Source organism: Mesomycoplasma ovipneumoniae, from assembly GCF_038095975.1.
Classification (GTDB): domain Bacteria; phylum Bacillota_I; class Bacilli_A; order Mycoplasmatales; family Metamycoplasmataceae; genus Mesomycoplasma; species Mesomycoplasma ovipneumoniae_C.
This window is the reverse complement of sequence record NZ_CP146003.1, coordinates 403,701-519,043: the sequence shown is the minus strand read 5'-3', so window position 1 is coordinate 519,043 and position 115,343 is coordinate 403,701. Positions and strand designations below refer to the sequence as shown.

The window sequence follows — 115,343 nt, the reverse complement described above, 5'->3', positions numbered from 1 at the left end:
TGTTTTTACATCATTAAATAATTCTTGATTTTTATTTATATAATCTAAAATTCGAAAAATAAAAAGTTTGTTTGCAGAATTTGGTAAAAATTCTAACAACAAACTTTTAAATGTTGGCTCAATTTTTTTCTTGGTTTCTTCTGACAGACCGCTAAAGATTGAAAAACTGGAAATATTTCCAACGCTTAATAGCTCAATTTTTTCTTTGAAAAAGTCAGATTTAAAAATTTTTGTCAATATATCTCAAATATTATTTTTTTCTGAGTCCTGAATTTCACTATAAACTGCTGCAATTTGCTTGACTAGATCAACGATAAACTCTTCATTTCCAATCTCGGTTTCTAATAATGAATTCAAATTGGAAGTAGAAAACTGACCGTTAGTTAATTTAGTCAAAATAGTTATAAGTTTTGTTAAAAAAGCATTTTCTTTTGAATAATTTGCGTCCTTTTTGACTGGGCTCAGTTTTTGCGTTTCTGTTGGAGATGAACTTGCAGAATCTTGTTCAGAATCAGAATCACTAAATGGTTGAGCTATAATTCGAAGATCAACAATATTTTGACTCACATTTATTTGTTGAGGTTGATCTGAAAAAATATCTATTGATTCTGGCTCATCGGTGTAATAACTATCAATATTATTTTTAATTATTTTCTTAATTAGCTTGAAAAAAGATTCAAATTCCGTTTGATCAAATTTAGTATTAAAAATTTTTTCTGATAGTTTTGTAAAATTGCCTGTTAGATTATTCTTTTTTTCGTCTAATTGAACAATAAATTCACCGATAATTTTATTAAAATATTGCTTTTCAAATAAAGACTTAATTAACGATAAATTATTCAATGGCTTATTAATTTTTGCTTTTGCAACTATTTTAAAATAGGAATTAAATAAATCTTTAAGTCCATCAGATTGTAAGAATGAATCAAAAATTGGAGCAATATCTTCACGATATTCTTGTGGAATGCTTGATAAACTTGATTTAATTTGCTCTGAAATAGGTTCAGTTTTCATTACTTCAGCAATTAATGAAGAAATTTTATCTTGATTAATTTTACTTGAATCTTGGGTACTTGTTGCCGTTGAAGAATAATAATTATTTGCAATATCAACGCTAAAACTATCAAATAAAGTCTCAATAACCGATTTATTAGGGGTTGGATTATTAGAAATTGCATCAAGAATAATAGTAATTATTGATTTTATTATTAACGGCGGTTGTATTGTTGTCTCATTTTGAACGCTTAGAATTGAATCTTTTAGTTTTGTCAAAAAATCACGAACAAGTTCTAAGATTGTATTAACAGAATCTTGCGTTAAATTTAGTTTATATTCATCCAAAATTGCCCGTAAAAATTGGGAGATTGATTCTCAAGTTGTTGTATTTCCTAAAAAAAGTGTAAAAACTTTTTCAATTAATTCAGAATTTTCTGTAATAAAATTCTGAATTAACGAACTAAAATCAGGGTGTTCTTCAAACTTTTTATCGTCAAAAAAGTAATCAATAAGTTTTGAAAGTAATGCTTCAACTTCTGAAGATTCAAAGAAGCTAGATAAAATATTTAAAAGGGGTTTTTGAATTTTTTCCTTATTAAAAAAGCTATTTTGGCTTAATTTTTCGATTAACTGTTTATGTAAAAATGATTGATCAAAAAGGTTTTTGAAAAATAAAACCAAATCTTGAGTTGAAATTTTACTTTTAAAATCAAGGCTAGCAAGACTTTTTAAAAGTGAATAAATTTGTTCTTGGCTAAAAAAGTTATTTAGAAAATAACTAGAAAAATTTTGAAATGAAAGTTGTTGGTCAAGAAGTGTGATTTTTGCTGAATATTCTTGAATTTCTGATTCATTATTTGCTTGTCTTGCCGATTCAAGGTTAGTTTTGAGAGAATCATACTGGCTAAAATTTGATTTTGTAAAGGTTTCAAAAGTATTTATTGCACCTTTAACAAAAGCAAAAATTAAATTGTTAGTCGGACTTGTTTTATCTTCTTTTCAAATTTGATATTTAGAATAAAAATCCTCAAAAATTAGCCTAATAATTTCCGAAAAAGTTTTAACCGATGTAGGTTTTAGACCTTGGTCGCTTAACGAACTACTAATTAAATCAATTAGACTAGTTAAAAACTTTTCATTTTTAACATTTTGTGCAATAAAATCATAAATATTTTCTTCAAGTTTTGGCAAATTATTAGCTAAAAACTGAAAACCAAAACGATTTAAATCATCAATTCGCTTATATTGGCTTTTATTTACTAAAAAATCATTAATTGCTGAATTTACGATATCTGATAAAGGTTTGAATGAATTTGAAACTAAAAAATCTTTGACCGAATCAAAAAGAAAGGAAAAACTAGCATAATTTGGTGAAGAAGTATCAATAAAGTTGCTTAGGTCAAATTTTGTTAAAATTGGGTAAAATTTATTAAGTAATTTTTTAAGTGATTCAATTTGATTATTGCTTAGCTCAAAACTTAAAAGTTCGTAAAATAAATCAAGTAAATTTTTGGAATCTTTAAAAAAAGATGTGTAATTTGTATAAATTTGGTCAGCAAAAATTGATGAAATGCTCTCAATATTTTTATAATCGCTTTTTTTAATAACTTCTAAAAAGTTTTTAGCAGCAATGTCATTCAATTTGGTCCAGACATTTGTCCGGACAATAACATCAGCAAGCGAAACTAAAAGATCAGTGAGCGAATCTTGATCATTTTTAGACAAATTAAAATTAAAATTATCGTTAATAATGCCAACTAGAACCTTAACAGACTCATGATGTTTTAGTGTTTCTGAGATAAAATTGCGAATAAAACTAACATTATCAGCGTCATTTTGAGGATTTTCAAGGTAAGTTTGGATTATTTGCTGAAAAGTGGCAGAATTTTCATAGTCTTTTGTGCGAAGTTGAAAATCAGTAATTATTTTTGTAAATAATTTTCTAATTGAGTCAAAAGTAAAAACTACCTTTAAATTATCTTTATATGCAACATCAAGTTTGATAATATTGTTAATTATAAGATCCTGAACTAAACTTTGGCCAAAAATAGAAGCAAAAATTAGTTCTTTAGTTTTTTCAGGATTTTCACTGGCAAATTCAGAAGTTACAACAGTATTTAAAACATCAATTATCTGTTTTTCATCAAAGTCGGCAAAAATTTGATTAACTAAATCAGAAATTGTTGCCTTTTCTCAGTTCTGGGTATCAATAATATTTTGAACATAAGTCTGAAAACGCGTAATTATTTGACTAAAAAACCCACTTGAGAAAATTTTTTGCAAAATTTGGGCAAAAGAAGCACCTGCTTTTTGGTTTTGTTGTCAAAAATCAGTTAAAGTTTTTTGCACGCCTGGATTATTTTGGAGTCCTAACTGAACAAAACGGCTTAAAAAATCACCAAAATTATTATTTAATATAACATTTACAAAATTTTCAAGCGGTGATTTTTCAGTTTTTTTAATATCTGCAGTCGTTCTTGTTTCGATTTGAGAGGTCTCAGAAATAAACTTATCAGTTGAGCCATCAAGACTTAAGGCCTCAAGAATTCGTGAATTTGATGCTATATTTAAAGTACGACGATAATTATTTAAATCTTTTTCGATATAATCCTTATCTCAACCTAATTTTTTGTGTTCTTCGTTTTTAAATAAAATATCTTGTTCTAAAGCAAGTTTGAACAAGAGGTCTTGGGCCATTTTTTTGTAACCTTTTGTCGAAGGGTGAATATCTAATTCTTTTGATGCAAATTCAGTTGGATTTTCTTGTCAAATTTTTTCATTATACAAGTCAACATACTGAACTTTTTGAACTTTGGCAACCTGTTTAATTGTTGAATTTAGACGTTTTATTGCTAAATTAGCGTAATTTTCGGGCAAACCTATTTCATTTGTTAGTAATTTTTCAAAAAATTTAACAATATTTGATGTCAAAGAATTATAACCGACTAAAACGATTCGAACATTAGGGTTGATTTTGCGCAAATTTTCAACTAAAGTTAGCAAATTTCGATAAGTTTTTTGGTAGGCTAGTTCAATATTTTGCATAAATTCAAAACTTGCTTCAGCTTTTGTGGCAAGTTTTTGGAGTGGTTTTGCAATTACACGAAAATCAATAGACTCAATTAAATCGTTTGCCCCTAATGAAAGTGTTATTAAATTTGAATCTTGGATTTTTTTGTGGAGTTTTGGAAAACTTGTTGCTGAAAAGTCATCAAAAACTTCACGAATTTGCTGTCCATATGGCGAATTTAATTTTTTATCTAGATGATAATTGAAACGAAAATGTGTTTTATCTGAATTTTTGTATTTTTCATTTTCAGGATTAAGTAAATATAGTCAATCTGTGACTGTTGTTCAAGAAAGTGCCAAATTGTCAAATGATTTAAGGGCGTTTGGATTAACTTTCTGAATAAAATTAGCAAAAAAGGCAGGATACGAAAGTCCTTTTACTTGATTTTTTTCATCAAGCATACCTCTAACATCAAAAGAATAATCCCAGTTAAAACCAGCAGAAATCGAATCACCTAATGATAAATAATTAATTTTATCCAAAAGCTCTTCAGTTTCTTGGACCGAGTGGGTAATTGGTATGTTAATTTGATCGGTTTTATCGCGATTTTTTATACCAATCAAAGTAATTCCAGAAATTGTTAAAGATAAGGTGCTAAAACTCAAAAATATTTTGAATGCTTTAGAAAAATCAGGTTTTGAGATACTTTTTTTCATTATTTTACCCCGCTTCTTTTTGTTTTTCCAGATTTTTTGTGGGCTAACAAAATTTGTGATCCGGCCTTGATAACATTATTGTACCATAAAAAAACTAAAACTATAAAATTTTTTTTTACTTTTTCCTGATTCTTATTAAAAGAAAAATCCACAGCATCCCTTTGAATTTTTCTTTTAATAAGCCGGCACGTCCAAATTTTTTCTGACGAAAAGACATTCCTCTTCATGCTCTTCTTATAATACTAGTATTATAAGAAGGAAAATGTAATTTTGACTCAAAAATAAAAACTACTATTTCTTATTTTTTTACTTTTTAACTAGTTTTTGATTATATATTACGTAGTAATATAAAAAATTCCAAAAAAATAGAATACTCAAATTATAGCAAAAAACTTAAACTATGACTAAATTAGCTCTGTTTTTTTGATGATGTAAAGTTAAATTATTAAAATAACGATCAAATGAAAAAGTTGAATACTTAATTTTAGTATTAAATTTTATTAGACTAGCTACAAAACTTTCTGTATAGCTGCTCGCACTCTTGAATGAAAATAACTGGTTAATTGCTTCTAAGTTTGAAATTACATAACGCAAAAATTGTCCTGCTTCTTCAATTTTCTGTTTAATTTTACTAAAAAGTAAAGGATATTTTCCTAATACAGTCTGAAGATATTTTATTATTTGCCTGAGTTCTAAAACAACTTTGTCACTTTGGTTCTGTTCGAAATAATCCGATAACTTTTGATAAAGTTTTGGAAATTTTTCTTCAAACAAAAAACGATTTAGTGAATTGTTATTTTTTAGTGAAACTAAATCTGAAAGCTTTTTTATTAAATGAAATTTATCTAAAATGTAAATTGCATCAAGTTTTTTCGATAAATTTCTTATTCATTTTGCACCATCACCATACACAATTATTTTTAAATTTTTCTTATAAATATCTCGAATAATATCTTTGACAATTTGTGCTAGTTGATCAATACTAAAACCAGCGCTGTTAACTTTTCTGACTTCTAGAATGTTGGTTTTCCCATAAACTTTCCCGTTTTGTTTGCCTAAATATAAAACCAACATTCTATTTTTAATTTTATAAGTTTTTTTATTCTCTACTACCCGATGGAATGAATCATCAACGGCCAAATTAATATAATTTTGACCAGCGCTTAGTGCTTGAAAGTTTTCTAAGTAACTGGTTGTATCAATTTTTTTTAATATTAAATTTACAGAACTAACCGAAACTACCTTCTCAAACATTCTAGAAATAGAGCTTCCATATTTAACTTCGTAACAAAAATTAATAATTTTTTTGATTAATGAATTTGTAATTGTTTTTCCTTTTTTTACTAAATTACTAAAAGCATCACAATAAAATACTTTTCTTTTTCTAGCAATTACCTCGCCATTTTCATCTCCAACTGAAACTTTTTTTCAATATCTATTAATCTTGATTTCAATTTTTCCGTATTCAGTTTTCAGTTTTCTTTTAATTTTCGAATGAAATCCCTGGTCAGGGGTTTGTTTAACTTTTTCTAAAAACTTTTCATCTTCTGCTTTAATTTTTTCTATTAAATTATTAATTAAAATTGTTTTTTCTTCAGACGTGTAAATCATAATTTTTTATTTTATATTAGAAATTTTTTAAAAAAACAGAAAAATTTTAGGAAAATTTAACTTCTTTTCCTTTATAATATAAATTTAGTAAGAATAAATTTTTATCCAAAGGGGGAAATTGAGATGACTAAAAAACTAATAGAAAAATTTACACCCACTAGTTTTAACGACTCTCTTATTTTTACTAGTCTTGAAGAAACAATAGAAGCGCATCCTGTTGTTATTTTTTATGATTCAAATACTGATTTATATTACTATGTTAAAGCTCGTTCCAAACATAAAAAAAACGGTGAAATTAGAAAAAAATTAAAAAGTGAAATTGAGATACCCAAATCAAACAAACCAAAAACATTATTTAGAAAAGACTCATATCTTGACTGCTCCCAAATTTTTTATATAGACAAAGAGGATTTGGAAGAGTTTTTAAAGAAAAATCAAACTAAAATTTGGGATACTCAAGAATTAGATTATTATTATGCAAACAAAATTTTTAATACTATCAATTCTTTTCTAAATGAAAAACCACCGTTTATAGTCCTTACACATGTGAATTATGATGTAAATATGCAAAAAGCCATCCCAAAAGTACTATATGCTAGCGATTGGCATCTTAAAAAAGATTACAATAATTCTTCAAAATCACTAGAAATAAATTTAAAAAAGGAAACCTTACAAAAGGAAAGAGATCCTCAAAATCTTAATCTTTTAAGAAATAATTTATCTCTTGCTAAGAAAGAATACGAAGAAGAAAAAATTTATTCGCCTTTATTTGAATGAATTCAAAAGAATAAATTCATTCAAAAAGGACTTAATTCAATGGAAATTATTAAACAATATAATTCATTAGAACAGCCAATAATACCTATTAATATTGATGCAAAAATAATTACTAAATCAATAATTGATTATGATGAATTAATAGAAGACTTACAGAAAAATGACTTTGAATTTATGATAAATTGGCTTGAAGAAAATAATTTAAGTCATAATCTAGACAATTTTGAAATATTCAAATTAATAATGCAAAAAGAAAATAATCAAAGTGATATTTTTGATTTTAATCACTTAGAATATGAATTTAGCAGTATTCTAAAAGAACGAGAAAAATTTAAAAAAGATGGACCAAAAATGAAAATGTAAAAAAAGGAAGAAAAATATGGAAGTTGGACACTTAATCGGCGCGATTTCTTCACTGGTTTTTTGATCTAGTTTTGGAATTTATATTGCAAAAGTTAAGCAAACAAATAGACTAAAAGCATTTATTTATAAAACGCCAAAGCGTAAACGAAACTTAACTTATTTTTATTTTACAATGATTGCTTGTTTAATTTATGGAGTATTTTATGTTGCATTTGATCTATAAAAAATTGAAAAAAAACAAAATTTTATTATTATCTAGTAGTTTTTTAGCACTACCAACTCTGGTAGTATCTTGTATTCACCCTTATCAAGAAATCCAAAAACAAATCTCAAAATCGCTTGTTCCACCTCAAGGATCTTATAATCCTAAAACTGCCAATCCGGAAAAAGGAAGCCCGATCTTAGAAGAAAATTCTGAAATAATTTCTAATTCGGTTCTCGGATTTAACGGTCAAAAGAAAAATCCAAAAGAAACAAAAAACCGTTTTGATGTTGCCAAAAATTATACCGAAGAAATTGTTGATGCAAGTTTTCTTTCTGGAAAATACGGACTGTTGCCTTATTGATATTATTTACAATCAATTCCTAAATATTTAGAAAACAAAGGTTTTGGTACTCGCCAATATAATAAAGAACAGTATGTAAAAAGATTAGAGTATTTTTATAATAAGATTAGGAAGTATCGTAATGATAATTTAGTTGATTATAAGAGTCCGCAAGACGGTGGTGCGGTTGAAGTTTGAAGGCAAGGGCTAGTTAATCAGCATAACAAAATGTGAAATACCAAAGACGATAAAGATAAAGATAAAGACAATAAATCAAATGTTCCTATACCTGACGACCTAGGCGATAACGATAAGGTGGATCCGGAGAAAATAAAGGTTGCTACTTATTTGCCAATGATTAAGCCTGAACTTGATAAATATAACGCTCAAATTCCTAGTGATAGAACAATAAAGCATGCTATTGTTTTTGATTTTTTATTAGCTAATGAAAGAATTTGACCTTCGGTTGTTGATAAAAAACTATTATCTGATGACGATGATGATAAAGAAGATATAGCCCGTTATTTTCGTGAAGAATATTACATCAAAAAAGGCTACAAGCCTAGTGAACCAGAAAAATTATGATATGAACTCGGGTGATTTATGCTTCGCCCTCAGCGAATTATAAGCTCTGCTAATATCGCCAGAGATGTTTTAGAAACCATACACGACGTTGAAAAATACCTTTTTGATTTAATAGACAAAAACAAAGATATTGGTGACCAATTGGGTTCTACAATGTTTAGCGAAGTCGACAATTTTACAAAAGCGCTTGCTAATTTTTTAAAGCCCAAACACCATTTAAACTTGCGAAAAGATTTAGTTTTTAATATTGATATTTCCAATAACCAAGACGATCAGTCACTAATTAGTGATTTTATTAGCTATTACAACCAAAAAATCGCCCCTATAATTTGAAGAAATAATTTAAATACATCAAACAACAAAATAAAAACGCTAACAAAACTCCTTAAAGAAGTTCCTAGCGAGTCTAAGTATTTCAACAAATATCTAAAACCTTATTTACCTGAAATTAAAGATCTAAAAACCGAAGAAGACATCCAAAACGACCCATTAATTCCCGAAGATAAAAAAGAAGAAGCAAAGCAAGGAGCAAAGAAAGCTAGCATAAAAGTCTGAGGGGCTTGACTAAAAAACTATCAAGATAAATACGGAATTAAGTTTAAAGAAGACGCTTCAATTGACAACGAAGACTTTGATCATGAGAGTTTATCCTCCGTTGTCAGACCAGATCCAATTCAACCAAATACTACTAGAAGCAATGCTCAATCAACCGACAGTCAACCCACCAACTAATTTATTTTTAAAATAAAAAACCACCTAAAAGCAGAAAAAGGAAAAACCAAATGTCAAAAGTTATACTCCCTGATATTATTGAACAAGAAATTAAAAAAATTATCAGAAGAAGAAAATGAAAAGCTTTTTTGCGTATTCTTGATATAATAACTTTCCCCATCCAATTAGTATTCCAATTAGTATTCTTTATAATTGCTTTTGTATTATACGACCTTCTTGGGCCATTCTTGTTGCGCGGTGCTCAAATAATTTTGTGATTTATAGGAATAGGGGCGATAGTCGGTGGAATAATTTATCTTATTACTTGATTAGCGAGTTTATAAAGAAACAAAAACAAAAAGGTAAAAATATTAAAAACAAACAAAAGAAAAACCGCTTGTAAGGCGGTTTTTTTGTTAATTAAATTTTTTGAATTTCTTCCTTATTAAAAACCAAATCCCAAAGGATAAAATCCCTAACACGGTGATACTTAAAGGAATAAACCAATATAAATTCTTTTTATCTTGAATAAAACTTGTTGTTTCTTCGGTTACTGGCAAATTAAAGTTATAAGGCACAAAATCAAAGTTCTCAACATTAAATTTTAAGTTCCCATCGGTTAAATAATTCGATGGCTTAAAACTAATTTCTGAAAACTTGTTATGCTGGATTTGCTCTAAAATTTTATCAAAATCTCCCGGATTCAGATATTCTTCTCAATTTAAGCCTCATGGAACAAGTTGTTTATTTAGTTGATCTCTTAACTGTTCAGCCATTTTTTGTGGATCGTTGGAATTTATTTTAATATCATTTATTTTTATTTTTGACAAATTCTTTTCTTTTAAAGCCGAGATATTTGGAACAACATTTACTATATCTAAATTTACATAACCTGGTAAATCAATGCCTGAAAGCGGCAGATTTCCTTGACTTTTAGCTGATTCAAAATCGCCTTGATAAACATTAAAAAGAGCTGGATTATTTAAAAGCTTTGGGTCAAATGAATAGTTCTGACCAAAATTTAGCTGATTATTTGATAATAATTGAAGTTGTTTTTTTATTTCTACAATCGCTTGCTCAGGATTTGTAATTCCTTTTAAGTTTGCTTTAACATCTTTTGGTAGCGGGTTGAATACATCGTAGTTGTCTTGGGCTTGTTGTTGTAATTGTTTTAAATTAAATTTAAATTGATCTTTTGCGATAAAATGTTCGCCATCAGTTACTAATTCAACCTCAAAAACTCCGTCTTCGGTTGTTCAACTAATTGTCGCGACATTTTCACTGCCAACCTCTGAATTAACCAAAATTGATACTCGATTGACAAGTTCTTTGGGACTCACAAAGACATATTTATTCACTAATTCTTGGACTTTTTGTTCTAAGCCATCAACCTTAATTTCTTTTTTTGTAGACTTTAAATCTTTAAGTTCTCGATCGGTTTTTAGTCCTGGAAACTCAAAAACACCGCCGTTTAAACCTAGTGTTTGCCTAAAATCAGAGTCAACTTGAAATGCTCAGTTTTGACCATTTTTAAATGGCGTTATACTAATATCTTTTAATTTAGCTTTTTGCTCATCTGTTAGATACTGTTCAATTCCACTAAAATCTAAACCTTGTAGTTTAATTGTTTGACCACTTAAAAAGTTAATATTTGTTAGTTCTTTTAAATGTTTTTCTAATGCTTGGTCAATTGTTTTTGAGATAATACTACTAATAGGGTCTTGAATTTCACCCTTATCGTACTTATAGTTAATATAAGACTTCCAATGGGCTATAAGTTTTTCATAACTTAGGTTTTCGATATATTTATTATTAAAGCCTCTGACCTTAATTAAATATTTTTCTAATTTTTTACCTGCTGGCGATTGCCAAAATGGGATATAAACCTCTGAGTCAACTATATCTGAAAATAGTTTTGTATTATCGTTATCGCCAATTAAAAATAACTTAAAAGCTTGTTGATCAGTTTCGTAACCAGCTCTATACAATCAAAGTCCGGAATTTGAGAAATATTCGAGTTCGTTATTGGTTATTTTAGGATCTTGACCGTCTTTATTACTTGGACTTGATGAAAAAGTAGTTACATTAGGCGCAAGTGTAAATTTCTTTTTTTGATTTTGATCTATTTTATATCTTTTAACAGTGGCTTTGTCGTCTTGGAAATTCTGAGAAAAAGTTGTATTTATCCCTTTGCCAGCTACCGCTGCCTCAGCAATAAATCCATTGCCAATAGTATTGTCTTGATAAAATATATTATCACTTAGGTCGCTTCCATTATTTTTAACCCATAGAATTTGTTTTTTTGTTCCAGTTTGCGGATCGATATTAGGATCATATTTAGGATTTTCTAATTTTTTCCCATCTTGACCAACGATTTCATTTCCAGAGTCATCCAATAAATACTGACTAATTAATTTTTTCTGATTTAAATTTTTCTCAGGATCTCAACCAAATCATTTTCCTTGTAGTACATTAACAACAGATTTTGTAACCAAATCAATTGAATAAGATTTTTCAACTTCGCTTTTGTCTTTTTTAAATTTTTTAATTTCGATTTTGTATTTATTGGTTGCACCATTTTCTTTTTGTTCGAGTCTTAGATCTTGTAGCACAGTTTCAAACTGATTGTCAAGAACATCAATTTTTTTGCCATTAACAAACAAAACTTCTGAATTGTCTTTTGCTCCGTTAAATTTTACTTTAACGTCACCAACAAACTCAAATTCACCACCATATACGTTTGCTTGATCATTAGTTGGTGTAGCGGTTTGACTAGTTGAACTATTTGGTTGTTGGTTTGCTTGAATTTGTTTTCTCTCTGCTTTTGTTCGAACAAGTCTTTTTAATTTTTCATTATATTTTAGAACCGTTGACGGAATTAGTTCTAGTCGTGATGAAAATTCTCTTTGTAAAAAGAATTTAGTCGGTTTTCACTGAGTTGGTCATTTACTAGCGTCATCGGGGTTAGATAATCAAAACTTTTTTCTTTGCTTATCTAATGGATCGACAAATTCAACTCATACCTGAGCTATATCTCCCGAACTAGGTCAATAAGATCATCTATATTCAGCGCTATATGGTATAGTACTATCGTTTGTTTTAGCAGCTTTTTCTCACCAATTATTTAATGTTTCAACTCAATACTCGCGATTTGACTTTAAGGTGGCGACATTTGTATCACTAGTTGTTTTAACTGGTTTTGGAGCAAGAATTCCACGACTAGCTCCAGAGTCAGTGGAAATTACGTATTGATCGGGAAAATCTTTTTTAAAAGAACTTTGTAGATCTGAGAAATATTTTGCTAGGGCTGCGCTTTGTTCGTTATTTCTATCTTCTTCATTTTTTCTTTCTACAAACGCACTAATTGTAACACTTAATTTTGTTATTTTTTCATCTTTAACAGTATACTTAAAACTTAATTTAATTTTTTTTAGATTAAATCCTTGTTGTTGATCGCTCTTAAATTCTTTTTTAAGTCCAGCACCCAAGCCTTCAAATATCCGATGGTGTTTTATTATTCCGCGGTCGTTGACATCACGTAGCCCTACATAAAACAAATTAAAAAAATCAGTAAATTTGCTATCATCACTTAAACTATTCAAACCATACTCATCATGTTCAATATCTTCGAGATCAATTTCAAAATTGTTGTCAGGGATTGATTGGTTATGTTTATGGTTTTTATCATACACACCATCTGGAACAGTTTTTTTCTTTCAATAATGACCACCACAATTATACCCCGTTCGTTCACAAGTACTGTCAAAAGCATTGCCCGTGTGTTCGAGAGTTTCAGTTGTAAATCAATTTTTTGAAAATGCGACTTTTTGTTCTCGTTGGCCGGCAATAACTTCTTCTCGGTCAGTTTCATCATAAACGGGATCAACACCAACGAAAATTTCCCAATTTCGGGTTTGTTGTTTAAGGTCAAAATCAAAATTGTCAATTTCTTTGGTAAAATTATATGTTTTGTCGGGTTTTACGACCCAAACCCTATCTTTCTTAATCTCTGAATTATTATAAACAGGCAACTCGTAGGTTGCCGATTGTAAAAAAACTAAGGATGAAAATGGAGTTAAAATTAAAAAAATTTTACTTAACTTTTTAGTTGTTTTTGTCATTTTAAACCTCTTTTTCTTCTTTTTGACTTATTTGTTCTTCTTGTTTAACTATATTTATATTTTCACCTTGACTTTTATCTATATTTATATTCTCACTTTGGGATTGTTTTTCTACTTCATCAGACTGCTCTAAATTGGAAAAATTAGGCTCGTAACTTTCTTTTAATATCGATTTTATTTTTCGCAGACTAGTTGGTCGGGCAATTAATTGGTCTTCGTCATTAATAATCTGATCGACTTGTTCAGTTAATAAATAATTTTTGTAACTTTCATAGATTTCTTTTTTTCTTGCCTGATTTTTCTTTTTCAAGAGAAGATATTCTTGTTCTTGTTTTTGCTTTAATTCATTAAAAATATAGACATCATCTAATTTGATATTAATATCAAACTGGCTTTTGCCAAGCACATCTAATAAAAGGTTGATTATTACATTAAATTTTTTATTTAGGGTATCATATTTATGTTCAAGCAGCATATTATATTCTTCAAGCCTTAAATAAAAAGGCGAAAGGGAGGTATAAACTGCTTTTCTTAGCGAATAATAAATATCGTTTTTGAGCGCTGAATAATATTTAAGTGTATTTTCTGATGTAAGCGTGTTTAAAATTAAATATTTTAAGAGCTTATTTGGATTTTCTTTTTTAGCTACGGCCTGAGTTCTAAAATTATTTATTATTTTTGCTTCATTTTTCTCTGAAAATTTTAGTGTAAAGGAAGGAACTTCAGCATTAAATTTTTCTTTTACTTTGGTTTTTATTTTTTTTGTTTTTTTAGACTTGGTACCTTTGACTTTAGTATCGTTAATACCGACAACCACTGATTTAATTAAATCTTTGAGTTGATCGCTTGAAAATTGGAAATTTGTGCTGAGTTCTTTTTCTTCAAATTCGTTCATGTTTTCCTCCTGATATTCATTTTTTTCTCCTGAATTTTGACTAAACATTGGCTCTATCTCCTTTATCGAAGAAATATTGTTTTTCGACTTCGTTAAAATAAGCTCGTAGCTTGAACCGATCAATTGTATTTACTGTTAGTAAAAATTCACCAATTTGTGCCAAATTAATAAAATTTTTTTCCTCATCAGAAAGACCACCAACGTTTCTATATAACGTATCAATTTTTTCGATATCTTTTGATTTTAAATTAAAAAATATTGAGTACTGACAGTTTTCAATAATAGCCTCAGATTTTCTTGCAGCTTCTCCGCTAATTGCAAAATCGCCAGGGTTTTGCGTTGTTATGACCAAGGCACCATTGTATTTTCTTATTGTTTTGGCCGTATCAAATAAAAAGTTTAAGGCAAATAAATTTGTCTCATCAATGAATTTATGCCCTTCATCAACGATTAGCATTATTTTTTTATCGGTTTTATGATAAAAATCTGAAATCTGACCTTGAATAAATGATAGCGCTAAGAAAAAGGCCGCTTGATATACCCGTTTTTCTAAATTCATTAAGGCAGCAACATTAAAAATAGTAAAGTTAGAATCTAAGTCTTTGGTGTTTGAATACCCGTTAAACATCCTCCCCAAAATTGAAGAATGATCAAAATTAGCTTCAAAATTAGCAATAATAATTTCTTTTTCGATATCTGATAAGTAACTAAATTCGCTTTTTTTTATAACTTTAATTAAATCACTAATTAATGGAAAGTCTTGATTTTCAAGCTTTGTGATATCACCTTCATACTCATAAAAGCCAAAATAATCATAAAGCTTTTTAACACTACTTATAATTGCTATTAGTGATGTATTATTAAGATTAGGAAATACTATCTGGAAAAAAGTTTCAAGTTTTGCTAAATTAAGTGCTATTAAGTCAGAATTACTAATTTGATCATCTTTTGATGGATTAAAAACTTTTCTAATTTGCAATGGGTTAAAAATCGACTGTCCGCTAGAATTTAAGTGAACAACATTTGCTCCTAATTTTTGACCTATTTTTCAATACTCGTTTTGTGGATCAAGAACAATAACAGAGTTTCCTATTGCTTTATTATAAGTTATTAGTTTTTTTGTAATTGTTGTTTTACCTGATCCACTTGTTCCTAAAATGAACAAATTTGAATTTTTTCTTACGCCTTTTTGGTAAAACTGATCAAAAAATAAGGGTGTGTTATCATAGAAATTTAACCCTAAGGTATTATAATTATTGTCATTAAATTCGCGTGTTGTAAAGGGAAATCCTCAGGCTATATTATTGCCTGGCATTTCAATATATTCTTTTAAGTTATCGGTTTGGGCAAAAAATATATTTAAATAAGCAAATAATTGTTTAAAACGTAATGAAAAAGGAATAGCGTTAATAGATTTAATTAAATTTATGTTGGTATATTCTAAGGTATCTAATTCTTCTCTTGAATCTGCGCAATTTACAAATAAAAATGTTGAATAAAAAAGGTTCTGCCCACTTGCGGCTACATCAACTACATTTTCTAAGGCTTGTTGTTCAAATTCGGTTTTTCTTTTTAATAGAACGTTTCTGGTTTGATCTGTTTGATTTAAAGCTAAAATATTGTGTGCTTTATTAAGGATCTTTTCTTTTTCTTTGTCAGACATTTTTTCGATGTTTCAAACTATATTTGAATCGGAATTAAAAAAAGCATTTGCCCAGTATGGTGGCAGCTCTAGGGGTAGTTCAGAAACGGATTGAATTGAAAATAGTTTATTATTAGACTTAAAGTATTTTGAATGTCACTGGATTTCATCTAAAGCAAAAATTGATTGTAATTTGCTAGCAATTTCACTTGATTTTTGACCGTACATTTTTGGATTTGTTTTAGCAAGTTGTTCTAAATCTTTTGACTGCTCAACTATTTCTTTGGCAAAGTCTTTATCAATTCGATCATTTGAATTCAAAATTTTTAAACATACATCTAAAAGTTCTTCAACTTTTAATTTCTCCGCTTGAATTTCCATTTGCGATAATTGGGATTTAATTTGTAATATTTCTAAGTCAAGTTCTTTAATTTCAAATCCATAAATAATTAAAAAGTAGTTAAATTTTAACTGACCTTCAAAAGTTAAATTTAAGTCTTCATAATAGGCTTCACAAATTTCTTCGTTAGCATTGACTTTACAAGACTCGAATTGCTTTTCTAAAAACTTTTGATTTTCTTCGATATCATTCTTAACTGCTATTTTAACAATAGAAATCTTTTTATTTATATTATTAATAATCTTGTCAAAGTTATTAAATATGGAAGCTTGGGTATCAAGATCGTAGGCAAAAATATCAATACCTTGGATTTTTAGACCCCCTACATACGATTTTCCATTAAAAAGATAATTATTTTTTATCCCTTTATAAGGTATCAGCGCTTTTGTGTTATTCGAACCACTTGCACTAATTAAGTATTTTTTTGGCATTGAAATAAAACGAAGCCAATTTATTAGTATCTGTCAACCACGTGCTTTTTGTGACGGGAAATTAAATAATAAAGGAAGCCCGACAAAAGCAAAAAACAAAATCATAATTAAGAGTTTAACCAAAAAATTTAAATCAGGATCAATTGCAAAACCAAAAATTAAGGCTAAAATAATAATAGCAGATAAGACTAGCAAGTCTCAAATATTAAAGTTTCGAAAAATATGTAAATTGATTTTTGATATGGCCTTATTTTGAATTTGTTTTTTCATTTTTTTCCTTTTTTTCTTGGCTTATATTATTATTTTGCTCTTTATTTTTAGATTCTTGTTCTAATGCTTCAGTTCTTTTTTCTTGATTTTCTTTGCTTTCTTCTCTTTTTTTGGCATCTTCAATAGGCTTGTCTACAATTTTATAATCATAAGATTTTTTATAAGAATCTTGCTTGCGATAATCACTATCTCTATATGAAACAGGGATCTGAACTGTATTGTATAAATTTTTTGATCTTTTTGCAAACTTCGCTTGCCGTTTTTCTTTGTTTTTGGAAGCTTCATTCTCTTTTACAACCGCTTCAGCCCATTGTGAACTTCAGTTTTGCTTTTGATTTTCATCATTTGGATCTATTTTGGGCATTTGTTGATTTACATCACTTAAATTTTTTGCAGCTTCTTCATGTTTTCGATCTGCTCATTTAGAACGCTTTTTGGAAATATCATACATTTTTCCTTCGATAATTCCCATATCCTTGCTTTCTTTAAAAGCTTCTTTTGCGGCTCATAGTCTTTTTATAGGTTTTGTGAATTTGTTACCCTGTATATCTTTGCTTTTCTCTCACCCTTGCCTGAACGTTTGACCTAATTCCACTTTTCTATTAGCCAGTTCATTCAGCCTTAGTTTTCTTTCGGTGTTATTAATTCGACCAGCTCTATAATCATCTTTGATCTGGGCTTTGGCTGAATCATAAAATCCTGTTAGCCTTGCACCTTTTCTAAATATTTTTCGTCCAAGCGTTGGTGCTGTTGCTAATAGACCGGCAGTTGCTGAAACCCCCACAGCTGTGCGATTTGCCCATTCTTGCTGACTTCGAATAAATCCTTCACCTCCGAAATAACCGGCAAACTCTTGCGAAATTGTTTTTATTGCTATACCACCACCAAGAATCATAATTAAACTAAACACGAAACTTAATATTCAATTAGCTAATCCGCCAAAATCAGTATCGCTAGTTTTGATAAAATCTCAGGCATTTATTGAATACTCTGTTCAGACAAAGAAGAATAAAAACGATAATTGATAAATGACAACCACCCAAAACTTTGCTCAAAAACCGTTTAAATACTTCTTAAATAATTTCCCATCATCGGTTAGTTGCGAAATTGAAAACACCGGCAATAAGAGTAATTGATAAAACATTTGAGCAATATTTGCTACTAGGCTTGTTAGTGTTGTTCCTAGTATTCAAGCAATCGTTAAACTTGAAATTAGTACTAATAAAATAAGTTTTGCGCCTTGTCCTCATTCAAAACCGGTGTAAGTATTATAACTAACTACATTTCCTTTTGCTAGCGATTTAATATCTTCTGGTGTTAATTTTAAATCACCTGTCGCCCCTCGAATTAACGATACATTTAAGTTTTGATTCTCACTAAAACTAGCTTTAATTTCCATTAATACTATGTTTGTCCCGACAAGAACAATAAATAAAAAACCTACAAATAAAATTGGAAAAAAAATAGCGGAAATAGTTTTTAGAATTATGCTTTTGATTTCAGACTGACCTGTTTTTTGCTCTTGGTTGTAGAAAAATCCTTTTAACAATCGATAGAAAATTAAAAAAACAAGCGCACCAGCAGATAAACCAACAAAAATTCAGAAAGCAACAGGAATTTTATTAACATCGACTTCTTGTTGTCCGAAGAATATTCCTTTAAATAAATTGAAGTTAATTGCGCCAAATAGTGTTGTAATAACATTTATTATTGTTAGTGGAAACCAACATAATAAATATCATAATCCGGAAAAAATACCATAAGCAACCGTGTTTATTATTCCACCAAACATTTTTTGCCTTAAATAACTAAACTAAAAATAACCTATATTTTGCACTATTTGGGTTATCGCTTGCGCAGCTTGAGCGCTTCCTTCTCCGGGTTTTATAATTTTTTGAACATCATTTCCAAAAGAAGATCACAAATTATTTAGCGCTGCGGTGATTGAAGCTCCTGCAACTAATAAAATTACAATTACACCAATAATCAATATTCCTGATTTTAGCTTTTTATAAATTTGTTGTTTCTTATCAAGTCCAGCAAACTTTGCTTGTAATAATAAAACGATAATATAAATTATCATTGCAGCGCCTACAATTCCTACTAATGAGCCGAAAATAATGGTTAAAAAACTTAGTGTGTTTGAAGATAAATTATTAACCGCATTTTTGACTCCATCAAGTCCGTTCTGTTGTACTTGTTGTTGAAATAAACTAATAAAATTCATTTTAATTCCTTTTTAAATATGTTTTAAATATGTTTTTCTTTGTTTTTAAGTAATTTATCAATAAGCTCAATTTGTTGTTTTCGTGTTGTAACTTCAGCTTCAAGTTCAGTTAAAAGTAATTTTTTTAGATCTTTTAAAATCTGAGTATCTGAACTTTGTAAAATTTTTAGCTTTTCTTGTAAAACAGATAGATTATTTTCTTTTTTCATTTCTACTCCTTTTGTATTTAATACATATAAAACTATTTATAGTTTTTCTTAAGCATATGTAAGCCGATTTTTGGAGAAATACTAAAAATTGAGTTATATTTGGTTTTTAATTTTTTCATCGTATAATTAAGTTTGAATCACCAGAAATCTGAATTCAGACCTTGATGTCGAATAATCAAACGCTTATCTTGATAAAAGGATTTATATTTTGGTATTTTGTAAGTAATTTCTCGATGGGCTCCGTTGTTTTTGCATCAGCAAGGCAAATATGTAAGCCCTTTTTTTGCTTTTTTGAGTAAATAACAAGGTCTTTTAATCATGTATTCAAAAATTTTTTTAATTTTGACAACTACTGTTTTTGCAACTTTTCACTCAAAAACATTTTTTGACCAAAAATAAGTTTTGTTGTTTTGATATACTCTGTATAAAGTCTTTTTAACATTTTTTAAACTAATAGAAATTAATTGTTTTTCACATTTAATTCCTTTGTAAAATGTATTTTTGTCTAAATTGACACTGTTAATTCACTTTTTAGAGATAACTTTATTTTCAAATTGAATTTGAATGTTATTGTCAACAAATCATTTTAGAGCTTTAGAAATAGTTTCATTACTTAAGCCTAAATTTCGGAAATAAGCATAAGAGTTTTCTAATTGAAAATCGTTATTTTTTCAGTTAGAAAATTTGAAATTTCTAATTGCTAAATTTTTCAAATACTGATAAACTCTAAAATAATTTGCCATAACTAAATTTTCAAAACCAACACACAAATCTAGTATTTTTTTAGGAATATAATATTTTTTCCAGTCTAGTACGCTAACAACAATTAGTTTATTAGCAATTTTTTGGGTTTCAATAATATTCTCCTTGACTAAATAATTTAGAATTTTATAAATAGTTTTGGCATTCCAAGTTTTTGCTGTTCAATTTTCATTTAACTTTTGTAGAATTTGTCTGACATCTAAAAATTTGCATGTTTCTCCTTTCTTTTTAGCTTTCTTTTTAAATTCAAAATCTCTAATTACTCAAAAGATATAAAATAGGTAAGAACTATTAGAGCAAAAAACTTTTTTAGTTTTTTCAGTTGTTTTTTGTATTTTTGTGGTATAATTTTCTATTGTCATAAGTTGATGAATCCTTTCTCCCTGATGACTATTTCTTGTCTTTTAGTAAGGTCATACGCTGATGACACCTCTCTATTTATTTTTGTTATCCGATGACCACTCTTTTGTATATTTGTTGTGTTCATTTGATGACATCTCCTTTCTATTTTTTTAGTAGGGTTGTTTGTTAATAATTCCTTTCTTAGATTTTTTAAGATCATTTGTAAAATATTCCTTTCTGTAATTTTTGTAAGATTATTAATTTTATAAGTTTGTTTATTAACGGTTTCTTCCTTTACTATTATGCTCATTTGGTGTCCTTTCTACTATTTGAGTTTTTGAGTTTGAGCCTTTATAGGCTCTTTTTTTTATTTCAATTTTTGTGATAAAGTCCTAAGTTCTTCTTGATTTTTCTGTATAATATTGTCTAATTGATTTGCTTCTTCAATAGTATCTACTTTTGATTTTAATTTTTGGGCATGTTCTATTTCTTGTTTTGCTTTGTTTATCAACTTTTGAATTTCATCATTATCCTTTGACTTAGTGTTTTTATGCGAAGAACCGCTCTGGGGTAAAACGACGGTTTTTTTATCTTTATTTTGGAATTCAATTCGTTTTTTTAAAATCTTATTTTTATTATCAGGCTCAATTTTTGCTGGCTTATCTGAATTATTTTTATCTTTTTTTGCTTCTTCATTTGTCATAGGTCTTGTTTTTTTAGCCTTATTTGATAAGTGCGCTATTTTTAAATTTTTCGCTTTTGTTTTAAAGTCAAATTCAATTGCGCTAAAATCAAATAAAGTTTCTTTACCCTCATAAAAACTCTCTAGAGTTTTTTGTGGATCTTTTCAGATTTCATAGGCAAAATTTGACTTAACGTGAATTGGTTTTAGTCCTGTGATAAAAATTCATGATTCTTCTGGTGGCATTTGTGCCAATTTATTAATAGTAATAATATTTTCTTCAGCAAGTGAACTTGAAGTTGACTCTTTTTTCGAATCAGCGGGTTGACTATAACTTTTTTTAATTACGTCTTTTTTGCCAGCGAATTTAGCAAAAGTCTCAAGCGATTTAATATCGTTAGACCTAAAATAAATTTTTAAGGCTGAATTTGATAAAATGGTGTCGCTTTCTTTACCATATTTTTCCAGCTGTTGAATATTTTGCAAAACCAATGCAAAATAAATTCCATAGCTAGCAGCAGTTGACATCTTGGTTGCCATTTGATAAATAGCAGGCAAATTTCCAAACTCGTCCCCTAAAAACAAAAAATCCCTGAAATTACGCCGATTAGATTTTGAATTTGCTATTGTGATTAGTGATGAATAGCAGTTATTGATAATTGAGGGTATCATTAACTGACCAAGGTTTGAATCAAGTTGGAATGTTATAAATAAGGCAAAAGGGTTAGTATTTCCACCAAATTGATCACTAAATTCAGGATCCGATTGTTTTATTAATTTATCAAAATCGGTGGCATCTTGAGAAGAAAACATTTTTAGACCGATAGTATTAAATTTTGAAATAGCACCAGCGGCATTCACTAAAATTGATGTTAGAGTATCTGGATTAGTACTGATAAATTGAGCTATTTTTTCATTATAAAATGCTGAGAGTTCTTTGTTGTTAGTATTTTTGCAAACTTCAATTCATGATCCTTGCTTGAAAGCTTCAAGCGATAAAAAATAAGTAAAATTAGCAAAAACGTATTTTTCTCGTGTAAAACTTTGATCAACTTTTGAATAAAGAAGCAAATACCACCCGATTATATAGAGCACTTCTTTTGCTTGTTTTGGTCAGAAACTATCTTTACTGTTTGTGTCCCATTCGTGAATCGATTCGATTGTTTTTTGCAATCAATTTGAAGCTACATCATAATTTTGGAGTTTTTCAGATTCGTTTTTATAAGAAGAATGGAATTTGTCTCAAATAGGTGCTAAGAAATTTATCCCCCTTGACTTCCCTAAATTTTGAAAATCGAGCAAAACAGTTTCATATCCTTGTTTTTCAATTTCTTCTGAAAGACTAGTAAACAGCTCACCTTTTGGATCGATAATCATTAAATTAGGTCTTTTATTCGCATCTTTTAAGTGGATATTATATTTTATAGTTGGAATAATGAACTTTTGGGTTTTCCCTGACCGGGTATCTCCTAAAATAAAGGCGTGTGATTTAGTATGAGCGAAGAAATTAATTTTTTTTGTTTTACTGTCAACTAAATCTGTTTTGATTACTCAACCAGAATTTTGATTTTCGTGAGTTGCCAAAAATTTTTTATTAAATTCATTTTTTGAACCCTTTTTTTCAACTTCGTCATAAAAAATAAAATCACTATTTAACTCACTTGTGAATTTATTATTTGATAAATTTATGAAAAACCAAGTAATCGGATAAATAATAATAAGTGCCAAAAAACTTGCTAATATAATATAAATCATTCTCACAGTGTCTTGGACTTGCAAGGAAAAAGTTTCAAAAATATTGTTAATATTGTATTTAAATATAAAAGGTCAAACAAAGAAAGTAAAAATAAAGCTGATTAAATAAGAAACTATTCCAACAAAAACATGTTGGCCTCATTTTGGTAGCTTTTTAATTATGTTCTTCATTTTTTAACCTTTCTTGTTTTTTAATTATTCAAAATCCGGAAAAATTTCGTGAAAAATTTTATTTTGTTGTTGTTTATCAACCTCAATATGTGTTTTTAATTGTGACGGATGCTCAATTTTTGCTGGTTTTTTTGAAATTATTTGGTAATCTTCGATTTTGATTTCTTGATAATAAATTCTTTCTTGTTTTTCATTTTGGAAACTGGAAAGTCCTATTTGGCCTTGGATAAACAAAATATCTCCAATAGTAATTTCATTAGCTATTTTTGTTTTTGATCCAAATGCAATTGCATAAAAGTTGGTAGGTTTTTGACTGTTTTTGTTTTTAACTTCAATTTTAAAACGAGCAAAAGTAAGATTTGATGCCGCGGTTTGGCCTGTTGTAACTGTTGATACAACTTCTCCAATTAAAAAACTTTTATTTAACATTTTTTAACTCCTATTTATGAATTTTTTAATTTTGAATTTTTATTAATTTTTCGCTTAGCCAAAATTTTCTTTATCAATCTTATAAATTAAATTTATTAGCGCTTCTAAAATTGTTACTATAATTGGATTTCCTGGCTTGACGATATAATGACTCTTTTGTTAATATATTTTTTGAGATTAAAGGTTTTAATTTTTCAAAGTCATTATTTTCAAAACCCATTAGTCTAAAAGCTTCACGGTTTGAAATAAAACGATAATTTAATTTGTTTGCTAAATCATTTTCAAGCTTAATAATGCCGGTATTTGGATTTCTATCTTGCTTGGTTGTCAAGGTTCTAATAATAAAATTTTTTGACTCATTAATTTTTTCAACCTTTTCAACCATCCTAATTCGGGACGGAGTAGCATTAATTAAAAAGTCAGCATTTTCACTATTATTTGAATCCAAGTTAAAAATCGATTGAAAAATTTTCTTCCTTTTATCCAAATTGGACGAAATATCTTGACCTAAATTTAAGATATATTTTTCAAATTCTAAGTCGCTTTCAAAGGGTGTTTTTATTTCTTTTAGAAAACTAATGGCAAAAACTCGATTTCTTTTTTGAATTGAACCAAAATTGAGTCCATTTAATGTTGCAGTAAAAGTTTTATAACCTTCGTTTTCCAAAGTTTCTTTTCACTTTTCATATTGATTAATAAATTTTTTTGATATTAAATTAGGTACATTTTCCATTAAAAGATACTTTGGCTTAACCCTCAAGTCTTTAATTAGTGAATAAACATTTCAAATAAGAGAACTTGTTGAATTTTTATCAAAAATACCATTAGCACGTCCCATATTAGCAATTGAAAGACCCTGGCACGGAAATGAATAAGTAACAAAATCAGGAGCTAAGCGATTAATTTCTTCTACATTTAAATTTGTAATTGAGCCTAAATTTTTAGTTTTTATAATTGAAGCCGCTAGAATTTTTTTAAAACTCAAATCTTTGCTTATTATTTTTGAAGGTCTTTTTGAATCTAGCGACAACTCAAAATTTTTTAAAAAGGAATTTATTTTCTCTGGTGAACTTAGTTCATTTTCTTCTAAAATTTTTTCAACATCAGACAAAACATTATGATGGATTTGAGCATATGTAATAATTGACCGGACATCTCAATCAATTGTGGCAACAATTTCATAAAATTTTTGTTCATCTTTTTGAAAATTAGCAATCGCTTTTGCTTGCGCCCCAATTCCCGAAAACGTTTCCAATACCTTAATACTATTCATATCTCATCCTTTTTATTTTATATTTATAATTAATGTTTACATTTTTTTTGATCTTTACAGTTTAAATGCGAATATCTTTTTTTTAACTGATCAAGTTCATAGCCTATTTCAATTCATTTGTTAACTTTGTAATGTGGGTTTAGGTATTTTTCATGAAATCTAAGAAGTGCGGGTGCTAAGCGCGGATTATTTAAACCAAAAAGAATAAGTTCGTCTTCGTTTTTGAAAAATGTTTTCTTACTTTTGAATTTAGATAAGTATTTTTCGCCCGTAAGGTGAAAATAAGGATACATAGAAATATTAAAATTGAGTTTTGGAAGCGGTTTTAGAACATTGGAAGGGATTTCTGTTAGAACAAATCTATTTTGGTTATATTGTTCAAATTCTTTGCCTGAATACAATTTTTGATAAGGAATTCGCATGTTTATTTGTTCTGATTTTGGTAGTTTTTCATACTTTACTAGATATTCTTTATCTATTCTTTCTAGAAAAGCTATGGGATATTCCGGGCTTGATAGAGAACATTTTGAACGTAAAATTTGCCAAATTACTTGTTCACTTTGTTTAAGAGTTAAACCCTTTACAACATCTTCAAAACTCAAAGTCACAAAATTATTTTCCTTAACAGCTTGGCGGTAAAGACTTCCTGGGAAAATAGATTGGAATTTAATAAACATGTCAGGGAATTCTCAGAAATAGAGCTTTAATGCCTTTTCTAATGCTTGGTAGCTTTCGAACTTTTCTCACTCTTGACTTGGTCTAATTTTTTGAGGTCACTCATTTTTGGCAACATCATACAAGATTTTTTTATCTTCGTCAGATATGTTCGTTATTTCAAGCTTAACAATATCCATCTTTTTTAACTCCCTTCTATAAATTTGATTTTTTACATCTTCAATTTTGGTTCTTCGAACTTTTGGGTTTGGTCTAAATCATCTTTTTGCGTTAATTCAAGTTCGTATTTTGTTTCAATTCAATTGTTTACTTTGTAGTGTGGGTTAAGAATTTTTTCATGTTTATGAAGAATTTCAGGAGCAATCCTTCCATCTTCTAGCGCAAAAACAATAAGTTCATCTTTATTTTTAAAAAATCTGAAATCTTTATAAGTATCTTCTCAGGTTCTAGTAAAAAAAACAAACTCGTTTTTTAGATATTTATCTAAATTTTTTTTTATTTCAGGATAATAATTCACAAAATCATATTTTGCTTTGAGATTCTCTGGGAGCTTTTTATAGTCTTCCATTTCTTTTTTATGCTTTGGGTTAATATCCCAAAATGAAACTTCCTCGATATCTTTATCTATATCTTCTTTATTTCAATAGTGTGATCCTACATGCTCTGGACTTCAATTGCGGGTTGCAATATCCCATATTACTTCATCTTTTTCCTCTTGGGTTAAATCTTTTACCATATCTTCATAATCAAAATCTTTAAAGTCGTGTTGTTTTATGGTTTGGTTGTAAAGACTATTTTTATTACTATGTTGAAAACCGATAAAATGGTCAGGATATCTCTTAAAATAATCTTTTAATAGTTCATCTAAAGCTTTATATTTTTTTAAATTTTTGAAATCCGTGTTTCGCTCAACGTTTCCTTGTGTCCATTCCATTCTTTCAGGCCACACACTTTGTAAAAAGTTATGTCATTCTTTTTTTTCTTTTTTAGATAAATTTTTAATTTCAAGTTCAATAATGTCTGACATTTTGATTAATTCCTTTTTAAATTACATTTTCATCTTCATTTTTGGTTCTTCGAATTTCTGCTTCTCTTCTAACTCATCTTTTTGAGCTAATTCAAGTTCGTATGTTGTTTCAATTCATTGATTAAATTTGTAGTGTGGGTTTAAAATATCATTAAACTCGTGAAGAAGCTCATTAACACTAACGGATTGTTTTAAAGCATAATAAATAAGTTGATTATCATCTTTAAACAATTTTAATGGAATATAATAGCTTCCACCGCGGGGATAAACAAGTAGAGCATGCTTATTTTTTTGTCCGTCATATAAATTTTCTTTTAGTTCAGAAAATTTTCCTGTTTCTGGATCAATAGTATCTAATAAAACATCCTGAACCCCACGCTCAGACGCAAGTTTCTTAAACAATCGCGGAATTTTACTTACTATTTCATCTTTTTGCTCTTGGGTTAAATTTTCAACCATGTCCTCATAACTTAAATCTTGAAAATCATGTTTTTTAAGCGTCTGGTTATAAAGACTGTTTTTATTGTTTTTTTGGAAATGGATAAAATCGGCAGGAGCTTTTTCGAAAAAATCTTTGAGATTTTCATCAAGCTCATTCAAATTTTTGTAAAATATTCCACTAAATGTTTTTAAAGGATATGTTCATTCATTTTTAGGGCGAAGTAAGTTATCCAAGGTGTTATAGAATAACTCTTTATTTAATTCTTCTTTTTGCTCGGGGGTTAGATTTTCAAGTTCTAACTGGATAATATCTTTCATTTTAACCTCGTTTTTTTAAACTACATTTTCATTTTTAACTTTGGCGCTTCGAATTTGTTAGTTTGTTCAGAGTTATCTTTTTTAGATTCGACTTCTTGTTTTAGTTCGGGGTACCTTTTAAATCCTAGCATCTCAACTTCTGGGTCCTTTAAACGACCTAATGTGATATCTCAAATAAGATCTTTGCCATTTCCCTGCTCCTGTATGTATTCTCTCCAGTGCTTGTTTATTAACAAATGAAGTAAATTAAAATTAGATTTGGGTTCGTGAACAGAAAAAATATCATAAGTAGTTTGAGGTATGTCTATATAAATTCGGTCGTTTGAATTAAAAATTTTTATTAACGCTTCGGAAGAGTCTTTGGCATAGTTAATTATTGTTAAGCGTGGATTACTAGAATTAGGGTAACTGAGCTTCACTCATTTATTATTTTTTAATAACTCTGGTTGCTCAAGCCCTCCTGATCAGGAATTATCTTTGTTATTATTTTCTTTAAATTTTTTATATCTTTTTAATTCAGCTTTTTCATTAGTTTTTAGATAACCTACTTGACCTCTTGGAATGTCTTTTCTTACTTCGAGTTCTTCAATTTCTAAATCTAATCAATAATTATGGTTTTCTTTTGTTGATAGAATTCATTGTAATTTTTCAGATTCAATTCACTCTTGATTAAATTTTCCATCTAAAGTTCCCCAAGATTTACCTAGTCTTTTTATTCATTTTTCACGCTCTTCTTCGGTCAAGCGCTCTATTTCTTTTTTTCTTGGGTTATAACGTTTATAATTACCCGTTCTTTCAGGGTCGGCGAGAAAAGCATATCAATGAGAAAATTCTTTTTTCTGTCAATTAAAGTAAGCATATGGATTTTGTGTTACTATCTCGACTATTCCTTTTTTATAATGTTTTCGAACATAATCAGAGCGATTCGTCAGTTCCTTTTCCATTTCTCAAAGATTAGGGGCTATTAAATCGCCTTGATCATATCAACGCTTATAAGAGTAGTATTCATCCCTGAGAGGATCATCCCAACCAATAATAACTTCCCTTATATCATAACTAGAACTGTTAAGTGATTTTGTAACTTTCCATTGTATAAATTCTTTGTCAATATCAAGTTTCATAATTATCTTTACATCCTCATTTTCTTTTTTGGTTGGTCGAATTTTTCAGTTTGGTTAAATTTTCAAGCTTCGTCAAAACCAAGTAGCTCAACTTCTGGATCTTGGATTTTCCATAACTTTATATCATTAGCAAAAGCACGGTTAGCATCTTCTCTGGCTTGCAGATTCCATTCATGATGCATATCCGGATAATATTCTCAATACTTGTAAAGTAAATTACTAATTAAATTAAAATTAGATTTGGGTTCATAAATTGAAAAAATATCGTACGCAGTCTGAGGAATATTTGTATAAATTTTTTTATTTTCTTGAAGAATTCGTTCTAAGACTTCAGAACTGTTTTTGGCTCATGCTTGTATTGAGTCAAAATCTAAAGGATCAGAACCAGAATTAGTTTTCACTCAATTGTTATAAATTATTTTTTCACCTTTTTGCGGATCCATTTTAGGATAAGTAAGTTTATTTGTTAATTCTAAATATTCATCTCATGCTTTTTTTGTTTTATCATCCATTTGATTTTCCGGGATACTAAAATCATAATTTCGATAATTGATATTTATATGCTCAAATTCCATGTTTTCTTTAATAAGTTCTCATGAAATATTTTCAATGTTTTCTCAGGAATACTGGCATTCTCCAACCAAATTACAACCAGTTTTTCCTAATTTTTCAATTCATTTTAGGCGTTCTTCCTCAGACAAGCGATTGACTTGATCTTTCAATTTTTTATTTTTATCTTCCCCAAATAAAAATCTTTCAATATTATAAACCGGCTGAGGCGCCATGTTTATTTTGGAAAAATTGTAATTAGCTTCTTTATTTGTGGCTAAAAATACTGCCAGACCATCTACATAATCGGTAGATTTAGTTAGTTTTTCATCACCGTATTTATGAATATATTCTTGATAAACATCATCTATAAATTTATATCTTTCGGGAAAAGTTTCTTCGGTTTTTTGCCAAGTTTGTATTTCTTTTTTTCAAAATTTAATTTTATTATTTGTTTCCATTAAATTGTTTCCTTTTTATTTCCCTCTGATAATCATTTACGCTCAAGAAATGTTTTTCACTCGTTAAATAAACTATCAATTGACTTGTAATAATCTGAAAATTTATGTTCTTTTTCTAAACTAAACAAAAAATAAAAATACTCAAGTTTGGCTCCTTCTTGTTCAGTTAAGAAAAGCTTTTTATCCCCATCTTCGATAAAAGTAAGTTTTCTTGGAAATAAACTATTTGGGTAATCCCAGCTGACAGCTTGACATCTTGCATAATTAACAAAAGGATCAAATAACTTATTCTTTTTATTAAGATCAATACTTCCGTCTTGATTGCTGTATCGATCATCTTTTTCTAGAACTTCATTGGCTAAGTTTATATAGTAGTGGTAAGGGATTCATTTTCCAACTTTTCATAAATCTATTTGTAACTGCTCCGCCATTCCAAAAAACTTTTTATTTTTGGTTAGTTGAACTATTGTGATTGCAAAATATTCTATAAAAAAGTTTTTCTTAAATGTTGGCCATTGATTCCAGTCAGAGCCGATAACACTTTTTAATTTTTCTTGAACCTGACTAGTTTGCTCAAAATCAAAACTTTGAGATTCAAATTTAGCGTCTTGTTCTCTTAATAACTCAATTTGTTGTTTATTCATTTTTTATCCTTTAATTTTTTAAATTACTTTTTTAGTTTAGGTTCATCAAATTTTTGAGTTTTCTCTAAATCATCTTTTTGAGTTAATTCAAGCTCATGATTTGTTATAATTCATTCATTAACTTTGTGCTTAGGATTAAGAATTTCATTAAAATCATGAAGAAGCACATTGGCACTGACCGGTTGTTTTAAAGCATAATAAATAAGTTGATTATCATCTTTAAACAATTTTAATGGAATATAATAGCTTCCACCGCGGGGATAAACAAGTAGAGCATGCTTATTTTTTTGTCCGTCATATAAATTTTCTTTTAGTTCAGAAAATTTTCCTGTTTCTGGATCAATAGTATCTAATAAAATATCGTCAACTCCAAGTTGTGGTGCAAGTTCCATAAACAACCGCGGGATTTTACTTACTATTTCGTCTTTTTGCTCTTGGGTTAAATCTTTTATAACCTCTTTGTAATCAAAATCTTTAAAGTCGTGTTGTTTTAACGTTTTGTTATAGACGCTATGCTTAAAATCAGATTGAAAGGTAATAAATTCATCAGGATAATCTTTAAAATATGCTCCTAAAACTTGATCAAGCTCGTCATAATATTGCGTAGCGCCTGATAAAAATTCTGGATTAAACTTGTATTTGTTATATTTATTAAAATCAAGTCACTTTTGATATTCTTCTAGTTTTTCTTTTTTTTGTTCTTCTGATAAATTTGAGACGTTTTCGGCATATTTTTCAAAGGTTTTATAATTTTTATTGAGTTGAACTCTTTTAGGATATTTTTTTCCTAATTTTGGAACTTCGTCAAATTTATTAGGCTTACCGGCTAACTGTTGAAAAAGTCTTTCTTTTTCACCGGATCATAAATTTTTGATTTCTAGTTCGATTATGTCTGACATTTTTACTCCTTTTTTAAACTACATTTTTAGTTTTGGTGATTCAAATTTGTTAGTCTGAACTTGATTTAAGTCTTGTTTTTGACTTTTGCCAAACCCAAGAAGTTCAACTTCTGGCTCACGAATTTTTCCTGTTTTAATGTCATTGGCAAATTTTGCTATTGCCTTATACCTAGTTTTTTGATCGCTATTATGAATTTCAGGATAATTTGTTCAATATTTGACTATTAAGTTGTCAATTAAGTTGAAATTGGACTTTGGTTCGTACATCGAGAAAATTTCATAAGCAGTTTGGGGCATATTTCTATAAACTTTTCTATTTAAAATAAATATTCTTTCCAAAGCTAATGTCGAGTCTTTTATATAGTAGTGATATTTAATTTTCTGCCGGTAATTGTCAAAACGAATTACTTTAAACTTATTTTCTAAAATTTTTGACTTTTCCTGGTCACTAATTTTCAAATTAGCAATATCATTTTCTAAAATTCACTTTTTTTCATTATTAATATTTTTATAAACACTCTCACAGCGACCATCAAGTGTGCAGTCGACTTTGCCTGTTTTAGATATTCATTTTTCACGTTCTTCTTCGGTCAAACGGGCAAGTTCAGATGCCAAGCCAGGAGGTGGGGTTTTATCATAAAGTCAGGCTAGGGAATGAAATTCTTTTTTTTGATCAAATAAAAAATGCTTAAGAACTTGATGAATATTTCCGAACATACCCTTTGTGCTAAAGTGATAATATGCTTCTTTATTATTAGACAAAAAAATAGTAAAGTCATATATATTAGGCCGCCACGTGAGATCTATATTACTATTTCCAAATGGATTACTATTGTCAAAATTTGAATAATACTTATAATAGGTATAATCATTTAATTTTTGGTCTTTACCAAAAATTTTTTTTCAAAATTTTAGTTCATTGTATACCAACACCACCCTGTTATTTTTTTTTTTTGTTTTATATTCAAAGTCCATTGGCACACCTCTTTTTTATTCCCTTTTTGCTTCGATAACTTCAATAAAAGAACCAACTTCTGGCAGAAAATGAAATAATAGTTTTCCAACAGCGCCATTTCGATGTTTTGCAATAATTAAGTTTGTATTTGGCTCACTGCTTTCTACACTATATTCTTTTTTGTTGTAATAATCTTCGCGATGCAGAAACAACACAATATCAGCATCTTGTTCGATAGCTCCTGACTCACGCAAATCTGAAAGCATTGGAATTTTATCTTCACGCCTTTCAACATTTCTTGAAAGTTGAGCTAAGGCAATAATTGGAGTATTGACTGCCCTTGCTAGTTGTTTTAATTTTCGGGAAATAATCGACACTTCAACAGTTCGGTTATAATTTTGCTCTTTTTTTTGCGAGTTTATTAACTGCAGGTAGTCAATAACTATTAAGTCAAAAACTTCGTTGTTGCGGTGTCGTTTTAAAACTTCATTGACAATTTCGTCGATATTAATTGAACCTGAGTCATTTATTGTTAGTTTAATATTTTTTAATCGTTTAGAAATTGAAAGTTGAATTCTTTGTAGATCTTCTGGGGTTAGATTTTTTGGCCTTTTAAATTTATTTCCACCAATTCCTGAAACCAGTGATAAGAGTCTCATCCCTAAATCATTTTTTGACATTTCAAGTGAAAAGAATAAAACAGATTTTTGACTTTTGCAAACATTTCATGCCAAATTAAGGGCAAAAGCCGTTTTCCCAACTGACGGACGAGCTGCTAAAACGATTAGATCACCTTTTTGAAAACCAGAAGTTACAACATCAAAATTATCATAACCAGTTGAGATACCCCGAAGTGCACTTGGACTTGTTCTCAGTTCAACAATAAAATTAAAAACTTCTGTGACTATATCATGAATATTTGAAAAAGTCTGAACTTGATGACTTGACTCTAAAACATTAATTTTCTCGATAATTTCAGTAGAAATACTTGTTGATTTTTGTGTTCCATTATCAAGATTTTTACCTGCCTCAAGAACTATTTTTCTTAATTCACGCAGTTTTTGTTTTTCTGCAATAATTTCTAAATGTGATTTTATTTCAGATGGCAAAGAAAAGTTATTGTTATAAAGTCAAATTATGAATGACTTACCACCTATTTTTTCCAACTTTTGATTTTTTGCCAATTCTTCAACTACCAAATTAACCTCAGGCTCAGGATTATTAGTAGAAACACTTTTAATTGCTTTTACAACTTCTGCCAGTCTTGGATCACTAAAATTTTCAAACTTAATTAAGTCAATATAATTAATTATTTTTTTTGGATTTGAAAGTAAAAAAGAAACAACAAATGATTCAATATCAGGAGAAGTATATCGTGAATTATTCATAATTACTCCTATTTCATTATCTTATTCAATTTATATTTTCACTTTTTGAAAGCATAAATAATCTTCGGGTCTCATTTGTATTCAGGCTTTTGGTAAGTGCGTTTTGCTCTTCTGATATTTTGTTTTTTATCAAGCCCATAAAATTTTCTGACTTGCTTTAAGATAAAATTTCGTGAGGCCATAAATAATTCATTTTCTTCTTTTTTAACTATTCTTTTTGCCTTATGTGAAATAGCATCGTTATAGTTATTCTCAAATTTTCTGACTTCGTTAAGAGCTGAATCAAAATTATTTTTTTTATCAAACAAAATGTAATCTGACTTTAAAACTTTTTTGTAAATATCTTCAATAATTTGTTTTTGCTCTGGTTTTAAAAATTTGTAGTACTTTGATGAATTTTCTTGAAATAAAATATCTTGTTCCGTCCGGGTAATTTTTTCAATAATATCGGTCATGTCTGAAGTAGATAGCATCAAACTTGTTAGTTGTTTAGCATCTCTGGCTTTTTGAACTGCCGCGTATAAATCTTTTTCATTATCAATTAGCGACTCTGCTAGTTTCATTTCTCCGCTGTCTTTAATTTCATTAAAATCAAATTTTTTAAGTTTCGAAATATATTCTTTTTTTGAGCTTTGCAAATTTAAAATTTTTTGCTCTAATTCTTTTTGATCATTTCTCGAAAGTTTTGTATCAGATTTAACTTGGGCACCTTGTAAAAGTTTGATTTCTAATTCAAGTTCTAGGTCACGTCTTTTTATATCGAATTTGTCGCGTTTATCAAACCGAACTGTTTTGTCGTGTTTTTTTGTTGGCTTTTTTTCTGAAATCCAAAACTGTATGTGCGGATGATCTGTGTTAAAATGAACGGCCCCATAAATGTTTAAATTATTGAAGTCTAAAAAATTTCTTTTCAACCACTTAGTCATTTCAGGTGCGACAAAGTCTGCAAAATCTTCTAAACTTATTAACTGATTTTTGGCAATAAGATCGTAATTTCTAAAACTGAAAATATATGGTCAAATTGCCTGATTATTTGAGAGTTCTCCAATTTCCTGATCCGCTACTTCAGTATCAACAATTCTTGTCTGATTTTTGGCTAAAATTTGAAAAAGTTTTAGTTTGTATTTGTCTTTATTTGCTTTTTGTTCTTCTAAAATGCCTTGAACAAACTTCTTAAAATTTGCTGGGCTTTTATCTTCTTCCAAATCTCACATTTTGTGCAATGTCTCAGAATCAACAGTTATGTTCGCTGATAATCTGCTTATGTAATACAAATAATTTTTTTCTTTGAAGACATCATTGAAATAATCAACGAGTTCTTGTTTACGTGAATCTCCACGAGGTGTTTTCTTGATCAAAACTGCTAAAATATCATTTTTCTTCATCCTAACACCTCTGATTTTTTTGCAAAAAAAAGATCCTTTTCTCAAAGGATCGTGATCACAAATTTTAACAGCTTACGATTTTTTTTAGAAAAAATCGATTAGATTGGTCCAATTAGTTAAGGAGCAAACTAGAAAATAAAATTAAATTATACACTAAATAAGTTTAAAAAACTCAGATAATTATTTTTTCTGATTATTTATTTTCCCGAGTTTCCCAGTTTTAAGGCAAAAATTCACTTTTTAGTGAATATAAATATGAAAAAACACCCGTAAATCAGTGTTTTTTGATTTTAAAATCTTAATTTTTATTACTAGCATTTACTAGCATTTTAAGTAATTTTATGGTATAATTATAGATTATGAAAAAACAAAATAAAGATGGTTTTATTGAAGTAAACAAATTGTTTGGCAAAAAACCTAAATATTTTAAGGAAATTTCAAACGTGAAATTTGAAACAAGTTATTTGAAAACAATCAATTAACTGAAGTTGGTTTAGTAACGATGTTGCAAAAATTAAGGCAAAGGGTTGAATTTAACACTTTAAATCAGCAAATAACATTTAAAAATCGAGATGGCGTTCCTAGTGACCCGAATATTTGAAATAGGTATGATTTTTACTTTGGTATCTTAATAAATCGCTAAAAAAAATTGTAAGTAACTTTTACCAAAAAACTTAAAAAACTGCCTAAAACCAGATGCTTTTTTAAAATTACCTTATGAAACTGGGAAACTCGGGATTATTTTTTCTGATTATTTATTTTAATGGTTAAAAAAAGGTTTTGTCTTACTTAAATTAGTTTTGTCTCTAAATTTTATTGGTTAATTATAAAAAAAACCTCGTTTTTACGAGGTTTTTTTATAATTAAAATTTGTTATTAGAGATATTCAGATCTAAATTTTTCAAAAAGTTTATTATATTCTTCTTCACTTTGAGGTGTGTCAAAAAAAACAAAACCTTTAAAGGTGATTCCTGTTTCAGATGTTCTTAAAGATAGTTTGTCGATTTCTTCTTGGATTTTTGATTTGGTGGTTCCAAAAGTAAAATCTTTTCCAAAATTTATTTTTGCAACATCTGGTATTTGGCGACTTCAAGTAAAAATTGGTTTTTTAGCATCGTCAGATTCGGTAGAATAAAACTTAATATTCATAATCGATTTGCTATCTTTTTTTTCAATATCCACGCCTAAAATAATAGTGGACCTAGAATTATTAAGAAAATCATGAAAATCATTGTGAGGATTTTTTGGATCAATTCCTATTACAGTTCTCATAGTACCCTTTTGAATTGCAACTGTAATTTCACCATTATATGTTGATCGAAATCCTTCTTTATCGGTTGTTAGAAATCCATCATTATTGTCGCGAAAAATTTGAGCCGGCGGCTTAGGGACAAAATCAGCACCAATTTTAAAAACATCGGGAACTCTGAATTGCTTTTCAATAACTAAGTTAAAATCATTTGCTTGTTCACCTGTTTTTAGTAAAAAATATTGGAAAAAATCTATTTTGGGTAATTTTTTTGGTTTAAAAGCATAAAGGAAGGAAGTGCCGTCTTTTAATTTTAGATCTGTGTTGCTACTTACAGCTTTGTCCAAGGAAATCCCGCCTTCAGCTAGATAAATACCTTGTTCTTGTTCATCAACATGAACTTTTTCTTTTGATTTATCTGAAGGAGCCGGATTTATTTTAAATCTAAAATTTGGATTATTAACGGCTGAAATTGATTTTACAACTTGCTGTTTTTGACCATCTTCTAAAGATTCCTCTTCTGTTTCAACATTAGTTTTTCAATCTAAAAATAGGTGTGTTTTTACGCTATCAGAGAAAGATTTATAAAGTTTATTATCTTGATTTACATCATCAATTTCAACTGTTAAATTTCTTTCAATTCCATTAGGGGTTTTAATCTTAAGATTTATTTCATAGGTTTCATCTTGATGATTTGCAGAAATAGAAATAGAAGTGCCCTCAGGAAGATTAGATTTTTCAAGATTTCCAAGAAGTTTTCTTAGGTAATCACCTAAAGATTGATCACTTGGAGGGGTAGTTGTATCTGGAGCTGTAGGAGTTGAATTTGTGCTCGAGGGAGTCGAACTTGATTCTGATGTTTCTTGGAATAAGGTCGCTAAAGCGCTAACATTTGCAGGAACAGCCGTAGAAGTAACTGAACCTTCAGTGGTCTGATCAGCAGTGTCATCAGTGCTTGAAGTTATTGGAGTTTGATTAACTTTATTACTTTTTGTTGCAAAAAAATTAAGAGCCTCGAAAAAAGGGGCTAGTTGGGTTGTTATATTTTTTATATCGTAAGGTTTATTTAAAAAAGGTTGGATTTTATCATCAATTGTCGAAGCAAAAACTGTAATTGGCAAGTCTTTCTTGATTTCAAAGCTTAAATTGTCAATATTTTCTGATCCTTGTTTGTCAAAACTCTCAATTGCATTTATAAAATGTGCACCATAAATTTCTTCGTTTGTATCAAATTCTAGTTCAAAATTGAAAGTATAAGTGTTATCTTCGCCAAGTTTTAGACCTAAAGGAAGCAAGGTTCCATCACTAAAATTACCTTCAATATTTAGTCCAACATTGACAATATTAGAATTTTTAGGATCATTTTTGTTTTCTTTTACTGAAAAAGTGACACTTTTTGGGCTAAAATTAGGTATTAAATCTTTAATTTCTTCTAGAAATTTATCGTTTTCACTTGCATTTTCAGTTGAACTTGAACTTGAATTTGAAGTAAATCAAGAACTAAACTGCTCAAGATTTAAACTTTGAGGATTTTGAGTAAAATATTCTGCTACGCTAAGATTGTTTTGTGCTAAATATTTCGAAATAGTTGAGTTAAATTTATAATTTTTCTTAAAGATTTTTAAAAATTCAGAAGATTTTTTTTGGTCAGCTTTCTTAGGCACATCGACAAAGTTAAGTGTTAATTTGCTACTTTTTTGTGTTTTTTTATCAAATAAAGTTAATGCTAAATCAATTTTATTATTAACATCGTCAATATTTGTGAACATTAATTTTTCATCTTGTAAATCAGGTTTTATTTCAAAATTGGAAGGAAAAACAAAAACCGGTTCAGAATTTATACTAAAGGAAATTCCGCCAAATTTAGAAAATGTTGCAAATAATGCTGAACTTGAATTTTTTGTTTTTTCAAAATTTTCCTTAAATTCATTATAAAACAAAATAGCAATTTCAGTTGCGGTTTTTCCTTCTAAAAAATCTTGATTTAGAAGACTAATTGATGCACTCAAATTTTGGGCTGAAAAATTCAAGGTTTTATCATGATCTGAAAAATCTAAGTCAAAACTTGCTGTATAATTTATGCTTTTACTTGAATTTGAAATATTAACAGCAAGATTTTTTATTTTATTTGACTCAATTTTTACTTCTGATTGACTTCTAGGAACAACCAATCTGAAATTTAGGCCTGGATATTTTTGACTAATTTCACTAAAGTCAATTGCATTATTTAAGTCAAAATTGTATGCCTTATCAAAATGCAAATTTAGTGCATCAGAAGCACTTAATTTTTTAGCAAATTTTGACTTAAGTTTTAAATTAGCAACTAGGCTGTCAAATTCGGTCGTGTTAAATTCTGAATTAACATTTAGATTTGTAGCATTAGCTAATTTCTCGTCAAATTCCGATAATTTTGAATTATAATTTTTTGACTGTAAGGAGATTAGATACGGAACACTGGCAGAAACACTAACGACCGCGCTAACTCCAATAATTGCAAAAATTATATGATTTAATTTAATCTTTTTCATGATAATTTCCTTTATAATTTTCCTATTTTAACAATAGAGAAGTTGTATGCTCCATGATAATAACGCGGATAGGTTGACTTGAGAAATTTTTAGGATTATTTTTATCATAAAGGTATAAAAATAAATTATGTTGAATCCGGTTTCCAGTGTTAGGAATTTTCTCAAGTACACCGGTAATATCAGTGTCGGTAGTAGTTTGTGTTGCTGTTGTGTCTGTTTCAGTCTGTTTTGGTTTTTTTATTACATAAAAGCCTAAATCTATATCTTTGTGTTCAAAGGTTAAATAACTAGTAAAAGGTAGTTTTTCTACTTCTTTATCAACAGATACTGGCTCGTTTTCCTTTGATTTTGAGATAGCGAGATTGATTTGAGTTTTAACAATCTCAAAATCTTCTTTAGTTAAGAAAACTATTTGTGAATTTGGTGAAAAAGTTGAGGCAATTTCATCTAATTTATCAACTTGGTCGCTTAAAAGTTTATTCTCAGAATTGATTTTTAGTTCAATTTCTGATTTTTTTGTTTGATAAATAACGCTAACTAGATCACCATTTTTATCAACTGGACCAATATTGTATCAATATTTTACTTTTAAATTTTGGTCATTTGATTTTTCTAAAGCATCAACATTTGCTAAATTAGGCTCCAGACTAAATTGAATTTTATAATTAAAATCTTTACCAAAATTACCAGTAAAAAGTTTTTGACTCTTTTGTTTTGAATAAGCTAATGAATAAAAAGCTGCAAGAAAATCGGTAAGATTTTCAATATTATTTTTACCATCTGTGCTTGAAAAATTAGGTTTAGTTAATTGATTTGATTGTAATTCGATCTGTTTTATAAAATATTCAGGACTAAAAGATGAATTTGTTTTCATCAAATTAAGCGTATTTTCAAGCTCATCACTAATATAAAAGCCATTTTCAAGAGGTTTATTTAAATCTAAAAAGCCATAGTTAAATGAAAAAAGTCAAACTTTTAGCTCACCTTCTTCATCAATTTGACCACGCGGTTGTTTTGTAGGCTTAATTTTAATTTCACTTAATTTTTTAAATAATTCATTAGTATTAGAATTTTCCGGCCAGTTTGATCCAGATTCTATTAATCCAAAATGTTTAAGATAATCAAACCAATATTTTGCAACAAAACTAACGTCTTGTTTTGATAAAAATGACAAAAATTGTGAAATTTTCTCATCACTATTAAAGTAATTAGAATAAATTGATGTTATCCCTTTAGAGGCTGCATCATCGACATTTGAGTTCTTAATTAAATCTTCAACAGTTGGTAAATTATAACTATCAATCATTGATTTTAGTTGAGTTTCGTCAAATCTAAAACCATAATAACGAGAATTTTGAAGAACTTTCTTTAATTTATCGAAATTATTTGACTCAATTAGCGCTAATAATTCGTCTTTTGGAATTCCTATTGGATTTGTTGGCACTTGGGTTTTTGGTTCAATAACCAAACCGCTTTTGTCAACTAATGCTGCAAAATCAGGGTCATTTTGAGCTAATATTTCAAAATTTTTAATACTTTGTGAGAATTTTTTTGTAGCAACAATTTTATCATTTCTTTTATCTTTTATAACAATATCACCATTAATTTGGGCTACAACATTGTTATCTTTAAAATCTAAATTAACTTGTTCAGTATCTAATTTTATTTGAACATCTAAAAATTTTGAAATTTGGTTAAAATCTAAATTTGCTAGTTTATTTTCGAATCTAATTTTTGATATTAGTGGTGTTTTTACCATTTTTTCAATAAGTGAATTAAGAAAATCGGCGCGATTTTCTTTGGTTGCAAAAATTTCATTATTATAATAATTTAGAAAATCTCACCCTGTAATTAAAGTTGAATTATTTTGACTAAAATTATCTATTGCAAAATAATCACTATCAGAAAATTCGCTTAAAACAATGTCATCACTAATTGAATTATCAAGGAAAGAATTACTTAAATTGAGCTGAGTTGTAAGGAAAAATTTGGAATTCTTATTAATATCAGCGGCAATTTCCTTTGAAAAATCAGAAGAAAACTGGGCAACAAAGGTTAATTTATAAACCCCAGGAGTTGCTGTTTTTACTAAATATCGATCAGTTATAATTTGATCTTTTACCAAATTTATATCATAGCGAGGCTTTTGAATACCACTTTCAGATTCAAAGTAAAAGCTTTTATTATTAAAAATTTGTGAAATTGTCTCATCAAGGTTAAAATATTTACTAATAATTTCTCTAGCTTCAGTGTCATTTTTTGCGCTATTAACTTTTGTTTGGAAATCTTCAACTGAAATTAGCTTGGTTAATTCTTTTTTGAATGAAAAATTAACCTCACTATTTGTGTAAGGTCTTAATTTTTTGAGTTGGTCTTCTGAGTAAGTAGAAAAATTAGAAAGCGAATAATCTGGAACATAATTATAAGCAACTTTTTGTTTAAATAAGTCAGAAGTTGCTGTTTTATTGTCGTCTAATTTTTGTAAAACTCGCCAAAAAACCTCGAATGTTTGCTCATTATCATCAGGTTTGATATCAAAAATTTCTAGTTTGAAAGGTTTTCAATTATGATCGATTGAAAAATTAACAGGAATGCTAGAGTTATTGGTCTGGTAAAAATCAAAAAAATCTGTTAAATCAATGTCAGTTTTTTTAGTGTTATCGTCGTTCAAAAGTTTCTTTTTTAGATCTAAATAGTCAGAATTAGCATTTAAATATTTATCCTTTATACTAATAAAAGAAATTGATTTTGCTTGGTTTTGCACATCAATTCGGGGGTTTTTTAGTTCTAAATTTGCAAAAACGAGTAGCGGAGTGGCAATAATTACTCCACCAGCAATAGTGCTTAGCCCTAAAAGAAAAATATTTTTTTTAGTTAGTAGTTTTTTAGTGATTGTACTCTTTGACACACTTCCTCCTAAGTTTTTTATAAAAAATTCTAGCAAAAAAAAAAAAAAACAAAGAGATTTTATAAAATAGTATATTTATTCCAGAAATTCAAAAAATGTCTATCAAAATAAAGCAATACAAATTTAGAGTTGAAGACAAATTTAAATAGATAAAAAATTGGGAATCTAAAGGTTAAAAATTAAAATTTTGCATTTTGCACAAGAATTTGGGCAAATTTAAAAAAAGCAAAAATAAAATGGTAGACAAAAATAAACGGCTTAAAATTTTTGGTTTTTTTGCATTAATTTAAAAAAAAGGAAATTAAATGAATAATTTCCTTTTTTGATGTTTTGAAGAAATCAATTGAGTTGACTAATTTTGATTTTATCTTTTTAGTTTTGCTTGTGCAGCACGGGCTGCTTCTCAAATTACTTCGCTATAAGTAGGGTGTGGGTGAATTGCCGCTGCAAGTTCATGAATTGTTACCTCAGCATCCATTGAAACGACAATTTCTGAAATCATATCAGTAGCTACTGGACCGATAAAGTGAGCACCAAGAATTTCGCCATATTTTTTATCAACAATTAATTTAGCAAATCCGTGGGCATCTCCGGCAGCAATTGCTTTACCAATGTGAGCAAAACTAGCTTTTCCAACTACAAAATCATAACCTTGTTCTTTTGCTTGTTCTTCAGTTAGACCAACTGAAGCAATTTCAGGGTGAGTATAAACGCAAGCTGGAACGGTTTTATCGTTATATTTTTCACCTTTTCCGGTTATTGTACTTACTGCAACAACGGCATGACGGTAAGCGACATGGGCTAGCATTGCTTTTGCACAAAGATCACCAATTGCATAAACTCCGTCAACATTTGTTCTACATTGGTCATCAACGACAACACTTTTGCGAGCATCAAGTTCAACTCCAACTTCACTAAGACCTTCAGAATTTGGCTCACGACCAATGCTTACTAAAATTTTATCAGCGCTAATTTGTTGTCTTTTTCCGTCAAGCTCGTAAATAATACTATCATTTTCATAGCTAATAATATTAGAATTTAGGACAACATTAACACCACGGTCAGTTAAGTTTTTTGTAATAATTTGTGAAATTTCGCCATCAAGGTTTGCTAAAAGTCTTGGAAGATTTTGTAAAATTGTTACCTTAACTCCAGCAGCGACAAAAATTTGGGCAAATTCAACACCAATAACACCGCCACCAATTATTACAATTGAACTAATTTTTTCTTCAAGATTAATTGCTTCTTTTGAAGTTAAAATTTTTCCAGATTGGTAACCTTGCTCAAAACCAGGTAAATTCAATTTACGGTCACGCGATCCAGTTGCAAGAATGATATGTTTTCCACGATAAACTTTATCTTCAACTGAAATTTCGTGCGCACCTAGGAATTTGGCTTCACCAAAAATGCTTGTAGCTCTTGCCGATTTTACAATCGCCTTAACTCCACCAACTAATTTGTTAACAACTTCAGTTTTTCGTTGGTGCATTTTCTCTCAGGAAATTTTTACATCAGTTTTTCCTTCAAGTCCATAGTCGCTAAAGTGAGTTACATAATCAAGAACTTCGGCAGTTTTTAACATTGCTTTTGTTGGAATGCAGCCAACATTTAAACAAACACCACCTCAATATTCTTTTTCAACAATTAGAGTTGATAAACCATTTTTACCAGCCTCAGCAGCTGCAAGATAACCACCAGGCCCTGAACCGATAACAATTACATCAAATTCTTGGTCAATTTTACCTTGGTAAACTTTGCCAGTATTTGCAGAAGAGGTAGGTTTTTCAGGTGCTTTTTCAACTTTTGGGGCAGGAGTTTTTGCTGGTTTTGCTGTTGATTTTTTTGGACCAAAATCAAAACTTAAAAGATCATTGCTTACTTTTACTTCACCAACAACACTTGCTCCACTTGCTTCTTCTTCCTTTTTCTCTTCAGTTTTAACTTCGGGAACATCGCTATCACCTGATCCATCATCAATATAATAAATTTCTTGACCAACGTGAATTGTATCACCTTCAGACATTAAAACTTTAACAATTTTTCCGGTTTTTGGCGAAGGTATGTCAGCGGTAATTTTGTCAGTTTCAACTGAGAACAACGAATCACCTTCATTAACTTGGTCGCCTTCTTTTTTGTAAATTTGGGCAACAACTCCTTCATGGAGTCCTTCTCCAATGTCAGCAAATTTAAATTTATACATTATAAAATTCCTAAAATTTCTGGTTTTTCTAATAATTCTTTAACTCTTGCGGCAAAACGACCAATTGTAGCTCCATCAATTCAACGGTGATCGGCTGCAACTGTTAAATGCATAATTTTGGCTGCAACAATTTGTCCGTCTTTAACTTCGGCAGAATCAATAATTGCACCAACTCCAGCAATAGCTAATTCTGGATAATTAATTACCGGAACACCATAAAGAGAACCAACAGATCCATAATTAGTAATAGTGAATGATCCGCCTTGCATTTCACTTGGTTTGATTTTACGCTCACGAGCTGCTTTAGCTAGTCTAACAATTTCGCTGGCAATTTCAACGATTGAAAGAGTTTGGGCATTTTTTATTACTGGAACCATAAGACCAGCTTCAGTATCAACGGCCAAACCTAAGTTTATAGTATCAGGATAGACAATTTCATTTGCAGCTTCATCGTATTTTGCAGCAATAATTGGGAATTCACTAAGTGCAATTAAAATGGCTTTTGCAATAAAAGCTAAAAATGTTAGTTTTATCCCAGTTGTTTTTTGCACTGATTCTAAAACAGATTTACGAAGTTTTCAAAGATCTGTTACGTCAATTTGGTTTACTAAATTAACGTAAGCAACAGAATTTCATGAATTTGTCATTGCTCTTGCAATCGCTTTACGGATTGGAGCAATTTTTTCGCGTCTTCCATCTAGTTTTGATGTTGAACTTACCGTGGTTGTTGAGGCTGGTTGGGTTTTTGGAGTAGGAGCCTCAACTTTTGGAGCTTCGACTGTAGGAGCAGGCGAAGATTTTAGAGAATTTAGATAATTCTCAACATCGGATGACTCAATTTTTCGTCCTTCAATTTTAAGGTCAGCAAGATCGATATTTGCTTGCTTAGCCATCGCTCTTGCTTTTGGGGTTGCTAAAATTTTTGACATATAATTTCCAAACTAATAATTTAAAATATAAAGATTTTCGGGTTGTCTAGATAAAAAAATAAAGATACTTAATTAAAAATACAACAATTAATTATACATTAAAAATTGGCAAAAAAAAGAATTTTTTCAAATTTTCCAGCATGAAAGTTTTTTATTAACAAAAAAGTTTAGTATTTTAAATTTTTAGACTAAAAATCACTTATTTTTGGTTAGTTTTACCTTAAAAAGCAAAATTATGAAATTTTTAAACTACTTTTTTAGCTAAAACACTGCAAAAAATCAATTTATGGATACACTGACAAAAACCATAAAAAATACAACTACTATTTAAACTCAATGCAAATAGAAAACTCTTTTTATTTAAATTGAGCCTAAAAAAATATGTGAAGTTTTGAAAGAGCCAAAAGAAAAAGCCATAAATTTGTAGATTTCTAAACGGTCAAATTTAAGGCATTGCATCATATTTAAAAATATGATGGAAAATTCGCAATATTTAATTTTTTCAAACTAAAAACATAATCAAATCCTCACTAATTCAATATCAATTTATTAATTCATTCTTAATGTTGTTTATTATAACACAATTTTTTCTTAGACCAAACATTTTTTTTTTTTTTTTTTTCAAAGGGTTAATTTTAAAATAATAAAAATCCCCTTGGTTAAAACTCAAGGGGTAATTAATCTGTTTTTTAAAGTTTATTTAAGGCTGCTTTTTTGTGAATGTTGAATTCCTTGAAGATTTGTCCAAAGCATCGCTAGTAAATCCACGGTCACGGACTTTTTTAAGTCTAAAGGATCAAAAATAATATTGCCAAAGTCTAAATTTTAAATTTTTAGACTAAAAATCACTTATTTTTGGTTAGTTTTAACTTTTTTTCAAAGTTCAAGAATCAAGTTGTTTTTTTGTACCATAGACAAAATGGTTTTGGGTAAGTTTTAATTCTTCAATAACATTAGGGAATTTTTGCTCTTCAAGGTAAACATTATTAAATAAAATTGGACTAAACGGAATGTGCGCGTTTGAAATTTTCGGGATTGAATTTAATAAATTAATTGTATAAGGATGAGTTGGATTTTGGAAAATTTCGTCAGTTTTACCTTTTTCGACAATTTTGCCAGCATGCATAATTAAAACTTCATCAGCAAGATATTCAACAACAGAAAGATCGTGGGCGATAAAAATTAAGGAAAGATTTTTTTCTTTAACTAATTTTTTTAACAAGTTAATAATTTGTGCCTGAATTGAAATGTCCAGCGAAGCAATTGGCTCGTCAGCAATTATAACTTTTGGCTCAACAATTAAAGCCCGAGCAATTGCAATCCTCTGACGCTGACCGCCCGAAAACTCGTGCGGATAACGGTAGGCAAATGAACGCAAAAGTCCAACATTTTCAAGTGCTTCATAAATTAGTTCGCTCAGAATAAATTTCTTAATTGAGTGCTTTAGTAAGAAAAATGTAGGTGCTTTTTTGATTCCATAAAAAAGTTGAATGTTTTTATAAACATTCCTAATGTTGATTTTTTCAACATTAAGCGTCTTGATTATGGCGATTTTTTCATTAAAACGGTTGTCAATGTTCCTAATTTGGTCGCTGAATTCGGCGGTTGACTTAATTTTTGCAATAAATTTTTGGTGAATTGCAAGAACTTTTTTCTCTAAGAGCGAAATTTTGCTAAAAAAATCAGTTTGAGCCTGTTTTTGAAAGTTTATTTCTTTGATTTGCTCGCTAAGTCAGTTGTTGTAGTTTTGAATAAATTCGTTTTTAATTGTATCATATTCGACTTGTTTTTTGGCCAAAATTTCTTCTAATTTTGCAAGTTTTTCAATATTTTCAGTACTAGAATTACCTCTTTCTTTATTAACAGTATAAATATTTTTAAATTGGAGATATTTTGTTCTAAAGTTGACTTTTTGGCCAAAAATTTGCTTGTTTTTCTTTGCACTTTCAAGGAAGCTGTTTAATTCAAGTTTTAAAAGATGCTCAGAAATTTTAGCACGAAAATCTTTTGTGCTCATGTGATTTTTGGCATTTGTTTTGTCAAAAATTACGTTTTTATAAGTTTCTAACATTCTTTTTTTGAAATTATTCAAAATTTCAATAATTTGCTCAATTTGGCTGATTTCCAAAAAGGAAAATAAATTTTTTTCTCAGATTTTTCGACTGTGATGGCCTAAAAATTTACTAATTTGACGGTTAATTATTGCCTGTTTTTTATAAAAAGAATATTTTTCCAAATCCCTTGAAGTTAGGGCATTATTATTTGCAATTTTGTACTCATAGAAAAATTCGGCAATATAAGATGAGACTAAATTGTTTTGATTTGTGAATTTAAATAGTTCTTGACTAGCCTCTTTTTTTAAATTAACCCCTGATTCATTGAGTGTTTTTTTGAAAAATGATTTTTGAGACTTAATTAGTGATCTTAGGTCTTCAACATCTTTTAGTGCTTGGCGATATTCAGCCTCAACTTTTGCTTGATCTTTTTTACGGTAAATTTTTTGAATTTCGTAAAAATAATCGTGTAATTTGGCCACATTTTCATAAGCTAAATTATAAATACTTGCCAAAAGTTTTTGTTTGCGTTCAAAGTAAAGCAAATATTGGCCAAAAAATTCGTTATTTAAATTTTGGTTGCCACTTTCAGGACTAAATTTCTCAAGTTCATCTTCAATTATTTTAATTTGCTCTTGTCAGTAGTCAAAAAATTGCTCCATTTCGTGATTTTGGCCTTGGAGCATTAAAAGCTCAATTTCAAGGTATTTTTTTTCAAGAGTTCGCTTGAAGTGAAAAATTAAATCATTTCAATCAAGAAAAATATCTTTCATTTTGGCTTTAATTATGCCGTTAATTACGAGTGTTTCTTTTAAAATTGAGTAAATATTTTTTTGCTTATTAAGTGAAGAAAAAGGATCTTGAAAAATCATTTGCATGTTTTTTCTCAAAAACAGGTTTTGCTTGCGTGAGAGTTTTTTCCCGGAAATAATTTGACCCAAAAGTTGAACTTGACCACCAAAGTTTTCATAAAGCCGAACAAGACAGCGACCAATTGTGGTTTTTCCTGAACCTGACTCGCCGATAATGCCTAAAATCTGTCCTTTTTTTAACAGTAAATTAATTCCATCAACTGCTTTGACGGTTGCAAATTTGTTTATAAAATATTTTTCTAATTTTTTTGTCTGTAATGCAATTTCCATTATAATACTTCTTTAAATAATTTTATTCTCATTTTTAATTCAGGATTTAGTTCAACTTTTGGCGCAGACGGATGTAAAAGTCAAGTGGCGGCATAGTGGCTCTCAGAAATTTTAATAAGTGGTGGCTCTTTTTCAAAATCAAGTTCTAAGGCATAATCATTTCGGGGTGCAAAAGGGTCGCCGGCTGTTAGGTGTCTTAAATCAGGCGGAGATCCACTAATTGTATAGAGTTCTTCTTTTTTTGAACCCTCAGGAATTGCCGAAATTAGCGCTCAGGTATAAGGGTGTTTTGGGTTTGTAAAAATATCTTGGCGAGTTCCTTTTTCAACAACGCGGCCAGCATACATTACATAAATATAGTCACAAAATTTCGCAACTATTGAAATATTATGGGAAATAAAAATAATTGAAACTTTATATTGATGGCGAATTTCATCTAAAAGTGCCAAAACAGAAGACTGAACCGTTGGATCAAGGGCGGTAGTTGGCTCATCGGCAATAATAATTGAAGGCTGAGCGGCGACTACCATTGCAATTACTACCCGTTGTTTCATTCCGCCAGATAAGGTATGCGGATAAGAATAAAAGCGGTCTTTGGCATTTTCAAGTCCAAAAGACTCAAGCAGCTTAATTAAAAAGTCAATTTTTTCTTGTTTATTTTTAAAACGCTTGTCGTTTTTAAGACCATCAAGCAATTGTTTGCCAATTGTCCGAGTTGGATTTAGGGCAACCAAAGGGTCTTGAGGAATATAGCCAATTTTGTGACCACGAATTTGGCGCCACTGATAGTCTTTTTTGAAATTTGCGACATCAAGGCCGTCAATTTCCATTTTTGTGGCAGTTGTTTTTGCAAAGTTATTGATTCCTAAAAGCGATCTTGAACAGACAGACTTTCCTGAACCTGACTCGCCAACAAAGGCAACAATTTGACCCGAATAGACGCTAAGATCAATGCCTCTGATCACTTCAAGATATTGTTTTTTGCCGGTTTTGAAACTAACACGAAGATTTTTTACGTCTAAAATACGTTTTTTTTCCATTATTTTCTGCCTCCAACACGAGGGTCAAGTGCATCATGAATTCCGTTGGCAATAAATCGACTTGTAACTGCTAAGGCAACCAAAACCATTGAAGGTAAAAGCAGCGCAATTGGATTTTTGTCAGCCAGAGGAACTGAAGAGTTAATAATTAGTCCTAAATTTGCTGATGACTCTGGTCCTTCTTGTAAAAATCCAAGGAAAGCAAGTGATGCGATTGTTGAAATTGATGAAAAAATACTTGCAATAAAAGTTGAGAGTAATTTTCCGAGAATATTTGGCAAAATGTGTGAATAAATTTGTCTGAATTTTGAAGCCCCAATTACTTTTGCTGCATAAATATATTCTTCGTCTTTGACAATAACAGTATAAGAACGGGCTTGATAAGTTGGAATTGTCCAGCCTGTAAGAGATAAAAGAACAATAATTGTGATTGTATAAGGTCCTCAAATTGCAATAAAAATAATAAAGATAATAATTCAAGGAATTGCGCCAAAAATGTCAATAATTCTAAGAACAATATTGTCAATTCAGCTTCCGATGTGATAGCCAAGATAAGTTCCTAGCACAATTCCGATTAAAAATTGAATTAAAGCAATAAGTACTGAAATTCCAAGTGCATTCAGAGTTCCTTGTCAAGTTCTAAGTCAAATATCACGGCCAAATTGGTCTGTTCCAACTAGTGAAATGAAATTTTTGCCATTTTCAAGGGCACTCATAACTTGATAAGGATTCACATTAATTTCTCAACGGTTTGGAAATAATTCTTTGGTCGACCCTTGGATTAAAGTGATATTTTTTTCAACCTCAATTGCCCGGATTTTTTCGAGAATATCGGTTGAAATTGTTGTTTTTATTGTCCCTAAAGTGCTCGGAAGTTGTTCATAAACAAGCGAAGGATCGGCATTTGAAATTGGCTTATTGACACTGTAGGGGCTAAAAATTATTGTAAAAATGGCAATAATTAGCACACTAAGAAATAAAAGCGTGGAAATAAGTGAGATTTTTGATTTAAAAAATTTTTGGACTGTATCTTTTCAGAGTTCAACAATTTTTCCTGTTACTTGGTAGTTTTTTTCTGAAAAACTCGCTAATTTTAGGAGTTTTATCTGGTTTTCTTTGAGATTATATTTTTGGTTAAATTCTTTAGGATCGAGCATTTTTTTCCTCCGCAGGTCGATAATTACGTGCTTTTCAATTTTTAATTCGTGTTCAGTAACTTACTGGTGAATCCTGACCAAAAGAAATTCGCGGATCCATAAAAACATAACTTAAATCACCAATAATATCAACAACTAATGAAAGCGAAGTAAAGAAAATAATTGAAAACATTGAAATATTAATCTCACCATCAAAGGCAGCACTAACTAAAATAGTCGAACTACCCGGAATTCGGAAAAATTGCTCGAGGACAATTGAACCTGAAAGGAGAATAATATAAGAAAAAATCAAAGATCTTACAAGCGGAATTGCTGCGTTTTTTAGGACATATTTGAAAAAAATGTCCAGTTTTGAAAGCCCTTTTGCCTTTGCAATCAAAATGTATTCAGACGACAGCACACTAATAACTTGGTTGCGAACTAAAAAAACATAGCCAGCAATTGAAGTGATCGTAAAGACAAAAATTGGCGGCAAAAGTGAGGCAAAAGACGTTAGACTCCCATAGGTTTCGGCATCTTTAAACTCAAAAGGAAGTCCAATTTTAATTGCAATTAAAACAACAAAAGGAGCTAGGACAAACGATGGAATTGCAACAAAAAAAGTTGAAATTCCCGAAATTGCTGCATCTTCAAGTCGATCACGCCGATAAGCAGCAATTGTTCCAAGAACTAGTCCCAAAGTGCTACTTATTAAAAATGAAGGCAAAGACACTAAAATTGTATAGCGCAGTGGCATGAAAAATAATTCAGGAATTTTGCCGTCCTCGCCAGTTTTAAAACGGGCACCAAAATTTCCTTGAAAAATATCAGCCGTATAATAAGCTAGTCTTGTCAAAGTCGGCTGGTCAAAATAATATTTTGCGTGTAAATCAGCGATTTTTTTGGCCTGGTCGGTCCCTTTTGCACCTTTATCAATAACATCACCAAAAGGATCAGGCGAAAAATTAGCAAGTAAAACAAAAACTAAAATATAAATTGCCACAAAAGTTAAAAGCGCAAGTCCTAACCGTTTGAGAGAATATTTTAATATCATTTTAATTTGTTCCTTTTTTATTAAGGTTTTGGAATTTTTCTTTGAGTGGCTTAATTGTAATCATGTCCGGCGGAACATAACCTGAATAAGTATTGTTTGAATATGGAATTGAAATATTTGGATTTTCTAAAAATGCATATGGCGTTGAGGATGCTACATTCAAAAGATCATTAAGTCCAAATCCTAAAAGTGACGTTAATTCCGCACTTAATTTAATAAGTTCTTCATCAGAATTTTCTTCTTGGTAGGACAGGTTAAAAATTGCTGACTGGGCGCTAAAATCAAAAGAAACCTTTTCTTTCACGTCCTTTTTTTCATTAATTTGGTCAACAAAAGTCTTGTATTTCATAACTTTTTTAGTTGCATCTTTTGGATCAGGACCTTCTTTGACCTCACCAGTGAAAAAATAAGTAAGATCAGGAGCCAAATGCTGATCAGTTGCGCCAAAATCTGGTGAATTTGGTGCGTCTTTTCAGTCTTTAAATTCTCTTATGTAACCTTTTTGGGCAAATTTGTCAAAAAAATCTTTAACAGCAAGGGCATAACGATAAATATGTGGGTAAGATTTTGCAATTTTTGACTGCGGACCTTTTGCATAAATAGCTGAGAGCATTGCATAACCCACGCCATTTCGCTGAATTTTACCATCTAAAACTGTCCCAATTCCGTCATAATCATAATGCCAACCACCAAAATCAAGCCCGCCAGTTCGTGTTAGTAAATAATTTAAACGGCGAGTTCTGTCTGTCACTGGCCAAACTACCTTAATTTTTAGCCGCGGATCAAGATCCATTATCGCTTTTACGCCGCTATTTATTGCGGCAATTTGCTTGTTGGAAGAATTTACATAAAAACTGTGGTTAGTTCATTCAACTTTTTGGTCAGCAGGAATGTTATTTTTGGCATAAAAATCATCAAGTAGTGCTTTCATGCGTGCTTTTAGCACTTCAAATTGAGGCGCCTGGAACTGTTTTGCGGCATCATTGACATTTTCAAAATTTTTTTTCTTCTCATCTTCAGGAGTTTTGGTATAATATATTTCCCCTGTTTGATCAACGAGTTTAATTGTGTTAGCTTCTTGGTAAAAATCGCGGGGTGTTTTTGAATCTGGCTTTGAGGTAATTTTGTTGTCAGCAGAAACAAAATTGTATCAAGCCAAACTTGAGTTAGAAATTGATTGGGCTGTTGTGTATAAATTTCAGGCATTTGCAATTATTTGCCGAAATTCAAGACTTGGACCTGAAATGAGATTTTCAACAATTTTGGCATTTCCTTTTGCAATGTCAGCAAGTGAAACGCCAAAATTTATTTTTGCAAAATTATCATTAAATCCATAGTATTTTTCATCAAAAGCCACACCAACTTCCGGTCTAAATTCTTGTTTTAGCGAACCTGGGACAAGCACAGAATAATACCATTTGTGTAATTCATCTTTATCTTCTGCTTTTTTGAGTTTTCAACCGTATCTTTCTTGATCACCTGAGACCAAATTTTTAATTGAATCATTTAGATGATCAAAACTGGTAGCCAATAGTGTCTGTTCACGATAGGAATTGAATTTTGCATTTTCAAAAGCCGAAGGACTGCTATATTTAGAATAAAGAGTCGTAATTTTGTTAAAAACATAAGGTAATTGCTCTTTTCAGCCAGTTCGTGGGTAGTATTTATTGATTTTTCAAGTCTCACGATGAGTTTCTTGACTAAGTTGGGTATATGGTGAGACAAAAAGTTGATCTTTTTTAAAATCTTCACCATACCAGTAGGCTCCATATTTAAGTGCCTCACCAGTTTCGCCAAAACGGCCTGATGGTTTACCGTCTTTTATAGTTTGAATTTCGCTGTTTCGTTTGTCGATAAATTCAGAAGGCGCCGGGAAAATCATCGCTCCAAGTATTGACTTTTGGTAAAATCCGTTAAAAAATACTTTTTCTTTTGAAGCTCCTTTGTAAAAACTTACCGATTTTTGCCCTTGAAAATTAGCGTTTTTGCCTTTGTATTGTTCAATATATTTGTTTTCATCGTCCAAATCAGCGAGATCTAGTCCAAAAAGATCTAATAAATACCAGTTAATAACAGTATTTGTAAAATATGTTGACTTTGGATCAAAATTAGGAATTTTTTTCTGAGCTTCTTCGTCAATTTTTTTGCTTCCGCCAACACTTGCCCGATATTCTGGATCTGAGAGTCTTTGGGCTTTAAATCCGTAGTAATAATCCTCAGGTTTTAGCGTATATTGCGTCGGATTGCCTTGATAGTCTACTCATTTTACATCGTTTTTTAGGAAAAAATGAATTGATTCAGCCTCATCAAGTGCCTGAACAAAAAAGTCAGAATTAATTGAATTTTTTTGGTCTGACTTTAATTTAATAACAAGCGAATTGGTGGTCTGACCAGGCTCAAGATAACCTTTTTCATGAGCATCACTGTCAAAAACTAGCTCACTACCGTCTTTTTTTCGTACTACAATTGCAGCGGCATTAACAAAAGACTCATAACTATATGTTGGCTTTGTGATAGAATAATTGAAACTTTTATCTTGTTTTTCTTTTGATTCATCACTGATTCCATCTTGTTTGATTTCAACGCTATTTTCATAAACAGTTTGGACTAAAAAAGAAGCCGTATAATACGAACTAGCAATTGAAGGAGAGGTAAAAGTGTTAGTTCAAGTTTTAAAAGCACCAGGAGCTGAAGTTTCAGAATTAACGGTCGTAATTCATTCTTGCCTTTCTCAAGCAGGTTGAATTGAACATGAGACAAAAACTGCCGTGCTGAAAACACTAAGCACTGAACCGATAAAAAGTTTTTTCATTTCCCTCCTTTTTTAAAAACAAAAACTACTATCTTTTTCGATAGTAGTTTTTGTTTTTTTTATTCTATATAACTTAATGTTATGAACAAATTGAGTCAAAAACTACTATTTCAAAGAAAATGGAAAACTTAACATTAAAATTATTAATAATGTTAATTTTATTTTCTCATGCTTTTTTAATAGAGTTTTTTGATTGCATTATTTTTTCCTTGCTAGAAATTATACACTTTTTTTAAAAATAAACAAACAAAAAAAAATATTTTTTTTTTTTTTTTTGTTAGGATAAATTCTATATACATATATAATAAATATAAATTATATATATGATATTTTTTAAGTTTATTGTTTAGTAAATCTAGCTGTAAAAAATTACTTAAAGAAAATGCTTTAGCAAAAATCTGACTAACCGTTTTTAATGACCAATAAAAAAATGATCTAATATTTCAAAAATTTAAATCCCGTCGATTATTTTCCTGAGTTTGCCAGTTTGATGCAAAAATTCACTTTTTAGTGAATACAAATAAGCAAAAATATCGGTAAATCCGTGTTTTTTAACCTAAAATCTTAATTTTTATTATTTTAAAACTAACAGTTTCAAAAAAAAAAAAAAATGCTTGGTTAAAAATAAAAATAAGTTAAAATTAGATTCACTAAGAATAATTAATAAATTTTAATATTGAATTAAGGGGGAATTAAGAATGTTTTTGCCATAAAAAAATCAGAAAATGCGAATTTTCCATTATATTTTTAAATATGATGGTATGCCTTAAATTTAACCGTTTAGAAATCTATAAATTTAAGGCTTTTAATTATGGCTCTTTCAAAACTTCACATATTTTTTTAGGCTCAATGTTAGTAAAAATGAGTTTTCTATTTGCATTGAGTTTAAATAGTAGTTGTATTTTCTTTGATTTTTGTTATTTTATCATAAGTTGATTTTTGTGAGTGTTTTAGCTAAAAAAGGTAGTTTAAATATTTCATATTTTGCTTTTTAAGTTAAAAAAGCAGCCAAAACTAAACCAGGGCATTTTTTAAGATTAACTCATCAAACTGGCAAACTCGTGGAATTAGTTTAAAAAAATACTTTAAACAAAAAAACTAATTAGCTTTTTTAATGACCAACAAAAAATGCTCTAATTTTTCAAAAATTTGAATCACGATCTATTGTTTTGCCAAAAATGATCTAAAAATCATAAAAAAATGTATAATTTATATATAAATTTATAAGGAAAGGAATGAAACATGGCACTACCACTTTTACAAATTGCTCTTGATAATCAAAGTATTGAAGAGGCGATATTGTCTGCAAAAAAAGCAGAAAAATATATTGATGTTATTGAAGTTGGAACAATTTTACTAGCCGCTGAAGGTAAAAAAGCTATTTCCGAACTTCGAAAAAATTTTCCTGATAAAATAATTGTTGCCGATGGTAAGATCGCTGATGCTGGAAACGTTTTTGGAAAAATGTTTTTTGACTCAGGTGCCGATTTTACAACTGTAATTTGCGCAGCTGAAACTCCGACAATCAAAGATTTAGTCAATCTTTCTCATGATTACAGTCAAAAAATGGCGAAAAACCTTGAAATTCAAGTAGAAATGACAAATAATTTTACTTGAGAACAAGTTCAAGACTGAAAAAATGCAGGTGTTCCCCAAGTTGTTTGACACCGTCCTCGCGATTCGCAAGCTAGCGGAGTTAAATGAGCCCAAAAAGATATTGATATTGTAAAAAAACTCGCTGATTTAGGATTTAAAGTTACAATCACTGGCGGAGTTGAAGTTGAGGATATTAAATTATTTAAAGATATTCCAATTTACATTTTCATTGCCGGCCGTTCAATTCGTGATGCTGAAAATCCTGAAGAAAAAGCAAAGGAATTTAAGGATGAATTTAAAAAATACTGACATTAATTTTCCTTTAGGAATTTACGAAAAAGCAATTGATAAACGTTTGACATTTGTCGACAAAATTAAAGTGGCAAAAAAAGCCGGATTTGATTTTATTGAAATGTCTGTTGATGAAAGTGATGAATTTGCTGCTCGTCTTGATTTTTCTAAAAATCAAATTAAAGAAATTCGCGATGCTTTATTTGAAAATGATTTTTATATAAATTCTATGTGTTTATCATTGCACCGAAAATTTCCTTTTGGCGCAAAAGATGAAAATGTTCGCCAAAAAGCGCTTGAAATTATGGAAAAAGCACTAATTTTAGCAAAAAATCTCGGAATTAGAATTATTCAGCTTGCTGCTTATGATATTTATTATGAACAGCCTCATCCTGATTCTGAGATTTTTTTCATTAAAACAATGAAAAAAATTGTTAAATTAGCAAAAAAATATAGTGTCACAATCGCATTTGAATCAATGGATACAAAATTTGCTGGAACAATCTCAAGACTACTTTATCTTCAAAAACAAATTGGCTCAGGTGTGCTTTTATACCCGGATTTAGGTAATTTATCCCGTTTTTCAAATGATTTAGAAGCAGAAATTAAACTAGGAAAATCAGAAATTGTTGCCTTTCATTTCAAAGATACTCTGCCTGGAATTTTTAAAAATCTTGAGTTTTCCCAAGGTGATGTCGATTTTGTTTCTGCTTTTAGCTACATTTTAAAAGCCCAAATTGCCGTGCCTTTTGTAATTGAAATGTGGCACAAAGAAGAAAATTTCGACCAAAATTTACCACTTTCTGATAATTTGGCAAAACAAAGCCAAATTATCGCAAAAGCACGTGATTTCTTCATTGAAAATTTAAGGATTGCTTATGAAAATCAAAGATAGGGACGAATTAGTTTTACTACAAAAACAAGTTTTAGAGGCTAATCTTTTATTATATAATTCAAAATTAGCACTTCACACTTGAGGAAATGTTTCGGCCATAAGTTCAGATCGCTCATATTATGTAATTAAACCTAGTGGAATTTCTTATGAAAAAATGAAATATTCAGATATGGTTCCTGTTGATCTTGAAAATAATGTTCTCGAAACTGATTTAAATCCATCAAGTGATACGCCAACTCATTCACTTCTTTATAAAGCAGATCCGCGAATTAAGGCAATTGTCCATACTCACTCGCCTTTTTCAGTGGCTTGAGCCCAAGCTGGCAAAGAAATTCCAGCCTTAGGAACAACGCATGCTGATAATTTTTATGGATCAATTCCCTGCACAAATTCATTAACTGACGAACAAATTAATGGTCAATATGAACACAACACTGGTGTAGTCATAGTTGATCATTTTAATAAAAATAATATTGATTTTATTGCAACTCCGGCCGTTTTAGTAAAAGAACACGGGCCTTTTTGTTGGTCTAATAAATCTGCAGAAGACGCTGTTAAACTGGCTATGACTCTTGAAGAAGTAGCAAAAATGGCCTTTTATACAAAACAAATAAATCCTGATCAAAGTCAGGCTAATATTGTTTTACAAAAAAAACATTATAACCGAAAACATGGTAAAAACGCATATTATGGACAAAAACAATAATACTATCAAAGAAAAATTAAAAAATATCGAAAATTTTGTTTTCGATCTCGATGGAACTTTATTAAAATCTGATCACCAAATCAGCCCAAAATCTGTTGAAACAATAGAAAAATTAAAAAAAGATGGCAAAAAAATTATTTTTTGCTCTGGTAGACCTTGATATTTTATAAAAAAATATTATTTTGCACTAAAACCAGACTTTCCGATAATAAGTTGCAATGGTTCATTGATTTATGACTATAAAAACGAATCTGTTGTTTTTAGTAAAACTTTTAGTCCAAGTCAAGTTTTAGAAATTTTTAAGAGCCTAGCCAAAAATCAAGTGTTTTTCTTGATTTATACAACCAAAAATATGCTAGCTTTTAGCCAAAAACAAACAACATGCCCGTGATTTTCTTTCCTTAAAAACGAAAATGAAAGTTTTTCTGAAGCTGAAAAATTGCCTTTAGAATTTTACGACTATGAAAGTTTATCTCAAAGCGAAATTTCTAATCTTGACGTGGTAAAATTTTTACTTATTAAACGAGATAGTAACCCTGAGCTTTTTGAAAAATCAATGGACGAACTTAAAAATGTTGATGGAATTTATTTTGTTCAGTCGCAATCTTCAGTAATTGATATTATGATTTCTGGCTCAAACAAAGGTCAAGGGCTAAATTATTTAGAGCAAAATTATGGCCTAAATCTCGATAAGACTTTATCCTTTGGCGATGCAAAAAATGATATTTCAATGTTTGGGCAAACTAAATTAGCTATCGCAATGGGCCAAGCGTCTGAAGAAGTAAAACAACATGCTGATTATATAACAGATTCAAATGACACCGAAGGAATAGCAAACTTTTTTTCAAAATATTATGGCTAATTTCCGATTAAGAGAAAAAATTTCAAAATTTATTAAAATAAAAGTTAACCACTTATCAGATGGATATTGACTTGTTCCTAGTTTTACTAAACTTTTCTCACCAAGAATGACGGCTTTTGTTATAAAAAAAGCAAAAACCTTGGAAGAATTAGTCGAATTTAACGACTTTTATAAAAAAGAACTAATCTTTAGTTTTAACGGTGATTATAATTTTTATAATTTTAATATTCTGATGAAATTACGTAAAATTGATTTTCGTCTTGATATAAAAGCTGTTTTAAAAAAACCTGATGATGCTATTTTTATTTTTTTTCCTGTTCCAAATTGCAAAATAGTTTTAGATAAAAAATCATTAAAACTAATTTATAACGGAATTATCCCCTTTTTTTCAAAAGAATATTATTCAAATTTAGCTCTTTATCAACGCGAAAGATCCGCAAAGCTACAAAATAATGATGTTTTTAAAGGGTTTTTTTGAAGGCGAAATGGCTTTGAAGAAATTTATGTAAAAAATGAGTCATAAATTGAAAAATATGGTATCATTTTACAAAGTGAAAAAACTAAAAGAATAATCTTTTTTCTTTTAGTTTTTTATTTAAGGCTTAGAAGTAGGTGTAAAAATGAAATGAAAATTTAAAAAATCTTTGGCTTTAATACCTTTGTCTTTCCCGTTAATTGTTGTTTCATGCATCGAAAATCAAGGCCCAGATGTAAAAAATTTTTCAGATAGTGATACCGCAGAAAAATATAAATTATTAACCGAAATTTTGAATGTACCGCTATCAATTGAAACTCAAGAAATTGCAAATACTGCCTTTGCGAAAGTAATTTTCGAATTTAGTGGGCGGTTAGCTTTCCAAAATTTTATTCAAAACGAACCTAATGATATAATTAAAAAGAAACTTGAAAAACTTGCTAAAACTCCTAATTTTCCTGAAATTGTTAAAAAATATTATCAAGGTACCTCATATTTAACAGCTTCTGAATTTTTAAAGCGATGAAAACAGTCGCAAGAAAAATACCTAAAATCCACAGATTTAAAGGTGCTTCCAGAATTTTTACCCGAACTTTTTGGATCAGGTATTGCTGTAAGTAATTTGGAATTAGATGATGAATATTTACGCTATAAAGTAATCAATGAGCTTGCTAAAATAGCTATTAAAATGCAAGAAGAGGAAGAAGCTAAATCCCAAAACCAGCAAGGTCAAGGAAATTCAGGCCAACAAGATAAAAACAAAGCAAATGAAGGTGAGGAAATTGGAATTGGTACTGGCCCGATTGATTTCATTATTAACACGATAGAAGCTGCAACTAGGCAACCTATTTCAAACTCCTTTTGATGAAATTATGATTATAAAATCTTGGATAGACTTAATAAAATTATCCAAGATAATTTCGGAACTAATTTGGACCTTCCAGTTTTGAATGATAAAGAATACCAAAAAAAAGCAGAATTAGTTGAGAAATTAGAAAGATATACAGTAACAGGAAAAGATGGGCGAAAATATAAAGTTCAACCGCGTGTTTTTTTTCTTAATGATCAAAAAACTCATGTAGATGAGTCAACTAATACAATAAAAGATGCAATTTATCGTATTTATTGAATAATTGACCAAAATCCTGATACCCCTGAGATTAAAAATCAACCTGAAAATCAAAGTCAAAATCAAAACGAACCTAAATCTACAAGCCAAAAAAACCTGATAAATCAAAAACCAAGCCTTTTTTCACAAAATTCAGCCCAAAAAGCCATAACTTTCCAACAAAATTTGCCTTTGCCAGTTCAAGGTCCTCAAACTAGAGAAGAAGCTCGGGCTCAACAAATTGGTATGATTAACGATTTTGACAAATATAAACTCACTGACAAAATCCAGAAATATCCTTTTATAAATTCTAATAATTTCCATCGAGGCGGACTTTATAGTGCAAGTTTTCTTGAACTTGAAGATGAAATTAAAAAACAAGACCCTAAAAAACCAAAAATATTTTATGTTGAAAGACGAATAAATATTAGCGGTTTTCTTAAAAGTGGTAATCTTTTACCTTTCCAACCTATTAATCTTGAGCAAAATTTAGAAAAATTATACCAACCAGACAAATATTTCCAATTTACTGATCCAGATCGTACCCAATTTTCTGGAACAGGTCGAATTGTAATAATTAATACAAAAAATATTGATAAAGACTAAAAAATATGATAAAAATTTATATTCCTGATGTTAAAAATGGCGTTTTAGACACCCAATTTGGTAATGGCAATTTAGGTAAAAAATACCCTAATTCGGTAAGTTTTCCGATAAAATGAGACAAAGTTAAAGGTGCAAAATCATATGCTCTTACTTTAATTGACTATGAAGCAACTGCTGAATTAGGTTTTGTTTTTATTCACTGAGTTGCGGCCAATATTAAAAAAAACAAGCTAAAATGAGATGATTCTTTTTCGCGACAAGATAAAATGTATCAATTTGAAAATTCTATGACGCGTCATGCCAATAATTATTTGCTTGATTCATTTTATCGACCTCATCCTGATGGAGTTTATTTCGGGCCGCTGCCACCAGCTAATGATCATAACTATCGACTTGAAGTTTTTGCCCTTGATGTTGAAAATATAATTCCAGAGGATTTAAAAGATAAGCCTTTGTTTTACGATGATTTTCTTGAATTAATTAAAAATCATGTTATTGATTTTGGAATTAGTTCATTTTTATACCGTTCTCATGGAAAAGTTGAAAATAATTTGCTTGTAAAAAAACAGATTTCCAAAAGCGAATTAAATGCACCTTTGCCCAAAGAAGAACAAAATTTTTTTCTTGATTTTTTACCGATAAATTTTAGCTCATCAGCACTAATTGCCAGAGAAAATGATTATCATCTTTTAGATATTGAATTTTTAGGCAAACAAGGAACTAGTCCATTTTTTAGCGCCCGTAATTTTGACATTGAAATTTATTCTGAATCTGATAAAATTAAGGAATATGCTGTAATTATAACTAGTTTTGCTGAAAATTTTTCGCTTGGAGTTGGACTAAATGTCTGAAATCGGGTTGGAATTATCAAAAAAACTGATGATTATAAAACGATTTTAAGCGCTGGAAAAAATAGTTTTGATCTTTTTGATAGCGAAATTCCTGTTTATAATAGTTTTGGTTCGTTTTGCGCTGATTCAATTGCTAAAAAAATTAATTTAGATTCTTCCGAAAAATTTGAATTTATTAAGGCAAAATACGGGGTTATTTATCTTCCTGGTCTTACAAACGGCCAAGGAAAATACCAACTTGAAATTTTTGGGCTTAATCAAGTAATTGACTGGAGTCAAATTGCGCGAAATTTAAATAAACCTTTGACATCATTTGAGGTTCTTAGCGCAATAAAAGGCAAGGTTATTGGCTATAATCGTACTTTTTTTAAATTAATTTAATTTTTTAGTCTAAATAATCAAGTTTTTCCTGAGTTTGTCAGTTTGATATCAAAATTTACTTTTTAGTGAATACAAATATGAAAAAATACCCGTAAATCCGGGTTTTTTTATGTTAAAATCTTAATCTTTATTATTTTAAAATCAACATTTTTCAAAAAAAAAAAAAAAAAAATGCTTGGTCTAAAATAAAATTATGTTATAATAACTTTCACTAAGAATAATTAATAAATTTTGATATTGAATTAAGGGGGAATCAAGGATGTTTTTGCCATAAAAAAATCAGAAAATGCGGATTATCCATTATATTTTTAAATATGATGGAATGCCTTAAATTTAACCGTTTAGAAATCTATAAATTTAGGGCTTTTGGTTATTGTTCTTTCAAAACTTCATATGTTTTTTTAGGCTCGCTGCAAATAAAAACGAGTTATCTTTTTGCATTGAGTTTAAATAGTAGTTGTATTTTTTTTATGTTTTTTGCTGTTTTCTCCATAAATTGATTTTTGCCAGTGTTTTAAAATAGGTAATTAACTTTTGCCAAAAAAGTTAAAAATCACGGAAAACCCGACACTTTTTAGGATTATCTCATAAAACTGGGAAAATCGGGATTTTTTTAACTTAAATAATCAAGTTTTTTGCCATCTCGGAAAATAAGCGATATTTCGCCAGCTAAAACGACTTGATCTTCAGAATAAATCACAACTTGTTGTCCAGGTGTTACTGCGCTATAATTTTGATAATAAACATAAAAAGAATTTTGGTCAATTATTTCAATATTAACATTAATAAATTCTTGACGGTAGCGAAATTTGGCTTTTAAGTTTTCAAGTGGAAAATTTTCTGTCAAAAAATTAGCATTAATTGCTAAAAGTTTATTTGATTCAAGTCAAATTTTTTGGCTTGAAGGAGCAGCGTACAAAATTTTTTCTTTAAGATTGTGACCAACAACAAAATAAGGTTCATTCATTCCACTTAGGCCAAAACCTTTTCGCTGTCCGATTGTAAAATACATAATTCCAATATGTTTTCCGATAATTTCATTTGTGCTAATATCGACAATTGGCCCAGGTTGAGCAGGAATATAATTTTGGAGAAAATCAGTAAATTTTCTCTCGCCAATGAAGCAAATTCCGGTTGAGTCTTTTTTTGTTGCATTCATTAGCTCTAAATTTTTAGCAATTTCTCTAACTTCAGTTTTTAAATAATCACCAAGCGGAAAAATTGTTTTTTTCAGCTGATCTTTTGAAAGTTGCCCTAGAAAATAAGTTTGATCCTTATTTTTGTCTTTTGGAGTAAATAATTTTCCGTCTCTTGTTTTTGCATAGTGACCCATTGCAATAAAATCGGCTTGATGAACATTAATTGCATAATCAAGAAAATGTTTGAATTTTATGTTTTTGTTGCACAAAATGTCAGGATTTGGAGTTAAACCGGATTTGTATTTTTGAATTAGATCGCTAAAAACTTCATCTCAATATTGTTTTACAAAATCGACACGGAAAATTGGCAAATTTAGTTGCTCTGCCACTTTTTTTGCATCCTGCCAATCTTGTTCTTGAGGACAAATATGATTGTCGCCTAAATTTTTCTGACCTAAGAAATCATTGTTAAGATCAGAATCTCAATTTCTCATAAAGACACAAATAACTTCATGCCCTTGTTTTTTTAGAAGGTATGCACTGACTGCAGAATCAACACCGCCTGAAAGACCAACAACAATTTTAGCCACTTTTTAACAAATTACTCCTATTCTTTTGGTTTTGGTGCTCAGAAAAATGCTTTTAAACGTTTAGAAATCGATTTTATTTCTCGAGTTAAACGCCAATTTGTTGCTTTAATTCCGAAAATATTTATATAAAAAAGCGAAATCATATATGGAAGAAAAACAACTGAAAGCGCCATTAACAAGTTTAACAAAATTACTACTGAGTGGCTGTTTCCTGAATAAAAAAATGGATGTAAAAAATTTATAAATGGATAAATAGTTAAACCTGTGTAAAAAAATACCATATTTTTTATCTCTTGAGCTCCGACTTTTTTAATTTCAGGCACAACTCATTGTCTAAGTGTGAAAAAATACAGAAGCACACAAAAAATATAATAACAAACTGAATAAATAACCCCAAAACCTAAACCTAATTTACTTACTGAAAATTGTTTTCGATACCAAAAAAGTACAAATATTGCAAAAACTGGATGAAAAAAATGAACAGTTGATGTTGTTGCCAAAACTGACCAAGTCATATTTAAATTTCAAGCCAATACAGTTCAAAAAACAATTAAAACAATTGTTAAAATTACTGTAAAAACAAATAAAATTTGAAATTTTCGTTGAGTTGCGTTAAGGACAAAAGTAAATAATGTAATTCCGTAAATTAAGTTTGACTGGTAAGTTAAGTAAAAAAAGGCACTAAAATTTTGAAAATAATTAGTAAAACTTATAAAATAATATTTGTCAACGACAAATTCGCTACGGTTTTGAATCATTGAATACCCGATTAGCGAAATTGTAATTGAAATAATAAGTAAAGAAAAAATTAATGAAATCTTGCGTTCTTTTTTTCAATTGGAAAAATGATCAAATTTTGTTGCTAGGTAAGTATCGTTATTTTCTATCATGACTAAATAATATATAAAATTATATTATAATTAGTAAAAAATGATTAAAAGTTTTTATATTTTTTTAGTATATTACCAAATTTTAAAATTTGTTATTGTCTACGCTATAAATGTGTAAAATATATAATTTTATTCAGTTTTTTCTAAAAGACTGAGTACTAAAAGTAAAATGATACAGCCATTTTGCAAAAATGGCAAAAAAAATAATTTGACTATTAACCGTTTAAAAATAAAAAAATCAATTTTTAGTATATAATATATTTAAAATTATTTTACTTGAATTCGACGGTTTATTATCATGTTTATTTTTTCGTTTTTTTACAGCGCTATTTTCAGACGGAAAATCCAGAAACGTTCAATTTTAGCTTTGATTCTTTGAGCATTATTTTTAGCTATTATTGGTTTTGTGATGGGTTTTGTTCAAGAAAAAGTTTGATATGATGTAGTTTCAATTTTAGGACTTTTATCAATTTCAATTTCAGTTCTTGCAACGGTATTAAGACTCGGTTTATTTAGTAGTTTTTCAATTTCCTATCATAAATGGAGGATTCAATCGCAAAATAGGATGTTAGAAAAACGAGGATTTAAACCTGTTAGTCCAAAAATTGATTATAATTTTGTCAAACAAAAACAAAAAGAGCTATCTATTCTTCCAATTTTTCTAGGATTTGTTGTTGGTTTTGTGCTTTTAATTATCACTTTACCGTTTTTAATTATTAACTCTTAAAAATTTTAAATCTTTTTTAATAATTTTTAACTAAATATCGAATAATCTTACCTTTAGCGACAAATATAATAATATTTATTTTTTTGTCATATTTTTTGCTATAATTTATATATTATAAATTGATTATTAGAATAAGGAGAAGGGCGGTTTAGTTATGAAATTTAAATTTTTCAAATCTTTAGCACCTTTGCTTTTGGTTAATTTTTTTGTAATTTCATGCACTAATTTTATACCTTTCCAAGATAGAAAAAATAAGGATGAAAGTGCTAAAAATCCAGTAATTACTGAAGAAAATCAGCCAAAAAATCAAATTTTACCAGAATTACAAACTCCAAAAAATGATTTGGCACAAATTACTCAAAATTTGAATCCAATTGGAAATATCAAAACAATAAATGATTCAAATAACGATTTATCACTAACCCGTGAAAATAATAATCGTATCACTGAAAATTCCACTTCTAAAAATAATCATAATTTAGCAAATTCATCAATATCAACAATTCAAAATCCGTCTTTAGATAAAAGTCAAATTGACAATTTAAATTTTTCATCATTAGAATCTTTAGTCAAATCAAATAAACCAAAACCGGAGCCAAAAGTTGAGCTTGATCCAAAACTTGAGCAAATACTTGAACAAAAACCTGAGCAAAATCCCGAAGAAATTCCGCTGGTAAATTCAGAAATAAGTCAAGTTGTTAAAGATTTACCTGTTGAAAAAACACCGATAATAAATGAAAAGTTAGAATTTTCAAAACTAAGCAATTATGACAATAAACCCGCCCAAAAAATCGGATTTGATGTAACTAATAAAGCTCGAGGTAATGCTTATTCATACGAAGCTTTTGCCCTAAAATCAAATGTGATAAAACAAGAAAATGATGATCATTATTTAGGCGAAAAAAATGAAAACTTGAATATTTATTGACTTGACAAAATAAATACAGGCAGTCTTTCTAAAAACGAAGATGCAAGGAAAACCTTTTTTGGTTACTTTAATCCTCGTTTTCGAAAAAATAATTTTAAACCAGATTATTTTGGTTTTAGATCACTTGACTATTCAGATCAAAGATACAAAGATATTTTTCAGAGAAATGTAAGATTTTCAACCGGAACCGCCATATTGCTTGATTCTCATGAAGGCGAAAGTGTTTTTTTAACAAATAGGCATGTTTTATATGTTAATAAAAGACCTTTTTGAGAATTAATGGCTTATCCTTTCATGCGTTTCTATGATAATTATAATGTTAATACCGTTGATTCATTAGCTAGTTCTGGAATGTTAAGTTTATTTTGAATAAAAACTGACTATGACAGACAAATTGAGCAATTAAAGAAAAGGAAAAATAGATTTCCAGGCAATAATTCAATCTATATCAAGTCACCTAACCGATGAGAATTAAGTCAATTTAGCACTAATTTGCACAAAAGATATTTCCGAGAAGAAAAAAATTTTAAAAATTTTGGCAAGGATATAGGCATATTTTACTTCAACCATGCTAAATTTAGAGAAGATATTCAAGGTATATTTGATTTTTACCAACAACACAAAAGATGACTTTTATCTTCTTTCCGTTATCCAAATGGTAAAACTGTTGAAGATGATATCAATAGATTTACCAAACAATTTCAAAAATTTTCTAATTTCTGAGATCATGTTCAACAGTTTCCACCGTTAAAAATTAGTGAAAAATCATGAAAAAACGGCGAAATTGACTATACAACTAAAATTGGCGGCTTTTGACTTGGGTCTGCATTTTCAAAAAACATGTTTAAAGGTGTTTATATTAAAAACGGCGCCCCTAGTTTTTTTGTAACAAACGGACCTGGCGCTTCTGGTTCTGGAGTTTATAACACAAATGGCGAATTAATTTTCTTAAATCAGTTAATTATTCTCGCAAAAGATCAAAAAAAACTTTACTACGATCAAAATAATTTAACATCACATTTGACTACAGGAATTTTACTTCGAAATGATAAAATCGATTTAGTCTCAGAAATTAAAAAATTTTATTATGATAAAAAACAAAATTTTGAAAAATAGGAAGCTTGAGTGCTTCCTATTTTTGTCTTAAAAAATTTTTTAAACTTTTAAATTGTGATAAACATTTTGAATATCGTCATCTTCAAGAAAATTATCAATTTGATTTAGTATTTTTTCAGTGCTTTCTTGGTCAAGTTCAACTCAAGAATCAGGGAAATAACTAATTTCAACAGCACTAAAATTTACACTAAAATTGTTTTCAATTGCTGATTTTAACTCCTGAATTGCGCGTGGTTCGCAATATATTAAGTAACTTTCTTCATCTTCTTGAAAATCATCACCGCCATTTTCAAGAACAAACATCATAAGATCATCGCCATTTATTTGATCGGTTTTGTCAATTTCAAGGTAACCTTTTTGTTCAAATAAATAAGGAATTGAATTTTGCTTTCCAATTTGTCCATTTGCACGCCGAAAAAGTGCTTGAAGTGATGAAACTGATCGATTAACATTATCAGTTAAAATTGTGACAATTAGGCTGATTCCGTTTGATAAAGTTCCAGAATAAATTATTTCTTTAAAAGTTTGACCTTCGCTAGTTGCCCCTTGGCCTTTGGCGATTGCTTTTTCAATGTTTGATTTTGGCATTGATTTTGCTCGCGCTTTAGAAATAATAAGTCTTAAAGACGGATTAGAATTAGGATCAGGTCCGCCTTTTGCTACTGAGACCATAATTTCTTTTGAAAATTTGTTAAAAATCTTTGCTTTTAGGGCATCTTGGGCACCTTTTCGGTGCTTTATATTAGCTCATTTTGAATGACCAGCCATTTAAAAATCTCCTAATTTTTTTGCAGGCCTTGGCACTGGATTACGTTTGTGGGCGCTTAAATTGTGTATTTTTTCAATTTTTTCTCTTACTTGATGACTAACTAAATTTGGATCTGTAAAAAATAAATCTAAATCTTTATAAGTAAATCCTAATTCATCTTCATCTTTTTGGTTATCTCAAAGATTTGCGCTTGGGGATTTTTGAATTATTGAATCTGGAATTCCAATTTGTTTGCTGATTTGGTAAACTTGCATTTTTGTTAAATTAACAATTGGCAATAAATCCACGCCGCCATCGCCGTATTTTGTAAAATAGCCAAGATACATTTCAGAAAAATTATCAGTTCCTAGAACTAAATAGTCCAATTCTTGAGCAAAAGCATATAAACTAATCATGCGAAGTCGAGGTTGGATATTGTAATTTGCCAGTTGATTTTTAAGACTAAATAAGTCTTTTAAGTCTTGGAAAGTTGAACTTAAGTTAATTTCCTTAGTGGAAATTTCAAATTTTTTAACTAATTGGTCAATATCATTTTTGTCACTGCTCATATCACGAATCGGCATAATAAGACCTAAATGCGAATTAGGGAAAGCTTTTTTTCCTAAAAACGCAACAAGTGCAGAGTCAACTCCACCAGAAATACCAAAAATCACGCCTTTTTTATTTGCTTTTTGTACTTCTTGGCGAATTCATTCTATAATATAATTTATATAATTATTTATTTGTACATTATTTTTCATAATTAGAATAATTTCTTGTATAATTGTATCACAAAAATAATTTTTTAGTATAAAATTTCATATAAAATATACAATTTTTCCAGGAGGATATAAATGGCTTATCATAACGATGCCGCTCAATTATTAAAATCAACTAAATCATGAACAAATAAATTATTAATTGTTCGTATAGTTAAATTTGCTTTAGGTGTTATAACACTTATTGTATTTTTTGCTGGAATTACTGCTTCTGTAGGTGAGATTGCTGCCAATCCAGGAGAAGCTAGAAAAACATTCTCATTATTTTTTGGAGCAACTACGTTTGCAATTGTAGTGTTTGTTTTTTGGGCTTTATTATCACTTGCTTACTGAATTTTATTAATTATTTCCCCTTTTAAATTACATGACCTACCAAGACGAATGAACCTAAAAAATGTTCACTTTGTTTCAAAGTTTCAGGGAATTTTTGTTCTTTCTATTGTCGCAATTTTTATTATTTGAGTTGATATAATTTATCTTATTATGCTTAGATCATTTATTTCAAAGTCAGAAAAAGAAATGATTGAAGATTCTCTTGATTAAGTTTTTATAATACATAAGACAAAAATTTTTTTTAAAATTAAAATAAAAAGGGCGAATAAACTAAACCAGGACACTTTTTTAAGATTACATCATCAAACTAGGAAACTCGAAATATTAGAAATTCAGACAGGCTCGCCAATGCCTGTCTGAATTTTATTCTAATTAATTAAAACAAAAAAACTAAAATTTAAACTAAAATAGTCTTGTTTTGCTTATATTTTATTAGGTTATAAATTGAAACTGTAGGCACAAAAATATCTAAAATATATAAAATTAGTGAAGTTCGCTTGGAATGTATGTTAACAGAATCTGCTAAATAACGGGGTCCAATGTATAAAAGGTAAGTCATTGTCGAAATATTAAAGAAATTAAACAAAATTATACTAACAGCAGTGTTATAAATAATTTCATTTTTAGTTATAACTAGCCACATTGTTACTGTAAAAACTATAAGAAAAATTAAATGGAATATATTTTTTACAATTGTAAATTGATAAAATTGTCGAATAATTTTATTATTAATTACTTGTGTTTTTACTTCATTTTGACTTACTAGTGTATTTTCTTTAATTTTTAATTTTTTAGAAAGTCTCAAAACATTTTTTCAAGCTTTGAAGTAAAAAAATGGCATGAAAAAAACGTAACTAGCTGATTTCCAATAATAGGTTCTTTCTCTTTTCTTGATTAATCTGTATATTTTAAGAGAATAGGAAGCCAAAAGATAAAACGGAATTAAAAGATAAAAAACCCAATAAAAATTATAATCAAAGCGTCACTTAATTGTTCAAAAATTGTATTATCTGAACCAAAGCGAAGATAATGAATTAACGAAAAAATAGCAAATACAATTGAGAAAACCCAAAAAAGAACAATCAAATCCTTAACAAAGTTAATGATTTTTCATTTAAGTATCAATTGCCTTGTAGTTAAATCATTACTAATTGGATTTTTGTCTCTATATGACTTAATAATTAATACAATTGAAGTAATTAAAGGGATAAACTTAAAACCATTCAAATATTGCTCAACATCTAACCCAGATTGCTTAAAGACTTCATCATTCCTTAAATTTCGTACAAAAAAGATACGCGAAGCCAATGACAAAACAAACAAACCTCCAAATATAAGAAGCATTGTATTATTTGGTCTTCCAGGTGTTGTCGAATCCACTCCAGTTGTTGGTTTGTTATCTACACCGTTAATAGCATATAAAATAATATTTGCAATAAAAATTATTGTTTTAAAAATTGACAATAAAAAAAGTAATATAAATTTTATGGAATTATCATAATTAAATTTTGTGTTCATTTTTAAATTAATTAAATAACGGATGTTTAGCCTTTTTTAATACACGCTTATGAATATTAATTAATTTACCCTAATTTTATTATACCATAAATATATAAGAATTATACAAATATCAAATGCTTAAAAAAATCCTTATTTTTACTAGATATTTTAGTATTATAAGCCCTAGAGGTTTTTTGCATGTTTCTTGCGCCATCATTATAACCAGCAAATCTGAATTATCAAAAAGGGATTCAGACAGGGTTTAGTTAGCCTGTCTGAATTTTATTTTGATTGATTAAAGCAAAAAAAATCTACTAATTTAAATTAAAATAGTCTGTTTTGCTTATATTTTATTAGGTTATAAATTGAAACTATAGGCACAAAAATGTCTAAAATATATAAAATTAGTGAAGTTCGCTTGGAATTTATATTAACAGAATCGGCTAAATAACGTGGTCCAATGTATATAAGGTAAGTCATAGTCGAAACATTAAATAAATGAAAGAAAATTAGAGCAACAGCAGGGTTACGAAAAATTTCATTTCTAGTTATAGCTAGCGACATTGTTACTGTAAAAACTATAACAAAATTTAAATAGAATATATTTTTTACAATTGTAAATTGATAAAATTGTCGAGTAATTTTGTTATTAATTAATTGCGTTTCTGTTTCATTTTGACTTGCTAGTGTATTTTCTCTAATTCTTAATTTTTTAGAAAGTTTCAAAATATTTTTTCAAGCATTGAAGTAAAAAAATGGCATGAAAAAAACGTAACTAGCTGATTTTCAATAGGTTCTTTCTCTTTTGTTGATTAATCTGTATATTTTAAGAGAATAGGAAGCCAAAAAATAAAATGGAATTAAAAAATAAAAAATCCCAACAAAGATTATTATAAGTACAACCTCATGAAATCCTTCAAACATTGTATTACCTAGGCCAAAACGAAGAATTAACGAAACAATAGCAAGTACAATCGAGGAAAGTCAAAGAAAAATAAACAAATCCTTAATGAAGTTAATAATTTTTCATTTAAGTATTAATTGCCTTGTAGTTCAATCATTACCAATTGAAATTTTGTCTCTAAGTGACTTAGTAATTAATAAAATTGAAGTAATTAAAGGAATAAACTTAAAACCAATCGAATATTGCTTAACATCTAGCCCAGTTTGCCTAAAGACTTCATCATTCTTTAAATTTTGGGCAAAAATGATACGCAAACCCAATGAGATGAGAAACAATAATCCAAATATAACAATTATTGTATTTTTTAATCTCCCAATTGGTGTTGTCGAATCTAACCCAATTGTTTGTTCGTCACCAACACCGCTAATACTAGTTAAAATAATATATATAACAAAAATTATTGTTTTAAAAATTGACAATAAAAAAACTAATATAAATTTTGTGGAATTATCATAATTAAATTTTGCATTCATTTTTAAATTAATTAAATAACGGATATTTAGCCTTTTTTCAATATACGCTTATGAATATTAATTAAATAACCCTACCCACAGTTATAGAAAATTGTATAATTTATTATACCATAAAAATATAAGAATTATACAAACATCAAATGCTTAAAAAATCCAAAAGTTACCAAGAAAAGTATAATAAAATAGTACAAAAAATCGGAAACTTAATACTTCTTCATAAAGATACTAATTCAAGAAAGCAAAATAAAAATTCTGAACCAATCTGCCAAAATATACAGGATGTTTTGATTCAAGGAGCAGTTGATAAAAACGGAAATTCTAAATTAGAAAGGATTTGTCCAAAAGATAGGTCTAAAGGTCTTTATTATGAAATCAGCCCCACTGATAGAGATCCTAAAAATCTTGAAAAATATAAAAAGGATTTTAAAAAAATTGAACAACTAATTAATAATAGAACTAACCAAATATTTGCGATTTATTTTGAAATTTTCTTTGGCAAAAAGAAAAAAACTAAATAAATTAAGACATTTTTTAGAGTCTTGAATTATATTTTTTTTGCCTAGGGCACGCTATTTTATTAGCAAGAATAATTTAAATCAAAACTGTTTTTAACAGCTAAAACTAACTAAAAACAGTCAAAAAATTATAAAAAAATAGCTAGTGCTATCTTTTTTAATGAGATTAATTTAGAATTTTTACTTTGTTAAAATGTATTCAACAAGTGTCTTAACCATTACACCAGTTGGAAGATTGCGAACAAAAGCAGTCGCGGCAATATCTAAATGAAGAAATGGTTTGTCTTCGACAAATTCAGCAATAAACATTGCAGCTGATGATGAGCCAGCCTTACCGGAAAAATCGGTGTTTTTTAGATCTGCTACTTTCGAATCACGAATATTTTGGGCAAAATCGAGATGTAGTGGCATTCTTCAAATTAATTCACCAGCTTCTTTTGATGCTTCATTGAAACTTTTTCAAATTTTATCATCATTAGCAAATGCGCCAGTAAAAGTTTCACCAAGAGCAACGCGAATTGCACCTGTTAGAGTTGCCACTGAAATAATTTCGGTTGCATTTTCTTCACGAATTGCATATGTTATTGCATCTGCTAAAATCAGTCGACCTTCGGCATCAGTGTTGTTAATTTCAACAGTTTTACCATTTTTTGATTTTCAAACAGAATCAGGTGTATTTGCATCACCATTTAGGCGGTTGTCTGTTAGTGGTAAGACGGCAACCACATTAGCGAGTGGATTAAATTGTGAAAGGGCATCAATAGCAGCAGCACAAATTATTGCCCCAGACATGTCGTATTTCATGTCATTCATATATGTACCAGTTTTTATATTATATCCACCAGAGTCAAAAGTTATTCCTTTTCCAACAAAAGCAGTTTTATATTGACTTCCTGGTAGTCCATCATAAGAAATAACAACAAGTTTGGCATCATAAGTTGAGCCACGATTTACAGCTAAAAGTAAATTCATCCCTAATTTACGGATTTCTGACTCGCCAAGAACTTTTACAGTTAATTTAGGGTTTTGGGAAATTTTTTTCTGTATTTCAGCTGCTAAAAACTCTGAAGAGGCAATGTTTGGCGGGATATTTTGATAATAGCGAGCATAATTTACAGCATTATTGATTATTTGGTATTTATTAATTATCGGTTTTAATTCATCTAAATAACTCGAGACAACTAAAATATCACGGTATTTTGTTCGCTGTTTATCATATTCTGCTCTTAGGGAAAAAATATCAGAACGAACAAAGGCAACAACTTCAATTAAATAACGAAGGAAGCTATTTGGAAATTTATCAAAATCAATTTGGATATCTCGTGGGTAATTAGCTAGTTTTTGTGCAATTTTGCGAAATCTTGAAGGTGTAAATTCTTTTGTGCGCGAACCTAAATTAATATATGCTTTATTTTGGCCAAGATATTCAGTGATTGCAAGGTCTTCTTTTAATAGCATTGGGATTTGCGAGTCAAAATAGACAGGTTCGATTGTTATCCTATTTGATTCAAATTTATTGGAGTATTTGACAAAAATTTCTGAGAATTTTTTCATTTTAAATATGTGAGCCTTACTAATTTAATTATATATAGCTTAAAAGTTTTGTTATAGAAATTATAGCCTAAAAACTATATTTTTTTGAAAAATAAATATAAAAAAAAGTTATCTTCAATTAATGCACTAATTTGATAAAAAAGTAATCTAAAAAATATTAGAAAAATACTGTTCTAATTAAAAGTGGCTTCTAAATACTGGATTTTATAACCAAGTCCAACTCATTTTTCTTCATAGGAAGTCATAACATTTTCGCTAACGCGGGAAGAATTTAATAAATCATTAGTCTGGTAGATTATTTTTCAACCATTTTGTTCTAAGGATTCTAAAGAGTATTGGAAAAATTTTTGGTTATCTGTTTTTAATTTTAGAATACCGTTTTTTGTTAGTATTTCTTTATAAATATCAAGAAAAAGTTTGTAAGTAAGTCTACGCTTATAGTGTTTTTTCTTTGGCCAAGGATCAGGAAAAGTAAGCCATAGCTGACTTACTTTTCCGTTCAACATTGACAATAAATTTTTTGCATCACAAATAATGATGGAAAAATTTTTTAAATTATAAGTATCAACATATTTTAACGATTTAACAGCAGCAGAGGGAAATTTTTCAACACCTAAAAACTTTTTAGAAGGATTTTCAAAAGCAAGTTTTGTAATCATTTGCCCTTTACCCATTCCTACTTCTATTATTCAAGAATCATCAACAAATATTGGATTTTCGACTAGTAAATTATGTTTTTGAATTCTTTCAAGTGCATCGGGAATATTTCTTAATCGCATATTAAAATAGATAACTATTTTTAATTATTTTTTTTATGAATGGCAATTGATATCATGTTGTCCACGAATTTCAAAGTGCTCATCAACAATTCCACTCTCAATTTCTTCAATGGTAAATGTAGTGTGATGAATGTGTTTTAAATTGTGTAAGTCAACAGGAATTTCCATTTCGTGAACAATGTTTAATTGGCTTGCTTGAACTTGTTCAGCATTAATAATTTCAATTTGTCTTGCAATATCAAGATTTTCTTCTAAATTAACAACAGGTTCTGGTTCTATTTCTACTTGTGGTTCAACATAAACTGGTTCAGCTGGTGCTTCGTAGTAAGTTGGCTCAAAAACAGGTTCTTCATAAACTGGCTCTGGCTCAACATAAATTTCAGGTTCAGGCTGTACAAAAACAGGTTCTTCTGGTTCTACATATTCTTCTTCAGTTGTTTGAACTTGTAGATCTAATGGTTCATCAAAAGCAGGTTCTGCCTCCATTGGTGCAACACTTACAGGTTCAGGTTGTTCAACAGGAGGATTGTCAAATTCGTTTTCTAATTCAGGGTTATCTTCAACTTCTGTTCCTCAGTGAACAATTTTAACACTTTTTCCATCTCGAAGATCAGCGGTGAAAATCATAATTAAGGTGATTATGTTTCAAATTACAGAAAGACCAAGAATTACACCACCTGTGATTGTCAAAATTTGGACATCTCTTGCAATTTCGTCTTGGGCAGTTGATCCTAAATACATCATTTGCGAAATGAAAATCATTAAAAGACCAACGAGAGTAAAGGTAAATCTAATAATTGCTAGACTTATTCTACCCAAATACCAAAAACCAAATCCAAACAAACCAAGAAAAAGCTCATTGTAAAATGCGTCGCTTTGCAATAAGCCATCTTTCCTTTTTTTGTCTAAATATGCCATTTTTACTCCTTTTTTTAAAAAATTAGGTATTTTTATATTTCTTGAAAGAATCTAAAAATTAATTTTATCTATCGATTTAAAATTATACATGAAAATAAAAAAAACCAATAAAAAAATAAAATTTTTTTAATAAACTAACTTACTTTTTTTTGGGAATCGACCAGAGTATAATATAAAACATTTCCGCCAAGATTTTCTTCAAAAATTAGCTTTTCAACAAGAGGAACGCTAACTCCTGCAACGCCGCTTCGATAGTTTGTAGTAATTCTTGCATATTCTTGTAGTGGGAATTTTTCAGTTTTTTGGCCGATAAATTTAGGGTAAATTTGAAGTCAAGGACTTAAAGTTGCTTCTAAATTAAGCATTTTTTGGTTTTTAAGTTCTTTTTTAATAGTTATATTAAAAATAAAATTATCTTGATTTAAAAGAAAAACTTGATAATTTTTAGTTTCAATATTTGTCTTTGGATCAATTTCGCCCGGCGATTTTACAATTGCAATGTCAATAAATTTATTTGAAGTAGGTTGATAAAAACTGTTTTTTAAAGCTTCATTTCTAAGACCGATATTTAGTTCATCATTTTGTTGCTGAAATTGGTCAATTTTTGCCAGGCCACGAACAAAAACAGCAGAATTCAAATTTTTTAAAAGCCAAAGTCAATTGTTTTCAAACAATTCATTAACACTAAATTTCGCTTTTTCAAACAAAACAGGGTTAGAATTTCGACTTCCAAAACCACCGATTATTGAATCACTTGGTGAGTTGTTTATTGTGTTATAAAAACTTAAATTAAAGGCTAAATCGTTCAAATAGTTGTCTGAATCTATTGTTGAAATTCGGTTTATTAATTGCTCTTTTGAGTCAGCGTTTTCATAAATTTTATCTAAAAGCTGATTGATGATAGTGTTTTCTAAAAAAGGCTCAGCTTTTTCTGCCTGGACTGTATCATTTTTTGCAAATTTTTCGTATTTAGCTTGATAATTAGTTGGCTGATTAGTTGGCTGGGCACAACTAGCTAAAAAACCAGCTGATAAAAATGTTAATAAGTTAACAGAAAATAGTAATTTTTTATTTTTTTTCATCTTTTTCCTTAAAAAACATTTGCGCAGGCAAATTATAACGGAATTTTTTTACAAAGTCATTTTCAAAATCATGATAAGCTTCTTGAGAGGCATGATAAAGTGCTTGGTGGAAAATTTCGGTAAGAACTTTGGCCGAAATTTTATTTTTTGTTTTAGGAAAATGATATACAAAAGGATTTAGACTTACTTTTGGCTCAGAGCCTGAATTATCAACTCTTAAATTTATTAGTGTGTTTTGCTTTAATATATAAAGATCTTTATAATTACTTACAAATCTTGATGTGTCACCTTCAGAAATTGACTCAAGATATTTATTTGCATAATAAAAAGGCTCGGTAAGATCTTCTTGGTCTTTAACAAGTTTTTTAAATTCATCGCTATGAGCAACTTTTATACTACCATCTTCGTTAAATTGGTCAGGAAATGAGTATCATTTATAAAAATCAAGTCTAAGTTTGTCAAGTCTTTCAAGAATAAAAAGTCAATTTGTATCAACGAAGTTTTTATATTCTTCAATTGCGGATTCAAATTCTGAGCCATCAGTATTATTTAATTTTTCTTGAATTTTTTTTCATTGAGCCTCTAATTTTTCAATGTTTTCTTTTGCATAATAAGTATTAAAAAATTGGACTTTTTTGTTTTCATTATTTGGTCAAATAGTTTGAAAAATAAACTCAAAAACACGGCGATTATTGAATTCTTCAGCTGTTTCATTTTTTATTTTAATGTCCAATTTTTCATCAATAAATTTAGAATAATTGTCCATAAAAGTTGAATTTTTCTTTGACGGTTCTTCAGGTTTGGTGCTAATATCGCTACCTTTTTCCAAATCTATTGAATATAAACTATATTTGTGAAATTTATAAGGGGAATTAAATGTAGAAATATCAGTAGTAATATTTGAGAAAAAATTAGAGCTAGTTAGATCATTTTTTTCATTAAATAGTTGATTTTTTACAGTGTTGTCAAGATTTGCAAGATCATTTTTATACTTTTCTTCAAGTTCAGCAAGTTCTAAATTAGGATCTTGATTTTGATCCCCAGGTTCGTCTTGAAAATTTGTGACACGAACGTTTCGGGTAAATCCTCTACCACGATTTGTTTTTTCTAGGAAAGCTTTTTGCTCAGGTGTACAAAATTGTAAATTATCAGGGCTACAAAAATTCTCTCCATCTTCGTCCTCTTCATCTTCAGAATCAAAACTTGATTGTCCGCTTGAGCTTTTAAATCTGGCGATTTTGTCTTCTAATTCGGACTTTTTTTCTTTAAAATCATCGGTTAGATTTTCTCGTGCGGTTTCGAGCTTATCCTTAAAATACTTTTGTTCTTCAGATTTTACTCAATTTTCAATTGCATTTGCAAAAGAAAAATTATCGGCAATTTGATCTTCAAGCACAAACATATTATAGTCAAGTTTTGTTTTTAATTCATTATTAGTTTCAAAAACAGTAAATCTAATAAATTTATTTTTGTCAAAAATCAAATAATAAACGCTATTTTTATCAAATTGATCAGCTTCTCTATCAATTTTAATAAAATCGAAATTCTTATTTGAAATTTTGATTTTGGTATCTTTTAGTAAATTTATTTTTTCTTCATTAGCATTTTTTACAAATCTTCCGGTATAAGGGTTGAAAATAAAAGATAATTTGTCAATATTTTCAAGTAAAAATAGTCAATTTTTTGATAAATATGAATGAATTGTAAATTGCGAATTTTGGCGTGTTTCGGTGTATTGATCTTTGAAAAATCTAAAATATGGTCTTGAAAAAATAAGAGAATATTTTAATTCGCTAGTTAATTTTGGCAAATTTAGATTAATTTGATTGGAAATATAGTCATCTTTTTGAAGTTCGTTATTAGAAAAAACTGAATTAACAAATTCTTGGAATTTAAGATTTGTAAGCAATGATTTATTCTCGGGTTTTGGTTGAGATTCATAAAAATTATAAATTCCGCTGCAAGAAATAAACAAAAAAGAGGTTGGCAATGTAGCTAAAAATAGTAATTTTTTCTTCAACATTATTTAGTAGCCCCCGTGTTTAGTATATATTTTTGGTACATTTTTTGTAAATTTTCTGTTTTTTGACCACAGTAGTAAATTTGTCCCTTATTTATTAGTGTTAAACTATCAATTAAAGAATCAATTTCTTGCAAATTATGACTTGAAAGGAAAATTGTTTTTCCTTGTTTGTGCAAAATTCTAATAATTGCTAAAAATTCACTTCGCGCTGAAGGGTCTAAGTTTGAAAAAGGCTCGTCAAATATTATTAGTTCTGGATCATGAATTAAAGACTGAACAAGCATAATTTTTCTTTTTTGACCAGAAGAAAAGTTAAATGGTTTTAATTTTGCTAAATCTTCAATTTTTAAGAGTTTTAAATAATAATCAATTTTTTGCTTTACTAACTTAGAGTTCATTTTCGACATTAGTCCAAATTCATACAAAAATTCGTATGAATTTAGTTCCGGCGGAAAAATTGAATTTTCGGGAACATAACCAATAAATTTTTTTGCTTCTGGCAGTTTATTTGAAAAATTATTAATAAGAATTGTTCCTGTAAAATTTTGGTATGCATCGACAATACACTTAATAACAGTTGTTTTTCCCGCTCCGTTTTCGCCAATAAAGGCATGAATTGTGTTTTTTTTAACCTTAAAAGTGACATTTTTTGCACCTTTTTCGGATTTAGGGTAGATTTTTGTTAAATTTTTAACATCCAAAACTCAATTTGACATTATTTATAATCCTTTCTAGTATAAATTCGAAAGATAAAATAAACTAAAACTATTGAAATAAATGCTCAAATCAACGGGTAAAAATTTTTAATTACAACGTGATGATTAGATTTTATTTCCATAATTTGTAAAACTGGTTGGAATAAATAATTGTTGCTTTTTGCTAAATTAAATCTTTTGATCACTTTGTTGTCAACTAGTCTTTGTTCGGCACTAAATGATGAAAATCCGCCGATTTGATAATTTTGTTGGTCAATTTTGACAAAAAATGGCGCTGGATCAAAAGTATTTTTGTCATTTTTTAATAAACTATTAAGAACAAAGCTATTTTGTTTATTAAAATAAAGTCAATAAATCAATGAGGTAGCCAAATATATTTTTTTCTGAACTTGGTTTTCAATTTGTGTTATGTCAGGATTTTTTGCAAGAACAACACTTTGTTCGTCAACTAAATCTAAAAGTTCTTTATCAGTTGAAATTGCCGCTGAAATTTTTTCAAGAATATCTTTTTGGGTATTTTCTTCTGTAAAGCCTTCAAAAAAGGTGCGTGCGTATTTGCTAAAAACTTCAGATGAAACAACTTGTTTTATTAAATTTCACTTTAATTTACCAACAAGATCAGATGTAAGTCCAAAAGTTTGGGCGTCCTGAGGAAGCATTTTATCAAAATTAGAAGCATCTTCATTAGCATAAATTATTTCTCGATTTTCAAGATCTTCAAAATGCGAATCATTTTTAAGAGCCCCGGGAACTAAAATTACTTCTTGGTTATTTGAAAGTTTATATCTTTGAAGACTAGGGACTGTTGAGAGAAGGTAATTTTTTTCTTTTGATTCTAAATTGTTTGCATAAATGTAATTTTTAAGAAAACTATCCTGATTTCCGGCAGCATTTTCGATTGCATCACGGTCTTTTGGTTCAAAAATATTAATTAATTGATAAGGAATTAATAAATAAGAAGCTACTTGCCAGATTTGGGCTGCAGCTGAAGAATCATTTCATGCTTGTTGAATGTAATTTATTTGTCGATCGGTAAAATTAGGGTTGTCAACTTGTTTTGGAATTATAAAAAAGCGATCTTGCTTGTCATTTAAGTAAAATTTTTCGACATCAGCAATTGTTTTTGAATCATAACCATTGTGTTCTAAATTAAGAATTTCGGCAAATCTATTAATACTTGAGGTTGAGTTAAAAGCTGTTGTTGAGCCAATTAAAATAAAAGGCGCAAATGAAAAAATAGCGATAGCAAGCGATGATTTTGAACTAAATTTGTGACTAACAATTACTGTAATTCCGCCAAAAATAGTAAATGAAAAAAATGGCGATAAAAAACCAAATAATAAAGGTGTATTAACTTGGTCAAAAAATGAATAATTAATTAAATAAAATCCTATTAGTAAAAAATCAATAAAAACTGACCAAATAAGTCCAAAAAATGTTAAAAACAAGATTTTTGTCGCAATAAAATAGTGACGAGAATATGGTTTTGTGAAAGTAATTATATCAAGACTTTGAGTTGCTAAATCTTTAAAAATAGATAAAAACATATAGGATGATATAATTATTGTTAATGAAAGATTTATAAAAAGGGTAATAAATGAAAAAAGACTAAAATTTGTTTCAGTTGCGTAAAATTTTGTAATTAAGGACAACATTACTGTCGTTAAAAAAGAAAGAATAATAAAAACATATACTGCTTTCTTTTTAAAACTTAATTTAAATAAAAATTTAAAATATTGATTTGATCTAAAAATGTTTGTTCTGACTTGTAGCAAAACGAACCTCTTCTACTTTTCTACTAATTTATAGTATAATAAAATAGTGAAAATTTAAAATTAGAGTCTAAGCTCGACTGTGTTAAATACTAAGTAATTATACCACAAACTGTTAAAAAATATTTTTTACAAAAGGATAAAAAATGATTATAGGACTTATCGGAGTAACAAACACTAGCATAAATTTAATTTATAACTTGATTTTGGCAAAAACAGATGTTGATTTTTTACTAATTGACGAAAATTTTATAAAAACAAATCAAATTATTAAGGAATTAAATCTAATAATAAAACAGGGCGGATACAAAAATAAAGTATTTATGGAAAATTATGACTCTTTAGAAAAAGCAAATATTTTGATAATTGATCCAGCCCAAAATTTAGTTCCTGGAATGAGTCTAGTTGATCTTGCGCTTGAAAATTCAGAAAAAATTTATAAAATTGGTTATTTAGTTCGACACTCTAATTTTAACGGAATTGCTTTTGTTTTAGGTTATAACAATTCAATTTTATGTAAAATTTTTAGTTTTGCTAGCGGACTTATTGGCAAAAAAGTATTTGGAATTGGACCTAATTTAGAAAACATGCATGCAAATTTATTTGTTAATGATTTAAATTTAAACATTGCAAAAGATAATGAATTTTTAGTATTAGGTGACCATGGTCATTCATTTTTGCTTGACTCAAATATTGAAAAAAATGATACTACCATCGATAAAATCAGCAAAATTGATGATTATGTGGTCCAAACAAACAATGAAACACTCGAAAATTTAATTAGAAAGACGCCACACAGTCGAGTTTTAGGACTAATTTTGTCCAAAATCTTGCTTGATATTTTAAATCGAAGACAAAATTTTCACCTTTTAAATTGCTGAGTTGAGTCTTTTTATAATATTAGGGATGATTTTTTTTCTCTGCCTGTAAAAATTGATATTTTTGGACAAGTTAAAACAAAAGATATCAAATTAACTCAAGCAGATCGCGAAAAATTAGTTAAATTTATTTGGGAAAAAAATAAACTTTTAGACTTAACTAATAAATTCTTGAGTCAATAAGATTTATTTATTTGTATTTTAGGCAAAATATTTTATAATTTAATTAATTTTTTTAAAATCGGAGGTCTATAATGTCAAAATTTCGCTCATATAAATTTAAAGGAATTGGTGCTTCTAGCGGAATATCGATAGCAAAAGTTTTTAAACTTACTGAACAAAAAATTGAAATTAGTGATGCAAAAATAACTGATATTGATGCTGAAATCAAAATTTTTCAAGACGGAGTGCGAAAATCTGTCGAACAAATTGAAAAAATTAAAAAATTAGCAACTAAACTTAATCAAGATGAACTTGAAATTCTTGATGCTCATATTTTAATTGCAACTGATCCGGTTTTGGAAGATGATACAATAAATCTGATAAAAAGTGGATATTCAGCCGCATATTCCTTAAAAGAAACAGCCAAAAATCATACTAATTTTTTACTTGAAACTGGTGATGAATATTTAATGGGTAGAGCGGTTGATATTAAAGATGCTTCACAAAGAATAATAAAAAACATCCTAAATTTGGAAATAATTGATCTTAGCGCGATTGATGAAGATGTAATTATTGTTGCTGATGATTTAAAGCCTTCTGATACTGCTCAATTAAATGAATATGTTAAAGGTTTTGCCACAAATATTGGTTCAAAAACATCTCACTCTGCAATAATGGCTAGAAGTCTGGAAATTCCGGCAATTTTAGGTATTGGCGATATCCTTGAAAAGGCTGAAGCTGGTGATATTTTAGCAATTAACGGTGATCTTGGGCAAGGAATTCTTAACCCAAGTGAAAGTGAAATTAAAGAATTTGAAATTTTAAAACAAGAATACGAAAATGAAAAAGCAAAACTTCAAGACTATTTAAATAAAGAATCAAAAAGTGCTGACGGAAAAAAAGTTGTAATTGCTGCAAATATTGGTTCAGTTGATGATTCATATGCTGCCAAAAAAGTAAATGCTGATGAAATTGGTCTTTTCCGTTCTGAATTTTTATATATGGATAACCAAAATTGGCCAACTGAAGATGAGCAGTTTTTTAGCTATAAAGCCGTACTTGAAAGTCAAAATCCTAAAAAAGTTGTTGTCAGAACGCTTGATATTGGTGGTGATAAAACCTTAAAATACTTTGATTTTGCAAAAGAAATGAATCCTTTTTTAGGATATCGTGCAATTCGATTGTCACTTGACAAAACCGATATTTTTAAAACTCAACTTCGGGCATTAGTTCGGGCATCTGAATTTGGAAATTTAGCAATTATGTTTCCAATGGTTGCAACTCTTGATGAATTTTTTGCCGCAAAAGCAATTTTTGAGCAAGTTTATCAAGAAGTTAGTCAAGAAAATCCAAAAGTTGCAAAACGTGAAGACATTAAAATTGGAATTATGATTGAAATTCCAATTTCAGCAATTCATGCTGATCAATTTGCAAAATATGTTGACTTTTTCTCAATTGGAACTAACGATTTAATCCAATATTCCTTTGCCGCTGATAGAATGAATGAAAAAGTTGCCTATTTATACCAAACTTTAAACCCTGGACTTTTAAAATTAATCAAAATGGCAATTGATGCTGCTCATAAACACGGAAAATGAATTGGAATGTGCGGTGAAATGGCCGGTGATATCAATGCTGTTCCACTTTTATTAGGTCTTGGTCTTGATGAATTTTCAGTTTCAACAAGTAGTGTTTTAAAAGTAAAGAAACTAATTTCTGACCTAAATTACGAACAAATGGTAAAAATTGCAAATGAAGCCTTGCAATTTGATACCGAAGGTGAAGTAGTAAAATATCTTGAATCTTTAAATTTAATAAGACATAAATAATTTCCAATATTATTCAATTAAAATAAAAAGGTGAAATTTCACCTTTTTATTTTAATTTTAAAAAAATTTTTTGTCTTATGTACTACAAAAAATTAATCAAGAGAATCTTCAATAATTTCTTTTTCTGAGTTTGAAATAAATGATCTAAGCATAATAAGATAAATTATATTAATGAAAGGAATAAAAATTGCAACAATAGAAAGTACGAAAATTCGCTTAAACTTTGAAATAAAGTGAGCGTTTTTTAGGTTCATTCGTGCTGGTAGATCTTTTAATTTAAAAGTGGAAATAATTAATAAAATTCAGAAAGCAAATGATAATATAACCCAAAAAATAAGCATTACAACTGTAGCCGAGGCTGATCCTAAAAGTGTTGAAACTGCTTTTTCAATATTTTTTGGGTCGGTGCTGGCCTGACCTACAGCACCAAAAAATCCAGCAATAAATACAATAAGTGTTATAAGACCTAAAGCAAATTTAACTATACGAATAATTAATAATATTTTTGCTCATGATTTAGTTGATCCTAATAATTGGGCGGCATCATTTTGATAAGCCATCTATATCCTCCTGGAAAAATTGTATATTTTATATGAAATTTTATACTAAAAATTTATTTTGCACTATAATCATACAAGAAATTATTCTAATTATGAAAAATAATGTACAAATAAATAATTATATAAATTATATTATAAAATGAATTCGGCAAGAAGTAAAAAAGCAAATAAAAAAGGTGTGATTTTTGGCATTTCTGGCGGGATTGACTCTGTACTTGTTTCATTTTTATGAAAAAAAGCTTTCCCTAATTCGCATTTAGGTCTTATTATGCCTATTCGTGATATGAGCGGCGAAAAACTAATATTGACCAATTAGTCAAAAAATTTGAAATTTACACTAAGGAAATTAACTTAAGTTCAACTTTCCAAAACTTAGAAGATTTGTTTAGTCTTAAAAACCGACTGGCAAAATCATAAAAAAATACAACTACTATTTAAACTCAATGCAAATAGAAAACTCGTTTTTATTTGCATTGAGCCTAAAAAAATATATGAAGTTTTGAAAGAACAACAACCAAAAGCCCTAAATTTATAGATTTCTAAACGGTTAAATTTATGGCATTCCATTATATTTAAAAATATAATGGATAATTCGCATTTTCTGATTTTTTAGACAAAAAACATAACTAATCCCCCTTAATTCAATATCAAAATTTATTAATTCATTCTTAGTGACTCTATTATAACTTATTTTTATTTTTAACCAAGCATTTTTTTTATTTTTTTTGCAAAAGCTTATTTTAAAATAATAAAAATTAAGATTTTAGCTAAAAAATCACGGATTTACGTGTATTTTTGAATATTTTTATTCACTAAAATGTGAATTTTTACCATCAAACTGCCAAACCAAGGAGACATTTTTGTGCCTATAGTTTCAATTTATAACCTAATAAAATATAGACAAAAGAAGACTATTTCAGTTGAAATTTTATTATTTTTTTGTTTTAATTAGTCATAATAAAATTCAGACAGGCTAACTAATGCCTGTCTGAATTTCTAATATTAATTTAGCTTTTGAGTTTTATGAAACAAATTTTTTTAAGTTTATTTTAAATTTATTTATTTTCTAAAAATTTTAAAACTTTTTCAAATAAATAATCAACATTAAAACCTTTTAATTCATAAACAATGTCTCCTGGGGCTGACTCACCAAAGCCACTGGCAAAATGTCCAGAAAATTTTTGGACAGTAGCTAATTTAAATCAGAAAGGATCATTTGAAGCCTCAAGGGCAAAAATAGGTAGCTTTTCTAATTCTAATTTTTTAATCAGTAGTGGATTTTCAACTAAATTTTGTAAAATTGGAACTGAAATCAAATTAGCAAAAATTTGACTTTGTCCTAATTTATCAATTAGTTTTTTGGCTAGCTGGACTTCTGAGCCTGAAGCGAGTATATTTATTTTAGCCGATTCAGTTTTGTAAATATAGTAAGCTGAGTCAATTTTTTCAAGATTTTTGTTGACTGACTCCAAAGGCTGTCTTGTTGAGATAATTGCAGTTGGCTTTGTTTTGGAATTTAGGCTGTAATTAAAGGCAAAAATTGTTTCAAATTCATCACACGGCCGAATTACTAAAAAATTTGGAATTGATCTTAGCATTGCCAGTTGCTCAACAGGTTGATGGGTCGGTCCATCGCCGCCGACTTGATATGAATCATGCGAAAAAATGTAAATTGGGCACAGATTCATTAAGCCAGCAAGCCGCAGTGCCGCTTTTGCATAGTCACTAAAAACTAAAAAAGTCGAGCAAATTGTATAAAAATTAGCATAAAGTGAAATTCCGTTGTTAATTGTAGCCATTGCAAACTCACGAATTCCGTAGTCAATTAGTTTTTGACCGCTAAATTTAGTTTTAGTTGCAACCCCTAGGTCAGCAGATCCACCTAAAATAAGTAAGTCAGTATTGTCAATTTTTTGGATAATTTGCTCAACATAATCGCGAATTGCTAGGTTATTTTTAGCAAAAGTCAGCCCTTCTAAATCAAAAAGTTCTTTGTTTTTAAGGAAGTTTTCAAATCTTTGTCCAAGAAGGGGATATTTTTGTTTGTAAAGTGTAAAATTTTTTTCTCACTCTAAATATTTTTGATTTTTTGGCACTAATAAATTAGCACCTATTTCATAGACTTTTTGGTCGTAGTCAAAAGGCTCTAAATTTTGTAGTCCCAAATTAGCTTTGAATTCATAGGTTTTTTTAGCACTGAGTGATCCATGATGCCCTTTGCTTGAATTAGCAAATTCTGTTCCAAAGGCAATAATAGTTGGAACTTGAATATAAACAGGTCTGTCAGATTTTCTTGCTTTTTCAAGGGCAAAATTGATATTTTCAAGCTTATTATCTTTTAAAATAATTGCATCAAAGCCGATTGATTTAAAAAAACTAGCAAAATCAAGATTATTAACTTGAACAGAGCTTGTATCAATTTGAATGTTGTTAAAATCGTGGATAAGTATTAATTTTGACAGTTTATTTGTGCCAGCAAAAGCTAGGGCTTCTAAGGCAACACCTTCTTGAAAATCGCCATCGCCACATAAGACATAAGTAAAATGGTCAATAATTTTTAAGTCAGGTTGATTAAATTTTTGGGCTAGTCTTGTTTCGGCTAGTGCCATTCCAACAGCCATTGCTACTCCTTGGCCAAGTGGGCCAGTTGAGGCATCGATATATTCTAATTTGTCAACCTCGGGATGAGACGGTGTTTTTGAATGTAGTTGTTTATGATTTTTAATATCTTCAAGCGAAATTAAGCCCATTAAATGATAAAGTGAGTAAAGCCCCATTGAACCATGCCCAGCTGATAAAACAAAGCGATCGCGATTAATTCACTTTGGATTTAGCGGGCTAAAATTTAAATTTTGACCAACTAGGCTATAAAAAATTTCGCTTGCTCCAAGGGCCATTCCAATGTGACCACCGCCAGCATTATTAATTGAATCAAGGGCGACTGCCCGCATTGTTGCTAAAAAAAGCTTTAAATTAGGCAGTTTTTGCTCGTTTTCCATGGTATTTTTTGATAACTCCGTCGATAATAAAAATCAAATAAACTAAAATGCTAAAGCCTAAAATTACATATTTTCCAACTTTAGGAATTAGTCCAAGAATTCCGGGAATATAGCCAATAAAATAGTCTGTATCGCCTCAGTTTAGACTAATTAGCGATTGTTTTGTGGCTCCACCGGCGGTAATTAAATCACCAAGTGAGTTAGACTCAAGCGGTGTTCAATTTCCAAGGGCAAAAAATACCGGAATAAATGTAATAATTAGTCCGCCAACAAAAGGTCCGATAATAGCGCCCCAAATTCCACCTTTTACGTTGCCAAAAACTCCAGAAGTTGCCCCTAAAAAGAAATGTGGAACTAGTCCTGGAAGAATTACTGCCGGAATAAGTGCTGCATAACCAAGTCCTAGGGTAATAAAAAGTCCCATTATTCCTGCTAAAAAAGAGGAAATAAAGCCAATAATAATTGCATTTGGTGCATAGGGAAAAACTACCGGACAGTCAACAGCGACTTTGGCATTTTTAATCAATTTATCCGAAAAACCTTTAAACATCGGCACTAATTCGCCAACAAATAATCTAACTCCGGCAAGAATAATTTCAACTCCGGCAGTAAAAGTAAAAGCCGAAATTATCATTGTTACAACTCAGTTTTTTGAAGATAAAATTTCAATTACATTAGCATCGGCAACCTTGTCAAAGTGCCCTAATTCATAAAGAATTCCTGCTGGTAAAAAGGCAAAAATGTAAAAAAGAAAAACAGTTAGCGATATTGAAACTAAGGTGTTTCGAAAAAAATAAAGTGACTGGGGAAATTTAATTTCTTCTGTTGAAAGCAGAGTTTTTTTGGAAATTTTAGCAATTGACTCGCCAATTAGACCTGAAAGGGCATAGCCAAATCCGCCGGTGTGGCCGAGGGCAATTTCGTTTGTGCCGGTAATTTGGCGCATATATCTTTGTTGAGCTGCAGGTGAGATTACCATATAAAGGGCTAAAATACTTGCTCCGGCAATTAGTGCCATTGCAAAATCTGCTGAACTATTTTGAAAATCAAAGCCAGAAGTGTACATAACAGCCGCTAGCATTAAAGAAGAATAATAAAGAACATGACCGGAAAGATAGACATATTTTAGTCTTGAAAAAGTTGCAAGAATAATGTTTAGGATCATGGCAATTACCATAATTAGCGATCCTAAAGTTGCAATACTTGGCAAACTCTGGGCTAGGGCGCCTGCAAAAGCGTCATTATTTGGAATAACACCGCTTAGATTATAAACTCGTTGAAAAAGTGGTTGGAATGAATTTAGCGAGCTAACTAAAACACCAGCGCCTCCACCTAAAATAATAAAGCCAACACTAACTTTAAAAGAACTAACAATAATTTGTGAGACTTTTTTGCGCATTGCAACAGCACCAATTAGTGTAAAAAGTCCAACTAGCAGTGCTGGTGTGCCGACAAAGTCTTTTAGAAAACCTAAAAGTCAAAGACCGAAATTCATCAGTTATCCTTTCATATTAGTTTAGTTTTAAGGCTATTTTTAGTTTGGACTCAAGTTCTTCTTTTGATAAAATGTTAGTTAAAATTACCATTTTTTCTTTGTCAAAATCAAGACTTGGGGCAACATCAGCGCCAATAACTACTAAATCAACCCCGCGGGAATTAAAACTGGAAATATTAGTGTGTTCAACTGAATCATAATTGACATTTAATTTATCAAGGACAAATTTTACATTCATCTCTAATAACAAAGATGAACCTAGTCCTGAACCACAAACGCATTTAATGTTCATTTTTTATACCTCGGTATTTATTTATAATTTGATAAAATTCTTTAATTGTTCTAGAAGCATAAATTTCTTTTTTGAAATCGGAATTACCAAAAAAGAGGCCAAATTCTTGAATTAAGCCAATATGATCATCAGAATTTGGCGCAGACAAAGTAATGATAATTTTTGCTTTTTTATCTTTTTGGTCATTAAAAGTGATCATTTGATCTAAGACTAAAATTGAAGTTCCAACTTCTAGACAATAATCGCCAACTGGCGCATGCAAAAGTGCGACACCTTCTTCAAGTACATAATAGGCACCGTATTTTGCGGTTTGTTCCATGATTGCTTTTTCAAGATCGTAAGTTGCTTTTTTATTTTCAACTAAGATCCTTACGCCCTCATGAACTGCTTGTCTTCAGTTTGTAATTTTGCAAAATTTAGTCATTTTTTCATTAAAAAGTTCCATTTTTTCCTCCTGTATTAATAAAAGCGAGCGTCATAAACAAAATAAATGCAAGTAAAAGAACGGCAATAAAGGCAAAAAAGACGATTCACCCTGCTTTTGTTGATGTTTTTGTTTGAATTTCTTTTGGTTTTGGCATTGATTTGATGTAAAAAAATTTATTTGGATTGTTCTTTAAAATAATTGCTTCATTTTTGGACTTTTGCAGTAATTTTTCCAGTTCAATTTCACTTTTGTTTTCAAGCTCCTTCATTTCAAAGTCATATAGTTCAACAAGTTGTTTTTTTAGTTCTTTTTTTCTCATTTATTTCCCCAATGCATTAAATTTGTTAATAAAATTCTGTAATAAAAACGGATAAAACAAAAAATACTTCTTCAAAAATGCCAGTTTTTTATATTTAAAATATGAATTGGCCACTTTAAATTCGTCCTTTTCTAATTTTGTCAGTAAAATTTGCTTTGATTCTTTATATGATTGTGAATAAATTTTTCGGTTTAGAAAAAAATCCAAAAATATCACAAAAACAGTCAAAATCAAAAAACACAAACTGACTATTAAATAGCTTAAAAATGCAAATAAAAAAGTCAAATGAAAAGTCATAAGAAAACTGGAAAAAAGCAAAATATCAATTTGCAGTGATTTTTTGCTCTTTAGGAGATAAAAATTATAGAAATAAAGCAAATTAACTGTGCCATAAATGTTATTTTCTAAGTAAAAATTAGGAATTTTGATTATTTTTTGAGTAATTCAAATAGGCTTTAAGAAAAAATCTTTAATTAGTAAAATTATGAATTTTTGCTGATATTTATTGATAAAGTCTTGTTTTATGGTTTCAAGATCAAGTTTAATTGGAATTTTTAGCTTAGAATATTTGATTTTTAAATTAACCCTGTAGATAAAAAAGATAAAAAGTTGAACAAGGAAAAAAATAATTCAGGCAGCTAAAATGTACCAAGACAGATTTTTAAGCATTTTTCTCCTTGTTAAACTTGTTAATTGAGCTAAAATATTCAATTATTTTTTTGGGAACATAAATTTTTTGACTATTTTGTCTTAGTTTTTTTATAATTTCGCCTTGGCTTCAAATTTCAAATCTAGTTTTGTTGTCAATTTGATTAAAATCAATCCGATCATCAACTAAAATGACAATTTTTGACTTAGAAAATTTCTTATCGAGAAATTTAAAAAGTGACTCAAATTGGCTTTTGGAAAAGTAATTTTGCTTTAAAATCTTACCTTTTTTCAAAAAACTAATGTTTTCATCAATTATTATTTTATCAATACCCACTTGATAATTAATAATATTAGAAACGAAAAAAAGGTTTGATTCATTAACAATAAGTCCAGGTAAAACTGAATAATTTAGTTTTGAAAAACGATTTTTTAAGAGCAAATTTGTCATAACTTTTACATCTGCGGAGGCATTTATAATTTCAAGAGCATCAATTGTGAATTTTTCTACCGAAATTAGTTTTTGTTGAGATATTTTTTCAGGTGTTTTTTCAAATAATCTTTTGAAAATGAAAAAAATCAAAATAAGAAACAATAACCCGACCGTTGAATACAAAACAATATTAATTAAGGGCATTTTTTTTATTTCCTCAAAGTCTAGAGAATTCAGAAAAATTTGCATATGAAAAAATTATGCTACCGCCAATTGCGACATCAATTTTTCATTTTTCAAGCTCAGCTCAATTTTCCTTACGCAATCCACCGTCAGTGTAAATTTTAATTTTTTTATTTATTGAGCGAATTTGCCCTATTTTTGAAAGAAGTTGCTGATTTAAGGGTTCACCAACTCCGCCAATTTTATCTATAGTCATTAATAAAATAACCTTTGAACAAGAAATTATTTCACTAAAGTCTTCAATTTTTTGACTGGCTTGAATCATTAAGCCAAAATTTATATTAGAATAAGTCTTATTTAATCTTTCAAAATCAGTTTTTGAAACTTGTTCAGCAGGTAAAAAAATTGTTTTAAAACCTATTTGAATTAATTTTTCAACTTTTTCAAGTGAATTTTTGCACATTAAATGTGCATCAAATTCAATATTAGGGAATAACTTTATTAAGTAATCTGCAATTTGGTAGTTTAGTCCAAAATTTGGGGCATAAATTTGATCGACAAAATCAATATGGGCGTATTTTAGGCCGTTATTTTGCAATTTTGTTAAAATTTTAATTACTTTAAAAATGTTAAGTGCGCTAATGCTTTGTGAGTATTCCACATTAAACCCCATTCACGATTTTTGTAGTTAATTAAATTCTACTTTTTTTTTTTTTTTTGCAAGCATTTCTAAAATTTTTTTCATTCTAGCCGAAAAAAATCAAAAAATCGCTTGTTTTCTACAAAAAACAGGAAATAACGTTTAAATTAGCATATTAATTTTTGCCGCTTTAAAAAAGGTGTGACAAAATGAAACAATAAAAATTTACAGTTGAAAACTAAGAGCTTATAATGCAAAAATAGCTGAAAAAATAAGGATTTTTTTAAACATTTCATATTTGTGCAATTCTTATATTTCTATGTTAAAATTATTATAATTATTTAGATTTTTTGGGGGAAAATTATGAAACAATTTATTTTAGTAAAGAAAGTTAGTTCTAGTTTAGTTTTCCTATCATTATCACCAATAGTTATTATCGCGGCTTGTAAAAGTGAAGTTGATAAAAAACCTACTACTTCTAAGATTGATGAAACTAAAAATGATCCTAAGATTGATACTTCTAAGAGTGAAGATTCTAAAAAAGATCCTAAAAATGAAGGTAAAATTGACGCCGATAATCAAGAACAAGTTATTCCAGGGCAAGAAAATAATTCAAATCTAGAAAACACAGAACAAATTATTAATGTTTCTTCAATTTTTGAGGATAGAACCTTTTTAGAAAACAAGCAAGCTGAAATTGATAGTGTTTCTTTAAAAATAAGTGGATCAAAAATTGAATTTAAAAATATAAATTCTGCAAATTTATACCATTTTAACAGTCAAGGTAAATATGTAAAACTACTTTCAGTTGATAATTTAGATTCTGATTTAACAAACTATAAAATCAAATTAGATTCAGAAGATTTGCAAAAAAATGTCTGATTGAGTGTAAAAGCTGTTGAAAATGAAGGCGATTATTACAAATTTGTTGGTGAATTTAGCCAAAATTTCATAAATATTTTAAATAACGGTACTGTTAGTTCTACTTTTGATATTTACATTCCTAAAACTAAAAATCAATTAGGTGCAATCACGACTTTTGAACAATTAATTAGTAAAATTCGTGCAAATCCCTCTGGACATTTTAAATTAGCAAATGATATTTCTGCAGAAAGCACAGAAATAGGCCACAATTCTACATCATATTTAGAAAATGTTTATTTTTCTGGAAGTCTAGAAAGTATTGAAGGCAAAAATTTTACTATTTACGATTTAGAAAAGCCACTTTTTGACAATTTAAATAATGCCACAATCCAAAATATTAATTTTAAAGATCTCAAAGTTAAGTCAATAAATAATTCCCAATTTGCAGTTGGGGCAATTGCAAATTCTTCATCGGGTTCAACGGTTAATAACGTTCATCTTTTTGGCGATGTTAAAGGACCAAAAATAGTAGGCGGAATTGTCGGTGTGCTAGATAATAATTCTATTATTAAAAACTCAAGTTTTCATGGAAATATTTATTCTTACCAATCTGCCGGCGGTCTTAGTGGAATAATAACAAGAGGAAGTTTAATCGAGAATTCTTATGGAAATATAAACATCACCTCTAAATTAATAAATTCTGATAAAATTGGCGGAATTGTTGCTGAATTAGGTGAAAATTCATCATTAAAAAACATTGTAATTGAAGGAAATGTTTTAAATAGTGGCCTTGATGAATTTGCTAATTCTGGCGGATTAATTGGTTTGGCGTCCACAAACGGAACTCAAGACTCTCCTGATACTGGAAAGGTTGAAAATATTTATGCAAAGATAAATTTTTTTAATGCAAAGCCAATTTTTGGTAACTTTCATAAGTCAAGTTTTTTTGACTATGAAAAGTCGTTTAAAAATATAAACTTTGTTAATAATGCTGATAATGAAAGTTTTGATTGACTCAAAATAATTGATGAAAATACTTTTGATGAAAAAGCAAAAAAATGGAAAAATTTAAATAATGAAAATATTAAGTTAAAAACTTTAAATTTTTCCTATTTAAAAGGATATCAGCCTGATTTTAGCAATGCTTATGCAAATTTTGCAAAACTTTTGCCATTTTATGATCGTTATACAATTATGAATTATGCACATAAAGTGGCTAAAAATTCTAACCTTTACAGTAAAAATTTGCTTGGATTTGAATTTTATGAAAATGAAAATTTAGTTAAAAATCTTTCCCATGAAAAATCAAAAGTAAACAAACTAAGAGTTTATTTTGGCGATGGCCAAAAAGAAGATTACAAAATAGACAGTTTTAGCCAAAACACTGACGGAATCATTGACTTTTCTTTTGAAGATAACAGTGTTAAATTGATTGTTCATCCAAATATTTTGATATCTGATAAGAAAAATCAATTAGTTTCTGGTTTAATAAGTCTTTTAAAAAATACTGATTTATCTGATAATTCAATTTTTGATACTCAAAATAATTTTGTTGATAGCAGTCCGATAAAAGAACAACTTTTTATTGACCAAAATGAGACTGAAGTTAAAAAAGATTTGGAAGGCATAATTGATTCAATCTCAAATAATATTGATATTTTTGATCTAAATGACACTAAATTTACTGAATTTTATAAAAAAGATTTAGAAAAAGAAAAAAATTCTATTTATATTGGTCTAAATTATTTGTACCGTTGATACTCAATTTCGGATATTAAAGATAAATTATTGTACTCTTTAGGAATTTATGGAAAATCAAACGATAGTCTATCTTTGTTAAAAGACATCGGGAAATTGGACTTTATTAATCTAAAAGCTAATAAAACTGCAAATGGTTATCATGATGCTTTTTCAAAATATTTAAAACCAAAATCAGTTGCCGATTTTATTGAATATAACTATAATTTATTTAAGGAAAAAGACCAAACACCCGACAAATATTTTGAATCACTGACAAGTGCATATATAACAAAAGTTGAGAGCAAATCAAATACATCAGTAAATAAGCCAATGATTGAAAGATTTAAACAAGAAGATCAAGCTAATAAACTTTTACCACTTTTAACTGTAAAAAACGAAAATGCTCTTTGATTTATTTTTACAACAAATAGCAATATTTCAGGATTATTTTCCAAATATGGTTATTCAAACGAAGTATTAAAGACGCAAGTCAATGAATTTGCCCAGTCAGCTCAGGGTTACTATGATGTTTTATACCGAATTTTAAATGAAAAATCGAAAAAAACTATGGAAAATTATATAGTTGATGTTTATGATAGTTTTGCTTCAAAAAATGACCCTGGTGTGAAAGCTTATTCTTTACCTCTTGATCATTGATTATCATTAGGAAATAAGAATTATGCCGCTTTTGTTCCTGAAGGAAATAAAAAACTTATGTATTTTGATGGCACAAAAATATTAACAAAAAACGCAAAATCGGTATTTTCACACGAAAGTACTCATACTTTTGATAACGATATTTTGCTCGATGGGTATGGAAAAAGATTTGGTCATCGTGCTGAATCTTTTGCCAAAGGAATGTTTCAGGCGCCTTTTAACGGTAATAATGGAGATTTAGCCTTTAATTTTATTGAAAAATACGAAGGGCAACTAGTCCGTAATTCAAGTCCAGAAAGATTTAGTAATTTAGCTGATTTGGAAAAATACTATAAAAATTTGTTTGATTTAATTTATGTTTTAGACTTAGCACAAGCTGAGGCAATAATTGCCAAAAAGTCAAGCACTAGTGATTATAGAAAAATCCAACTTGGAAGTGGCGGTTTTGCAAAAAATGATACTTTATCTAGAGTTGGAAGTTCTGAATTAAATTCGATAAATTCAATTGATGACTTAGTTGACAAAAATATTGTTGGCGAGGGCGTTGGTGGGAAAGGAACATCATTTGGACATAATAATTACTATACAGTAAATTTCTTTAGACCATATTTTGGAATACTTGAAAATAAAGAAGGAGTCTCTGGTGGTCTCAATTTTAGAAGGGTTGCTTTTGAACTTCTTGCCGAAAAAGGTTATTATGGTGGAATGATTCTATATATTTCTGCCAAATCAAATAAACAAACTAATGTGCCAGAAGGACTTGTCAAAGGTAGTGATACTCACGTTTTAAAAATGATTTTCGGCGATAAATACAAATCTTTTAGTGATTTTAAAAAAGATATGTATAAACAAAGAAAAGATAAACTCAATAAATTAAAGCCATTTAGTTTTGATTTTAGTAGTAAAAAGTACGAAATAAAATCTTTTGAAGACTTAAAAAAAGTTTTTATTGAAAATTCTGAGTTAATAAATACAATAAGAGTTATTATTCATGTTGAAATGTATAAGCAAACTAATGAGTACCGCAACTCAATATTTGATGAATAATTAGAAGTGTTAAACTAAAAGTGATTTATTTTAAATAAATTAGTGAATAAATGCTTTTTCGGAGTTTCCCAGTTTGATTAGATAATCTTAAAAAGTGTCTGGTTTTAGGCTAAGTTAGTACACTAATTTCAGACTTATTCGAAAAAAGGTGTGACAAATTTAAGAATAAAAATTTACAGTTAAAACAAATTCAAATACATCAAAATTTCCATATTTGCACAATTCCTATATATCTATGCTACAATTATTTATAATTATTTAGATTTTTTGGGGAAAATTATGAAGCAATTTATTTTACTAAAGAAGGTTAGTTCTAGTTTAGTTTTCCTATCATTATCATCAATAGTAATTATCACGGCTTGTAAAAGCGAAGTGGATAAAAAACCTAATACTTCTAAGATTGACGAAGCTAAAAATGATCCTAAGATTGATACTTCTAAGGGTGATGAAGCTAAAAAAGATCCTAAAAATGAAACTAAAAAAGATACTTCTAAGAGTGAAGATCCTAAAAATGATCCTAAAAAAGACACGGATAATCAAGAACCAATTATTCCAAGGCAAGAAAATAATTCAAATCTAGAAAACACAGAACAAAATATTAATGTTTCTTCTATTTTTGAGGATAAAACCTTTTTAGAAAACAAGCAAGCTGAAATTGATAGTGTTTCTTTAAAAATAACTGGTTCAAAAATTGAATTTAAAAATATAAATTCTGCAAATTTATATCATTTTAACAGTCAAGGCAAATATGTAAAGCTACTTTCAGTTGGTGAATTAGACTCTGATTTAAAAAACTATAAAATCAAATTAGATTCAGAAGATTTGCAAAAAAATGTCTGATTGAATGTAAAAGCTGTTGAAAATGAAGGCGACTATTATAAATTTATTGGTGAATTTAGCCAAAATTTCATAAATATTTTAAATAATGGTACTGTTAGTTCTACTTTTGATATTTATATTCCTAAAACCAAAAATGAATTAGGTGCAATCACAACTTTTGAACAATTAATTAGTCAAATTCGCGCAAATCCCTCGGGAAATTTTAAATTAGCAAATGATATTTCTGCAGAAAGCACAGAAATAGGCCGCAATTCTACATCATATTTAGAAAATGTTTATTTTTCTGGAAGTCTAGAAAGTATTGAAGGCAAAAATTTTACTATTTATGATTTAGAAAAACCGCTTTTTGACAATTTAAATAATGCAACAATCCAAAATATTAATTTTAAAAATCTCAAAGTCAAGTCAATAAATAATTCACAATTTGCAGTTGGGGCAATTGCAAATTCTTCATCGGGTTCAACGGTTAATAACGTTCATCTTTTTGGCGATGTTAAAGGTCCAAAAATCGTAGGCGGAATTATCGGCGTGCTCGATAATAATTCTATTATTAAAAACTCAAGTTTTCATGGAAATATTTATTCTTCCCAATCCGCAGGCGGTCTTAGCGGAATAATAACAAGAGGAAGTTCAATTGAGAATTCTTATGCAAATATAAACATCACCTCTAAATTAATAAATTCTGATAAAATCGGCGGAATTGTTGGTGAGCTAGGTCAAAATTCGTCATTAAAAAACATTGTAATTGAAGGAAATGTTTTAAATAATGGGCCTGATGAATTTGCTAATTCTGGAGGACTAATTGGTTTGGTTTCCACAAACGGAACCCAAGACTCTCCTGATACTGGAAGAGTTGAAAATATTTATGCAAAGATAAATTTTTTTAATGCAAAGCCGATTTTTGGTAACTTTTATAAATCAAGTTTTTTTGACTATGAAAAGTCGTTTAAAAATATAAACTTTGCTAACAATTCTGATAATGAAAGTTTTGATTGACTCAAAATAATTGATGAAAATACTTTTAATGAGATAGCAAAAAAATGGAAAAATTTAAATAATGAAAATATTAAGCTAAAAACTTTAAATTTTTCCTATTTAAAAGGATATCAGTCTGATTTTAGTATTGCTTATGCAAATTTTGCAAAACTTCTGCCATTTTATGATCGTTATACAATTATGACTTATGCACATAAAGTGGGTAAAAACTCTAACCTTTACAGTAAAAAATTACTTGGTTTTGAATTTTATGAAAATCAAAATTTAGTAAAAAATCTTGCCCGTGAAAAAGAAAAAATAAACAAACTAAGAATTTATTTTGGTGATGGCCAAATAGAAGATTACAAAATAGACAGTTTTAAGCAAAATGATAGCGGAATCATTGACTTTTCTTTTAAAAATAACGGGATTGAATTTATTGTTCATCCAAATATTTTGATATCTGAGAAGAAAAATCAATTAGTTTCTGGTTTAATAAATCTTTTAAAAAATACTGATTTATCTGATAATTCAATTTTTGATACTCAAAATAATTTTGTTGACAACAGTCCGATAAAAGAACAGCTTTTTATTGACCAACACGAGACTGAAGTTAAAAAAGATCTTGGAAACATAATTGATTCAATCTCAAATAATATTGATATTTTTGATCTAGATGATACTAAATTTACTGAATTTTATAAAAAAGATTTAGAAAAAGAGAAAAATTCTATCTATATTGGTTTAAATTATTTGTACCGTTGATACTCAATTTCGGATTTTAAAGATAAATTATTGTTCTCACTAGGAATTTACGGAAAATCAAATGATAGTCTATCTTTGTTAAAAGACATTGGAAAATTGGACTTTATTAATCTAAAAGCTAACAAAACTGCAAATGCTTATCATGATGCTTTTTCAAAATATTTAAAACCAAAATCAGTTGGCGATTTTATTGAATATAACTATAATTTATTTAAGCAAAAAGACCAAACACCTGACAAATATTTTGATTCACTGACAAAAGCTTATATTACAAAAGTCGAAAGTAAATCCGATACATCAGTAAATAAGCCAATGATCGAAAGATTCAAACAAGAAGAACAAGCTAATAAACTTTTGCCACTTTTGACTGTAAAAGACCAAAATACTCTTTGATTCATTTTTACAACAAATAGCAATATTTCGGGATTATTTTCCAAATATTTTTCTTCAAGTGAATCATTAAAACCACAAATCAGAGAATTTGCTGAGGCGGCTCAAGGTTACTATGATGTTTTATACCGAATTTTAAATGAAAAATCAAAAAAAACTATGCAAAATCATATAGTTGATGTTTATGATACTTTTGGTCCAAAAAATGAACCTGGCGTTAAAGCTTATTCTTTGCCTGTTGGTCATTGATTATCATTAAGAGATAAGAATTATGCTGCTTTTGTTCCGGGTGAAAATAAAAAACTTATGTATTTTGATGGCACAAAAATATTAACAAAATACGCAAAATCGATATTTTCACATGAAAGTACTCATACTTTTGATAATGATATTTTGCTTGACGGATATGGAAAACGATTTGGTCATCGGGCTGAATCCTTTGCGCGAGGAATGTTTCAGGCACCTTACAGTGACGAACCTGGAGATTTAGCCTTTAATTTTATCGAAAAATACGAAGGTGGTCAGCAACTAGTCCGTAATTCCAGTCCAGAAAGATTTAGTAATTTAGCTGATTTGGAAAAATACTATAAAAATCTTTTTGACATAATTTATCTTTTAGATTTATCAGAAGCTGAGGCAATAATTGCAAAAAAGCCATCAGACACTAGTGATTATAGAAAAATCGAACTCGGAGGTGACGGTTTTACAAAAAATGATATTTTATCTAGAGTTGGAAGTTCTGAATTTAATTCGATAAATTCAATTGAAGATTTAGTTGACAAAAATATAGTTGGTGCGAATGTTGGAGGAGACTGGGTTACATCATTTGGACATAATGATTACTATACAGTAAATTTCTTTAGACCATATTTTGGAATACTTGAAAATACAGAAGGTGTTTCAGGTGGACTCAATTTTAGAAGGGTTGCTTTTGAACTTCTTGCCGAAAAAGGTTATTATGGCGGGATGATTCCTTATATTTCTGCCAAATCAAATAAACAAACTGATGTGCCAGAAGGAGTTGTCAAAGGTAGTGATTCTCATGTTTTAAAAATGATTTTTGGTGATAAATACAAATCATTTAGTGATTTTAAAAAAGATATGTATAAACAAAGAAAGGATAAACTCAATAAATTAAAGCCATTTAGTTTTGATTTTAATAGTAAAAAGTACGAAATAAAATCTTTTGACGACTTAAAAACAGTTTTTATTGATAATTTTGATCGAATAAATACAATAAGAGTTGATATTCATGTTGAAATGTATAAGCAAACTGATGAGTATCGTCAATCAATATTTAATGAATAATTAGAAATATTAAAGTAAAAGTGATTTATTTTAAATTTGCAATGCAAATTAAAATATTTTTAATAAATTAGTCCCGAGTTTCACAGTTTGATGAGATAATTTTAAAAAAGTCTCTGATTTTTCGTGCTTTTTTAACTTAAAAAGCAAAATTATGAAATTTTTAAACACTGCTTTTTTTAGTTTAAAACAGAGGGAAAAACCATCAAAAAATACAACTACTATTTAAACTCAATGCAAATAGAAAACTCGTTTTTATTTGCAGCGAGCCTAAAAAAACATATGAAGTTTTGAAAGAACAATAAACAAAAGCCCTAAATTTATAGATTTCTAAACGGTTAAATTTAAGGCATACCATCATATTTGAAAATACAATGGAAAAGTCACATTTTCAGATTTTTTTATGACAAAAACATAATCAAGTCCTCCTTAATTCAATATCAATATTTATTAATTCATTCTTAGTGAAATTTATTATAACACAATTTTATTTTTGACCAAACATTTTTTTTTTTTTTTGCAAAGGATTAAATTTAAAATAATCAAAATTAAGGTTTTTACATCAAAAATACCCGTAAATCCGGGAATAACTTATTTAACGCTCCAAAACGCATCTATAAAATGAAAAAGGCAGGTAAGAAATTGAGTCATAATTAAAAAACAGTTAGAAATTATTTTCCCTAATCGATTAAATAATGTAAAATTAGATTAGATTTCTATTTGAAAAATCCATAATAAATCTAAAACACAAAATTATGAACACTCCCTCATTAGGTTATTTTATGGCTAACATTGGACTGTATTCTGTTTGTAGAAAGAATATTGTCGAAAATGCAATGCAAAAATTGTAATTGGAGATATTATATGAATATTTTATATGATAAAAAGAAGAAAGAATACAAATTAGGAAATAGAAAATTCACAAAAGACGAATTTGTAGAATATATAGAGAATGATATGTTGGAAGCAACCCATTCAAACGAAGACATATCTTTAGAAATGGATAAACAGAGCCAAGATAAAGAAAACAAAAAAGATATGGAAGATGTGTTTTGCACTTCATATAATAGTTTAATTCCTAGAAATCGTATTATCTTTGGCGCACCGGGTACAGGTAAAAGTTATACTCTAAATAATGACTTGCAACAGCTTTTAGGAGAAAATAATGAAGATCAATATGAGAGAGTGACTTTTCATCCAGACTATTTATATGCAAACTTTGTTGGCACATATAAGCCTGTAATGGTTGATGATTCTTTCGAAAATCTTACAGTTACTGATAAATATATTCTTTCTGTATTAACAGACAGAACTAAGTCAGCTCAAGAAAAGTATGATTTATTGTATGATAAATTTAAGGGTCGCCAACTTACTAGATTACCGGTATTGTTAGGGTTATACACAGATGGAGAATTTACTACCAGAAAACAAGATGGTACTCCTGCCGTTGATAATACTGTAGGACGAGGTACTGGAAAAGCTATTAGACAATATGTAAACTTATATAAACCAGAATCTAGAAAAAAAGATATTTCATACCAATACGTTCCTGGTCCATTTATGAGAGTTCTTGTTAAAGCCTTAAAAAATGCAATGACCGATAATCCTAGACCTTTTGTATTGTTAATAGAAGAAATTAATCGAGCAAATGTTGCTGCAGTATTTGGCGATATTTTTCAACTATTGGATAGAGATAGTGATGGTGTAAGTGAATATAAAATTGCAACCACTAATGACATGAGAAGATATTTATCAGAACAACTAGGAGTGCAAGAATCAAAACTTGAGTCTATAAAGATACCAAATAATATGTTTATATGGGGCTACTATGAACACTGCTGATCAAGGTGTATTTCCAATGGATACTGCATTTAAAAGAAGATGGGATTTCACATATCTAGGAATTGATGACAATGATCATGCTCTACATGGAAAATATGTTATGCTTTCTGATAATAAGACACAAAAAGTTGAATGGAACAAATTGAGAAAAGCTATTAATAAATTCCTTGCTGATTGTAAAATAAACGAAGATAAACAATTAGGACCATATTTTCTTTCTAAAGATATTATAATTCCTGAGCAAGGAGATGAAATTAATAGAGAAAAATTTATTAGTGCATTTAAAAATAAAGTGATTATGTACTTATTTGAGGATGCGGCCAAACAAAAACGATCAAAACTATTTCAAGGGTGCTCTAAAGATAGCACGAGATATTCTCAAATTTGCAAAGAATTTGAACAAAAAGGTGTTGAAATATTCAACCGTGATATTGTATCAAGTTGCGATATTGAAGATGTCGGGCCTAAAAATGACAACTCAGATAATTAGGGGAGGCTTTTTCTATGATCTCCGAATTTGTAAGGGAACAAATACGTTATACTCAAAAGGAACTTTATAGCATTTTGAAATGCAATGAAGATGAAGCTCTTATATTGATTAGAAAATTAAAAGAATATGGTGTCTTAAAAGCGGTAAAAGCTTCTGATAAACAAAAGAACATGAATGAACTACTAGATGAAGATATAGAGATATCTAATGTTGAAGTGGGCAATAATGAATATTTTTATGTATTTACTTTTGTTGGAGTTATTGTTATAGCAGGTAGAGTGCTTAAGTGTTATCCAAAGTATCTATTAAGCAATAAGAATCCTACTAATGAGTTAAAACAAATAATAAAAGTTCTTGAAAAATACAATTCTTCGCAACAGATTATAAAAACGTTTAATGATAGCAGTGAAAGTAGTTCATTTAATCTTTTGGCAGTAATCTTGTTTTTATTAAATGATTATTATGAAAATGGAATTTACAACAGTACAGAAGAAATTGTTGAATTCAATGGAACAGGAGAAATTTTATGGGATAAAACTATAAATGAATCATTTGCAATTTTATCAAATGAAAAACCATATTATATGGAATTACACACTCGTAAAAGAGTTGCCAATGACTTTGATTATTTTACTCGGCTTCATCAATGCATACTAACAAAGATTTCTAAAGAGTTAAAGAAAGCCACTCTTCTTGATTTATTTGAAATCACAGAAGTAGATTTATCTGATGAGAAATTAGATGATTTTGGCGATGAAGATTATATTTTATATAGAATTGAAAAAGAACTAGGTCTGCAGTATAACACGAGAAAACAATTACTTTTAATGACCATATATTCTTATATAGACAAAAAAGGCAGTCTTGATGATATTGATTGCTTAACTTTGTTTGGAACTAATAATTTTAATTTGGTTTGGGAAAAGATTTGTGCAGACATTATGAACAATCAATTGGAAAATAGTTTGGGTGCTTTGAATCTTCCAGTGCTTTTAAAAGATGGTTATGATAAAAAGAAAAAATTAATAGATTTAATTGAAAAGCCTTTATGGACTATTACAGGCAAAGAGGCGAAAAATACTTTAATACCAGATTTAGTATCCATCTTTCAAAATGATGGTAATTATGAATTTATTATATTTGACGCAAAGTATTATAACGCACATTTGGAATACGGAATTACACCAAGCCGACAGCCAGGAATAGAATCAATTACAAAACAATATTTATATCAATTAGCTTATCAAAAATTTATAAATGATCATGAGTTTTCAGCAGTTAAGAATTGTTTTCTTCTACCTTCAGAAAATGATTCTATCGAAAATAAAGGTGAAGTAAAACTTGAAATGATGGAAAATATTGGCCTACAAAATGTTCAAGTAAGATTTATTCCTGCAGTAATGGCTTATGATCTATATCTGACAGAAAGAAAAATGGATTTTAATCTTCTAAATCTATAAAAATATGTTAGCAAACTGTAAAATTTAAATGTGTTATGCAAGCACTTTTGCTTGCATTTTGCTTGATTGTAAATTTAAGTGAACACAAAATAAGGTAAAAATAATTGCTTGACCAGAATTAAATTAGTAGAAAAATCTCAAACAATTAGTTTTTTACCTATGATTTTGATTACACCACTTTTGTTAATTTTTTCTAGCTCGCTCATTTTAAAAGATTTGGGCAAATAATTTACCTCATATAAAAACTTGGTCTTTTATATGATAAACAACTTTGAAGTCTTTTATTGTTATGCCAATCATTATTTAATGAACAATTAGAAGTATTAAACTAAAAGTGATTTATTTTAGATTTGCAATGCAAGTTAAAATATTTTTAACCTTTTTATTATAATGATCAATTATCTCATTAAGAATTATTTTCATAATGAGAAATGTAAATTTCTCTATGAAGTAAAAATCAATTTCGTTTTGGCTGTCGACTGGAAGAGTTATTAATTCCTCGCTAACTCTTTTTCAGGTGGATTTATTATCCCAGGAATATTTCTGAAAAACCTTATTTAAACTTCCAAGAAAAAACAGGTAAAATTGCTTTTTATTATTTATTTCATATTTAAATTTAAAAGCATAAGAATCTTGTAATATTGTAAAGGGTTTTGGTTGGAAAAATACCTTTCCATTTCCATTTGCAGTTGCTGAAAATACATTTTGCAAAATAGTTGCACCTTTAGGGCTAATATATCTTCCTAGTTGATTATTTGTCGAAATTGCAGTTGTTGCCGGTAAATCACCAGGGCCATTTGTGATAACATTTTTTGTTTTTATTTGTTCAAAAATGTCTTTAATTCTAAATTCTTTCCAGATTGTATTTAGGTATAAATTCTCTATTTCCGCTTGAAAAGCGGCTCTCTCTCTCTCTCTCTCTTTGTGTGTGTCTTGTTTGTAATTAAAATTATTCTGAGTAAATCCTGTTGCGATTAAATAGGCTTCAAGTTCTGCTAAGTGAGTAGCTTCAAGATCTGCTAAGTGGGCAGATTCAAGTTCTTTGATAAATTTTTCTATAAAATCAAAATTAATTTGGTTTTGATGATCAATTGGCAGAAGGAATTTAGTTTCTAAAATACTTTCTTTTGAGGAATTTATTCCCCAACTTAATTCTGCGATGGCTTTTTGAATCGCAATTGAGATAAACATTAATGATTTTTGTTTAATTGTATTTTTTCCTTTGTATTTTAAAACTTTAACATTGTTGCCGGTGAAATATTTTTGTTTTTGAAAAAAACTAAGAAAAGTATCTTGCGCAAAACTAATCGTGTTTGCAGGATTTAAGAATTTTAAATTTTCGTGAATATATCCTTTAATTCCGTTATTTTTACTTTGTCTTACAACATAAGGATAAGTGTTTGGAATCTGTGTATCATAGATTTTAACCTTATTAGCATGAATGACTTTATTTGAGCTTGAAACATCAAAAATATCTTTAATTCTAAATTCTCCCCACTGAACTGCTTGTAATTTTTCAATTAGTGGGGCATATACTTTTTTATTTGGTCTTGTTTTTTAGCTCCAATTTCGGTATCTTTTATAATTTGACTAACTTCTCAAGCTAGAAAATCAGCAATTGAATTTTTAAAATCACTGATTTCTGGTTTTAAATCAATTTTCCTTGTCTTATTCCAGTCACCGCCGTTTAAAGGATCAATCACATCTTCAAAATAACTGTTTGCATCTAATAAATTGAGTTTATGCTTCCCGATATGAACTAAATCAACGACTTCTTGATAACGTTCAGTCGCATTATCACTATCAACTAAATTAATCGCTGCTTTTTTTCTATTTGTTCTTTTATATCCGTCATTGCTAAAATCAATAAACTTAACTGGTAACTCTTTATTATGACTTTGTCCTACTTGAAATACATAAATATGTGTCTGCACACTTGATTTACCTAAAAATAAATCAAGCGGCATTTTAATACTTGCCAGTAGCGTATTGTTTTTAAGAATTTTTTTATTAAAATCTTTCGCTTTACCAGAACCTGCCGAAGATTGAATAATGATAGCAGCATAACCATTTGTCATCATTGAAAGGGCTTTTTCAACAAAAACCATACCATTTCCAGGTGCAGAATAAGGGGGATTTAAAACAAAAGCATTTGCTGGAAATTTTTCCTTATTATCAAATTCTCTTAACGAATCTTTATGTAATAAATTGGTGGAACCATCACCCATAAGTATCATATTTAATATTGCAAGCATATGGATTTTTGGCAAAATTTCGATCCCCAATAATTGCTCTGTTTTAATTTTGATTTTTTTTGCTTCTAATTTCTTTGGTGATTTTAATTTTGCTTCTGCATCGGCAATCATTTCATTCATCGCCGCAACTAAAAGCCCTCCTGATCCGGTAGCAAAATCTCAAACATATGAATCTTGGTTAATTCGCGCTAATTTTGCAAGCAATTTTGCGACATATGGTGGTGTTAAAACAACATCATTATCTTTGTCCTCGCTATAACCAAGTCAAGAATACATTTCGTTAAAAAGTTTTCCGGCAAAGTCAATTTCTAAACCGTTTTTGAAAAAATATCCAATATCATCAACAACTTTTCCAAAAATTCTTTTGATTCTTGACTCACCGTTTTCAGGGGCATTTAGCCTTTCGTCTTTCAGGATTGGTGATAAAATCTCAATTAATGTTTCTTGTTTTTTATCGGGAATTTCTTTGCTTTCTAAAAAATTAGAAATTTTATTCAAAATTTTGTCACCATCGCGGTTACGTTTTTCTTTTGATGATTTAAGTTCGGATTTATTAAGTGGGGCAACTTTATAAGGAATTCCTAAACTTGCAATTATACTAGCTACAATTAAATATAGTTTTGTATCAGGTTCGATATTATTTTCATTTTTGTAAATATCATTATTAAGTTTTTTAAGTGCACCTATCATTTCGTCTTCTGATCTTTGCCTTAATTTATCTTTTTCCTCTTCACTTAAAAATGATCTTTTTGCTTCTTTAATAAATTCATTAAAGGTGTTTTTTGTCTAAAAAACTAAAATCGCTATATTCGCCTATTAATTGTCCTTTGCCATAATTATTATTTGAAACTCATCAAACCTGAACTTTGCGTTCAAGTTTACCATTTGTATTTTTCTCACCAACGGCACCGATTACAATAATATCGGTATAATAAGTTGCTTGCCTTATTGCTGTAGCATAATGAATAGCTCCATTTACAGCATAATTTTTAACGTTATTTCATTGCGTAAGGTCAGGATATCCATTTGAATCTAGTTCTACCATTTTTTTAAAACCAACTTTATATTCGATCAAAATAGGATAACTATTACCTAGTTCGTCCGCTAAAAGCATTTTGCAATCAGGGCGATTTCCGCCATTTTTTCCATTTTTGGATAAATATTCCTCAAGCGCAGAATTAATATCTTCATTTAACCATTCATTTTCCAATCAAAAATCAAGACCCATATTATTAAGTTCAGAATTGAAACTTCCAGCAATTGTAGCTTCTGAAATATTAGATTTCATTATTTGTTCTCCTTTTTTTGAAGTTTTTTTAAATTAGAAAAATAAAATTAGTTTTGACACTGAGATTCGCTTTGAGGTTAAGTTAGTACACTAATTTAGACTTTTAAATGCGCTATTTTTTAGTTTTAATCAATCTTTAAATCTGATGATTCATTCCTTTGATTTAAATTTATTTTTATTAAAGATAAATTATAGTGGAAAAATGGCTAAATTTTCCTAAAATTTTTCCTTTTTTAAAAAAATTTTTAACATGAAATAAAAATTTTTTGCCATCTAAGAAAAAAAACTTTAGTTAATAATTTAAACTTGTACGGTCAAAAACTAGTGAAATTTGTACTTATTTTCTAATATTTATTATTAGAAAATGAAAAAACTTCTAAACACCTCTAGAAGATTTCTATGATTAAATATACAAGTAAAACTCTATTATAAAAAGAGTATAAAATTAATTAGCACTAAAAAATATTAATATTGATTCAAATTTTGTAATCATTTACTATCTAGTCGGATTATCATGTTTATCAGGATAAGTTCCATCATGAATTTGCTGTAAAATTTGGTCTTTTAATTTAGGTTGTTTTGTGTCATTATAAAAACGATTTCTTTCTTTATTGTAATAAATCATTGTGATCATGTCACTTAATTTAACATCAGAAGATGTATAATAGGTGTTTATCCAACCTTTATATTTTACAGGATTGCCTATTACATTGTCAATAAAGGTTTTATAATTTTTATTATTAGTATTATTTTTATTTGATTGCTCTCCGTTTTGCAATGAAGCACGTATTATTTCAGATGCAGTATAAGAAGACAAAGCGCCACCGTAAAACCCTCAAGTTCGAATGAAATAACTAGCGTTAGAAATTCTTGATTCGTATGTATAAAAAAGAAGGATTAAAACTAATCTATAAAGCAGTCTTCCTTTTGATGAGTTTTTAAAATTGCTAATGGAAATTTGATTAGATCCTTTGTTTTCAGAATGCCAAATTCTATGGAATAATTTTGAAATTGCCTCAAGTTGAGGGTCTTTTTGACCTGATTTAAAAATTGATTCAAATTGAATTCCGGTGTATTTTATATGATTTAATTCTTTTAAAATTGGCGAAGCATCATTTTGCTTTGTATTATCTCAATCTGGTGAAGCTAAAAATATTAAATCAAAAAAGTCAGCAATTGATTTAGTTGAAATTTTTTGATTAGTTGGGGTTTTTATTGTTAATTTTGTTTCATCAATTAAATCTTTTCGATCGCTTCGGGTTTGGTCTGTTGAATCATTTTCACTAATTTTTGGTTCAATTTTAACAACTAAATCAAGATTAATTAATTTTGCTAAATCTAATTTGCTAAAAATAGCGCTAAAAAAGCTTGCACTTTGTTGATCAGGATTTAAGGTTTTGATTGATTGTACAATTTGATCTAAAATTCCTGAAAGTAATGGGTTTTCTAGTCCTAAATTTATAAAATCATCGAGAAATTTAGTTATTATTGCTCTTGGGTTTTCTATTTTAGCCTTGTTAAGATTTTGATTATTATCTAAATTTAATTTTAAATATACAGCAATTATGTCGGCCGCTAAATTAGCAAATTCAGCATCTTTTATTAAAAAGTCAACCACAGATCATAGATATGATTTTAAAAATGCCGAATTTGTTTGATTTTGAGAATTTGCGCTGCTATTAGGGACGTTTTTGTTGGTTTCATCACTTAAAAATGTAGTTAAAAGTCCAGAAAATGTTTTTACATCTTTGAATAAAGCAGAATTTTTATTCATATAATCTAAAAGACGAAAAATTAAAACTTTATTCATTGACTCAGGTAAAAATTTTATGAGTAAGTTTTTAAGTAATGGCTCAATTTTTTTCTTTTTGTCTGCAGATAAACCACTAAAGAGCGAAAAACTAGACACATCGCCAATACTTAACAAATCAATTTTGTCTTTGAAAAATGATGAGTTAAAAATTTTAACGATGATATCTCAAAGATTGTTTCTTTCACTTTCGGAAAATTGGTTATAAACCGATGCAACTTGTTTTATAAGGTCAATAATAAATTCTTCATTTCCAATTTCGGCTTCTAAAAGTGTTTTAAGATTTGAAAAAGCAACCTCACCGCTTGTTAATTTGCTCAAAATTGAAATAAATTTTGTTAATAAGGCATTTTTTTCAGAATAATTTGCCGGAATTTGCGGTGAGGTTGTTTCTTGAGGAGTTTCAGATGATGAAGAGCTTTGGATTTGGTCAGTATCACTAAAAGGTTGAGCACTCACTAATACTTGGGAAAAATCTTGACTTACATTAACAGTGGAAGCTTCGTCTGGAAAAATTCCTGTTGGGTCAACTTCTTCTTTGTAAAAATTGTCAAGATTATTTTTTATTATTGCTTTTATTAGTTTAAAAAATGGTTGAAATTCAGTCTTGTTAAATTGAGTATCAAACATTTTTCCAACTAGTGTTGAAAAATTATCAGTTAACTTGTTGTCTTTTTCATCTAATTTAACAATAAATTCACCAATAATTTTGTTAAAATATTGCTTTTCAAATAGTGTCTTAATTAATGAAAGGTTATTCAGTGGCTGTTTAATTTGTGTTTTTGCAACTATTTTAAAATATGATTTAAACAGATCTTTTAGTGCCGGTGATTCTAAAAATCAATCAAAAATTGGCATAACACTGTCAAGATATTCTTTTGGAATATTTGCCAGGCCTGCCCGAATCTGTTCAGAAATAGGCTTACTTCTAACAACCTCGGAAATTAAAGTAGCAATACTATCTTGGGAAATTTTGTCTGGATTATCGGTAGTTGCTGCCTCTTGAGAATAATAAAAATTAGCAATATCAACGCTAAAACTGTCAAATAAAGTCTCAAGAACTGGTTTTTTAGGAGTAGAATTACCTGAAATTGCATCAAGTATAATTGAAATTAGTGCTTTTATTGTTAGTGGTGAATAAGCTTTTGGCTGCTCTTCAAAATCTAAAGTTGAGTCTTTTAATTTTGAGAAAATATCGCGAACTAAAGCCAAAATTGTATTGACTGAATTATCAGTTAAATTTAAGTTATATTCATCCAAAATTATTCTTAAAAATTCAGAAATTGAATCTCAAGTTGAAGAATCTCCTAAAAAAAGAGTAAAAACTTGCTCAATTAGTTTAGTGTTTTGTTTGAGAAAATTTTCAACTAGTGAATTAAAGTTTGGATGTGATTCAAATTGTTTTTTGTCAAAAAAATACTCAATAAGTTTTGAAAGTAACTGTTCAACTTGTTTTGATTCAAAAAAGTTTGTTAAAATCTTTAAAAGTGATTCTTGGATTTTAGGATTGCTAAAAAAACTATTTTGATTTAATTTACCAAGAAGTTGGTTTTGTAAAAATGACTGTCCAAAAAGGTTTTTGAAAAATAAAACTAAATCTTCATTTGAAATTTTAGTTTTAAAATCAAGACTTGCTAGATTTTTTAAAAGTGTATAAATTGTATCTTGACTAAAAAATTTATTTAAAAAGTAAGATGAAAAATTTTGAAAGGATAATTGCTCATCAGTTAAAGAAATTTCACGAGAATATTTTTCAATTTCTAGTGCATCTTGTTTTTTCTTAGCTTCTTCTAAAAGCAATTTTGCTGAATTATGCTCTTCAGAATTTTCTTTATAAAAAGCTTCGAAATTTTGTAAGGCAGCTTTTACAAATCCAAAAATTAAATTATCAGTTGGAGCTTCTCTGTCTTCTTTTCAAGCTAGATATTTAAGACGAAAATCTTGGAAAATCAGCTCAATTATTGTTGTAAAAGTCTTAATTGATTTTTCAGTTAAGCCTGATGAGCTTAATGAATTTGAAATTAAACTAGTAAGATTAGTTAAAAATTCCGGTTTTTCTACATTTCTGGCGATAAATTCGTAGACATTTTCCTCAAGTTTTGGCAAATTATTAGCTAAAAACTGAAAGCCAAAACGATTTAAGTTGTCAATTTGTTGGTATTTGTTTTTATTTACTAAAAAATCATCAATGGCTTGATTTACAATGTCAGCTAGTGGTTTAAATGAATTTGAAGCCAAAAAATCTTTAGCTGAATCAAAAAAGAATGAAAAACTAGCAAAATTAGGGGTTGACTCATCAATAAAATTAGTTAGGTCAAATTTTGTTAAAATTGGGTAGAATTTATTAAGTAATTTTTTTAGGGCGTCAATTTGGTTTTGGCTCAAATCAAAACTTAGAAGTTCGTGGAATAAATCAAATAAATTTTTTGAATCCTTAAAAAAAGATGAGTAATTTGTATAAATTTGCTCTGAAAAAATTGAGGCAATATTTTCAGAAATATCAGTAGTATTGATTTTTTTAATGACATCTAAGAAATTTTTGGCTGCTTGATCATTTAGTTTAGCCCAAACATTAGTACGAACAACAACATCGGCAATTGAAACTAAAAGATTAACAAGCGCACTCTGGTCTTCCTCATTCAAGTTAAACTCAAAATTATCGTTAATAATCGATACTAATAATTTAACAGATTCATGATGTTTTAGTGTCTCAGAGATAAAATTGCGAATAAAAACAACATTATCGCTGTCATTATCAGGATTTTCTAAATAAGTTCGAATTATTTCGTGAAAATTCTGTGAATTTTTATATTCGCTTGAGCGAAGATGGTAGTCAGTAATTATTTTAGAAAATAATTTTCTTATTGAGTCAAAAGTAAAGACAACTTTTAAATCTTCTTTATTTTTAAGGTCGATTTTGATAATATTATTTATTAGCAAATCTTGGATTATTGTTTGGCCAAAAATGGATGAAAAAATTAATTCTTTAATTTTTTCAGGATTTTTATCTGCAAATTCAGAAGTTACAACGGTATTTAAAACGTCAATTATTTGTTTTTCGTCAAAATCAGCAAAAATATAATTAACAAGGCCAGAAATTGTTGCTTTTTCTCAATTTTTATTATTAGTTACATCTTCAACATAATCCTGGAAACGGTTGATAATTTTGCTAAAAAAGCCACTTGAGTAAATTTTTTGCAAAATTTCGGAAAAAGAAGCGCCTGAATTTTGGTTTTCCTGTCAAAAATCAGTCAAAATTTTTTGCACACTTGAATTATTTTGAACAGCTAACTGGACAAAACGGTTTAAAAATGCGCCAAAATTATTGTTTAGTATTACGTTTAGAAAATTTTCTATCGGTGATTGTGTTGCTTTTTTAATATTTTGAGTGGTTAGCTCTTCAATTTCAGAATTTTCTGAAATAAATTTTTCAGGTGAATTGTCAACTGTTAAAGCCTTCAAAATTTCTGAATTTTGACCTAAATTTAGAATTCGACGGTAAGAATTAATGTCTTTTTGGACATAATTTTCGTCTCAGTTTAATTTAGTATTTGCATCTTTTTTGAACTCTAAGTCTTGTTCAAAAGCTAATTTGAACAGCAGATCTTGAGCCATTTTTTTATAACCCTTAGTTGATGGGTGGATATCTAAGTCATTTGCACTAAATTCAGAGGTTTTTTCTTGCCAAATTGATTCATTATATAGATCAACATAGTTTACTTTTTGGCTTTTTGCGGCTTTTTTGATTGTTGAATTCAAACGCTGTATCACTAAATCGGCATAATTTTCCGGAACGCCAATTTCGTTTGTGAGCATTTTTTCAAAGAATTTAATAATTTTTGAAGACAAAGAGTTATAGCCAACTAAAACTATTTGTAAATCAGGATTGATTCTTCGCAAACTTTGGATTAGTAACTGTAAGTTTCTGTAAATTCTTTGACTTGCAATTTCAATGTTTTGGGCAAATTCAAAATTTGCCTCAGCTTTTGTAGCAAGTTTTTGCATCGGCTTAGCGATTGTGCGAAAATCAATAGCTTCAATTAAATCATTTGCACCTAATGAAAGTGTTAGCAAATTAGATTTTTGAATTTTTTGATATAGTTTTGGGTAGCTATTTGAATTAAAATCGCCAAAAACGTCACGAATTTGCTGTCCATATGGTGAGTCTAATTTTTGGTCTAAATGGTAATTAAAATTAAAATGGGTCTTATCAGAATGTTTATAGGCTGGATTTTCGGGATTAAGCAAATAAAGTCAATCGCTAATTGTAGTTCAGGAAAGGGCTAAATTATCAAAGGATTTAAGTGCATTTGGTTTTATTTTTTGAATAAAACTAGCAAAAAAAGCTGGATATGAGAGTCCGTTAATTTTGTTGTTTTGATCAATTTTTCCGCGGAGATCGATAGAATAATCTCAATTAAAACCAGCAGAAATTGAATCACCAATTGATAAATAGTTAATTTGGTCTAAAAGTTTTTCAGTTTCCTGGGTTGAATGGGTTATTGGTATATTAAAATGCTCGGTTTTATCGCGATTTTTTATACCAATCAAAGTAATTCCAGAGACGGCCAAAGATAAAGTACCAAAACTTAAAAATATTTTGAATGCTTTAGAAAAATCAGGTTTGGAGATATTTTTTTTCATTATTTTACCCCGCTTCTTTTTGTTATTGCAGATTTTTTTAATACAAATGGATTAGATTGGTCCAATTAGATAAGGAGCAAACTAGAAAAATAAAATAAAAATTAAATTATACTACATTTTTAAATAAAAAAACAATTTTTAAAAATTTACTAATTTAAAAAGTTTTTTTAGGGCTAATTCGAGCATGAGTCTTAAAAATTTAAGTCGAGATTTTAACTATATATATAATTTAATATTTATATATATGGTCAATTTGTCGAGTTAATTTTTTAATTTTAATTTATTTTTTTGTTTTTATTTTTTATTTTTTAAACTATAATTTTAAGTTTTAAGGTAGGTAGCCTATGAAAAAGATTTTTAAACACATATTTGCAATGTTTTTAAAAACTAAAGTTATTTTTGTTGGGCTAATAACTTTAGTTTTCTTTACCGCCGTAATTTTTACAACTTTATTCACGACAAATCGTGCCTATGAAGACCGGTTAGATGAGTATAAAAATTTTTCTGGTCTTCATGATGCAACGATTAATACTGAATTTAATTATTTTGGAAACGCCCAAAACGAAGGATATGATGAACTCAAACCAGATGTTTATCAACCACTTGAGTCCGAAAAAAGTAAAAAACAACTAATAATAAAAGATAATTTTATTAGTTTAGGTTCAATTTCACCTAGTTTAAGCAAGGATGAATATGTTCTTTCAAGCGAATTTAGTCGCGAATTTTACTTTAATGCAAAATTAAATGATGACAACACATTTTCATTGTCAAAGCAAGCATTTTTGCCAGTTTATACAACTAGTGATGGTAAAAATTTTCAAAAAAAAGTAAAATCATATTCTCTGAGTACAAGTGATCAAATAACCTTAGACAAAACAACCTACAAAGCAAGCGACATCCTTGTTTATTTCAAACAAGGGGATAAAATTATTATCAATTTTGCTAACTCAC

General features: G+C 28.8%; 82 protein-coding genes and 2 pseudogenes (2 of these 84 cut by a window edge). 26 read left to right on the top strand and 58 right to left on the bottom strand.

The window, feature by feature from the left end:
- Positions 1–4,722 carry the 5' portion of an SGNH/GDSL hydrolase family protein gene (locus V3255_RS01880; RefSeq protein ID WP_341516299.1) on the bottom strand. Its footprint begins 1,221 nt before the window's first position, so the window shows 4,722 of its 5,943 coding nt (coding positions 1–4,722); its start codon is at positions 4,720–4,722; its stop codon lies off the left edge, out of view.
- A gap of 393 nt (positions 4,723–5,115) precedes the next feature.
- On the bottom strand, positions 5,116–6,333 hold the full coding sequence (locus V3255_RS01875) for an Mbov_0401 family ICE element transposase-like protein (RefSeq protein ID WP_337903109.1): 1,218 nt from the start codon (positions 6,331–6,333) through the stop codon (positions 5,116–5,118).
- A 123-nt stretch (positions 6,334–6,456) separates the two neighbouring features.
- Here V3255_RS01875 and V3255_RS01870 point away from each other — a divergent pair, with 123 nt between their 5' ends.
- The 4 genes from V3255_RS01870 to V3255_RS01855 are packed head-to-tail and all read left to right on the top strand — an operon-like array spanning position 6,457 to position 9,658.
- The gene (locus tag V3255_RS01870; RefSeq protein ID WP_337903108.1) at positions 6,457–7,473 is read left to right on the top strand and encodes an Mbov_0400 family ICE element protein; all 1,017 of its coding nucleotides are present in this window, start codon (positions 6,457–6,459) and stop codon (positions 7,471–7,473) included.
- Between the two features lie 16 nt (positions 7,474–7,489).
- Entirely contained in the window at positions 7,490–7,696 is a 207-nt protein-coding gene (locus V3255_RS01865; protein WP_337903107.1) for a hypothetical protein, read from the top strand.
- A complete protein-coding gene (locus V3255_RS01860; RefSeq protein WP_337903106.1) occupies positions 7,677–9,335 on the top strand; it encodes a hypothetical protein in 1,659 nt (552 codons plus the stop codon). The genes V3255_RS01865 and V3255_RS01860 overlap by 20 nt, the downstream gene beginning before the upstream one ends.
- Positions 9,336–9,385: 50 nt before the next feature.
- Positions 9,386–9,658 carry a hypothetical protein gene (locus V3255_RS01855; protein WP_337896727.1) on the top strand — a complete coding sequence of 91 codons (273 nt, stop codon included), beginning with the start codon at positions 9,386–9,388 and terminating at the stop codon, positions 9,656–9,658.
- Between the two features lie 72 nt (positions 9,659–9,730).
- Here V3255_RS01855 and V3255_RS01850 read toward each other — a convergent pair whose 3' ends face one another.
- The 20 genes from V3255_RS01850 to V3255_RS01755 all read right to left on the bottom strand — a co-directional run bounded on the left by V3255_RS01850 (position 9,731) and on the right by V3255_RS01755 (position 34,786).
- Positions 9,731–13,435, bottom strand: coding sequence for an Mbov_0399 family ICE element protein (locus V3255_RS01850; protein ID WP_341516298.1), 3,705 nt, complete (start codon positions 13,433–13,435; stop codon positions 9,731–9,733).
- Between the two features lies 1 nt (position 13,436).
- The gene (locus tag V3255_RS01845; protein ID WP_337903104.1) at positions 13,437–14,378 is read right to left on the bottom strand and encodes an Mbov_0398 family ICE element protein; all 942 of its coding nucleotides are present in this window, start codon (positions 14,376–14,378) and stop codon (positions 13,437–13,439) included.
- Positions 14,371–17,073: an Mbov_0397 family ICE element conjugal transfer ATPase gene (locus tag V3255_RS01840; protein WP_337903103.1), complete on the bottom strand. Its 2,703-nt coding sequence runs from the start codon at positions 17,071–17,073 to the stop codon at positions 14,371–14,373. Before V3255_RS01840 ends, V3255_RS01845 begins: the two co-directional genes overlap by 8 nt.
- Positions 17,051–18,865: an Mbov_0396 family ICE element transmembrane protein gene (locus tag V3255_RS01835; RefSeq protein ID WP_337903102.1), complete on the bottom strand. Its 1,815-nt coding sequence runs from the start codon at positions 18,863–18,865 to the stop codon at positions 17,051–17,053. Before V3255_RS01835 ends, V3255_RS01840 begins: the two co-directional genes overlap by 23 nt.
- Positions 18,866–18,886: 21 nt before the next feature.
- Positions 18,887–19,300: a hypothetical protein gene (locus V3255_RS01830; RefSeq protein ID WP_337903101.1), complete on the bottom strand. Its 414-nt coding sequence runs from the start codon at positions 19,298–19,300 to the stop codon at positions 18,887–18,889.
- A gap of 23 nt (positions 19,301–19,323) precedes the next feature.
- On the bottom strand, positions 19,324–19,509 hold the full coding sequence (locus V3255_RS01825) for a hypothetical protein (RefSeq protein WP_252263136.1): 186 nt from the start codon (positions 19,507–19,509) through the stop codon (positions 19,324–19,326).
- Between the two features lie 32 nt (positions 19,510–19,541).
- Entirely contained in the window at positions 19,542–20,633 is a 1,092-nt protein-coding gene (locus V3255_RS01820; protein WP_337903100.1) for a hypothetical protein, read from the bottom strand.
- Between the two features lie 347 nt (positions 20,634–20,980).
- Complete coding sequence (locus V3255_RS01815; protein ID WP_337903099.1) at positions 20,981–23,221, bottom strand: type IV secretory system conjugative DNA transfer family protein; 2,241 nt, start codon at positions 23,219–23,221, stop codon at positions 20,981–20,983.
- 24 nt (positions 23,222–23,245) lie between these two features.
- A complete protein-coding gene (locus V3255_RS01810; protein ID WP_337903097.1) occupies positions 23,246–23,650 on the bottom strand; it encodes a single-stranded DNA-binding protein in 405 nt (134 codons plus the stop codon).
- A gap of 79 nt (positions 23,651–23,729) precedes the next feature.
- On the bottom strand, positions 23,730–24,923 hold the full coding sequence (locus tag V3255_RS01805) for a DNA cytosine methyltransferase (protein WP_341516297.1): 1,194 nt from the start codon (positions 24,921–24,923) through the stop codon (positions 23,730–23,732).
- A 29-nt stretch (positions 24,924–24,952) separates the two neighbouring features.
- On the bottom strand, positions 24,953–25,777 hold the full coding sequence (locus tag V3255_RS01800; RefSeq protein ID WP_337903095.1) for a hypothetical protein: 825 nt from the start codon (positions 25,775–25,777) through the stop codon (positions 24,953–24,955).
- Between the two features lie 32 nt (positions 25,778–25,809).
- Positions 25,810–26,625: a hypothetical protein gene (locus tag V3255_RS01795; protein ID WP_337903094.1), complete on the bottom strand. Its 816-nt coding sequence runs from the start codon at positions 26,623–26,625 to the stop codon at positions 25,810–25,812.
- A 21-nt stretch (positions 26,626–26,646) separates the two neighbouring features.
- The gene (locus V3255_RS01790; RefSeq protein WP_337903093.1) at positions 26,647–27,384 is read right to left on the bottom strand and encodes a hypothetical protein; all 738 of its coding nucleotides are present in this window, start codon (positions 27,382–27,384) and stop codon (positions 26,647–26,649) included.
- Between the two features lie 20 nt (positions 27,385–27,404).
- Positions 27,405–28,505, bottom strand: coding sequence for a hypothetical protein (locus V3255_RS01785; RefSeq protein WP_337903092.1), 1,101 nt, complete (start codon positions 28,503–28,505; stop codon positions 27,405–27,407).
- 8 nt (positions 28,506–28,513) lie between these two features.
- On the bottom strand, positions 28,514–29,515 hold the full coding sequence (locus V3255_RS01780; protein WP_337903091.1) for a hypothetical protein: 1,002 nt from the start codon (positions 29,513–29,515) through the stop codon (positions 28,514–28,516).
- On the bottom strand, positions 29,515–30,159 hold the full coding sequence (locus V3255_RS01775) for a hypothetical protein (protein WP_337903090.1): 645 nt from the start codon (positions 30,157–30,159) through the stop codon (positions 29,515–29,517). Before V3255_RS01775 ends, V3255_RS01780 begins: the two co-directional genes overlap by 1 nt.
- Positions 30,160–30,182: 23 nt before the next feature.
- Positions 30,183–31,058, bottom strand: coding sequence for a hypothetical protein (locus tag V3255_RS01770; RefSeq protein WP_337903089.1), 876 nt, complete (start codon positions 31,056–31,058; stop codon positions 30,183–30,185).
- Positions 31,059–31,076: 18 nt separating this feature from the next.
- On the bottom strand, positions 31,077–32,033 hold the full coding sequence (locus V3255_RS01765; RefSeq protein WP_341516296.1) for a hypothetical protein: 957 nt from the start codon (positions 32,031–32,033) through the stop codon (positions 31,077–31,079).
- 15 nt (positions 32,034–32,048) lie between these two features.
- Complete coding sequence (dnaB, locus tag V3255_RS01760) at positions 32,049–33,401, bottom strand: replicative DNA helicase (RefSeq protein WP_337903086.1); 1,353 nt, start codon at positions 33,399–33,401, stop codon at positions 32,049–32,051.
- Between the two features lie 8 nt (positions 33,402–33,409).
- The gene (locus V3255_RS01755) at positions 33,410–34,786 is read right to left on the bottom strand and encodes a hypothetical protein (RefSeq protein ID WP_337903085.1); all 1,377 of its coding nucleotides are present in this window, start codon (positions 34,784–34,786) and stop codon (positions 33,410–33,412) included.
- Between the two features lie 359 nt (positions 34,787–35,145).
- Between V3255_RS01755 and V3255_RS01750 the strand changes: the two are divergent.
- Positions 35,146–35,429: pseudogene (locus V3255_RS01750) on the top strand (IS1634 family transposase); the annotation flags it as partial.
- A gap of 233 nt (positions 35,430–35,662) precedes the next feature.
- Here the strand turns inward: V3255_RS01750 and V3255_RS01745 are convergent.
- From V3255_RS01745 to V3255_RS01705, 9 genes are all read right to left on the bottom strand, one after another.
- Positions 35,663–38,563, bottom strand: coding sequence for a P110/LppT family adhesin N-terminal domain (locus V3255_RS01745; protein WP_341516295.1), 2,901 nt, complete (start codon positions 38,561–38,563; stop codon positions 35,663–35,665).
- Between the two features lie 22 nt (positions 38,564–38,585).
- Entirely contained in the window at positions 38,586–41,471 is a 2,886-nt protein-coding gene (locus V3255_RS01740; protein WP_341516294.1) for a P97 family adhesin, read from the bottom strand.
- Positions 41,472–41,835: 364 nt separating this feature from the next.
- A complete protein-coding gene (gene lpdA / locus V3255_RS01735) occupies positions 41,836–43,671 on the bottom strand; it encodes a dihydrolipoyl dehydrogenase (RefSeq protein ID WP_337892377.1) in 1,836 nt (611 codons plus the stop codon).
- Positions 43,671–44,600, bottom strand: a complete 930-nt coding sequence (locus tag V3255_RS01730) for a 2-oxo acid dehydrogenase subunit E2 (RefSeq protein ID WP_337897414.1) — start codon at positions 44,598–44,600, stop codon at positions 43,671–43,673. Before V3255_RS01730 ends, lpdA begins: the two co-directional genes overlap by 1 nt.
- An 865-nt stretch (positions 44,601–45,465) precedes the next feature.
- Positions 45,466–47,796: an ATP-binding cassette domain-containing protein gene (locus V3255_RS01725; protein ID WP_337902931.1), complete on the bottom strand. Its 2,331-nt coding sequence runs from the start codon at positions 47,794–47,796 to the stop codon at positions 45,466–45,468.
- Positions 47,796–48,836: an ABC transporter ATP-binding protein gene (locus tag V3255_RS01720; protein ID WP_337902932.1), complete on the bottom strand. Its 1,041-nt coding sequence runs from the start codon at positions 48,834–48,836 to the stop codon at positions 47,796–47,798. The genes V3255_RS01725 and V3255_RS01720 overlap by 1 nt, the downstream gene beginning before the upstream one ends.
- Positions 48,836–49,993: an ABC transporter permease gene (locus V3255_RS01715; RefSeq protein ID WP_157356143.1), complete on the bottom strand. Its 1,158-nt coding sequence runs from the start codon at positions 49,991–49,993 to the stop codon at positions 48,836–48,838. The genes V3255_RS01720 and V3255_RS01715 overlap by 1 nt, the downstream gene beginning before the upstream one ends.
- Positions 49,980–51,026, bottom strand: a complete 1,047-nt coding sequence (locus V3255_RS01710) for an ABC transporter permease (RefSeq protein ID WP_337902933.1) — start codon at positions 51,024–51,026, stop codon at positions 49,980–49,982. Before V3255_RS01710 ends, V3255_RS01715 begins: the two co-directional genes overlap by 14 nt.
- A gap of 1 nt (position 51,027) precedes the next feature.
- Positions 51,028–53,838, bottom strand: coding sequence for an OppA family ABC transporter substrate-binding lipoprotein (locus V3255_RS01705; RefSeq protein ID WP_333503881.1), 2,811 nt, complete (start codon positions 53,836–53,838; stop codon positions 51,028–51,030).
- A 1,242-nt stretch (positions 53,839–55,080) separates the two neighbouring features.
- Here V3255_RS01705 and V3255_RS01700 point away from each other — a divergent pair.
- From V3255_RS01700 to V3255_RS01670, 7 genes are all read left to right on the top strand, one after another.
- Positions 55,081–55,749: a 3-keto-L-gulonate-6-phosphate decarboxylase UlaD gene (locus V3255_RS01700; protein ID WP_303466093.1), complete on the top strand. Its 669-nt coding sequence runs from the start codon at positions 55,081–55,083 to the stop codon at positions 55,747–55,749.
- On the top strand, positions 55,724–56,620 hold the full coding sequence (locus V3255_RS01695; protein ID WP_333503882.1) for an L-ribulose-5-phosphate 3-epimerase: 897 nt from the start codon (positions 55,724–55,726) through the stop codon (positions 56,618–56,620). Before V3255_RS01700 ends, V3255_RS01695 begins: the two co-directional genes overlap by 26 nt.
- A complete protein-coding gene (locus V3255_RS01690; protein ID WP_303466089.1) occupies positions 56,604–57,326 on the top strand; it encodes an L-ribulose-5-phosphate 4-epimerase in 723 nt (240 codons plus the stop codon). The genes V3255_RS01695 and V3255_RS01690 overlap by 17 nt, the downstream gene beginning before the upstream one ends.
- Complete coding sequence (locus tag V3255_RS01685; protein ID WP_337898758.1) at positions 57,310–58,188, top strand: HAD family hydrolase; 879 nt, start codon at positions 57,310–57,312, stop codon at positions 58,186–58,188. The genes V3255_RS01690 and V3255_RS01685 overlap by 17 nt, the downstream gene beginning before the upstream one ends.
- The gene (locus tag V3255_RS01680) at positions 58,181–58,711 is read left to right on the top strand and encodes an MPN499 family protein (RefSeq protein ID WP_157356264.1); all 531 of its coding nucleotides are present in this window, start codon (positions 58,181–58,183) and stop codon (positions 58,709–58,711) included. The genes V3255_RS01685 and V3255_RS01680 overlap by 8 nt, the downstream gene beginning before the upstream one ends.
- Before the next feature lie 97 nt (positions 58,712–58,808).
- Entirely contained in the window at positions 58,809–60,377 is a 1,569-nt protein-coding gene (locus V3255_RS01675) for a hypothetical protein (RefSeq protein WP_333503884.1), read from the top strand.
- Between the two features lie 5 nt (positions 60,378–60,382).
- The gene (locus V3255_RS01670) at positions 60,383–61,609 is read left to right on the top strand and encodes a YbhB/YbcL family Raf kinase inhibitor-like protein (protein WP_333503885.1); all 1,227 of its coding nucleotides are present in this window, start codon (positions 60,383–60,385) and stop codon (positions 61,607–61,609) included.
- A gap of 613 nt (positions 61,610–62,222) precedes the next feature.
- Here the strand turns inward: V3255_RS01670 and mnmA are convergent.
- Positions 62,223–63,338: a tRNA 2-thiouridine(34) synthase MnmA gene (gene mnmA / locus V3255_RS01665; RefSeq protein ID WP_333503886.1), complete on the bottom strand. Its 1,116-nt coding sequence runs from the start codon at positions 63,336–63,338 to the stop codon at positions 62,223–62,225.
- A gap of 17 nt (positions 63,339–63,355) precedes the next feature.
- Positions 63,356–64,228 (bottom strand): MAGa3780 family membrane protein, encoded by an 873-nt coding sequence (locus V3255_RS01660; protein WP_333503887.1) that lies wholly within the window; start codon positions 64,226–64,228, stop codon positions 63,356–63,358.
- A gap of 298 nt (positions 64,229–64,526) precedes the next feature.
- Here V3255_RS01660 and V3255_RS01655 point away from each other — a divergent pair, with 298 nt between their 5' ends.
- Positions 64,527–64,955: a DUF3899 domain-containing protein gene (locus V3255_RS01655; RefSeq protein ID WP_044285954.1), complete on the top strand. Its 429-nt coding sequence runs from the start codon at positions 64,527–64,529 to the stop codon at positions 64,953–64,955.
- A 154-nt stretch (positions 64,956–65,109) separates the two neighbouring features.
- The gene (locus tag V3255_RS01650) at positions 65,110–66,999 is read left to right on the top strand and encodes an Mhp366/Mhp367 family surface (lipo)protein (RefSeq protein ID WP_337902934.1); all 1,890 of its coding nucleotides are present in this window, start codon (positions 65,110–65,112) and stop codon (positions 66,997–66,999) included.
- A 39-nt stretch (positions 67,000–67,038) separates the two neighbouring features.
- On the opposite strand, the gene V3255_RS01645 is transcribed toward V3255_RS01650, so the two are convergent.
- Together V3255_RS01645 and nadE are read right to left on the bottom strand one after the other, a co-directional pair.
- Positions 67,039–67,767 (bottom strand): YebC/PmpR family DNA-binding transcriptional regulator, encoded by a 729-nt coding sequence (locus V3255_RS01645; RefSeq protein ID WP_333503890.1) that lies wholly within the window; start codon positions 67,765–67,767, stop codon positions 67,039–67,041.
- Positions 67,768–68,508 (bottom strand): NAD(+) synthase, encoded by a 741-nt coding sequence (gene nadE, locus V3255_RS01640; RefSeq protein WP_333503891.1) that lies wholly within the window; start codon positions 68,506–68,508, stop codon positions 67,768–67,770.
- 93 nt (positions 68,509–68,601) lie between these two features.
- Here nadE and V3255_RS01635 point away from each other — a divergent pair, with 93 nt between their 5' ends.
- Positions 68,602–69,069, top strand: a complete 468-nt coding sequence (locus V3255_RS01635; protein ID WP_303536073.1) for a hypothetical protein — start codon at positions 68,602–68,604, stop codon at positions 69,067–69,069.
- Between the two features lie 187 nt (positions 69,070–69,256).
- Here the strand turns inward: V3255_RS01635 and V3255_RS01630 are convergent, their stop codons facing one another.
- The 3 genes from V3255_RS01630 to V3255_RS01620 all read right to left on the bottom strand — a co-directional run bounded on the left by V3255_RS01630 (position 69,257) and on the right by V3255_RS01620 (position 71,796).
- The gene (locus V3255_RS01630) at positions 69,257–69,700 is read right to left on the bottom strand and encodes a hypothetical protein (RefSeq protein WP_337902935.1); all 444 of its coding nucleotides are present in this window, start codon (positions 69,698–69,700) and stop codon (positions 69,257–69,259) included.
- Positions 69,701–69,801: 101 nt separating this feature from the next.
- Entirely contained in the window at positions 69,802–70,377 is a 576-nt protein-coding gene (locus V3255_RS01625) for a hypothetical protein (protein ID WP_337902936.1), read from the bottom strand.
- A gap of 306 nt (positions 70,378–70,683) precedes the next feature.
- Positions 70,684–71,796, bottom strand: a complete 1,113-nt coding sequence (locus V3255_RS01620) for a hypothetical protein (protein WP_333503893.1) — start codon at positions 71,794–71,796, stop codon at positions 70,684–70,686.
- 140 nt (positions 71,797–71,936) lie between these two features.
- On the opposite strand from V3255_RS01620, the gene V3255_RS01615 reads away from it, so the two are divergent.
- Positions 71,937–72,314, top strand: coding sequence for a hypothetical protein (locus tag V3255_RS01615; RefSeq protein ID WP_333503894.1), 378 nt, complete (start codon positions 71,937–71,939; stop codon positions 72,312–72,314).
- Positions 72,315–72,491: 177 nt separating this feature from the next.
- On the opposite strand, the gene V3255_RS01610 is transcribed toward V3255_RS01615, so the two are convergent.
- The 7 genes from V3255_RS01610 to V3255_RS01580 all read right to left on the bottom strand — a co-directional run bounded on the left by V3255_RS01610 (position 72,492) and on the right by V3255_RS01580 (position 81,038).
- Complete coding sequence (locus V3255_RS01610; protein WP_044285942.1) at positions 72,492–73,865, bottom strand: M17 family metallopeptidase; 1,374 nt, start codon at positions 73,863–73,865, stop codon at positions 72,492–72,494.
- 173 nt (positions 73,866–74,038) lie between these two features.
- Positions 74,039–74,644 (bottom strand): tRNA (guanosine(46)-N7)-methyltransferase TrmB, encoded by a 606-nt coding sequence (gene trmB, locus V3255_RS01605; RefSeq protein ID WP_258825060.1) that lies wholly within the window; start codon positions 74,642–74,644, stop codon positions 74,039–74,041.
- A gap of 33 nt (positions 74,645–74,677) precedes the next feature.
- Positions 74,678–75,562, bottom strand: a complete 885-nt coding sequence (locus V3255_RS01600; RefSeq protein WP_303536086.1) for a hypothetical protein — start codon at positions 75,560–75,562, stop codon at positions 74,678–74,680.
- Between the two features lie 134 nt (positions 75,563–75,696).
- Positions 75,697–76,644, bottom strand: a complete 948-nt coding sequence (locus V3255_RS01595) for an aromatic motif membrane protein (RefSeq protein WP_333503895.1) — start codon at positions 76,642–76,644, stop codon at positions 75,697–75,699.
- Positions 76,631–78,667 (bottom strand): aromatic motif membrane protein, encoded by a 2,037-nt coding sequence (locus V3255_RS01590; RefSeq protein ID WP_333503896.1) that lies wholly within the window; start codon positions 78,665–78,667, stop codon positions 76,631–76,633. The genes V3255_RS01595 and V3255_RS01590 overlap by 14 nt, the downstream gene beginning before the upstream one ends.
- A complete protein-coding gene (locus tag V3255_RS01585) occupies positions 78,667–79,383 on the bottom strand; it encodes an ABC transporter ATP-binding protein (protein WP_337902937.1) in 717 nt (238 codons plus the stop codon). The genes V3255_RS01590 and V3255_RS01585 overlap by 1 nt, the downstream gene beginning before the upstream one ends.
- Positions 79,383–81,038: an ABC transporter permease gene (locus V3255_RS01580; protein ID WP_333503897.1), complete on the bottom strand. Its 1,656-nt coding sequence runs from the start codon at positions 81,036–81,038 to the stop codon at positions 79,383–79,385. The genes V3255_RS01585 and V3255_RS01580 overlap by 1 nt, the downstream gene beginning before the upstream one ends.
- 263 nt (positions 81,039–81,301) lie before the next feature.
- Between V3255_RS01580 and V3255_RS01575 the strand changes: the two genes are divergently transcribed.
- Both V3255_RS01575 and ptsP read left to right on the top strand, forming a co-directional pair.
- The gene (locus V3255_RS01575) at positions 81,302–82,216 is read left to right on the top strand and encodes a lactate dehydrogenase (protein ID WP_333503898.1); all 915 of its coding nucleotides are present in this window, start codon (positions 81,302–81,304) and stop codon (positions 82,214–82,216) included.
- 71 nt (positions 82,217–82,287) lie between these two features.
- On the top strand, positions 82,288–84,024 hold the full coding sequence (ptsP, locus tag V3255_RS01570; protein WP_333503899.1) for a phosphoenolpyruvate--protein phosphotransferase: 1,737 nt from the start codon (positions 82,288–82,290) through the stop codon (positions 84,022–84,024).
- Positions 84,025–84,116: 92 nt separating this feature from the next.
- Here ptsP and V3255_RS01565 read toward each other — a convergent pair whose 3' ends face one another.
- Positions 84,117–84,584 carry a hypothetical protein gene (locus V3255_RS01565; RefSeq protein ID WP_333503900.1) on the bottom strand — a complete coding sequence of 156 codons (468 nt, stop codon included), beginning with the start codon at positions 84,582–84,584 and terminating at the stop codon, positions 84,117–84,119.
- 139 nt (positions 84,585–84,723) lie between these two features.
- Between V3255_RS01565 and V3255_RS01560 the strand changes: the two genes are divergently transcribed.
- The gene (locus V3255_RS01560; protein WP_333503901.1) at positions 84,724–84,900 is read left to right on the top strand and encodes a hypothetical protein; all 177 of its coding nucleotides are present in this window, start codon (positions 84,724–84,726) and stop codon (positions 84,898–84,900) included.
- A 739-nt stretch (positions 84,901–85,639) separates the two neighbouring features.
- Here the strand turns inward: V3255_RS01560 and V3255_RS01555 are convergent.
- Genes V3255_RS01555 through V3255_RS01520 form a run of 8 tightly spaced genes read right to left on the bottom strand, consistent with a single transcriptional unit; the run spans position 85,640 to position 92,053 of the window.
- Positions 85,640–87,583: a transketolase gene (locus V3255_RS01555; RefSeq protein WP_333503902.1), complete on the bottom strand. Its 1,944-nt coding sequence runs from the start codon at positions 87,581–87,583 to the stop codon at positions 85,640–85,642.
- Positions 87,558–89,078, bottom strand: coding sequence for a PTS ascorbate transporter subunit IIC (locus V3255_RS01550; RefSeq protein WP_333503903.1), 1,521 nt, complete (start codon positions 89,076–89,078; stop codon positions 87,558–87,560). The genes V3255_RS01555 and V3255_RS01550 overlap by 26 nt, the downstream gene beginning before the upstream one ends.
- 16 nt (positions 89,079–89,094) lie before the next feature.
- Entirely contained in the window at positions 89,095–89,370 is a 276-nt protein-coding gene (locus tag V3255_RS01545) for a PTS sugar transporter subunit IIB (protein WP_010321201.1), read from the bottom strand.
- Positions 89,360–89,815, bottom strand: a complete 456-nt coding sequence (locus V3255_RS01540; RefSeq protein WP_303536107.1) for a PTS sugar transporter subunit IIA — start codon at positions 89,813–89,815, stop codon at positions 89,360–89,362. Before V3255_RS01540 ends, V3255_RS01545 begins: the two co-directional genes overlap by 11 nt.
- Entirely contained in the window at positions 89,802–90,116 is a 315-nt protein-coding gene (locus tag V3255_RS01535) for a hypothetical protein (RefSeq protein WP_333503904.1), read from the bottom strand. The genes V3255_RS01540 and V3255_RS01535 overlap by 14 nt, the downstream gene beginning before the upstream one ends.
- Entirely contained in the window at positions 90,117–90,785 is a 669-nt protein-coding gene (locus V3255_RS01530) for a hypothetical protein (RefSeq protein ID WP_333503905.1), read from the bottom strand.
- Positions 90,778–91,401, bottom strand: a complete 624-nt coding sequence (locus V3255_RS01525; protein WP_333503906.1) for a hypothetical protein — start codon at positions 91,399–91,401, stop codon at positions 90,778–90,780. The genes V3255_RS01530 and V3255_RS01525 overlap by 8 nt, the downstream gene beginning before the upstream one ends.
- Positions 91,388–92,053 carry a ribulose phosphate epimerase gene (locus V3255_RS01520; protein WP_333503907.1) on the bottom strand — a complete coding sequence of 222 codons (666 nt, stop codon included), beginning with the start codon at positions 92,051–92,053 and terminating at the stop codon, positions 91,388–91,390. The genes V3255_RS01525 and V3255_RS01520 overlap by 14 nt, the downstream gene beginning before the upstream one ends.
- A gap of 330 nt (positions 92,054–92,383) precedes the next feature.
- Between V3255_RS01520 and V3255_RS01515 the strand changes: the two genes are divergently transcribed.
- The 6 genes and pseudogenes from V3255_RS01515 (at position 92,384) to V3255_RS01495 (ending at position 104,395) form a co-directional block, all read left to right on the top strand.
- On the top strand, positions 92,384–96,328 hold the full coding sequence (locus V3255_RS01515) for a ZmpA/ZmpB/ZmpC family metallo-endopeptidase (protein ID WP_333503908.1): 3,945 nt from the start codon (positions 92,384–92,386) through the stop codon (positions 96,326–96,328).
- Positions 96,329–96,607: 279 nt separating this feature from the next.
- Positions 96,608–100,606 carry a ZmpA/ZmpB/ZmpC family metallo-endopeptidase gene (locus V3255_RS01510; protein ID WP_341516293.1) on the top strand — a complete coding sequence of 1,333 codons (3,999 nt, stop codon included), beginning with the start codon at positions 96,608–96,610 and terminating at the stop codon, positions 100,604–100,606.
- Between the two features lie 514 nt (positions 100,607–101,120).
- Positions 101,121–101,315 (top strand): annotated as a pseudogene (locus V3255_RS03980) (IS256 family transposase); the annotation flags it as partial.
- Between the two features lie 152 nt (positions 101,316–101,467).
- On the top strand, positions 101,468–102,478 hold the full coding sequence (locus V3255_RS01505) for a hypothetical protein (RefSeq protein ID WP_337902940.1): 1,011 nt from the start codon (positions 101,468–101,470) through the stop codon (positions 102,476–102,478).
- Positions 102,432–102,935: a hypothetical protein gene (locus V3255_RS01500; RefSeq protein WP_337898777.1), complete on the top strand. Its 504-nt coding sequence runs from the start codon at positions 102,432–102,434 to the stop codon at positions 102,933–102,935. Before V3255_RS01505 ends, V3255_RS01500 begins: the two co-directional genes overlap by 47 nt.
- 14 nt (positions 102,936–102,949) lie before the next feature.
- Positions 102,950–104,395, top strand: coding sequence for an LlaJI family restriction endonuclease (locus tag V3255_RS01495; RefSeq protein WP_337898778.1), 1,446 nt, complete (start codon positions 102,950–102,952; stop codon positions 104,393–104,395).
- 339 nt (positions 104,396–104,734) lie between these two features.
- Here the strand turns inward: V3255_RS01495 and V3255_RS01490 are convergent, their stop codons facing one another.
- From V3255_RS01490 to V3255_RS01475, 4 genes are all read right to left on the bottom strand, one after another.
- Positions 104,735–105,838, bottom strand: coding sequence for a restriction endonuclease subunit S (locus V3255_RS01490; protein WP_341490846.1), 1,104 nt, complete (start codon positions 105,836–105,838; stop codon positions 104,735–104,737).
- Between the two features lie 77 nt (positions 105,839–105,915).
- Entirely contained in the window at positions 105,916–107,340 is a 1,425-nt protein-coding gene (locus tag V3255_RS01485; RefSeq protein WP_341516292.1) for an HsdM family class I SAM-dependent methyltransferase, read from the bottom strand.
- A 79-nt stretch (positions 107,341–107,419) separates the two neighbouring features.
- Positions 107,420–107,938, bottom strand: a complete 519-nt coding sequence (locus V3255_RS01480; RefSeq protein WP_341516291.1) for a hypothetical protein — start codon at positions 107,936–107,938, stop codon at positions 107,420–107,422.
- A gap of 496 nt (positions 107,939–108,434) precedes the next feature.
- On the bottom strand, positions 108,435–114,392 hold the full coding sequence (locus V3255_RS01475; RefSeq protein ID WP_341516290.1) for an SGNH/GDSL hydrolase family protein: 5,958 nt from the start codon (positions 114,390–114,392) through the stop codon (positions 108,435–108,437).
- 344 nt (positions 114,393–114,736) lie between these two features.
- Between V3255_RS01475 and V3255_RS01470 the strand changes: the two genes are divergently transcribed.
- Positions 114,737–115,343, top strand: the beginning of a protein-coding gene (locus tag V3255_RS01470) for an ABC transporter permease (RefSeq protein ID WP_341516289.1). 7,316 nt of this gene lie beyond the right edge of the window; the window shows 607 of its 7,923 coding nt (coding positions 1–607); the start codon lies at positions 114,737–114,739; its stop codon lies off the right edge, out of view.